A 109,481-nucleotide genomic window follows, 5' to 3' on the forward strand; every position below is an offset into this window, starting at 1 on the left:
CCTGCAACCCGACCCATTGCAGCCTGGCGCCTACCTGCCCGGCGAAGTGCTCGCCCAGGGTTTTCGCAGCATGAACATGCAGGCACGCATGCTGCGGGATGAAATCATGGGGCTGTCGGACATCGCCTGTGGCGACGGGCGCTGCCTGGCCAGCCAGACCGATTATGTCGGCGGCTCCAAACTGCTCGACCTGCAATACAGCCCGCCCGAGCCGGTGTTTCACAGCCGTGGCAATCTCAATGCGCTGTGCTACCACCCGACGCGGCGCAGTTGGTTGGCGGTCAAACCCGATACCAACCAGTTGGTCGAATTTCGCAGCGGCGAGGAGGAACAGGTGCTGGCGCAACTGCCGGCACTCGATCAAGGCCAGGAGGCGGTGCCCGTGACCCTGGTGTACGAGCCGGAAACGGACGGAGTTTTGATCAGCCTGTTCTCCGGCGAACTGCACGGCGAGCCCGCGCGTAAAGGCATCGACTTTGCTGACTTTGCCGGGCAGGTGATTCGCGCCCACCCGGCCAGCGGCCAGCTGGAGGTGGTGATACGCGGCCTGCAGCTGCCCACCGGGCTGGCGTGGTGCCCGCACGGCAACCTGCTGGTGCTGGAGCTGTGCAGCCACCTGCAACAACCGCTGCCGCCAGACTGGAGCGGCGCGCCCCTGCATGGCGGTTTTACCCGGTTCAGCGGGCGCTTGTTGCGCTGCAACCTGCACAATCACCAGGTGGAAGTGCTCGCGCGCGGCCTGGATACGCCGTCCAACCTGTGCCGCGTGCCGGGTGCCGTGTTAGTCAGCGAAGGCATGGGGTTAACGGGTCGACCGCTGCCCCGGCCCGACAACACCGTGGCGCCGTTGACGGGCAGGCTGCGGCGGGTGCAGCTGTGAACCTATACCGCATCCTCTAACCGCAAAACGGTGGCAGGCCCGGCACGAAAAGACGGATTGTGCTTGGCCGCTTCCAGCATATGCGCAGTCGCGTGGTGGGCCTGCAGTGCAGCGTTGGAGGCCCACTTTTCGATCAGCACGAAACTGTCGGGGTTGCCCACAACCGGGTGCAGGTCGTATTGCAAACAGCCCTGCTCGGCCCTGACGTGAGGGGCCAGCCGTTCGAACGCGGCGAGCTGCTGCGAGCCTTTGTCGGGCTGGGTAGTGATAATGACCACAAGCCGCACTTCATCTGACATGCACACACCACTGCGTAAGTTGGATAAGGAATGCGCACAGTACGTGAGCTGAACGCCTCGATGCAAAAATCTGCAAATGCCTTGTGCATTTCACGCGGTTTTCACAGTCGGGCGCCTAGTCTGGATTCAGCTCCTAAGCGAACACCTTTAAGCCCGCGCCCCCATCGTGGGCTTTTCTTTGTCTGCGATTTGGGTCGCAACGACGTCCTGCCTCAGCCGATAAAAATGCTTTAATGCGGCCGCGATCAATCACCTCGGCATCGGCTGTCGATGCTGGCCTATTGAAAGGGAATTCATGCAAAAGCGACTTCTGGGTGTTTTTATCGGAGTGCTTCTCGCAGGTTGCACCAGCGCCCGACGCTATCAAGTGCCGGATGGGCTTTGGTATGCAGAGAAAGAAGACCCTACCCGGTACGGGTATCAGGTTTACGTTTACTTCAAGAACGACAAACAGTTTATCTGGTGGCGGACCAAGGAAACTCAGGACGTGGTGATGCAGCGCTGGGCTTACTACACCCATGACCATCCTGGCGTTGACCACCCGACTGCGTTTACCCGTGAAAGCGACTCGATAAAGGGCGAGCGGATCATCGTCAATAAAAACGACCAGGGCGTTCTTCAAGCCACCACCACTCAAACCTTTACCGGGCGTTTTCAGGGCGACACGCTCGAGATGGCGCTCACGACTACTGCAGTTTGGGCCTCTGGTAACGATGCTGGGGGTAATGTAGTGCGCTGGTCGATGAAGCGCCTCAAGCCTCAGGCCGCCAAATGACCCGGCGACTGCCGGGCCTTTGCCAACAACAAAAGGAATTGAAATGCGATTAACGCCAGCCTTGTTAGCGCTTGCCCTTGCAGGTTGCAGCGCCAAGCCGCCCCAGCTTTCAGAGAGTGCGCAAGCCAGGTTGGACGCCCCCTTGCCCACCTCTGAAAAACAACGCGTTTGGGAGTGCGCGGGAACGAGCAATGTCGTTGAAGGGCACAAGTTCGTGCTCAAACTGCAAGGAAAACCCGCGGACTGGGGTGGCGAAATCTGGTCGACCCTGGAGCGAGCCAAACGCCTGGGCTGTACTCAAGCAGAGATGGACGCTCCGGACATGGGCCATTGGTCGAGCCCATTCGTGGTGCCGCACCCGCGCTGATTGCTCTTCGCAGGCGACAGGCATACGGCCATTTTTGCTACGTGGAGCGGCTTTCGTTACGATTTTGTTGTTTTTTTACGCCCTTCCCGTTCTTTCGCTCGTATTGGTGGTGAATAAACCAGACGACCAAAAGCAGGCCTGCCAAGCCGAAAATCAATAGCAACAGCTCTATCGCGGGACCTTCGTGTGAAAACATTTTTCGTTCCTCGTCCTGAAGTCGCACGACCCAGAAAAGGCCGCACCCGAAATTATTCGTAACAATTCAAACATTTTCAGGTTAGCGATCAAAACGCCAGGTGGCAACCCGCAATTGCATCGAAACTATTGATCCAGACGGGTTGCCTATGGAACACCAGCATTGCGAAGGCCTTCGCAGGCGAGGGAAATGCTTTAATGCACGCCCGCTCACAGCAAATGGAATTGGCCTGATGAACAAATACCTCCTGTATTCGCTACTGGCACTGGTCGCGGGATGTAGCACGGGGCCTTATCTGCATCCGGACTCTTCAATCGGTGAAAACGCCCTGCTTCAACGCACGTGCCCCGGCCCCAAGGCGGCGATGAGCGTTGCGCCGTCCTCTGAGGCGCTCAATTGGGTTCACGTGCTGGTGTATGTCGCGCCACCGGACAGCTACAGCGGGTACGGCAAACCGCGCTCCGTTGAGACCGAGCTTCGTGTGTTCGGCCGTCTCTATAGACCGCGCCAGCTCGATCAGGACATAGCGCTGTGGGTCAGTGCCACCTCACCACTGGTCACCGTGCAATTGGCGTCGGGAAATACCTATCAGGTCAGTGTCGAGTTGCTGAAAACCGGCTTTGACCCCAAGGCAATATCCAGTTCCGACCTCAAGGGTACGCCCTTGGGCAAAGGCGACATGGACGACTTCACTCTGACCTTTCCGGTTATTTTCGTGAACGGCGAAAAAGTCCCCATGGCGCCCATTCACTTCAAGAAACGTGAAGAGCGCTTTGCACCGGTATTCAATTGCTGAGTTGATCCCTCACAACGTTTAATTGTCGGGATGCTCACTGGCGACCGAATCGGCAGCGTCCACATCCGACATGTCCTCTTCCAGGGGCGCATCGTCCTCCGGCGGCAATTCAGCCGCTTCGTCATCACGCCGAGGATCATGGCCGGCTTCATTGTCCGTGCCGCGCGTGACGGCCTGCTGGGATAGATTGCCTGGGGCTTTCTCGTTGATGTCCATGCTGGCTCTCCACTCTGGCGCGCGGAAAACCCGCGCTTAAGTTTGAGAGGCGGCACCGCTTGCAAAGTGCAGAGCGTTAGACGAATGGTTTCCAGAGAAGGCGCTTCAAGTACGACCGACGAACAGTAAAAAATGTGCAGCGTTGGCCCATCAAATGCGAACAGCAGGTTTCCCTGCCCCGCGCGCGCTGAGCATTGGCGCCTGTTTAAAGAAAACTTTTTTGACATTGCCGACAGGCAGACAGCCAAATGGCATTTCTGACAGACACTCAACTCAGGAAATGGGCTTCAAGAAGCTGGGCAAGCAGGTAAAGATCAGCGACAAAGCCTCCCTCTACAACTGCGATCAACTTTCAATCGGCGACAACAGCCGCATTGATGATTTTTGCGTGATCTCGGGAAAAGTAACCCTTGGCCGGAACGTGCACATTGCTATTTTCAGCAACGTGGCCGGCGGCGAATCAGGTGTGACCATGGAGGACTTTTCCGGCCTGGCCTACGGCTGCCAAGTGTTCACTCAGTCAGATGACTACTCAGGTAAAACACTGACCAACCCAACCGTCCCCAGCGCCTACAAGACCGAAACTAAAAGCCCTTTCCATATCGGTCGGCACGTGATCATAGGCACCCACTCAATCGTGCTTCCGGGTGTCAACCTGGCCGAGGGATGTTCTGTAGGGGCTATGACCATGGTGCCCAAATCCACCGAGGCCTGGGGGATATACTTCGGCATTCCGGCCAAGCGCATAAAGAACAGAAGCCGTGACCTTCTTGATCTTGAAGCGCAGTACCTTGCTTCGGAAAAGGATTAACCCATAGCGAATTCACCTCACCCCGACATCATTGGCGTACACGCGTGGGCCCTGCCTGAAAGTTTCGTGGCGCCAATAGAATAAAAACCCCGGCAGCTAGCTCCATTCAATATAAACACCTGTGAGAACTGACAGTTACCTCCCTGCTGAAAGCGGCGTACGTTCAAAACGCAACCGCAGCCTCTAAATGAATAGGGCACATACAGCATAGGGAGATGAACATGGCTCACAATCCAATGGGTACGGACCCGGTCGATTCCGAAAACGACCCGATCTTTAACGCAACCACACAAAAACGCAACGTGGTCGATCCACGTACCGGTCTATTCGAGACTTATTTTCGATTGAGCTCGGTAATCGGGAACGACGGCAACGGGCCAGTGATTGACCTAAGTCTTCACAACACGCCGGTGGTCAATAATGGAATGTCACTAGGGGATGGTTGCTTCATTCCCATGACTCAATATGACGAAGCCCGTGGAAAATTGACACTGTACTCGGGTGAAGTTCTAAGCTTTACAAAAAACAATTCGCTTAAGAACCAACCCGGCATCAAGGAAAAGTTTGAGCACGGCGGACTGACGATAAGCTGGAAGGGTGGCAGAAAAGAATTCCTCGTACCGGTGCCAGGCACAAAAATATATATGCCGGATACATTGACCACCGACGGCTATAACAGCGTACACCTCACTTGGCAGACAACAAACCAAGGGACAAGTGAAAAGCCTGAATATCAGATTCAATTGACCGGCATCAAGGATGCTACCCGCCGGCTGCTCCACGTCGAATACACCGCCGCCGTCCCAGATGCAACTCCGGCCATTGAGCGCGTCAAGTTTATCTTCTGGCCTGATGATAAAGCAAAAACCCTGACTTATACCCTGGATATCACGGATTACGCCCTGCGGTCCGTGAGCCTGGGAGATGACATTCAGACGACCTTAGAGTATGACGAGCATCCCACATGCGGCTGGCTGTTGAAAAAGATCAAGACCTTCGATGGCCTCGAAGAGACGGTTGAATACAAAGACAATGGGCTGGACTTCCCAGACAAACCGAAGTTGTCGGCATTGCCCTGCGTCAACACGCACACCTTGACACCCAATGGGGGCGGGACGCCTGTTATCACAACGTATGCCTATGGATTTGATAGCGAAAGTGCGTACACCACCATCATGAGTGAAGGCGTACCGGCAATCCGCAGCACGGTTTATCAATACGATGACAAGCATGTCGTCAAATCAGAAACCGTGATACAGGGTACTGCCAAAATCGAAAAAAATTACGACCCAAAAGTAGTTAATAGTGCACTGACCCAGCTCAATATCACCACCACTTACAAAAAAGCAAATAAAAGCCGCGCGGAAAAAATTGCAAATGAACTATTGACTGGCGCCGCCCTGTGGAGCAATGAGCAAAATGATCTCTTTACTAAAATTGAGTACTTTAAGGGCGACGAAAGTTCTTTAAACTCATTAATGAGGGATATTTTTAACGCATCCAAAAAAGACCCGGGGGACGAACCGCAACCACAATGGCGTAACAAGGATGCTGGCAGTGATTTTGATTTTTCCTATGTTTCCGCCGAAGTACTTCGTATATCGCCGGACCTATTAAAGAAATTGCTCCCCGACCTCCCCCTCCTCCGCAACCGCAATTTCGACGTTCAGCAGTTCAAAGTTCACAGCTATACCACTGTGCCCGGACTGAGTGAGGGAAAGCTGGGCAGTACATTGCAAGTCAATCTTGCCAGCAATGACCTGAGCCGTAAGTTTGCCGATGCTGCATTAACGGGTAAAGAGTACGGTTACTACGAAGAGGACGACTTTCGCAAAGGACGCCAAAGGAGCATCCGCCAGTCCACCCTCAAAAACAGTACCCTGGAACCGACTATAAGCGAACCCTTGCGCACTTTCGAATACGCTCTGGGAGGCACGGGCAACACCGAACTGACCACCACAACCACCGATACGGATGACCAGGGCAACCAACGCACTGCCTCGGAAACCCTCAGCACCCTCAATGGCAGCCTTATTCGCCAAGTCGACACCGATGGCAACCGTACCGAGTACACCTATAATCCATATGGCCAACTGGCTACTCTCACGGTGTGCGCGCAAAGCCCGACCTATCGCCAAGTCACCACTTACACCTACCCGGCGCCGGGGCAGGTGCAAATTACCGAACCCAACGGGGAAACGCGTTTGAGCCAGTACGATGGCCGAGACCGTTTGGTGAGTGAATATCTGATTGAAGGTGACAAACAAAAACTGACCAAAACCGTCAGCTACGACCGTATCGGGCGTGAATTACGTACCACCTTTTATGATTATGTGATCAATAGCCTTCGCGTCAGCCATTGGCAGGAAAATCAATATGATGACTGGAACCAGGTCTGCGGCATCACGTACAGCGACGGTCGCCAGGACTTCGATTTCTACGATCCCGTCGCGTTGACGCGCACGCAGTGGACGGGAAAAGCCACCGACAAGCACGCTACAGTCACCTCCTTTAACACAGATAAGACGATCAAAAAAATCGAATGGAAAGGCGAGGATGGCAAGGTCTATCAAACCCAGACAGCCAGCTACAGCCAGTTCAAACTGGTCACGCGGCTGCACATCGACGGCGAGCTGGGCGAAACCACCATTGATTACACCTACGATGGCAGCGGCCGCCTGCTGAGCGAAAAACATAGCGAAAAAGCCAAAGGGTTACTCGCGCCAAGTCTTGTCTACACCTACTACTACACCTACCCCAAGCAATGGCTACTGCGTGAGGCCGAACAGGTGGAGATCGAGTTCGACGGCAAACGCCAGCGCCTCGGTAAACGCACCTTCGACAGTTGGGGCCGAGTCACATCCATGACACGCGGCACCTGCACCGAAACCTACACCTATGTCGGCGCCAGCAAGGTGCCAACATCCACCGAGACCGCTGAAGGCAGCGTCCTGCAGCATGAATACATCAAGGAACTGGGTAATCGCCTGGCCAAAACCCGAACCGCTAACGCCGGCGAGCAAAAGAACTTCACTTACGCCTACGGAGCGCAGGGTATCGCGACGGCCAGCGAAGGCGAGCGTTTGCTCGAGTACACCCATGACCGCTATCTACACGTGACCCAACAGCGCGTAGAAACGCAGCCCGGCCAAGCCAAAGAGGCGCTTTCGAGCTACTCGATGGGTGGGCGCGCGATCGAAAGGACAGACACGCTAGGTAATAGGACAGTGTTTGATTACAACGTGACGGGGCAGCGCTTATCCGCCGACAGTCGTCGTTTTAGGACCGATCATAATTACGATGAGCAAGGACGCATTCAGCAAGAAACGATCAGAGGTCCCATAAAGTCGTCCGATCCGACCATCAGCTTTGCTGCGAATTACACCTACGATTCACAACACCGGGAAACCAGCCGCCAATTTACACTCAGCGGCAAAGTTGACCTCACGTTGTCGAGCACCTACTACGCCGATGACAAATTGAAGTCGGTGCAGCTCAAACAAGGGAGTACTGTGCTGGGCTCGCGCAGCCTGACCTACACTCCGGGCGGGCGACTGAAGGCCTGCACCACCACCGGTGTATGGCGACCGAAGACGCCCAAGAACAAATACATCGACAAGCAGGACTTTACTTACGACGCATTGGGTAATGTCACCACGTGTATCACCACTTTCGGCACCGAGAAGAATACCGCGACCTACACCTATGACGGCTTGAATGGTTTTCGCCTGAAAACGCTGAAGAACGATCATGCGGACTACACCACCGCGCTCGCCACCTTGAGTTATGACCTGGCCGGGCAGATGACCCAGGACCATACCGGTAAAAAGTACACCTATGACTGGCTGGGGCGATTGACCCAGGCCGGGAGTACCCGGTACAGCTACGACCCCTCGGACCGTTTGATGACCCGCGAGCAAGACGGCGAACAAACCCAACTGATCTATGACGGGCTCAACGTATGTGGCGAGTATTCACTTGGAAGCGATGATGCTTATCGCAACCTTAACCCTGGGAGCTCGGGCTGCACGGTGCAGCAGATCAAACGCTCGGGGGTTATGAGAACGCTGTTTGAACTGCGCGACGCCAATGGCACCGTGTGCGTCAGCTACGACCTCAACGCCGAAACCTTTAAACACCACGCTTATACAGCCTGGGGCGAGCATTTTTCCGACGAGCCCGACTCAATGCTGGGCTTCAACGGCGAATACCGCGACGCCGCCACTGGCCAGTCCCCGCTGGGTATGGGGTACCGCTGGTATGACCCGCAGAGAAAGGGTTTCGAAAAAATGGACACTTTAAGCCCACACGGAGACGGTGGCCCGAACATGTATGGCTACTGTGCCAATGGCGATCCTGTCAATTATCAAGACCCCAGCGGGCACCAAGACGTGCAGGCCCAATGGACGGCCCGTTATGGAGGTACGCAGCCTCGGGCACTTGGGTTCGGATCCGGATCCGCAGGCGCATTGATCAGCGCCATCATTTGGGGAGGGGTTGGCATACTCTCAACCTTCCTGACGGGCGGTTTAACGCTCGTGGTGGCGGCCTCGTTGGCCGCGCTCTCGCTTGGCGCAGCGGTCGGATCAGTATTGACCAGCGATACCAATCCCGAGCTGTCCAAGGCGCTGGGCTGGATATCCCTGGGGTCTGGAGCACTCGGTGGCCTGGCCTCGTTGGCGGGAAAAACGGCGACGCTCTCCATATACCTGGCGCGAACCGCTTTTGCGGCTGCCAGAAACCTCGCGGGTAAAGCGGTTCCCACCGCTACAACCGCACTCAGACAACTGGGACAGCTCAAGGAGCTTGGGCGTTTAACCCTGAAGGCGCGATTCTTAAAGGATATTGGATTCAACGCAAACGCGCTGACATTCAAGGCAGCCATACAAAGCTTCAGCGTCGCCGAGATCAATACAATCCTCTTCGTCACGACGGGGGCCTTGGGGAATACAAACGCGCTCGAATCCCAATCCGAACTCGTCCAGACTGGCAACAGCCTTGTCGGCGACCTTACGTGGCTTCCTTGGGGAAACTTCGGGAAAAGTTGGAGATTCCGCCTCCGTTGAAAACCTTGATAAGGCGGCGTGACCGCCTCCACAAACTGCGCACAGACGGGTTATAAAACCCAAATCGCAGGCAAAAAAAATCCCGCAGCACCTCGGTGCGCGGGATTTCCTTTTATGTTTGGCGGAAAACCAGGGATTCGAACCCTGGGAACGCTATTAACGTCCGCCGGCTTTCAAGACCGCTATGCAACTGCCCGCAGGCCGTGGCCTTTGAATGTTCATTGTGATTGGCGTGAGGCGAGTATTTCACCAGAGATGGACGTCTTTTTCAGTGTTTCCCTCACTGGCAAAAGACTCACCCTCACGCGGAATCATTACTTGGCTTGGCGAAGCACGAGCTCCGAGAGACGGGTCTTAACCCGGAAGCAGAACTCGCGAATTTGAAATTGATAAGCGGGCATGACCATGTAGTTTAAATCGGGACCTAGTGAGTCTTTGATTTCCATGTACTTGGCCGTCTTGGCAGCAATGGCCTGGTATTCCGCCTCGTATTTGTTGTAAGACACTTTGTTGTAGACCTTTAAGACATCCAGCTCTTTACGGCATTGCTCAGCGCGATTTTGGTTCAGGTCTGTTTCTGATTCTGCCTTCGCGGATTCCGGAGCGGCAGGGACATGTGAATCAGCACGGGCGTTCGCAGGCGCAGCCTCGTAGCGGACTGTCCAGTTTTCTGGAGTGGTGTGTGCGACTTCAGGGGGGGCTTCCTGGACGACGGCAGGAGGTGGAGCCACGTCAGTTTTTTCTGGTGTTTTCGTAGCGCATCCCGAGAGGGCCAGTCCTACCACTACAACAATGCCACACATTTTATCCATCGGTTCCACCAAGAGTCCATTACGGTTGGCTGAGTCGTTAGGTTCTGGGTAAAGTAATAACTCACTCAATGATCGAGTGAAATTTTCTACCAGCCTCAAGGCGCTCAGCCTCTCTTCCTTGAGTACGCAGATGAACGATAATAGTAAAAAAACAAAAACATGACGAGTAAAAGCTCGCCAGAAAGGCTACAAATTTAATCGGTTAAATTAGTGTGGGGCCACGCTGCGCATGCGCCTGGTGGTGGCCCGTGTAAATCGCAGCGCCGATGGGGATGGCTGCCATTGTGGGCCAAGGGCAAGCGCCCCGAACCAATTGACGCCATTATAGGGACGGTCACCAAATGGATTTACCGAAGGATTGGTGAGGACGCCAAGCCCTTCGAATAGTCAAGGTTTCGCCCCCATGAGAAACCGTCTTACGCCATCAACCCCCAGAAACACAAAAGCCCCGCTAGTGCGAGGCTTTCGTCTGAATCTTGGCGGGAAACCAGGGATTCGAACCCTGGGAACGCTATTAACGTTCGCCGGTTTTCAAGACCGCTACGCAAACTCAAGTGGGCCGGTGCTTTGAAGGCCTTCGGCGTTCCATTACTGACGGAAATCATCCGAGCTACAGACCGCATTCTACAAGGGGCGCGGTTTTAGTTTTGGAACTGATTTTGCCCCTCTCTCCGGCCTCCTGCCGACTTAAATCAAATACCTCTTTACACCCACTGCTACGCTGTTCATTCAACCGAGGAACAGACATGCCGAATACCGACCTACTACCCTCCCTGCTCTCGAAGCTCTACGAAAATCAACTCGCCCTCGAAGCGTCCATCATGGAGCTCTCGAATTGGGTTGAGCAGCGCGGCTCCGCAGACGTCGCAGAGAACATCCGCGGCGCTTTGCACACCATCGACGAGAACGAGGAGTTCATTAAGCTGACATTGGCGGTGCTGATGGCGCCGGAATAATCGTTACTTACAGGTGACTGACCAGAGTTGGTCCAGCCGCGTTGTGTAGCTCTGGCTCATCATCTCGCGGCGCATTCCCCAGTCGGGGTTCGTTGGCACACTGGCCGACCGTAGCGTCCCCCTTCCCCACCTGTCATTGATCTGGTCTAACACCGTCATGACCCTTGTTGCCTCTGCCGGCTGCGACATCGCAAAAAGGTCGTCGGTATATTCCCCTGGCTGACAAAGATTCAGCAACATCACTTCAGCCTTGCTGTATTTGAAACCTGGCCGAAAAATGCGGTCGAGCGCATCGACGGCAGCCTTTGTCAGCAATCTCACGTCGTCTGTTGGATATGGCATATCCACCACCACGCCATTGGCATACTTCGCCTCCTCCGCGTTGAACATCCCGGTGCGAATGCAGACACGTACTTTCTTGCAGAGCGAGTTCTGCGAACGGAGCTTTTCCGAGGCTCGCATCATGTAGGTGGCCACCGCCTCCTTGATCGGCGGAAGTTCGGTGAGACGCTTTCCGAACATCCGGCTACAGCAGATTTCTTGCTTGGGTGGGTCAGGCTCATCCAGTTCCAGGCATGAGGTGCCGGCGAGCTCGCGGGCAGTCTTCTCGATCACCACGCTGAATTTTTTGCGGAGCGTCCAGGGGTCGGCTTTGGCCAAGTCCATAGCGGACTTGATGCCCAGTGCGTCGAGGTGGAGCTTCATCTTCCGACCTACGCCCCACACCTCAGAAACGTCGGTGTTGCGAAGTACCCAGTCACGCTTGACCGTATCAGTGATGTTTACCACCCCGCCGGTCTGCGCTTGCAGGCGCTTCGCAGTATGGTTCGCGAGCTTGGCGAGTGTCTTTGTACTGGCAATGCCAACGCCTACTGGGATGCCGGTGCATCGAAGTACTTGGGCCCGGATCTGCCGCCCCAGCGCGTCCAGCCCATCAATCCCCGTGAGATCGGCGAAGGCCTCGTCGATGCTGTAGATCTCGACGGCGGGCACCATCGATTCGATAAGGGTCATCACGCGCTCACTCATATCGCCATAGAGCGCGTAATTCGAGGAAAAGGGGATGATCCCGTGCTGCTTGAGTTTGTGCTTTATCTGAAAGTACGGCTCGCCCATCTTGACGAATGGCTTGGCGTCATAGCTCCGGGCAATCACACAGCCATCGTTGTTGCTCAGCACGACGATTGGAGTCTTGGCCAAGTCGGGCCGGAATACTCGCTCGCAACTGGCGTAAAAGCTGTTGCAGTCGATCAGTGCGAAGACTGGTGGATTAGACATGGCTGCGCACGGTGCTGGTGATCACGCCCCAGATCGATAGTTCATCGCCCTCCAGTACGTAGCGCGCCGGATATTTAGGATTTTCGGAAAGGAGAATCACCTCTTTGCCGCGCTTGCACAGGCGTTTGCACATCGGGTCATTATTCAGCAGCGCCACAACAATGTGCCCGTGGGCTGGCTCGATTGAACGGTCAACCACCGCAAGGTCGCCTTCGAAGATTCCGGCTCCCTGCATGCTTTCTCCCGTGATCATCACCAGGTAAACGTGCGGCGCTCTGATGTTGAGCACTTCATCCAAAGAAATATGCTGCTCGATATGGTCGGCCGCAGGGGACGGAAAGCCAGCAGGCACGTGAAACGAACAAAGAGGGAGTTTCGCGCCGCCGCTGGCTATCGGGCCCAGGATGTTGAAGCTCATGACAATGCCTTATGCAAATACTGTACGAATGTACAGTTAACTTTGTAAGCGGCTTGCGGTCAATTTCTCTGTAGGGGATTTCGACAGGCGGAGGTGTTCTGTGTGTGGACGATTTGTGCAGTACGAGGGAATGGCGATCTACATTGAGGAGTTGAACCCTCAGATCGAATTGTTCAGTGGCTACGACGCAGAACCGATCAACCGGTATAACGTAGCGCCTACGACTCGCGTGCAGTTGCTGCACAGCAAAGAGGACGGGTTGCACATTGACGCCGTGCACTGGGGATGGGCCCCGTTTTGGGCGAAAGGAAAACGACCAGATCCGATTAATGCTCGGGTCGAGACCGTCACTACTGGCAAATTTTTCAAACAACTGTGGCCAAAAGGCCGGGCAATCGTGCCGAGCGAAGGCTGGTATGAATGGGTGAAAGACCCGGACGACCCGAAAAAGAAGCAGCCCTACTTCATCCGATTGAAAAGCAGAAAGCCGATGTTCTTTGGCGCCTTGGCCCAGGTGCATCCGGGTCTTGAGCCGCACGAAGGTGACGGTTTCGTCATCATCACCGCTGCGAGCGATCAGGGCATGGTCGATATACATGACCGCAGACCGTTAGTGCTTACACCGCAGCATGCAAATGAATGGCTTGAACCAGATCTTCCACCATCCCGCGCCGAAGAAATTGCGAAAGAGCTGTGTCTGCCGACCGAAGAGTTCGAGTGGTTTCCTGTTGGAAAGGCCGTCGGGAACGTCAGGAACCAGAGCCCCGAACTCGTTGAGCCGTACCCATCAGCTGAAAAACCACATGACGAACACGACGGTGATGACCCAACCAAGGGTAAGCAGAAATGAAAGACCTGCAAGCCGCTTATCCATGGTGCCCTGACTGTTAACTCAATGATCGCAATACGAACGCCACGACTGATGGTAGTTCAACGACGTCATTGTGCAATCGCCCTGGCATACGCCTGGCACGCTCGCAACGCGATCACGGCGTTATCACCATCGTCGGTGATGGCGATAATTCTTTGAGCATGCGCTGGGTCAAGTTGGGCTCGACGGGCTGCATGAACCACGCCGACGGCGCCGCCGGTGGTAGGCACGTTGCAGACACTGGCTGTATCCGTGGCGTCGAGAAGGACTGACAACCGCAACTCAGTAGTAGCAAGGTGGTCACGCAGAAGAGCCTGGTTGCTCTGAGCATCGGATAATTCCTTGGTGTGTTGTTGGTCCAGGGTGGCGAGTTGCAGCTCGGTGGCCAGCCGCTTGTCCTGCTCGGAGGCCTGCTGACGCCAGGCCTCGCCGGTGATTGCGTCCAGGTCTTTTTGGTGCGCAATGCCCTGCTCAGCGAGCTGCTCGGCGAGCTTCTTTCCCAGGCGCCAGTCCTGAACCTGCCAGGTCACGCCGCAGGCACCGGCCATCAGCACCAGAACCAGCACAGCTAGAACGACCAGATTCTGCACCTGCGTCATGCCAGCGCCCGCCGCACGCCTTCGGCCAAGACTGCGCCAGGATAGGCATAGCCCGCATTCTCGTGATGGATGATCGCCTTCACGAAGCCAGCCATCACTGCCGGCTGGGTCAGGTCGACCTCGGCACCTGGCCGAGAGCCGGTGTTTGCTTCGACGGCGCGCACATAGGCGGCGGTATCGTTCTCTACCGACGGCGCCCAGCGGCTGATAATAGCCTTCACCGTCCTCAAGCCGTGTTTGCGTTGATACGTCAGCAGCACCTTACCCAGGGCACGGATACCGTTCTCAGCACTATCGAACCGGGCGAAGCGCGTTTCGATAGTTGGATCTGGCTTGAGCTGGCCTTGCCACTGGTTGGCCGGGTTGTAATCGATGTTGCCGGGGTTCCTGTTGCGCACCCCTCGGGTTTCGATCAGAGGCATAGCATTCTCCAGGCGAAAAAAAACCGGCTCGCGGGCCGGGCTCATTGAGATCTTGCAGAGCTTTCAAACGTCAGGTTTATCGGGCCACGACGGAGACTGCGCCAGCAGATCTACGGCCTTTAGAGCGCGGCAGTAGCCTTGCCACGCTTTGGCACTGGCGGTTTCTTCGTCCGTTGCATCACCCAACTGCAAGGACATAAGCAGGGGCGTCATGGCCTGAGAAGCCGACTTAAGCAGCGCCTCCTGGCGGTCCGTATTGGCGGCAAGGTTTTCCTGTGATGACGGCGGGGGAAACGGATATTTTTTAATCTCTCCCTTAGCGTCGCGCGTCCAGACCCCGTCATTTTCCTGCATGGTTTTCAGCCATAGCTCTTCGCTAACCGACGCAATATTTTTAGGCAGAGGGTCTGCCACATCAGCGTTCATCGGTAGTCGGGCGGACAGCGTCCCGTCATCGTTAAAAACAATATAAAACTTTGTCATTTTAGTGCCCCCACGCCAATACGTAAGATGGTCCGACTGCTGCAGTTACAATACCTACCGCAAGTCCCACGCTTGAATTATTTGGCAGAACAGAAACCTCCAGCGGTCCCTGGCTACCACCAATCATTGTTCCGGTAACCCCGAACACCTCATTAGGAAACCTAATCGGGAAATTCCAGGTATAACTAACTTGCGTACTTAGCGTAGGGGTCTTAGTCCATTGCAAAATTAACCCGCCGAGAAAGTCGGGAAATTTAATATACCCGGTCGCCCCTTTAACGATCTGGAATCCAAAAACGCTATATGCTTTGGATGCAAGGTACGTGACCGTACCGTTCACATGGCGCATATACGGGTCAGACGTGACATCGCCGCCGCCAGCAAACCCGGCGGTCGTGCATCGATCACCATCAACTTTTTCGGCGGGGTTAAAGTTTGCGCCTGTCCAAATGCTGGAGCCAAAAATAGTGGCGGTTTTGCTCGCCATATTCAAAATTAAGGGATATAGAGTTTTACCACCGTATGCGGCAAACATGCGGAAAGTATCGGTTACTACGTCCATATATACTGCTGTTGTAGGCGTAATAAACGCAACCTCTGGAGAATCTTCCGTTCCGTTAAACATCTCCAATTGTCCCGACATGTTACCGCCGGTTTTTTTAACTACTCCCTCGACAAGCTTGTCACTTTGAGTCTTAGTGTATACGTCTTTGATTTCGTAGCCGGCAACATCTTTGGGTTTGTTAGCTACGTTCTCCCACTTAACGGATGTAGCAGCTACGATTTTGGAAATAGCCTCAGCAAGCTGGTTAGTCTTTAACTCATCGGGCTTTATTCCTGCCGCTTCCAAAACACTAAGAATTTCATGTGTGACACTGTTCCCCCACACAGAAGGGATAAGCGAGCCAGGTTGCCCAGTCGTCGTGTTTTCATCGATAAACTGACCATTAATAAGCCCCACACCGGGAACACTTTTAGGAAAATCCACGTTCAATCCTTAATCATAATTAATGTGCACAATGGTGTGCGCCGGTGCTGCTCTTCGGATAAGGCATTCAATGGTGTCGCCTGGATTGCGTCCGAAACGCTCACCCCAAAAACTGGCACCAAAGCGCCGGCCCGCGCGGTGTCGGCCCCCCGTGTTCAACACCCACATAAACTGAGCGTTCCAGGTGCCGAAGCGCGCTACGCCAAAACGAGAGCGCCCCATGCGTGGCGCGCGATGTTCGGTAATGCTCGCGTTGGGGTAGCCCTGGCTCACGGCGATGTCGATAAGGTAGGAAAGTTTCTGACTACCCACCGCGACCAGTCGGCGGCGCACGGCCAGCTGGCGATCCTCGAAAGCCGGTTTTTCTCCCAGGCATGGGTCGGGCAGTTTCATTACCCGCTCCCAGTCGGGCACCAGCTCGCGCACCAAATCGGGGTCGCTCTCGGCCAGCAAGTCGGATAGCCGTAGATCCTCGCGGGCCAGCTCAACAGAGCCCGCCTGCAGCAACTGGTGAACCTCGGGCACCAACTCCGTATCCCAGGCCGGCCCCGGCGGTAGCAGCGCGACCATTTGTTGGTAGTAGTCTTCCGCTGTCCTTATCGCCATGCGATCCCCCCAAAGGTCAGCAGCTCATTGGCCGCCGGCACCACGTCGCCTGCAGGGCTTAACAGCGCGTGATCTATTTCCCCTGCCGCGCCGCTGATCGCCTCCCGAATATGTGTATTCAAAAGCGTGCCGCCAAGCTCAGCCTCTCGGCTATGCAGGTCCACAAGTTCGGCCTCGACCGCTTGCCGGATTGCACCGCTATCCGGCATCAGCTTGATTACGTACTGAACAGGCTTTTCTATCGGTGCCAAAACGGCCAGTTCGGCTGTCACCGGCCGTTCACCCTCGATATAAGCCAGGGCATCCGCTAACGCCTCAGGTCCAGGAATAGGGCTTAAATCGCCGTCTCTCGCAATGAACACGGCTACCGTACCTGGCCCCATCCACTTAGGGCGCACCCATGCACGGGTCACACCTGGCACCTCAAGCGCCCAGGTTTCGTAGTCGCTGGTGTTACCACCGTGAGGGATAACACGATAGGAGCGAACTACCCGGGCGCGCAGGGACTCCAGCCCTTCCTGCTCCGTCCCGCCAGAAATACCAGGGGCAAGAACGGTAAACGTGTCGGCGATCCCCAGCACGGGAGACACCGTGCGCAAAACAGTCCCCGCCGGGGTGTTGCCCAGCACGCCCGTTTCAACTGCCTCTAATGAGGCAACACCTGCAGTACCGGCGAGCGTTACGGATAACGAAACCCGGAAGCGCTGGCCATCGTCACGCTGCAGCAGCGTGCCGGCATCGAGCAGCGCATGCGCTGCGCCTTTAAAACTGGCAGTGCCTTTGGCTGCAACCGCTGGCAATCGGTCACGTTTAAGCCTTGACCGCGCCATTCTGCGCAACGTGTCCTCATCCGCTGTATCGGGCAGGATTTGTTGAGCGATGTACTTTTGATGGGCGTAACGCCCGTATGAACTTGCGGAATGCACCCGGGCTAATACCTCAGCATCGGAGCGCAGCAGCGCGCTAGCACCTGCCAAATCGCTACGGGCGCGGCTGATCAGCTCCGGCATAGTCGGAGTGTTAAACGGCATGGATCACCTGCCACAAGTTATCAAGAGAAAATTCCAGCGCCGTACCGTCTCGGAAGACCAACGATATGCGCATGCCTAGGCGGTCGACGCCGCGCGTGGTGGTGATGTCGACGGACACCACGCGCCCGTCATCGAGCATCCATTGCAGCGACTCCCGGGCGAACGTCGTGGCGTCCCTTACCGTGTCCGCGTTGAGGGTTCGGCGGCGCAGCTGCCACAACCGGGAACCAATTTGGTCATTGGTCAGCGTGGGAAAACTGTCACCCCACCAGCCATAGCGCTCGCCGTCATCAAGCGCGTCATCATTGCCGGCGCGGCGCCAGGTCAACAGGCTGACAACCGCCGCCCGCCGCCACACGCTTTCGGTTACGTCTTCGTTAATAATTGGCATGATCAGCCCGCCGCTGCAGGTGGGCCGGAAAGGCCGTCGCCCTTCATGACTTCGGTGTGGCCATGTTTAACCTGGCTAATGCCGGCAGCCACCTGATCACCTGCAGAAACAATCTTGCCGGTGGTGCGTATCTCCGGCGTGTCGAACTCGACCGCCGTATCTGCCTTGACCTTAAGGGTCATGGTTTCGATCTCAATCACCCGGCCGCGCTTAAAGTGCAGCTTGTCGCCTTCATCGGTGTAAAGCGCTACCTCTCCGCTCTCCAGCCCCTGCAGGCGAAAGCGCCGGTCAGCGACACAGACCACCACGCCGTGTGAGCGGTCACCGCCAAAGAAGCCCGCCAACACTTCGGCGCCGCCCTTGGCGTTTGAGGTGAAACCGTAGGGCTCAAAATGCTCCATGCCGTCCTTGACCTCATCCGCCATCAGCCGAACCTGCAGTTCCTGCATTTTGCGCATCGGCTCAACCAGGCTAAGAACGCCACGCACCAAGATGTTTTTAATGTTGCTCATTCGGGCTTCCAGTCGGCAGGAATCAAGTATTCGAAGTTGTCAGCGGCGCCGCCCTTCTTGAGCTTGCGCGATTTGTGGCGGTCCTTCGGTTCGGGTAGAAAGGCCTCGGCCGGGGCGACCGAAAGGCTGCAGGTGGTGCCGCTCTCGTCGAGGTCGTACTTCACCTCACTAATCAACATGTCCCGGTCCATGCCCAAGGCGGGGTCAACCACACGAACAATCAAATTCACCCGCCACAACGCGCCGTTTGATTGCCGCCATCCCTGAACCTTGTAATTCAACGTCAGCGCCTTACCAATGCGGTTGCCGCGCTCCCAGTTCGCCCTGGCCTGGACAAGCTCTGAACTCATCTGGCCGCTTTCCTGAATCAGCAGCACACGACGACGCGGCGCGCGGCTATCGGTAACCGTGGCGGAGACCTCTGAAACCGTCTTGCCGTTTTCCTCGTCCGTGCCCTTGCGCTGGCCGATTACGCGGTACTCTGAAAACACCCCGGAAAAATCCAGATCAGACGCGCCTGTCAGGATGTTCTGGCCCAGTTCCAAGCGATCCACTGCACGGCCGGCGCTGCCCGGCGAGACGATCACCAGGCGGCCCAGTTCGTCGTCAGTCGACAGCAGGCGCGAAAGCGTTAACAGCCGGTCAATGGATTCAAAAACCGTCTCGCCAGGCTCTATCGTGTGGTCCGCGATTTGGCTGGTTTCGGCCACCTGGCTGATAACGTCAATGTCATAGGACGAGGCCAACGCCTTAACGATTGTCTGCAGACTTTGCCCGCGCCATTGGCCGGGTTTGTTGATCGCTGCGCAGTCGACCAGATCCGCCGTCTTGGAGCGGCCGCCAATGCCCCGGGTGATTTGCTTGGCGTCGTAGCTAATCGGCGTCTTGAAGACGAAAGCCGTCAACACGTGGTCGGCACCAATACGAATGGCGCAGCGGTCGCCCTGGCGAATGGGGATAGGCGCGTCCCCGGAAAGCTCCCACGTCACGCCAACGTCGAACGAACGGCACTGGCGCTCAATGGATGCGGTGATGCTGACTTTCGTCCAGCCGCTGTAATCCATGCCGTTGACACTCAGTGTCACAGCGTTTTGCGGTTCCATTGGGGTTACTCCTGGGCGACTTGCAACGGCAGCGGCGGTAAGAACCCCGGATGCTGCACGGCGTTACGCGTAACGATTTCATCGGCGCGCGATGCATCGCCGAACTGCTGATAGGCCAGCACGAACGCCGGCAAGGTTTGCTTCGGGGTGACCTCGATCAACCGCACGCCCGCCCGGGCCACTTCGGCCAGGTGTGCCCTGACCAGCTTTCTGGCGTTATCCAGGCGATCAAAGTGCGCGTAGGGGGCCAGCAGTTGCGCGTCCCATATCTCTGCACTGATCAAATCGCGCAGCACCAGCACATCGTCAGTAACAGGAACCTCGACCCGCTCAATCGGCGCCGCTACCTGCTGTTCCAAGGTAGGAACGCCAGGCAGCGCCGGCGGCGCCTGCACCACCGGCATAGCCGCGACAATGCGCAACGCGTCAATGATCAACACGTCACGCACCAGGTCACGCGTAGCCGTCACGGCCGCGACGGTGGCCGCACCACCTGCAGGCGCAGGCAGTGCAGCAATGCTGCGAGCAGCGTCTACCTTGCTCCCAGCGGTCCGACGCGAAAGGCTGAATCGGTCGAAGTCGTTAGCCATACCAGAGAACTGCGACTGCATCATGGTCGCCAGATTGTTCGGGAAGTTCGCCACCATGTCGGCCAGCGTGACCACAGAGCTAACCAGGCCCGTTATCTGGCTGATTTCCTGCTGAATGAACATCTGCACACCGGCCAGGCCGTTCTGCAGCGCCTTGATGCTCAGGCGGGCTTTGTTGACCAGGGCCATCGCAGCCTTGTACCGCGCTATCGCCGAATCCAAGAGGCTTTCATTCTCGGCCTCCAACTGGCGCGCCGTGTTCGGCACGCCGGCCGGGTAGCCCTTTTCGCCTCCTTCTACAAACATCAGCTCAAAGCGAGCTACACCGCCCTCATTCCAGGCATGGCCCGCCGAACAGTCTGTAGCGGTGCCATACATCTGCCCATACCATGGATGAATCAGCGTCCCCGGCCCGGGCTGGTTCAACGCTTTCAGCAAGTTGTCGCGCTGAAAGAAACAGTCCTCCCCCACCACAAAAGCGGAAAACTTGATGATCCGGGTTTGCTCGCCCAGGTCTTCAACAAATGGCTTATTGCGCTGGGGAAATTCATGCACCTGTGTCCGGCGACCTACGGGGGTGCTTTCCGAATCAACGTGAAACGGCACCCCACGAAAGGACGCCGGTTGTAACTGCTCGCGCCAAGTGGCCATTACTTACCTCGACAGGCTACGGGTGCCCAATTGCTGATCGACCTTAAGGCCTGGCTGATTGGTAGAACTTTCCACGCGCGTACCTGGCGGCGCGCCTTCCATCTTGATAAGCAGCGAGCCTTCCAGATTGGTGCGCTGATTGGCTGCGGCTTGCTGATTGATCGACGGCGCACCAGGGGCACGCAACAGGGATTTAGCATCCAGGCCACCCATGGACGCATTGCGCGCCGACTGGGTAGTAATCGCCCTATCCACCGCGTCAGCCTGCACAAAGGCGCCTGTACCGCCCCCGGCACCTGCGTTTCTTTCGCGCTGTTCCTGCGCCCAGCCTTTGGCCTTTTCGGTCGCGGTCTTGATGATCCCGGGGCCGCCCTCACCCGCCCCCATGAATTTCAAGATGGGCTCGATGATCGGCTTGATGGTGTCCCACAACCCCTGAAACCACGCCGTGATTGGCGCCCAGTGCTTGATGATCAAACCCAGTGGGGAGAAGTCAAAAGCACCCTCCATGAAGTCAAAGAACGGCACAGACAGCGCCTTGACCAGCTCCCACGTCGCTTCAAAAAAATCCGTCAGCGGCCCCCAGTTTTCAATCACCTGGGCAAGCGGCGTGTAGGAAAAGGCCGTTTTCAGCCAACCCCACAGCACCATCGCCGGTCCTTGAATCTTTTCCCAGATAGCCTGGAAGTACGGGGCCACCGTCGACCAGTTGGCAATCAGCATGCCGGCGGCCATCGCCAGCCCGCGCACGACAATCCCGACGATGCTTTTCTTCGTCACGTTGTCGAACAGGGTCATAGCAAAAGTGGCGGCAACCACTGCCAGGCGCAGTACGGCAAAACCTGCAGCAGCCCCGACAATCGCCTTAATCAGCGCTGGGTTTGCAGAAACCACCGTCGATATTTGGGAGACGATTGGGCCGATGGCCTCAAGGAAGTCATTCAACGGCGGGAGCAATGCCGACCCGACAGAAATACCCAAGTCCGTAACGCGGTTTTGCATCAGCTGCAGGGCGTTCGCAGTTGTAGCCGCCCTGGATGCGTATTCCCTCTGCATCGAGCCGCCATACCGCTGCTGGTCGTTGACCAAGCCGAAGTTCTTTTGCAGCGTGTCCAAATTGGTCAACAGCGGCGCGATGGCCCCGACCGACTCCTTGCCGAACAGCTGCGTCAGCACGGCCGCCTGTTTGCTTTTCTCGACCTTGGCAATCGACTTAAGCACCTTGTTAATGGTGCCCTCGGAGTCAACCGACATGCCTTTGGCAATCGCCGCCGAGTCAAGGCGCAGCGCCTTGAAAGCCTGCTTTTGCGACTTGGTGGCCGCCGTGCCGGCAGTCAGCGTAAGCGCGAAGTTCTTCATGCCCGTCGCGGCCACGTCTTCGGCAATGCCCACACCTGCCAGAGAAGACGCCATCGCGGCAATCTGCCCCGCATTGAGGCCGGCGATTTCCCCCAGCGGGCCGATGGCCGTCACGATCTTGGATATTTGCCCAACCGTCGCGGCGCCGGTATTGCCCAACTCGTTAATCTTGTCGGCCAACACCACCACTTCGGTCTGGTTCAACTTAAACGCGGTCCGCCACTTCGCCATCATCGAGCCGGATTCTTCGGCCGTGGTGTCAAAGGCAATGCCCATCTTTACTGCGTCCTGCGCAAACGCATTCAGCTCGTCACGGGCAATGCCGGATTGACCACCCGCCGCCACGATAGCGGCGATACCCTCGGCCGACATCGGCAGCTCTTTGGACAGGTTGCGAACGTCCTGGCTCATCTCCTTGAACTGCTGCGGCGTATCGAAGTTAACCACCTTCTTAACGTCCGCCATGGCGCTTTCAAAGCCAATCGCGGCCTTGACCCCCATCACGAACGGCGCCGCAATGGCGCCGCCTTTCAGGGCTTCCATGAACGTGATTTTGCCGAGGCCAGTGCTGTTCAGCTGCTTGCGCAGCCCCATAGCGTTTTTACGAACGGTGCCCAGCATCGGCGACAGCTTGTCGACGCCGGTAATCAGCGCCTTGAGCTGGAACTTATCGGCCATCAATCCACCTGCTGTTCTCTCAAGATCCGGTGCGCTTGCTCGAAACTCTCAAGCAGCGCATCTATCGGCCGCCCCATCATGCTGTCGGGGTCGGCCTTCCAGAAATACGCCAGGTCATAGACCAGGCTGATTAAGCGGTCTGCGGAGTCGACGCCGGATTGATGAAAAAATTGATCAGCACCCAAGCCAGTTCATTCAGGTCGGCCAGGTCCAGCTGCTCGACAGAGCTTTGCGGGATCGCGGCGCAAACCGCGATGTACTTGCACACCACGTCAGGCTCCACCACTGGCATGCTGTTCTCGCTCAGGGTGTACGGCAGCGCCTTGATGGCCCGCACTTCCTTGGTAGTAGGACGGCGCACGTCCAGCTCGGTCAGCTGCTCGCCGTGTGCGGTGATAGGTACTTTCAGTTTGTGAATAGTCGTGTTGGTCATTACTGCCAATCTCCGTTAATGCCTTCAAATTTGAGGGTGAGTTTTCCGTCATCGCCGTTCACCGTGGCGTCATCCACCAGGTAAGCGCCGCTCAACACATACACGCTGCCGTCCTTGAATTCGGCGGTTACGGTCATGTTGGTGTTGGTAGTGATCTTGGCCAGGTCTAGACCCTTGGTTTTAACCGCGTCGACCTTCACGGACGGGGTCACGTCTTCTTCCTTGAAGTAACCCGGGCGGATGGTTTCGCGCTTGACCTTGGAAATAGGCACTTCAACGCCGCCCGTAATTACGAGCTGGCTACCGTCGACCTTGATGTAACAGGTTCCTGCGACTGCTTGGCCCATACGGCCTCCCATGAAAAAGCCCGCACTGGGCGGGCTGGGTGTTCAGTTGTCGGCTTACGCCGCTTCGGGGTATTGCGAGCGGAATTGGTACAGCAGCGCAAACACACGCAGCTGGTTCACCAGATCCGGCGGGAACAGGACGTTCAAGCGGTTCGGGTTGTTCGAGTCTCGCTCCACGATCAGGTTGGCCTTGAACATTTCTGCATTCTCGACCAGGCCCATGCGCTCCAGCTCACCATAGGCCGCGATCAGCTCGCCACGGATCACCATCGGGGTAACGATGGCTTGCCCTGGGCCGAAGGCGGTGCCGTCATTGGCGAGTTTGTGTCGCCCGTACTTGCTGGTAATGCGCGTGCGCAGAAAGCGAATCACGTACGCCGATTGGTGCAGTGGTTCACTGTCCAGATACGAATCATCGGCTTGCCCGTAAGCATTACGCTGATAGGTCGTAATAGCGCGCTGAATCCGCACAGAGCCGCCGGAATAGTTGAACGTGGCAATGCCGTTGCTCAACAGCGACTGGGCCTCATCAATCAAAAAGCGATCACTGGCCGCTGCCGGCTGGATCGCACCCAGTTCGCCGGTTTGAGTTGGGCGGGCCGGGTCTGCGTTGATAAACACAGCAGTACGCGCCATAAACTGCGCGACAATCTCCCACACCGGATTTGGCACGCTTTTCTCAAAGCCACCGATGCAGATATGCGGATCGTTTCGCGCACGCCCAACGGCCACCAGCTGGCCCAGCGTGCCGCGTTTTGCGCTGTACACATGCCCATAGAGTTGCTTGGACCATGACCAGCGGCCGGAACTCTCATCCATGGCAGCCTTCCACGCATCAAGCGTGGTGGGGTCGGTCCAGGGTTGGGCGATGAACTCGAAAGGCTCATCGCCCAGGGCGGCCAAAGCGACGGACATTTCAGGGGTTCCGGTGCCGCCGGCCATAACGGCCACTGTTGCAGTAATGCCAGGCGGCGTGAACTCTCCGTTTGCACGGCCCAGGCGGTTCAGCTGCAGCGTAATGTCATTGCCCAGCTCGCCCTTAAACTTGCAGGTCAACGTCACAACCGATTCAGCCGCTGCTGCAGTAACGGGCAGATCGATGTCATCGTTGATCGCCTGGGCGAGCGCCGCCGCCACAGCCGTAGCGCTGGCCAAAGCGGGGACAATTGAGCGAACCCGCTTACCCGCTACGTACAGATAGAGCAACCCGGCCTCTGTCGCCGTGCCCGTTACGGTAACGGCGGCTTTCGAAGCGGTGCCGGTTGTCACTTTCAGCGGCAAACACCAGACCTCGCCGGCAACGTCGATGCTGCGTAGACGCTTGTGCATCGCGGCCAGCATCGAGCCCTGTCCACCAATCAGGGCTGCCTGCGTCGACCGCGACACCAGCACCAGGCGGCCAACGTCTTCGTTATCTGCATCATCGTTCACCTGGGCGATGATCAGCCGGCGCAGACTTTCCTGGGCAGTGTTGGCCTGGGAGTTGTCGACCTCGGCATAAAACAGCGGCACCCGGATATCACTCGGGATAGTGTTAAACCCTACGCTCATACGTCAGCACCCCCCTTATCGGTCGGCGCGGCCTTGAGCGCCGCTGCGGGCTTCTTGGCGGGCTCGGCCTTGATCACGTCGCCGTCATCGATACGGCGTTGCCAGTAAGCGTTCAGGGGCACGGAATCGCCCTCTGCAGGCAGCAGGGCGCCGCCCTTGGCCGGGTCGGGAGTGTCCCGGCCGGCCGCTGGTTTCAGATAGATTTGCGTCACGGTTTCACATCCTCGCGGGCTTTGATTTCGATACGGCCATCAGGGCCGGTTGGGGAACGGTTTTTGTCGTGCATGGGGTCGATAAAATCGACATCGAGGTCTACCCCCTCAAACCCAGGCAACCCGTCTTGCTCGACCTCTTGCCAGGTCTCGGGCGGGCCAAGCGGCTGACCGGGCGCCACATCGTTGCGGCCAATCATGAATTCGGTGAAGAAGCGGAAGCGGTAGACCGCCTTGGCGCGGTCAATCAGCAACAGCTCGCCGTCGTCGTACTGCAGCGGATTGCCATCGCCGCCCGGCTTAAAGCCCACCAGCGCCCGCCAAAGCTCAGCGCGTAGATCGTCAATAAGGTCGGCAGCACCCTGCCCGCGCTCGTCTTCGCACCAGACCTCAACGTTTACGTCGATGGCGTCGCGGACCTTTTGACGAATCACCCCCGAAGTGTCGGAAGGCTCTGCAGAGTCTCCAATGCAGATCACATAGGCCGCCGGCATGTCGGTTTGCACGCTCTTGGCCACAGGATCCCAATCAAGGCCGCCATACACGCGGCGCTTGAAAGACGGGCAGGTATTGCGCAGGTGCTTGATGATCGGAATCAGCTTCACCGTTGAACTCCAGGCATAAAAAAGCCCCGGGGTACGGGGCTGGTGGACTTGGGCGTTCTAGCGCAGGCCGTCCGCAAACGCGGCGCCCAAGATTTTCTGAACGCCTGCAGACGAATCCTGCAAGGCGTCAGTCATGTAGTTGTCACGTGGGTCAATCCGCCAGCCTCCCGCACGCCTGGCCGCAACCAAATCAGCCCGCGCACCGCGTGCGCGACGGCTTCCGCTCGGTCGACCCTTGATCCGGGAACCTTGCTTTACGCCGTAGTGCAGGTAGGCAGGGTAAAAGGCCTGCATGTCGCTGGTCTTGGTCGGCGCAACCTTCACCATAAAGCCAGAGCGCGACACCTTGAACGTGACCGACTTCAAGAGCCTGCCGGTGCGTACACGCGGATAACCGGCATTACCCCGGGCCAAGGCCAGGTTCATCTGCGCTTTGCTGGTTACCAGGCGCCCGGCCTTGCGCATGCCGGCGCGGATTTTCGTCTTGTCGAAGGCTTCGCGGTCGAACTTATCGAAGCCCTCAATGTGCAAATAGCCGTCGACGCCAACCGAATTACTCATCGTAGATATCCCGTTTCGGCATCGACGGCGCGCTGGCCGGGTTGCCGGTGATTTCCTCGACCTCAAGCACCGTATCAATGCCGGATTCGTTTACATCGCCAACGCCCACCACCCGGAACAGGCGCTTACCCATGACCACCTCATGGCTGTCATCGATACCGGGCAGGCGCTTGAAGGTCAGGCGGTGGGTGATCTTCTTGTTGACCTGAATGCCGCTGTGCACCAGTAGCGTGCCCAACGGTTCCAGCAGCGCCCAGCGGCCGCCGACGCGCTTGTAACCCGACACCAGATCGGCGTCGTTCTCAGGCGTGTCATTGCGCACCCGAATCTCAATGCGTTTATCGCGCTCGCCAGCGGCTGGGTGCTTCATAGCGATATCCAGTTGTACGGCCCTACCAGGGCTTCAAATGCCAACGGCAAAGCCTTTGAACCCGTTGCAGCGGCTTCCGTGACGGCTTCGCGGTTGCGATACCAGTGCGCTACCAGCATTTTCATGGCCAGGGTTACGTCAGCCGTTACGGGTAACGCATTGTCGGGTGCCGTTGCCGGCAACAGGCCGCGAAGGTAGTCGTCATCGGCGGCAGCATGGGCCGGCGCATCGGCAGGCAGCTCGACCTGAAACAGCTTGCGGCCGATGCGGGTCTCGACCATTCGCCAGGCGGCGTAGCCGTAACCCTGCAGCAGCTCGTCTTCCTCGGTGTCGTCCAGCTCAAGCCGGCAATGCTGCTTAATTTGCTCAAGCGTCAACATGTGCACACAGGGGCCGCTTGCACGGCCCCGCTCCAGGCTTAGGCCTCGACTTCAGCGCCTTTGCCGGCCAATGCTTTGATGGCTGCAGTGTCCTGCAGGACGATGCCAAAGCGCAGGAAGGCCAGGAAGGCAACTTGACCGTACTCGGCGTAACGCTCGACCAAACGTTTCAGGGTCAAGCTGCGCACGGCACGCAAGATCAGCTCATTGAAGTCGCCGGCAAACATGAACTTCTTACCAGCGCCGATATCGGCAATGGCCTGATCGATCACGTATTGCTGTTTCAGGATGGTCGCCGGGCGGTCGCTGTCGATACCTGGCAGCCACAGAGGGCGTTTATTGCCGTCAACCATTTCTTCCATCGCCTGACAGGTCTTGTCGTTAAAGGCCAAGCGGAAATTAGGGGCCGCACGATAGGCCGGGTCGACCGAGTGAATCAGGCCGTTGACTTCCTGCCAGGTGAACTGGGATGCACTGGCCGTCACCTTGCCCACAGCTACAGCTGCCTCCAAACCTTTGGGCTGGGCCGGCGCGGTGTCCGTCTCGGCTGCCCCAGTGCCTTGCACGATCAGGCGGTTACGGGTGCGACCACAGCGCTTGCTGATGCGGCCGGCCAGGAAGGCTTCCATGTCGATACCGGAATCCTGCAGCAGCTGCTCAGAAACGCGGATGATTTTCGAACTAATGGTGTGGGAGCCCAGCGTGCCCATACCAAACTCAACATCCTTTTCGCCGGTCTGCTTGTTCTCGCCGATCAGCTCGCCTTCTTCTTCGCCGCCATTGCTCACCGCCCAGGCAATGGGCGCACCGTTATCGGTGTTGAGCAACTGACATACAGACGCGATACCGCCGTAGGTGCTCAGAGCCTCGATCACTTTCGCCTGCAGCGTGGTAGGCACCGTATAGCCGCCAGCTTCGGGGCCTTGTACGCCTTGGGCGCGCATGGCAAATACTGCCGAGCGCTGTTCTGCAGTTAGATGCTCAGCGCCGCCGCGCAAGAACGCATCGAAGGCGCTGCGCTGCTCAGCCTCGGCGCCGGTTGGCTCTTGCCGGTGCTGACTACCATGGCCGCCGTTACGGGCGCGCTCTTCGATAAAGGACTGATCGTTTTCGCGAAGCTCTTCTTCGCGTTCGATCTTCTCTTTCAAGGCTTTCAGGTCGACCTTGATAGCTTCCCACTTGGAGCGCGTTTCGCTGGTCCACACCTCGTCCCCGGTGCTTTCGTGCAGGCTGCGCATTTCGGCGGCTTTCTGGGCGTACTGTTCTTTCATTTGTTGCAGTGTCATAAATCCCCCAAGGGCTTAAAGGTCGTTCAAATCAAGCAGGCGCTCACGGGCTTCACGCTCAAATTGAGCGCGACCCTCAAGGCCTTCGTTTTTCGCCTGTTTCCAGGCGTCCAGGGAGCGCTGTGCAGCGCTTGAATCGGGATAGGCCGGGAATGACACCGGGCCCACGTCGCGCAGTTCAGCGATCTTGTAGATCGTCCGAACCACTACGCCGTCTTCTTCGTGCCAGGTGTCGCCGCCAGGGGCGACACGCATGGCGAAGCTGCTACCGCTCATGTCGCCGCGCTTCAACGGCTCGACAACAAGGTCACGAATGGTCTGCGTGTTCGGTGTATCGATCTCGTAGGCCAGGCCGCGCTGGTCGACAGAGAGCCGCAATGTGCCGCTGACCGTGCGCCCTAACAGATAGTTAGGGTCGTGGTTGAACAGCCCGCGTACGTCCTGGCCCAGCACGTCGTCGAATGCACCAGGGGCGATAAGCTCGACAAAGAAGCCGCCCAGCAGGTCGCTACGCTGATTGAACACAGCGCCGTAACCGGCAATGCGCGGTGACGCATTTTGGTCGCCGCCCTCTTCCACCGGGACAGCACGCAGCTCGCAGTGCTGCGCGGGCAGCATGCGTTTTTCAAAATCACTCATTGGATTATTCCTTTGGCGTTACGGGTAACGGCAAGCCGTCAGCGCCTAACAACTTGGTGTTGACGTTGAGCAACATCGAATCGAGGCCGGCCATAGGGTTGAGGTCTTCCAGCACGCGCACCTCATTGCGGGACATCCAGCCGTCTTGGATGGCAATGCGGTAGAACTCGGCGCGCTCTTTCGGGGTGCCGCGCAGCAGGCCGGCAAGGTTGAACTTGATGTAATAGCCGGCCAGGCGCTCAGCACGGGTAAACACCCGGCGGTTCAGTTCTTCTTCCCAGTTCTTGACCCAAGGCATAACCGAGTGCCGCACGAACTGGATGGCCTGTTCGCTGATATTGGAAAACGTGGCCTTCTCAAGATCGTTGATCATGTGAGAAGGCACGTTGAACATGCTGGCAATCTCGCTACGGGTCAGCTTGCGCGTGTCCAGAAACTGCGCGTCTTCGGGCGCAATAGTCAGCGCCTTGTAATCCAGATCCGCAGGCAGCAGCAATGTCTTGTTATCCGACTGCTTGAGCTTGCCCACGGCGCCGCGCCAAACGCTTTTCAGGCGCTCCCACCCATCACCCTTTAGATTTCCGTCCTTGAGCGTCAGCAGTCCCGTAGGGCGGCCACCACCTTCGAAGAACTCTTTGCCGTAACGCACGGCAGCCATGCCGAGGCCAACCGTTTCGGCGTTCTGCCGAATCGGACTGGTGCCCATGCGGCGACCCGATCCAATAGCGCGAAGGTGCACCATGTCCTCAGGCGCAACTGCCAGCGGCATGCCGTCATCGTCCTGCGTTGCATAGATCCAGCGGCCGCCGTTCTTCACCAGGTCAGTGACCTGGGGTTCGCACATTTCCAGCGCCTGCAGTTCGCCGCGGCGATTGCGCACAAGGCGCGTAAACCCATTCCCCCAGCCCAGCGTGTGGGCCTGCTTGGTCTCGCGCCATTTGTAAGAGGTTTGCCACTGATTGGGCTCATCGTGGAGCAGGTAGTGCGCCGGGTGATCCGTGGCCGGAACAATCCGCCCGTCGACCTTACGCAACACGCTTAACGGCAACTGCGCCATGGTGCTTGAAAGCACGTAGATACAGGCATACACCGCCGTCAGCCTTTGCGCCGTCTCAGGGCTTACCGTGATTCCATTGTTCGAACACAACAGCTCACCCAGTTCCTGGCTACTCATGTTGGTAGCTGGATTCTCCAAGCTGCGACTCTCGTACATCGCGCCCAGGATCATCGCTGAACCACCTTGATAGCGGCCACCAGCAGCAGACCACCACCAGCCATCAGCGCCCAGCCTGGGCCAAACTGGACGTGCAAGCCGGCAACAAGCAGGCAATAGCCTGCCGTCCCGACAAGTTCAGGTAGCCAAGTTTTCATAGGGGCTCACATTATTAAAAGGTCATCGTCAGTGATGCTGTCGAGAAGGCTTCCCGGCGCCTGATCAGCCAGCATTGCGCGGCTCATCGCCATAAGAATCGCAACCATGCCGTCGATCTTGCGCAGGTTGCCTTTGCCTTCGTCTTCTTTCATCGGGGTTAAGCAACCACGGTATTCCTTGGTTGATACGTTCCCCGCCATCCACGACAGCACCCCGTTTTCCGGGTGATTGAAGCGCCGCGAAACAAGGGCCGCCTCGACTTCCCGCATGGGCATGTTCATGGTCTGAATGCCGCCGCCTACCTCGACCACCTCAGCACCATCCGCCTGCAGCTGGTGCGCCAGTTGTGTCGCACGCCACTTGTCGTAGGCGATTTCCTGAATGTCGAACATCTCGGCCAAGTCCTTGATGTCATCGCGCACCACGTCAAAGTCGGTTTCCTCGCCGTCCGTGGTCAACAGCTCACCAGAGACCACCCAGCCTTCGTAGGCATCTTTAAACGTGGTAGCGCGCTCTATCGCACCTTCGGGCAGGTAGGCCCGGCAAAACACCGTCCACACATCGCGGCCGCGCTCGTCCTTGTCCTTGAACACCAGGGCGACGGCGGTAATGTCTGACTTACTGGCAAGGTCGACACCCACCCAGCATTTACGGCCCCGGAATTGCTCCAGGGTCAGTTCAGGGTTTCCGCACGCCGCCCAGTCCGACATATTCAGCCAGGCCGACCGGGAGCTAACCCATACGTTTAAATGCTTGGTCTTGAATTTGTTCAGCTGTGACGGGTAACGCTTGGCGTTGGCCTGCATGCGCAACAGGTACTCATCGTCGACCGACACGCCAAAATTCGGGTTTGCCTTGCGCAAGATCTTGGGGTCTTGCCAGTCGTCACCATCGTCGATGGTGTAGATGATCCCAAACAGCTCTTCGTTTTCTATGCCGCCTTCGCCCAGGGCGTGCAACAGCATATCTTTGACCTGGCCGCGCTGAACGTAGCAAGGCCCGGCTAGGTTGTAGCCCGCCGTGGTAATCACGAACATCATCGGATGCTCACGGGCGCCCATGCCGGTGATCATGGTGTCATAAAGCGCCGACGAAACATGTTCGTGGTATTCGTCGACAATGGCGCAGCTTGGCGAACTACCGTCGCCAGGATCGCCAACGAGCGGTTCAAAGCGGCTTCCATCATCAGGAAGCGATAGGTTCATCACCATTATCTGAGCGCCGCATTCTTCAACCAGCTGCGGCGTGTTCTTAAGCATCAGGCTGGCCGGCCGGAACACTTCTAACGCTTGGTATTCGGTGGTCGCACCGCAATACACCTCGGCACCAAACTCGCCGTCCATGGTGAACATGAACAAACCGAGGCCGGCCGCAATCACGCTCTTACCGTTCTTGCGGGGAATCTCGCAGTACACCTCACGAAAGCGGCGCAGGCCGGTGCGCTTGGACCGCCACCCGAAAATGCAACAGAAGATAAATTTCTGCCACGGCTCCAGGGTGATCAGCAGGCGCTTACCGGCCCATTTCCCTTTGGTGTGCGGTAGCAACTGGATGAATACACAAACGCGCTCGGCCTCGGCCTTGTCGAACTTCCAGCGGTAGCCCTTCTTCGTCGACTTCGCCAGGTCATTCAAGTGACGCCTGCAGGCGGCGCGCACCCACTTGCACGCCTCAATCTTGCCCGCCACCACGTCGCGGGCGTACTTGTTCGCCGCGTTGACGTTTGGTGAACTGGCCATAGAGGGTGGTTATCCGGCTTTGCCTCCCCGCAGTGCGGTAAAGGGGTTGTCTGGTTTCTGTTCGCCGCCAGGCTTAAGGCGTGCGCGGGCTGCAGGGTCCAGCCCTAGCGCACCACCGTAAGCGGCCATTTGGCGCAGGGTTTCGTTCGATACGGTACAGGCAGGGTTTTTGATTTCCTGCTTAGCGCCCATGACGATGATCCCGTTTTTGGTGATGTCGTTTTGGGCCTCCCGCCAGCGCTGGTAGGCCATGCAAAACGCTTCAAGGTTGTGCATGTCCGTGCCGGTCAAAATCCTGGCCTCGATCAGCCAGGGCGCAACCTGCCGCCAAATGTTCTTGGCGATTTCGCCGAACCATTCGGGCGGGTCAGGCATTTGCGTTAGGGCGTCGGGAGACGGTGCGTTCTTGTTCAGCTTCCGCTTGCCAGGGTTGCCCTGGATTATTTTCAAGGCGGTCGGTTTTGCAGGTCGGCCCACAGGCACCCCCCAAATTTTCCAAAAGTACGAATTTTTTAATTTCGCGGCCGCGCGTTAAAGGCTGGGTGATCGGTGGAGAAGGCGAAAAGCTGCAGAGATTTTGCCCACCCCCCCTCTGACGCGCTTTTTGGTTGCATTTTCGCTACCTGATGTCTGCGCGTTCGCCGACGCGACCAATGCGCGCGGCGACCGCTTCCCTTTGCGTTTTGGCCTTGTGGCAATCGACGTTTAGCGACTGCAAATTGCAAGAATCGTCACTTCCACCCATGGATTTAGGTGTTATGTGGTCAACTTCTGAGGCTGTAAGGGTGCAACCCTTGCAGTCATCGCACTGGCACAGATACCGGTCACGCTTGAGGACGACCGCACGCTTCTTGCGCCATTCCCAGTCATACCCGCGCTGCTCAGCGGTTTCCCGGCCGGGCTTGGCCCAGCCGCTGGCAAGGTGGGCATGCTTTTCGCAATAGCCGCTAGGTGCCTGAGTCTTGGCTGGGCACATTGGCGAACGACACGGGCGCTTCGTCTTTGGCGGCATTCGTTTCCGATCCTTACATCTAATGCAGAAAACTACATCGCGAGCTCAACAACGTAGTTCAATTATTACTGTATCCGACCAGGCAACTTGAAATCGGTGATCCGATCTGCAATCGCGCGGACCTTCTCCACTCCAAGAAATCCAACCCAGCCACCAACAAACGTCGCCATGCTCTGCGGAAGCTCAAAGAACTCCAGGCTACTGATTATCGTAAGGGTAAGACCACCACAAAGTACGCCCTCCACCAGCATTTGCCGCCGAGTGCCGCCGCCGTAGGTGATACGAAGTACAGCCATCCCACAGGACAGAATTGCCGGGTAAAGAATTGGCATATGCTGACTGAGCCACGCAAGCACAAGCGCCCAGCTGTCTGGTTTATCGGGCATAAGATAGTTCTCGCGTACTCCCCTGCGGGGAGCAACATAATAAAAAGCCCGCCTTATAGGCGGGCTTGAAGATTTTAAAACCGAAATCAAGGGTTCAAAATAGAGCAATCAGCTTTTATTAATGGTCGTAGAGTAATCGTAATTGCTAACTACGCTAGAAAACTCATTCGCAATCGCCTCTGCAACCTCTTTAACTACGGAGTCCCCACTCTGTGTAGGGGCTGACGTTAGAGTGTTAAACTTCTTGATCTTGCTCTTATCAGCCCCCGTCAGAAATGTCAGCTTATATCCGTTTCCTTCTCTCTGAATACCCCAATGCGTCAAGAGGTAAAACTTAGACAATCCTTCAACGGGTGGAAGCTCTAACCGAACTGAAAATTTTAAATCCCGAGAGTCCATTGGAAGCTTAGACACGTCTGCAACTTGAAACGAATCAGACTCATCTAGAAATCCGATCTTTACGATATCTGACATTCCCCTCACTCCGAATTGAATAAGAAGCCTAGCTGGGAGGTATCCAACGAAGCTCCGTAAATCTCTCCAGTAGCTTAGCTCTTCAGTCACGCGCTCGGAAAAGTCTCTCTTCAAAGATTCATATGTCGCCATATTTACAACTCCAAGTTATATGGTCTACATCTAACACCCCATCAAACATCTATCAAACTAGATTTCCAACTCCCGCAGAAATAAGAATGACGGGGATAACTGCACACACTCAACGCTAGGCATTAATGAAACTCCGCGGGCTACGCTAGGAGGTGATGCATGAGTATGGTGTCGCGCTTGGAAAGCTGAACACCGTGCCATGAAACCAGGTGTTTATCCGCGTGGAAAGACTTTTTTACGCGGCTTCGCGAAACACCTCGATTGCACAGTCGACCCAAGCTACTCCAGCCTTGATTAACTCACGAGCCTTGGCTTCACCCATTTTATTTTCCCGCGCGATACGCAGGGCTGGCCACTTCTCACCGAAGTACAGCCAGATAAAGCTCCCCATCTGAGTATCCCGAATGGCGAGCTTGGCAACCGCTCGATCTATCACCAGGGCCACATCATCCTTAATGCAATAATTCTTGGTGCCGCCTTCGGTGACATTGTTGTCCCGTATCAAGGCATAAAGGGGTGATACGTATCGAGGGACCCCCATTCCATCCATTCGCCACCATCCCCACTGCTCCAACAAGTATTCAGTGTCGCCTAGCGGTTTGTCAGTGTAAGTGCGCTTCTTCATTCGACACTCCCAAATTTCGGCTCACTCAACCCAGAAAGACCTGCGATTTTCAAAAAAACACATTCGATCGGGCTAATACTCTTGCGCGCCAATGGCGCTCTTACACTGCTCATTTGAAGCACCTCCCAAGGCATCCACAAACCTCGCCCTTAACAAATTGTGGTTCTGGCTCGCAGACCCCGCCGTTCAAGGCGTCTACGAGGTTTTGCGAATCTTCATATCTAACGCCTGTCTGCGCGTGAATCGACTTGAAGCCGCGCTCATCTAACCAGTTGTGCCACTTCACCAAGGCCAGGCGGCGCTGCTCTTTGGCCTGAGTGTTGATGTAGGTGGAGGCGATCTTGCCCAGGGAGTGGTTCAGCAACATCTCGCCGATGTGGCCGTCGACGCCGAGGTCAGTCCAGGCGGTACGGGCTACCTTGCGCAGGTCGTGACTGGTCCAGGCACCCTGCCCCAACCGAGTGAAGACGGCGCTCGCCTGGTTGTCGCTCAGCGGCTTCCCACGGCGTGACGGGAACAGGAAGCCACCTACATATCCTTGGGCGGTCTGGAGGTCACGGTAGCGGCGCAGCAGTGCGACGACTTGGTCGGTCAGCGGCACTCGCAGCTCGGTCTTGGTCTTGGTGTGTTCCGCCGGCAGGAACCACTCACGCTCAGGCAGTGCAACGTCAGCCCACCGCGCCTGGCGGGTTTCACCGATCCGAGTGCCGTGGCACAGCATCATTAAGGCCAGCATGGCGTCACCTGGCGCGCTGTCGAATCGCTCAGCCAGCAGCGTCACCAACTCGGGCACTTGCACATCGCGCAGCCGTGCGGGCTTGGGCTGAATACGCGCGGACGTGAAGTTGCTGAACTTCAGCTCGGCCATCGGGTTAACAGGGATCAGGTCCAGCTTGCGCGCCTGACGGAAGGCCATCGCAAGCAGACGAAACAGCTGCTGAACATACGACAGCGACAGCTCAGCCTGTACCGGCCACATGAGCAACCGGTCGAGGGCCTGGGCATTCACGTCGCTGATCAGCAAATCATCCAGTCGCGGCTTGAGCTGGCAGCTGATCGCGGACTTGATAGCAGCTCGCCGCTTGTGGGAAAGCGCGCGCGACTTGGCCATGCGATCACCGAACCAATCGAGCAACTCGCCAACGGTCAGCCAGCCCGACACGCTGGCCGCGCCATCAGCCGCCACACGCAGGCGCACCGCCGGCAACGCTGCGATCACCTGCTTGGTGTTCAGGTCAGGAAACGCGCCAATACGGTGCCACTGGCGCTTGTTGAGCAAGTACCAGGAACCGCGCGCACGGTTCTTGGCGAAACGAAAGTGCAGCGCCGGGTGGCCGGCATCACGCAGGTCACGCACATGCTCGAGCTTGGCGTTGCGCACAATCTCAGCATCCGACAGTTTTACTGTCAGGGTTTTGATTTGGGTATTCAAACGTTGCCCTCCTTTCGGGCAAGTAGGTCAACGACCTCAAAAGTCGATGGCCACATCCAATCGCCGTAGCGCTTGGCAATGGCCTCATCAGCGAACAAAGCCACGGCATGGTCAGGCAGGACATCCATGTCCAACTTGAAGCCGCAGCAATGCACCGCATAGCGGTAATTGGCCGGGACCGGAACGGCCAGGCGACCGGTGCCATCAGTTATTTTCCTTTCTGTAACGACCGGCCAGACTGCTGACCTTTTCGGGTTTGGTCGGCTCAACCCAGCCCGCTGCGAGCTGTTCGAATCGGCTGTACTGACCGTGGAAAGCGGTGCGCACGGTGCCGCCGGCAATATCACGGCCCTTGCCGATAATAATTTCGGCAATGCCTTTGGCTTCGGAGTGTTCGTGGTAAACCTCGTCGCGGTACACGAACAGGATGATGTCCGCGTCCTGCTCAATGGCGCCGGATTCACGCAGGTCAGAACACAGCGGACGCTTGTTCGGGCGCTCTTCGCATTTCCGGGAGAGCTGGCTGAGCAGGATCACCGGAACGCCTAGCTCTCGGGCCATAAGCTTCGCGGTGCGTGTCATGTGGCTGACTTCCTGCTCACGACTAGACGTGCGCGAGTCGGACTCAACCAATTGCAGGTAGTCGATGACAATGAGATCCAAGCCATACCGACGCTTATGGCGGCGAGCGGCCGAGCGCAGTCGATTCATTGACATCGACGCGCGATCCGACAGGAACAGGTTCGACTTCTTGAGCTTGCCGGCGGCACTCATCAGCTCGGCGCCGTGAGTGTTAGGGGCTTTACCATTTTTGATCAGCTGTAACGGCACCCGCCCTTCGGACGCCATGAAGCGATCCATCAGACCCGTGTTATCCATTTCCAGACTGAACGCCATCACGCTTTTGCCATCACGGATAGCCGCGTGAGACGCGATATTCATGGCGAGCGTGGTTTTGCCCATGGCCGGCCGGCCAGCGATGATGATCAGTTGGCCAGGCTTGAGGCCTTGCAGCTTCTCGTCCAAATCAGGAATGCCCGTGGACAGGCCGTCAATTTCATCACCACGATCAGCCCGGGCCTGCAGCACCTCGATGTAGTCGTTGAGAAAGTCCTCAGCCTTGACCACTTCGGATGTTGCCGATTGGCTGTCAATGGCGTGGGACTCAGCCTGTACCGCTGCAACCTTGTCAGCCGCCGACTGGTCACCGTAGGCAATGTCGTTGATCCGCACGCTTAGCTCGATGATCGACCTATCCAGGCTGCGCTCACGAACCGTTCCGGCGTAGGAGGCGGCGTTTGCAACGCTTGGCGTATTGCGGGCAATTTCTGCGGAATAGGCAAACGAACTCGCACCACCAGGCAGATCCCCCACATAAACCCCGACGGTCACGATATCGACGGGATGACCATCAGCGTGCAAGGCCAAAATCCCGCGATACAGCTCGGCGTTGTCCTCGTAGTAAAAGTCCTCGGGCACCAGATCGGCGGCCAGTACGTCGATCAGCTCAGGGCGCAGGAACATCGCCCCCAGCACACCGTGTTCGGCTTCCAGACTGTAGGGATCACGCATTGTAATTACCCTCAACGACCTTCACGAAGTTGCTCGGGGCAATCAGCCAATCGAAGTTGCAGCGGAAAGGATTCCCGCCAGAAGCCGAAACCTTACCCATCAGAAACTCGCTGGAGCGCACCAGGGCAAAGTACTCGGCCCAGAAACTGAGATCCTGATGAACATCGCTTTCGTTCCAACGTGCGTTGACCTTGGCAATTCGATCCTTGGTCAACAACATGACCCGAGGAAATTCCGGGATCGTTGCGTTGAACAAATCGACGATTGCCTGGGTTGGGCATTTCGGCTTCGAAATTTTCGTTGGTTGCTCAGCTCCAGCAAGAGGTGATGGTTCACTTGATGGTTCTATTACGGTTCTGGGTGCAGCTGCTGCGGGGGTTTTCGTCGTGAGCTGCGGGGGTGGCGGTGCATCTGCTGCGGGGTGCAAGTACTGCGGGGGTGCATATGCTGCCGGGGTCAAGGTATACATAGTCGAACGCCCCATCCGCTCACGGACAGACAAAATGTTCGCTTGCCCTAGCCACTTGATCGCACCCTGAACCGTCCTCTCGGCGAGGCAAGTACGCTCAGAGATTCGGGCAATAGAAGGCCAGCAAACACCCTCGTCGTTTGCATTGTCAGCCAGCGAAATAAGGACTGCTTTTTGCGGGCCACTCATGCCTTGCAACGGCCAGCACAGGCTCATGATGATGGTACTCATGCGGGAACATCCTGGGCAGGTGCCAGGGACGCCTTCAAGTAATCGAGGCATTCACGGCGGAATTGAGACTTGGATGCATGCGAGTACTGGCCGCCGATCATGAGGGCGGCATTCATCGCAGCGAATTGATTTTGATCGAGGTGTCGCGACACCATCTCTGGACGCTCGGAGGGTGTCGCGACATCTCCAGAGCGGTTGACTGCGGGGGTGTTATTGATCATTATTGACCTCGGAATAAAGCTGTACTGAACCGCCCTGCCAGGCGGTTTTTTTATGCCTACGATATGAGTACTGGATGAATTAACAGCCGATCCAAAGTCTCTATTCAGGCGCCCCGCTACTGCGGAAAATGACTACATAGAGCGGTTAAGCCGCCTCCGGATAAAGGTCCGGCCTGAGCTCATGGCGTGGTATGCCGGTTGCCTGCTCGACTGAGATCACGCGCTCAGCCGGCACGCGTCCTGATGCACACCAACGCTGTACGTTTTGCGGTGTGCAACCAAGAACGCGAGCAAGGGCCGATTGGCCGCCTGCTGCCTTAGCCGCACGCGCTGCTGCATTACGCTCCATAGAAGCCTCACTAGCCGAAATTACAACCCAAAGTTACAGAACCAAGCCAACAACTACAAGCGAGAATTGCAATGCTCACTACAAGTGCTGGTTGTATTCTGGCTTTCATGACTACTAACTCTTCACGCATAGCGGCAGCACGAGAAGCGCAAGGACTCAATCAATCTGAGTTGGCGCGCAAGCTTGGTGTCAGCCCGCAGTCGGTCCAGGCATGGGAAGCGGGGCGAACAGCTCCGCGAAACCAACGCATCAAGCATCTGAGTGAAGTGCTTGGCGTTTCTGTCGCCTATTTGATGGGTGAATCAGGGCCAGTCGAATCACGTAGCGCAACTGCCCGCACGCCTCTACAGTCAATCGAACTATGGGACGAAAACACTCCACTCGATGAGGATGAGGTGTATGTCCCTTTCCTTCATGAGGTTGAGCTAGCAGCTGGATCGGGAAGGTTCGCCATAGAGGAAAGCAACACCTCTCGGCTGCGGTTCTTCAAGAAAGACCTACGGCACAACGGCGTCCAATTCAACAATGCGAAGTGCGTAGTAGTCAGCGGCAACAGCATGATGCCAGTGCTGCGAGACGGCGCTACAGTGGGTATCAATATTGGAAAAAACACACTGAAAGACGTTGTTGATGGTGAAATGTATGCGATCAACCACAACGGCCAGTTAAGGATTAAGCAACTATTTCGGACCCCTTCGGGCATACGCCTGCGCAGCTTCAACCGCGATGAGCACCCCGATGAGGAATACACTTTTCAGGACATCCAAGAGCAGCAGCTTGCTGTTTTGGGGCATGTATTCTGGTGGGCCATGTACTCCCGCTGACCTCTCTCTGCCGCCTCGTAAAGCCCAAAGCCCGCCATTGAGCGGGCTTTTTTATGCACGCGAAAAATTCAAGATTCCACTGTCGCCAAGATAATAATTACAACCAAAGCTTGATAATTACAATTTTGGGTTGTAATTTTATTTCGTCGCCGGATAACAACCGGCCAGATGGAAGGCAGCGATGGACCGGCCTAAACGGTTCAGAGGGTTGGCAACTGACCCGGGCGTGCAGCTTAAAGCGCCAAGACGAGTTATCCAGCGGGAGAACAAGCCGAAAGGTCCGCGGCTGGACAAACAATTTGATGGGGCCGGCAGTGACGCCAGTAGCGAGATGCCGGCAGACGACACCAGAAGATTTCACGTCAGCGCCTGTATCGGGCGCTTTCGGAAAACAACAGGGAGTCAAAGCGATGGACGAAATCATCAGCGGCGCATGGAAGGGCCACCTCGGACGAGGCCTTGCGCCGAAGGAATTGCGCTACCTACTGGCCGCCGCCCAGGGCATGACGGCCAAAGAAATAGCGCGACAGTTCGACGTGGCCGCCAGCACCGTGACAAAGCGTCTTTCATGCGCGATGTTCAAGCTTGGCGTGACCCGTCAGACGGCGATGATTGCCGAGGCGATGCGCCGCCAGATCATCTCACCGATTTGCTTTGCACTGGCCGCGCTGATCGCCATGCACGCAATGATTGGTGACGAGTCGATGCGCCGTGATCGCCGAGCACCCGAACGCCGAACTGCTCAGGTGCGAATCGTGAGGCATTCAGAACGACCGGCGCTAATTGCTTAAATAAATGCAACTCAACGGGGTATCAATCATGCATTCATCAGTTCAACAGCGAGTCGAAGTAGCTGCGGCTTTACGGATTCGCACGCACATCGCCACCGCCGAGTTCTATGCTCTGATCGGCAGGGAACAACCCTTGACGCAAATTCGCTACCAAGTTGTAAACCGCGGCAAGGCTTATCACATTGTAGAGCGGGCTACCGGAAAAGTCAGAGGGTTTCGCTGGACCAACAAGGAGGCTATCAGCCTAGCTAAGTCACTGGAACTCAATCGTCCGGGCACAGCATCGGCCTATTAGCAACCAGTTTAGACAACGCAATAGGTAAGCATGGCTCGATTTACCAGCATATGAAGTCTGAGAGGTAATCCATGGCCGAGGAACAGCGCCGCAAGCGCAAAGGCAGCAGCAAAGAAAACAGCATCTGGCGTCGAAAAGTTTAGGTGGAGGGCATATTCACACCTGCTCACAAGCGGCTGCCAGCCGCCCTCCCGCGGATTAGGTATAGGCAACGTAGGATAGGGCGAAGTAGCAATCCCTCCTCCAACCAACGCAAATACCAAATGTGGAGGGCCAAAGGTGGCAACTCGAAAAGTGATAATCAGCTTGCCATGCGAAATCAAGACGCTGACAACTTCTGCTCAAACTCTTACATTCCAGCTATCATACTGAGCAGGCATACCAAAACAACCGCCTTCCAAAAATCCCAAAACTCCTGCCTATTATCTAAATTGCCTCAGAAAGTCATCAACAACAGTCAATGAACGCCTAGCATCAGACAGCAGCTCATAAAACTCAGGTTCAACACCATCATATCGCCAAAGCATCCTGTCTGATTCATCCATAATTGCGATAGTAACGATCCCTCTGTAACGAGAATCGCTTTCATGATTATATCCGCTTACAGATTCAAATATCGCAATTCTCTGATCCTGATATCTTGTTGTAAGAAAAATTAAAACCTGATTCGGGGAGCTCGGAATAGAGTGCATAGGCGCATTTTCAAGCGTCCATGTAACAGATCTATTTGCCGTTGCTCGAATAAGGAAAACAGCGAGGTTTCTTGCGGAATTATCAATCATACACCACCTGCCGAGCGATCTCTAATTAGTGTTTCCAAGTGCACTGAAAAGCTATGTAACTTATCATGCACATCCCAGGCCTGATTTGTTGAAAGCTTTTTGCAAACCCAGCCTCGCCTAATGAGGCCTTTTTTTTCAGCCATCAAGTTTATCAATTCATCGGCACTTTTGCGCTGGAGACTTTCCAATTTTGGTCGAATATTTTGAACATATGCAATGGACCTATGTATATATACGGAGATATCTCTTTGGTGCTCGCCCATTTCTATTTTACTCCCGTCGGTCCTCTCTATCTCCTCCATCTTCTTAAGAAGTAAGCGCATTTCGGAAATCAGTTGTTTTATCTCATTAAAAGTCTCAGGCACTCTAACTTTGCGCCTAAGCGCGCTGGTTATATACAAGGCGAGGAACATAGTCACAACGGTCAGAAAAAAACCAACGATTGTAAGAACGGTGCCTATCTTATTTAAATCATCCCACAATTCCTTAGCCTCCAACTGCACAGCTTCCTGTCTAAGCAAATCAGACCCATGGACTCCATAATATCTTAGCCCTACGAAAAAAACTACGCGCGCTCTCTCTGATTGCAACCAGGTACATAGCTCACTCCATGACCTTGTATTCCCTCTGTTTGCAGCGAAATCGGCGCTTGCCGCTCTCGACATGACCTTTCAAGACAAGCTTGCCATCACAGCGATAGCGAAATAATCCAGTCTCCGACGATCACGCGATGAACATCCCGGCCTATTCCCCGATTGCTGTACCGCCAACCTCGGCAAAGCAACCCGCCTCAACCATCCACTTTTAATTCAGCTCTATATGAGAAGAACGGATATCACACCCCCCTACGCTCCAAAGCTACTTGACAAGGACTTCAATGGCTAATACCAAAGACTTATTCGACTCAATCGAAAACACAAAACCATTAAGCAGCAAGGCTACTGCTCCTGTGTTTTTCTTGCCATTGCATGAATAAATCCAAACACTTCCGCACAGCGCTTATTATCAAGAATGAGTGCAACTTTCTGGTTTAAACTTTGCAGAGACCGAACCAAAGGATCGGCAATAACATCCTCCACATAAATCTCTATACATAACCCAAGAACTACTATCTGAACCTTGCCTTCTTTCCCAACCGGCAATGTCATTATTTGTTCGAGAACCCCACTCCAGTCTACGAACACCAAAACCCTAACGTTTGAAGGCGCACTAGATCGACCAAGTAAGTACTCGCCTATAGAATGTAAAACCTTACCAGAAAAGCCATTAACCCCTTCATAATCGCCCCATGAACCAGCACAGGAACGCCACAACAAACTCAGCGCGAAATAATATAAATCTTCTTCATCAAGAGTCACTGGTGGGTATACCGGATAAAACCTTGCAAAATCGTCCCCCTCATAACACGTTACCTGGCGAAGTTGCTCCTTAAGTAAAAATCCAGGCTTCCTGAACCAGTACTTTGAAATTATATCTTCACGAGTAGAAAACAACTGCTCGCAGCTCGAACATAACAAATACTTTTTATATTGGTAATCAGTTGGACTAGCGAGATTCCTTTTCGACCTAACAAAAACTGGTGACGCCTTTTGCCTTTTAGATTTACCAATAACCCTATAAGCACACTTAGGGAGCAAATGACTACACCTTAAGTCATCAGATTCCTTGCACAACGCACATAAAACCACCAAACCTCCCAACAACCCAAAAAAATAGAAATTAAAAATATTCATCTCGCCGGCCAGCTATATAGATTAGCACTAGGAGTGCTTAAAACTAAATATGCCATACACCTCTATACGCTAGCCGGTCAATAGCGGAAGCAACTCTGCATCCCGAGGCGGCAAAACATCATATGAAGCATCAAGACAGCGCGGCACGGTGCGCGCGCTAGGAGGTAACTATGCAAACAGAAATATTATCAGACGAGGAGTTAGCCGACCTTACCGGCTACAAGCGTCGAGCAGATCAACGAAAATGGCTCAAGGATCGAAGCTGGGCTTTCGTTGAGAGTCGTGGCGGCCGGCCCTTAGTCGGCAGGATGTTCGCCCGCATGAAACTGGGCATCGTTAGCGCGACCATATCTGAACAAAGCCCACCGCCAGCGCGCCTCGCTTGGACACCAGACTTCTCCAGGGTAAATTGATATGCGCCCCCGTAACATCGAAAACAGAGATTTGCCGCCTGGCATGGTACGGCGTAAGCGTGCCAGGAAAAATGGGAAGGTCTGGGTCGGCTACTACTACCGTGACTCTGCCGGCAAAGAAATTCCGTTGGGCACAGACTTGAGCAAAGCGCGCTTGAAGTGGGCCGAACTGGAAGCCAAGGAAAAACCGGCCGATCTGACAATGATGAAGGGGATCTTTGACCGCTACGCGCGCGACGTCATTCCGAAAAAGGGTCAACGGACCCAGAGGGACAACATGGCGGAATTGAAACAGCTCCGTCCTACGTTTGATGAAGCACCCATCGACTCAATTACGCCGTTTAACATCGCCGGTTACCGTGATGCCCGCTCAGCGAAGGTTCGTGCCAACCGCGAGATCGCGCTTCTGTCCCACGTTTTCAACATGGCCAGGGAGTGGGGGCTCACGGAGCGGGAGAACCCTTGCCAGGGAATCAGGAAGAATAAGGAGGCGCCGCGTGATTACTACGCCAACGCGGCTGTTTGGGATGCCGTCTACGCGGTTGCCGAACAAGAACTCAAGGAAGCCATGGACCTGGGCTATTTGACCGGACAGCGGCCTGCTGACGTACTGATCATGCGCAGCGACGATACCGAGGGTGACTACTTCCTGGTAACGCAGGGCAAGACCGGCCAGAAGCTTCGAATCTTGATGCGTACGGAAGCCGGGGAAAACAGCTTGGGGAGATTGGTCAGAGAGATCAGCGAAAGGAATGTCGGTCATTCGTCCAAGTACCTGTTGATCAACAGATACGGAAAGCGGATGACGAAGGGGATGCTGCGCTTGCGCTGGGACAAGGCGCGGGAAAAAGCAAAGCAGAACGCCATCGAACAAGGCGACCCGCTGCTCGCGGCCAAGATTGGAGGCTTTCAGTTCCGCGACATCCGGCCGAAAGCCGCGTCGGAAATCATCGATATCGGGGATGCCAGCCTGCTGCTGGGACACAGTAAACAGGAGATCACAAAGCGGGTTTACAGGAGGATTGGCGCCACCGCGAAACCGTCCAAATAGGCAAAGTTTCGGAACTCCTACCCGAAAGTTTCGGAACCCCTGCCATAAGCAGCACAAACCTTCCCAAACCCCAGAAACGCAAAAGCCCCGCTTTCGCGAGGCTTTCGTGTAAATCTTGGCGGGAAACCAGGGATTCGAACCCTGGGAACGCTATTAACGTTCGCCGGTTTTCAAGACCGGTGCATTCAACCACTCTGCCAATTTCCCTTTTGCATCACAGGATTATAATAGCCCATCCCGTGTCAGCGGGCGCCATAATACCCGAATGAAACACACTGTCAAACTCTTGCCATCGCTTGTTACAGGGCGTCTGTTATGATCCTTGCGACTGAATGTTTCAAAACTGAAGGAGTGTCGCCATGCGCGAACAGAATTACGCAGTGAATGGTCACGCGCAGGCTGAGCAGCTTGAAGTCAGCCGCGTGTTGCGCAATACGTACGGCTTGCTCGCCCTCACCCTCGCGTTCAGCGGCGTGATGGCGTATGTAGCGCAGCAAATGCGCGTTGGCTACCCGAATATCTTTGTCGTGCTGATCGGCTTCTACGGTCTGTTTTTCCTGACCAACAAGCTGCGCGACTCGGCCTGGGGCCTGGTGTCGGCGTTTGCCCTGACCGGTTTCATGGGGTTCATCCTCGGCCCGATCCTTAACCGTTACCTGGGCATGGCCGGCGGCGCGGAAGTAGTCAGCTCGGCCTTTGCCATGACGGCCCTGGTGTTTGGTGGCCTGTCGGCCTACGTGCTGATCAGCCGCAAGGACATGAGCTTCCTCGGCGGTTTCATCACCGCAGGCTTCTTCGTGCTGCTGGCAGCGGTTGTCGCCGGCATGTTCTTCCAGATCAGCGGCCTGCAGTTGGCGATCAGCGCCGGTTTCGTGCTGTTTTCCTCCGTGTGCATCCTGTTTCAGACCAGCGCGATCATCCACGGCGGTGAGCGTAACTACATCATGGCGACCATCAGCCTGTATGTATCGATCTACAACCTGTTCATCAGCCTGTTGCAGATCTTCGGCATCATGAGCCGTGATGACTGATTGCTAGCGCTATAAAAAATGCCCCGTATCGTGAGATACGGGGCATTTTTGTTTGCGCAGGTTCAGTACCTGTTGGGTTCCATTTCCAGTTCAACCTTGAAGCGCTCGGCAATGTCCTGCTGGATCCGCAACGCCAGGTTGGCAATGTCGTGCCCGGTGGCCGAGCCATAGTTGACCAGCACCAGCGCCTGCAGCTTGTGCACGCCTGCATCGCCCTCGCGAAAGCCCTTCCAGCCGGCCTTGTCGATCAGCCAGCCGGCGGCGAGTTTCATCTGCCCATCCGCCTGCGGGTAGGCCACCAGGTCCGGATACAGCGCCTGTAGCTCTGCGGCCAGAGCCTGGGACACCAGCGGGTTCTTGAAAAAGCTCCCGGCATTGCCCAGCTCAGCCGGGTCCGGCAGTTTTTCACGGCGGATGCTGCAGATCGCCCGGCTGACGTCGCTGGGCGTTGCGTCGGTGATCCCCTGCCCGGCCAGGCGCTGCTGCACCGGGCCGTAGTCGAGCTTCAGCTGGCTGGCGCGGCTCAGCGCAAAGCGCACGCGCAGAATCAACCAACGCCCGGTCTCGTGTTTAAACAGGCTGTCACGGTAGGCAAAGTTGCACTCTTGCAGGCTGAAATCCCGCAGCTCGCCGGTCTGGCGATCCAGGGCGGTCAGGCCGGCAAACACATCCTTGATCTCCACACCGTAGGCACCGATGTTCTGCATCGGCGCAGCGCCTACGGTGCCGGGGATCAGGCTGAGGTTTTCCAGGCCACAAAAACCGTGTTCCAAGGTCCACAGCACAAACGGATGCCAGGCCTCGCCTGCTTCGGCTTCGACCACCACGTGCAGGCCATCATCCTGTAACACGCGAATGCCTTGGGTTGCCATGCGCAGCACCAACGCCTGGATATCCTGGGTCAGCAGCAAGTTGCTGCCACCGCCGATCACCAGCAGCGGTAACGCGTGGGCAGCCGCGTAGGCCACGGCTTCGCGCACATCGGCATCGCTGTGGGCCTCGGCGAACAACTTGGCGCGCACATCGATGCCAAAGCTGTTGAATGGCTTGAGCGATACCTGCGCAAGCACCTGCAAGGTCATAACCGCCCCTTCAATTCGATCACCAATAAATCACAGGCACGCTCGATCAGGTCGAGGACCCGTTCAAAGCCTTGTTCGCCTTCGTAGTAAGGGTCTGGCACCTCGTCCACTTCAGCCGCAAAACGGCGCAGGAACAAGTCCAGCTCCGCCTTGCCCTGCGCCGGGCGCAGCGCCTTGAGGTTGCGCAGGTTGCTGTGGTCCATGGCCAGGATCAAGTCATAACGCGCAAAGTCGGCGCGCGAGACTTGCTGGGCCCGCTGCGCCGACAGATCATAACCGCGCACCAGAGCTGCACGCTGGCTACGCTGGTCCGGTGGGTTGCCTACATGCCAGTCGCCGGTGCCGGCCGACGCGACCTCGACCTGGCCCGCCAAGCCCGCTTCGCGCAACTTGTGGCGCAACACGCCCTCGGCGGTGGGCGAGCGGCAGATATTGCCCAGGCAGACAAACAGGACTTCCATCAAGCCCCCAGCAGGCGACGCACGCGCTCAAGGTCTTCCTGGGTGTCGACGCCGGCCGGCGGCGCTTCCAGTGCATCGCCCACATGGATACGCACGCCGTGCCACAGCGCACGCAGTTGCTCCAGGGATTCGGTGTTTTCCAACCAGCATGGGCCCCAACTGACGAAGTCATGCAGGAAACCGGCGCGGTAGGCGTAGATGCCGATGTGACGGCGGTATGGCACGCCCTCCGGCAATACGTCAGGGTGCTTGGCGAAGGCGTCGCGCGCCCAGGGCAGAATCGAGCGGCTGAACGTCAACGCGAGGCCATTGATGTCCGTGACAACTTTGACCACGCTCGGGTTGAACAACGTGTCGATGTCCTCGATGGGCTCGCTCAAGGTCGCCATGCTCGCTTCAGCGTGGGCCGCCAGGTTGGCGGCCACCTGGTCGATCACGCACGGCGGGATCAACGGCTCGTCGCCCTGCACGTTGACCACGATCGCATCCGGCGCCAGGCCAAGCTGCGTGGCGACTTCAGCCAGGCGATCGGTGCCGGAGTTGTGGTCTTCGCGGGTCAGTACCGCTTCAGCGCCAAAACCCTTGCAGGCTTCGATGATGCGCGGGTCATCGGTGGCGACCACTACCCGTTCGGCGCTGCTTTTGCAGGCCTGTTCCCACACCAGTTGAATCATCGGCTTGCTGCCGATCAATTGCAGCGGCTTGCCCGGCAGGCGGGTCGATGCGTAACGGGAGGGAATGATAACGGTAAAGGCGGTGGTCATTTATCCAGGCGCTCATCGGTGGTCAGGGTACGGGCTTCGCTCTCGAGCATCACCGGGATGCCATCACGGATCGGGTACGCCAGGCCGGCGCCCTTGCTGATCAGCTCGGTTTTGTCGGCGCTGAGCTTGAGCGGGCCTTTGCAGATCGGGCAAGCGAGGATGTCGAGCAGTTTGGTGTCCATGAGTATTTCCTGGAAAAAGCGGTTAAGGCAAAAGTCGGGCGGGCAGCAGGCGCATCAGTTGTGTGTCGAACCAGGCTACAAATGCCGGCGACGGCACCGCATCCACCGCAAGGTACCACCAGTCAGGCTGGGCAAAGGCGCGGCACTTCACCGCGTCCTTTTCGGTCATGACCAAGGGTAATGACGGCGTGAAATTCAGGACGTCTGCGCTGTAGGGCGCATGGTCGGCAAACGCATGGGGTATTGGCCGCCAGTGTAGCGTTTCAAGGGTATTGAAGAAACGTTGCGGGTTACCAATACCGGCGACTGCGTGCACCTGCTGGCCTGCCGGAAAATGATCGGGCGGTTGGCGCTCAGCGGTTTTCAAGTTGATCAGCGCCGTGGGCAACAGGCGGAAAGCAAAACCACCCTCGCGATCCGCGGCGGCACCGTTATAGAGCACCGCATCGACGCTTTGCAGGCGCTCCTCGGGCTCGCGCAAAGGCCCGGCCGGCAGGCAATGGCGGTTGCCCAAGCCACGGGCGGCGTCGATCAGCACCAGCTCAAGGTCGCGGGCCAGGCGGTAATGCTGCAGGCCATCGTCGGAGAGGATCAGGTCCATCGGCTCGCTGGCGAGCAGCGCCTTAACCGCGCGGCTACGATCAGGATCAATCATCAGCGGCACGCCGCTACGTTGCACGATCAGCAATGGCTCATCGCCAGCCACGTCAGGGCTATGGCTGGCATCGACCCGCCATGGCAACTGCGGCGGTTTTGCGCCGTAGCCACGGCTGACCACCCCAACGCGCAAGCCACTGCGCCGACAATGCTCGATCAGCCACAGGATCAGCGGCGTCTTGCCCGTGCCGCCGACAGTGATGTTGCCGACCACCACCACCGGCACCGGCGACTGGTAGATCTGGCCCTCGCCTGCAAGGAAGCGGGCACGCTTGCGTTGCACCACACCGCGATACAACGACTCGAGCGGGCGTAGCAGCGCCAGCGCCGGATGCCCCTCGTACCAGGCTTTGAGCAAACGATCGGAGATGGCCATCAGGGTTGCGTCGCCGCCTCAACGGTGGTCATGCGCAAATGGGTGAAGCCGAGCTTGCCGGCCGCGTCCATCGCGGTGATCACGGCTTGATGCTGGGTTTTGCCATCGGCACTGATCGACAGCGGCATTTGCGTATCACCGCCGGACTCTTTCTGCAGGGCATCCATCAGGCTGTTGAGATCGTTCTTCTCCAGCAACTGGTTATTCACCGAAAACACGCCATCGGCGCTGATGGCGATGTCCAGTTGCTTGACTTGCTGATCCTCGGCCGGCGAGCCGCTTACCGCTTCCGGCAAGTCGACGCGCAGTTGGGTTTGCCGGGTGAAGGTGGTGGTGACGACAAAAAACAGCAACAGGATGAACACCACGTCGATCAACGAGGCCAAATTGATATCGACATTTTCCCGTTGCTTGCGGCGAAACTTCACACTCGGCCCTCGACAAAATCGACATCACGATCGCCCTGCACCACTTCCACTAGCTTGATCGCTTCCTGTTCCATGCCGACCACCAGCTCGTCGATGCGGCGCTGCAGGAAACGGTGGAAAAACACCGAGGGAATACCGACCATCAGGCCCGCAGCCGTGGTGATCAAGGCCTTGGAGATACCGCCGGCCAGCACCGCCGCGTTCGTGGTCATGCCCGAGCCCATGAACGAGCTGAAAATATCGATCATGCCCAGCACCGTGCCCAGCAGGCCCAGCAATGGCGCCATGGCGGCGATGGTGCCAAGCGCATTGATGTAGCGCTCCATTTCATGGATGACCCGGGCGGCGGCTTCTTCAATGCACTCTTTCATGATCTCGCGGCCATGCTTGGAGTTGGCGAGGCCGGCGGCGAGGATTTCACCCAAGGGCGAATTGGCGCGCAGTTCCTTGAGCTTGTCTTTGTCCAGTTGCTTGTTCTTGATCCAGCCCCACACCTGCCCCAACAGATGCTCGGGGGTGATGCGGCTGGCGCGCAGGGTCCAGAGGCGTTCGGCGACGATGCCGAGTGCGGCGATGGAACTCAAGATGATCGGCAACATCATCCAGCCGCCGGATTTGACCAATTCCCACACAGTGAATGTCCCCTCGAAAAAGTGCGCCACTTTACCATATAGGTTCGCCGGCGGGGCTCGTCGGCCACAGACCCGCCCGTCGCCGGCCTTTGCCAATGGTAACGTCGGGTTACAGTAGCGCTTCGCGCCAGAAACGGCGTTGACTGCGCGCAACAACCGGGGCTTGAAAGGCGCCCAATTGCAGACGTACGGCGCCCTGCTCGGCGCTGTCGTAGACACGGCTGCCCAAAGCCCGATAACGCTGCATCACCTGTGGATGCGGATGTCCGAATGCGTTGCCACGGCCACGTGAAATCAGCACCGAGGTGGGCGCAAGCCGCTCTAGAAAGGGCCCGGATGAAGAGCTGCGACTGCCATGGTGCGGCGCTTGCAGCCAATCGGTCGGTACGGCCAAGGCTGAAGCGAGAAAGGCCTGTTCGGCAGCGCGATCAATGTCGCCGGTCAGCAACAGGCGTTCGCCATTGGCCTGGACCCGTAACACACAGGATTTCGGGTTGCTGTCAGTGGCGCCTGGCCACCTCCATAACTCGAACGACACGCCATCCCACTCCCATCGCTCACCACTGACACACGGCTGAACCGCAAGCAATGCTGGCAACCCTTCGACCTCGCCACCCACGACCCGCTTCACCGCTAGCGCGCGGGCGACGGCTGCCGCACCGCCCGCATGATCGGCGTGAGCGTGGCTGATCAGCATCATGTCCAACGCCTCTATCCCGAGCTTCCTCAAGGCTGGCACCACCACGCGTTCGCCCATGTCAAATGCCCCCGAGCGCGGCCCGGCGTCGTACAGCAAGGTGTGATGGCGGGTGCGCAGGATCAACGCTTGCCCCTGGCCGACGTCCAACTGGGTCACCTCCACCTGCCCATGCGGCACCAGTTGCCTGGGTGGAAAAACGGCCAGCAACAGCATTGGCCAACCCAGCAGCCGGAACGGCACGCCTTTGGGCAACAGCAATAACACCGCACCGGCCAGGCTCACCCACCCATAACCCAGCGGCACCTCGGCCGGTATCCAGGCCGGGCTTTGCCCTGCCAGCAGCGCCAAACCCTTGAACAGCCCATCCAGCGCGCCGCCGGCCAACCACAACAGGCCCGCCCCGACCAACGGCACCGCCAGCAACGCAGTGCCCAGCAAAGCCAGCGGCAACACCACGAAGCTGATCCACGGCACCGCCAATAAATTCGCCAGCGGCGCACTCAGGCTGATCGGCAACCCCAGCACCAGCAATACCGGAAACAAGCCAATCGCAATCAGCCATTGGGGACGCGTCCACAACTGCCACCAGTTCCAGGCGCCCAAGCGCCCGCTGAACGCGAGCACCAGCACCGCGACGGCGGCGAACGACAACCAGAAGCCCGGTTGCAAACTGGCCAATGGCTCCAGCAGCAATACAGCATTGAATGCCAGCAACAACGGCCACCACACGCCCAAATGTCGAAAGCGCAAACGCCAGAGCAGAACCAGCCCGACCATCACACATGCGCGCTGCACCGGCACGCCGAACCCCGCCAATAAGCCATAGCCCAGCGCGGCGGCAAACGCCAGGGCGCACGCCCATGGCAGCCACGGCAAGGCGCGGGGCCAGCAGCCGTAGCGCGCCAGCCCGGCCACCAAGCCGTAGATCAGCCCCGCCAGCAAACCGATGTGCTGGCCCGAGATCACCAGCAGGTGCACCGTGCCGGTGTCTTGCAACACCCGCCAGTCCTCAGTGCCCAGCCCCGAGCCGTCGCCCAGCACCAGCGCTGCCAAACCCGCCTCGCGGCCCTGGGCATCGACGCTGCTCAGGCGCTGCCGGAGGCTGTCGCGCCAGGCGTTGCGGGCCGGGGCCAGGCGTTGGCCATCTTTCACCGAGCCGGTTGCGCCAATGCGCTGGGCCAGTAGCCAGGCTTCATAGTCAAAGCCATGAAAATTGAGCAACCCTGAAGGCCGCTTCAGCGTGACCGCCAGGCGCCAACGCTCGCCACTGCTTACCTGCGGGCCACCATGCCAGGACACGCGGATGCGCTTCGGCAGTTGAGCCTTGCGCGAGCGGTTGTCGGTCAACTCGAAGCGTACACCGGTGCTTGTCTGTTGCGGCAGCCCGACTATGCGCCCCTCTACCCAACGCGTCTGGCCATCCAGTGCAGGCGTAAGGCGATCATCCAGGGCCGACTGTGCGCTCAGGCAGGCCCAACTGATCCCAAGCAGGAAAAACGCTAACGGGTGGGTGCGAAAAGGCAACAGCATCAGTGCGACAACCGCCATTGCCAGCAGCCAACCGGTAGAAGGCAGCGCTGGGAAAAATCGCAGCGACAGTAGGCCAAGTCCGAGGGCAAACATCCCAGTTCTCATGAATCATCCTTTTCAAGTGATCCATCAGTCTTAGTTGGCCCACCCGCACGGCCTATGATGTTTTGTCACAAAGTCTGAATTTTCTGTTTATAGAATGCGGGCATACTTGCCCCTCGAACTGACCTGGACCCCTTATGCCCCGGCGCCTATTCAAACGGTACATGCCCGATCCCACGAGTATCCGGGAACACAAGTCCTTACGATTTCTCGGCAAGTTGCTGCATGACCCCAACCTCTGGCACCTGAACCGGCATTCAGTAGCACGTGCCATGGCCGTTGGTTTGTTCGCGGCGTTCATCCCGATTCCGTTGCAGATGTTATTGGCGGCGGTCTTGGCGATTGCCGTGCGCGGCAACATGCCGATTGCCGTCAGCCTGGTGTGGCTGACCAACCCGATCACCATGCCGTTCGTATTCGTCGGCACCTACCTGACCGGCGCCTGGCTGATGAATGTGCCGCCGCGCAGCCTCCCCGACAACCTGACCTGGGAATGGATCAGCAGCCAGCTGAGCACCCTGTGGCAGCCGTTCCTGCTGGGCTCGGTGGTCTCGGGACTGGTGTTGGGGGCACTGGCCTATTGCCTGACCATGGGCTACTGGCGCTGGTGGGTCGCGCACCAGTGGAAGAAACGCAAACAGCGTCGCGCGTGACGGTCACAAGCGCCCTTCTCCTGATCGTCAATAAATCCCGCCACCCCGCACCACGCCTCCACAGGCACGCCTAGCCTGCTCCGCCAATCGCCCCAAGATTGCCGCATAACATTAATTTGCGAGATTCCAGGCCGCGCAAATGGCTACACTGCGCAGGTGGCGTGGGCCGGATGCCTGCGCGGATGATTGATATCAATGTGGTAGCAGGAGAGTGGCGTGCTTAGAAGAATGGGGATAAAAGGCCGCGTACTGTTGCTGACCTTATTACCGACCAGCCTGATGGCCCTGTTGTTGGGGGGCTATTTCACCTGGATGCAGCTCTCGGAGTTGCAAACCCAATTGCTGCAACGCGGCGAAATGATCGCCGAGCAACTGGCGCCATTGGTGGCCCCGGCCCTGAGCAGCAGTAACACCGATTTGCTCGAACGCATCGCCACCCAATCCCTGGAACAGCCCGATGTACGCGCAGTGTCATTCCTCGCGCCGGACCGCTCGCCCCTCGCCCACGCGGGCCCGACCATGCTTAACCAACCACCGGTCGGCAACAGTTCCCACCTGCTGCAGCGCACCGGCAATGACGCCACGCGATACCTGCTGCCGGTGTTTGGCCGCCACCGCAACCTCGCCGGCGAGCTGATCCCGGACGAAGCTGACCGCCTGCTGGGCTGGGTCGAAGTGGAGCTGTCCCACAATGGCATGCTGCTGCGCGGCTATCGCAGCCTGTTCGCCAGCCTGCTGTTAATTGCCATCGGCCTGATCTGTACCGCCGCGCTGGCCCTGCGGATCAGCCGCACGATCAATTCGCCGATCGGCCAGATCAAACAGGCCGTGGCCCAGCTCAAGGACGGCAACCTGGAAACACGCTTGCCGCCACTGGGCAGCCAGGAACTGGACCAGCTCGCGTCGGGCATCAACCGCATGGCCGAAACCCTGCAAAATGCCCAGGAAGAGTTGCAGCACAGCATCGACCAGGCCACGGAAGACGTGCGCCAGAACCTGGAAACCATCGAAATCCAGAACATCGAGCTGGACCTGGCACGCAAGGAGGCCCTGGAGGCCAGCCGTATCAAATCAGAATTCCTGGCCAATATGAGCCATGAAATCCGCACGCCGCTCAACGGCATTCTCGGCTTCACTCACTTGCTGCAAAAAAGCGAGCTGTCGCCGCGTCAGTTGGATTACCTGGGCACTATTGAAAAGTCCGCCGACAACCTGTTGGGCATCATCAACGAGATCCTCGATTTCTCGAAAATCGAAGCCGGCAAGCTGGTGCTCGACAGCGTGCCGTTCAACCTGCGCGACTTGCTGCAAGACACCCTGACCATCCTCGCCCCCGCGGCCCATGCCAAGCAGCTCGAACTGGTCAGCCTGGTGTACCGCGACACGCCGCTGGCGCTGGTCGGCGACCCGTTGCGTCTCAAGCAGATCCTTACCAACCTGATCAGCAACGCGATCAAGTTCACCCGCGAAGGCACCATCGTGGCTCGGGCGATGGTCGAGGACGAACAGGAAGACAGCGTGCAACTGCGCATCAGTGTGCAGGACACCGGCATTGGCCTGTCCAATCAGGACGTGCGCGCGTTGTTCCAGGCCTTCAGCCAGGCCGACAATTCGCTGTCACGCCAACCGGGTGGCACCGGCCTGGGCCTGGTGATTTCCAAGCGCTTGATTGAGCAGATGGGCGGCGAAATCGGCGTCGACAGCACGCCGGGCGAAGGCTCGGAGTTCTGGATCAGCCTGAGCCTGCCCAAGACCCGTGACGACGTTGACGACCTGCCTTCTGCGCCGCTGCTTGGCCGGCGTGTGGCGGTATTGGAAAACCACGAACTGGCGCGCCAGGCCCTGCAACACCAGCTGGAAGATTGCGGCCTGGAAGTCACCCCGTTCAACACCCTGGAAAGCCTGACCAACGGCATCACCAGCGCGCACCAGACTGAACAGGAGATTAGTTTGGCCGTGCTCGGCGTCACCGCCAATGACATTCCGCCCGAGCGCCTCAACCAGCATCTGTGGGACCTTGAGCACCTGGGTTGCAAGGTGCTGGTGCTGTGCCCGACCACTGAACAGATGCTGTTCAACCAATCGGTGCCCAACCCCAACAGCCAATTGCAGGCCAAGCCGGCCTGTACGCGCAAGCTGCGCCGCGCCCTCGCCGACCTGATCAGCCCACGCCCCTCGCGCAGCGAACCCGGCGAGCCACTGTCCAGCCGCGCACCACGAGTACTCTGCGTGGACGACAACCCGGCCAACCTGCTGCTGGTGCAAACCCTGCTCGAAGACATGGGCGCCAAGGTCCAGGCCGTGGAAAGCGGTTACGCCGCCATCGACGCCGTAAAGCAGGAAACCTTCGACCTGGTCTTGATGGACGTCCAAATGCCCGGCATGGACGGCCGCCAAAGCACCGAGGCGATCCGCCAATGGGAAAGCGAGCGCCACGGCACGCCGTTGCCGGTGGTCGCCCTCACCGCCCACGCCATGGCCAACGAAAAACGTGCCCTGCTGCAAAGTGGCATGGACGACTACCTCACCAAACCCATCAGCGAACGGCAACTGGCCCAAGTGGTGTTGAAATGGACCGGCCTGGCCCTGCGCAATCAAGGGCCGGAACGCGTGACCGACGGTGTTGGCAGTGGCGCGCAACTGTTGGTACTCGACCATGAGGAAGGCCTGCGCCTGGCCGCCAACAAGACCGACCTGGCCGCCGATATGCTCGCCATGCTGCTGGCGTCCCTGGAAGCCGACCGCCTGGCCATTACCGTCGCCCGCGAAGCCAAAGACAATAACGCCTTGATCGAACGCGTCCACCGCCTGCACGGCGCCACCCGCTACTGCGGCGTGCCGCAACTGCGCGCCGCCTGCCAACGCGCGGAAACCTTGCTCAAGCAAGACGACGCCAAGGCCATGGCCGCGCTGGACGAACTGGACATGGCGATCGCCCGGCTGGCCAGTGAGGCACGCGTCAGCGCGTGAGGCTACTTGCTTGGGGGACGGCCCGCTCCCACAGGGTTAATGTATTTAGAGAGTAAGAGCAGGGAGCTTTTTTTGATGCGCGTGATTCTATTCAGCAGCCAGACCTACGACCGCGACAGTTTTCTCGGCGAGCCGCTGCCGGCGGGCCTTGAGCTGCAATTCCAACCTGCCCGGCTCAACCTCGACACCGTGGCCCTGGCCGAACACCACGAGGTGGTCTGCGCCTTTATCAACGATGACCTCAGCGCGCCGGTGCTGGAACAGTTGGCCGCAGGCGGCACACGCCTGATTGCCCTGCGCTCGGCCGGTTATAACCATGTCGACCTGGCCGCCGCCAGGCGCCTGGGCCTGACCATCGTGCGCGTGCCGGCCTACTCGCCGCACGCAGTGGCCGAGCACGCCGTGGCGCTGATCCTCGCCCTTAACCGCCGCCTGCACCGCGCCTACAACCGCACCCGCGACGGAGATTTCAGCCTGCACGGGCTGACCGGTTTCGACTTGGTGGGCAAGACCGTCGGCGTGGTCGGCACAGGGCAGATCGGTGCCACCTTCACCAAAATAATGGCCGGGTTCGGCTGCCAGTTGCTGGCCTACGACCCCTTGCCCAACCCGCAGGTTCTGGCCCTCGGTGCCCGTTACGTGAGCCTGCCCGAGTTGGTCGCCCAAGCGCAGATCATCAGCCTGCATTGCCCGCTGACTGCCGACAGTAAACACCTGATCAACGCCCGCTCCCTGGCCCGGATGCAACGCGGCGCGATGCTGATCAACACCGGGCGCGGCGGCCTGGTTGACACGCCGGCGCTGATCGACGCCCTCAAGGATGGCCATCTCGGCTACCTGGGGCTGGACGTGTATGAAGAAGAAGCCCAGCTGTTTTTCGAGGACCGCTCCGACCTGCCGCTGCAAGACGATGTGCTCGCGCGCCTGCTGACCTTCCCCAACGTGATCATCACCGCGCACCAGGCGTTCCTCACCCGCGAAGCCCTGGCGGCCATCGCCGGCACCACCTTGAGCAACATCGCCGCGTGGGCCGAAGGCCAGCCACAAAACCTCGTTGAAGGATGATCAGCGGTCACATACCAGGCTCATGATGAGCAGGCACCCGTGATAGGATGCCGCGCCTATTTGGAGGATCCATGGCCGAACACGATTTCCGCTTCAGCTTGCTGAGCCCGCAACACACCCTGATCGAATGCCGCGCCCTGGTGCCGGGCCGTTATCAAATCACCGGCAATGGGGGTTCGATCAAGCATGGCGACGTGCTGATCGTCACCCTGCGCGGCAGTAAAACCCTGTCGATGCGCCTGACCGTCGAAGGTGATGCGCGCTACTCCATCCGCCCGGCGGGCCAGTGGGTCGCCATGGCCCATGGGCCGAAATTCGGCGAGCTGGAGATTCATACCTGGAAGGTCAACTGCGACAGCTGCGACAGCGTGCTGGAGTTTGAATTCGCGGTAGAAACCAAGCTGACCAAAGAGCCCCTGCAACCGGCTGCCAACGCGCGCATCCAGGAACTGGGCTGGGCGAGCATGGGCGACAAGCACCGCTGCCCGAAATGCCAGCAGGCGGCACAATGAAAGGCCTGCTTCTGCTCGCGGCCGCTGGCGTTGGCCTGACGGGCTGCGCCGGCGATGCAGTGAAGCTCAAGCAGGATCACAGCTACGTGGTGGAGTGGATTGGTGAGCGGCCGTTGATGGATTACGCGCACCTGACCGTCACCCTCGGCGCCGATGGCCGCGCCTACGGCAATGGCGGTTGCAACCACTGGTTTGCGCCGTACACCGTGGAGGGCGACAAGCTGAGCTTCGGCAAGATCGGCAGCACCCGCAAACTTTGCGCCGAAGCGTTGATGGAGCAGGAGCACCGCTTCTTCCAGGCCCTGCAAGGCGTCGAGCGCTGGGACATCTCCCCGCTCGAACAGACGCGTTTCTGGCCGGCTGAAGGCAAGCCGATTCGGCTGTGGCTTGAAGAAGGCTAACTCAGCGTCAACGCAAGCTGGCTTTCCTGTGGGAGCTGGCTTGCCTGCGATAGCATCTACTCGGTATCACAGACACTCCGGGGCGCCCGCACCGCAGGCAAGCTGCTCCCACACTGTTAACCGCGCAAGGCCTTAAGTTTCGCAAGCACCCCTTCCGCCGTCTGCTCACCCATCAACTGCTCACGCACCTTGCCCTTGTCATCAATGATGTAGGTCACCGGCAATGCCTCGCTGCGCGGAATATCGAAAATCTCCTCCGGGTTCTGCGCCAGTACGGTGAACTTGATCCCCAGTTTCTCGCTGGCGGCCTTGAGTTCTTCACCCTGCACATTGTCGAAATTGACCCCGAACACCCCCACGTTCTGCCCTTTCAACTGCTCGGCCAAGGCATTGAGTTGCGGGATTTCCGTGCGGCACGGGCCACACCATTCGGCCCAGTAGTTAACCACTACCCATTGCTTGTCCAAGCGCTCGGACGCGACCTTCTTGCCGTACTGGTCAACGCCGTAGTCGTTACCGCAGCCGCTGAGCAGCAGGGTTGTGATGATCGCCAATGCACCGATCAGTCGCCTTGTCATGGGGTAATCCTTCGCAAAAAAATGAACGTTGGCTGCGACCTATCGCCTCTTACGGTTTAAGGACGGGACGCTGCGCAGGTAGAATACCCGCCACCTTACGCAAGATGCGACCCGCACATGACCGATCTGACGCTTTATCACAACCCGCGCTGCTCGAAATCCCGCGGTGCGCTCGAACTGCTGGAAGCCCGTGGCCTGACGCCGACCCTCGTGCGCTACCTGGAAACACCGCTGAACGCCGCGCAAATAAAGGCCTTGCTGGGCAAGCTGGGCATCAGCGCACGCCAACTGCTGCGCACCGGCGAAGACGACTACAAAACCCTCAACCTGGCCGATGCCAGCCTCAGTGAAGCGCAACTGATTGTTGCCATCGCCGAGCATCCGAAGTTGATGGAGCGCCCGATCCTGGAAACCGCCGATAAAGCCATCATTGGCCGCCCACCCGAAAACGTGCTGGAGCTGCTGCCGTGACCGCGCCGTATGTGCTGGTGTTGTATTACAGCCGCAATGGCTCGGTCAGCGAAATGGCCCGGCAGATTGCCCGCGGCATCGAGCAAGGCGGGCTGGAAGCACGCTTGCGCACCGTGCCGGCGATCTCTACCGAGTGCGAAGCCGTGGCGCCAAGCATCCCCGACGAAGGCGCGCTGTATGCCAGCCTGGATGACCTGAAAAACTGCTCGGGCCTGGCCCTGGGCAGCCCGACGCGCTTCGGTAACATGGCTGCGCCGCTCAAGTATTTCCTTGATGGCACCAGCAATCTGTGGCTCACCGGCGCCCTGGTGGGCAAGCCGGCCGGGGTGTTCACCTCCACCGCCAGCCTGCACGGCGGCCAGGAAACCACGCTGATGTCGATGCTGCTGCCGTTGCTGCACCACGGCATGCTGATCACCGGCCTGCCCTACAGCGAACAAGCGCTGCTCGACACCCAGGGCGGCGGTACGCCGTATGGCGCCAGCCACCACGCCGGGCCGGACGGCAAGCGCATGCTCGATCAACATGAAATCACCTTGTGCCGCGCCCTGGGCCTGCGCCTGGCCACCATCGCCACGCTGCTGGAGAACGGCCGTGGCTAGAAAGCCTAAGGTCCTGCCGCCCCAGGCGTGGCTGGAACCACGCGTGAAGGCGGCACGCGCGCTGAGCCTGCTGGCGTTTCTTGGCCTGGTGGCGCTGCTGTGTGTGTATTACCTGTTCATCGCCGACCTGCACGGCGCACGTCCGTGGGTCATCCTGCTGATCGAGCTGGTGCCGCTGCTGGTGCTGGCGCCGGGCATGCTGCTGGGCAGCGCACGCGGGCATTCGTGGCTGTGCTTTGTGGTGAACCTGTACTTCATCAAGGGCGCGCTGGCGGCCTATGACCCGAACCGGCAGTGGTTCGGGGTGCTGGAGATGCTCGCGAGTCTGGCGGTGTTTTGCACGGCGCTGCTGTATGTGCGGTGGCGGCATCAGTTGAATCGGCGGTTGGCGGCAGATTTGCAGCCGGTCTGAAGACCGCTATCGCAGGCAAGCCAGCTCCCACATTTGATCGACGGCGCGGTCAAAATGTGGGAGCTGGCTTGCCTGCGATAGGATCAACTCGGTCTCAATGGTTGACCGTATAAGCCAGCATCATCGACAGTTGGCACATCGGCCGCCCACTTTCGGCGTGCCACTGGTTGAACGCCCCTTGCACCGCGGCCAAATCCCGCAGGCTGGTCGGCGCTTTGTCGACGATCTTCTGCGCATTCAGCGCCGCCACCACGTCATAGCTCGGCACAAAGGTGTCCTTGCCGACCATGCGCAAGAAGCGCGGCGCCGACAGCCCGCCCAATTGGTGGCCGTGCTTGCTCAGGTACTTCCATAAGCCAACGATGTCGGTCACCGGCCACTCGGCGATAAACGCGCCGAAACTGCCCTTTTCCTGCTCGATGTCCAGAATCATCTGCGCGTTGCGCGGCACGCTTTTGAGCTTGCCCAGGTGACGAATGATGCGTGTGTCCTGCATCAAGCGCTCCAGGTGTTCGGCGCCCATCAGCACGACCTTTTCAGGGTCAAACCCAAAAAATACCTGCTCGAACGCCGGCCACTTGGCATCCACCACGCTGTGCTTGAGCCCTGCGCGAAACACGCGCAGCGCCAGGGTCGAGAGGTAGCGATCGTCGCTGATCTTACGCAATTGCGCCGGGGTCTTGGGTACAGGCAGATGGGCTTCCAACTCGGCCGCTGAACCAAAGCGGTTCAGACAATATTCGTGCAGCCACTTGTAATCGCGCATGCCCTCTCCTGGGATTTGAATTGAAAACGGCGCTCGCAAGCGCCGTGTGTCAGAGCGTTGAATGGGCTCAGAGGTTCACAACATTGACGAAGCGCGAAGCGGCGCTCTCATCGATTTTCAGGCTGGTGAAGTCAAACAGGTTACGGTCGGCCAGCTGCGATGGCTGCACATTCTGCAGGCTGCGGAAGATGCTTTCGGTGCGGCCCGGGGTCTTGCGCTCCCAGTCCACGAGCATTTCCTTGACCACCTGGCGCTGCAGGTTTTCCTGGGAGCCACACAGGTTGCACGGGATGATCGGGAACTGCTTGAAGTCGGAGTAGGCCTGGATGTCTTTCTCGTTGCAATACGCCAGCGGGCGGATCACCACGTTGCGCCCGTCATCGGCGCGCAGCTTGGGCGGCATGGCCTTGAGCGAGCCGTTGAAGAACATATTGAGGAAGAAGGTTTCGACGATGTCATCGCGGTGATGACCCAGGGCCATCTTGGTCGCGCCGATCTCATCGGCAAAGGTGTAGAGCGTGCCACGGCGCAGGCGCGAACACAGCGAACAGGTGGTCTTGCCTTCCGGAATCAACTCCTTGACCACCGAATAGGTGTCTTTCTCGACGATGTGGTACTCGATGCCCAACTCTTTGAGGTAGGCCGGCAGCACGTGCTCGGGAAAGCCCGGTTGTTTCTGGTCCATGTTGACGGCGACGATCTCGAACTTGATCGGTGCGACCTTTTGCAGGTGCAGCAGCACGTCGAGCATGGTGTAGCTGTCTTTGCCGCCAGAGAGGCAGACCATGACCTTGTCGCCCTCCTCGATCATATTGAAATCGGCGACCGCTTCACCGGCCAGGCGACGCAGGCGTTTTTGCAGTTTGTTCTGGTTGACCGTAAGAGTGCCCATGGCGCTTGGATCCGCTAGAGGTGTGTGACGAAAAGCCGGGTATTTTACCTTCATGACCGACCGAGTTCCAATGTGGGAGCTGGCTGGCCTGCGATGGCTGTATCACCCGAACAATTAAATTGGCTGACCCACCGCTATCGCAGGCAAGCCAGCTCCCACAGTCGACAGAGTCGTTATTGACAGACCTCACCGCGATTAGGGCCAATGTTTACAGCGCAATTTGCTCTAAAGCCCCACAGTTTTTCCGGTCATCACTTCCTATACTGCGATTTGAGGTCGCACAACTATCCAGGACCTTTGAGGCCATTTGGCCCGTGGGCGCTCCGATGGGGGGCGATAGTAATAACGACAGGAGTGACTGGCATGATCCATCACGTCGTGGGGCTGTTTACCCATCCCGACCAGGAATGGCGGGAAATCCGTGGCGATAAAGAAGAAAGCATCGGCCACATGTACCTCACTCACACCCTGATTCTCGCGGCGATCCCCGCCGTCTCCGCCTTTATCGGCACCACCCGGGTCGGCTGGGTCATCGGCAGCCGCGCGCCGGTCATGCTCACCCAGGAAAGCGCCTTGTGGATGACCCTCATGTCGTATGCGGCCATGCTCGGCGGCGTGGCGGTGATGGGCGCGTTCATTCACTGGATGGCCCGCACCTACGACGCCAGCCCGAGCATGGCGCGCTGCGTGGCGTTTGCCACCTACACCGCGACGCCGCTGTTTATCGGTGGGCTGGCAGCGCTTTACCCGCATATGTGGCTGGGGATGGTCGTGGGCACGGCCGCCATCTGCTACACGGTGTACCTGCTTTATGTGGGGCTGCCGACGTTCATGAGCATCGACCCGGACGAAGGCTTCCTGTTTTCCAGCTCGGTGCTGGCGGTAGGCCTGGTGGTACTGGTGGCGATCATGGCATTTACCGTCATCGTCTGGGGCTTGGGCGTAGGCCCGATCTATACAAATTAACCGGATAAAACCGTAGGCAAAGCCACCGCAAGGTGGCTTTGTGCGTGATGCACGACCATTCGGCGCCTGACAGATTCGGAAATACCTGCTTTTGCGGCATACTGGACGTCTCTGGAGATATGGTCAGCATGCCCGAGCAACTCAATACCCGCGTCGAAGATTGTTTCCTGCAAGCCGAATCCTTTTTCAAACGAAGCTTCAAACGCCCCCAGGTCAGCCTCAAGCTGCGGGGCCAGAAGGCCGGTGTCGCGCATTTGCACGAGAACCTGCTGCGTTTCAACCCACAGTTGTACCGTGAAAACAGCCAGCACTTCCTCAAACAGACCGTGGCCCATGAGGTGGCGCACCTGATCGCCCATCAATTGTTTGGCGAACGCATCCAGCCCCACGGCGAGGAATGGCAGCTGATCATGCGCGGGGTTTACGAACTGCCGCCGGATCGCTGCCACACCTATGAAATCAAGCGCCGGCAGGTGACTCGCTACATCTACCGCTGCCCGTGTGCCGACAGTGATTTCCCGTTTTCGTCACAGCGCCATGCATTGGTGAGCCAGGGGCGGCGGTATTTGTGTCGGCGGTGTCGGCATACCCTAGTGTATACCGGGGAAACTCGGGTGGAGTGAGTGACTCATCGCAGGCAAGCCAGCTCCCACAGGGCCAAAAGGTGGGAGCTGGCTTGCCTGCGATAGCGCCCGGGCAGTCAACCAATCACTTTGGCCACCCGCAATTCTGCTATGCGCTGAGCACTGAAGCCTAACTCAGCCAACACCTCATCGCTGTGAGCCCCAACGGCCACACCCATATGCCGAGCCTGCGGCAACCCCTCTGAAAACTTCAACGGGCAAGCTATCTGCGCCTGAGTCGAGCCATCGCCGCGCGGCACCTGGCTGACCAGTTCCCGCGCCTTCAACTGCGGATGCTCCAGCGCTTCACTCAGGCTCAACACCGGTTCCACACAGGCATCCAGCCCGGCAAACAGCTCACACAACTCAGCAAAGCTGCGCTTCTCGAACTCGACCTGCAGCGCCATTTTCAGGGCTTTTTGCTGCTCGGGGTTGGGGGACAGGCCTTGCGCCGCCAATTCCGGGCGCCCCAGTGCGGCGCACAATTGCTGCATAAAGGCAGGCTCCAGGCTGCCGACCGACATCCAGCGCCCATCCCGGGAACGGTAGTAATCGTAGAAACTGCCGCCGTTGAGCACATGGGTTTCCCATGCTGGCTCCACCCCACATGCCAGGTAACCCGCACCGGCCATGGCGTTCAGGCTGAACGAACAATCGGTCATGCTCACGTCCAGGTATTGGCCGACTCCGCTGTGCTGCCGCGCAATCACCGCCGCCAGCAACCCCACTACCGCGTGCAGCGAGCCACCGCCGACATCCGCCAATTGCACGCCCAGCGGCAGTGGCCCGCTGCCCTGCCGCCCGGTGTGGCTGGCGATTCCCGCCAGCGCGAGGTAGTTGATATCGTGCCCGGCGCGGTCCTTGTAGGGCCCGGTTTGGCCGTAGCCGGTGATCGACACATAGATCAGCCTGGGGTTGATCGCCTTCAGCGCCGCATAGCCCAATCCCAAGCGTTCCATCACGCCGGGGCGAAACTGTTCAATGAGAATGTCGTAGTCCTTGACCAGCTCGCGCACGATCGACAACGCCTCGGCCTGCTTGAGGTCCAGCGCCAGGCTGCGCTTGTTGCGATTGAGGTAGGCGTGGCTCGCCGACGTGCCCCGGTCATGGGGCGGCAACACTCGCAACAAGTCCATGCGCGTCGGTGATTCGATGCGCAATACCTCGGCGCCCATGTCCGCCAGCATCAAGGACGCAAACGGGCCAGGCAGCAAGGTGGAAAAATCCAGCACTTTAAGCGACGCCAAGGGACCTGACATGGGCACTCCATTTGGGTTTCGAATGTCCACAGCGTAGGCAGGCTTGGTGCTACCGGCAATCGTCAGAACGATCAGCGACAGTGACCGTTTTGATCACGGCGGGCTTTTTCGCGGCGGCGGCTTTATCATTGGCCCACGTTTGCTTGCAGAGTGCTCCATGAAGTTTGCCATTGCTGTGTTTTCCGCCGCCCATGCGCCCTCCTCGCGCCGTGCCTTGCTGTTCGCCCAGGCGGCGCTGGCGGGTGGGCATGAGATTGTGCGGCTGTTTTTTTATCAGGACGGCGTCTACAGCGCGTCCAACAACATCGTTGCGCCCCAGGATGAGCAAGACATTGCCCGCCAATGGCGCGAGTTGGTCAGCACACACCAGCTCGACGGCGTGGTGTGCATCGCCGCCGCCTTGCGTCGTGGCGTACTCAACAGCGAAGAAGCCACGCGCTATCAACGCAGCGCGGTGAACCTCGATGCGCCGTGGGCACTGTCAGGCCTTGGGCAGTTGCACGACGCCGCCCAGTCTGCCGACCGCCTGATCTGTTTTGGAGGGCCGTGACATGTCCAAATCCTTATTAGTGATCAGCCGTCAGGCGCCGTGGTCCGGGCCGAGCGCGCGTGAAGCGCTGGATATCGTGCTGGCCGGTGGCGCCTTTGATCTGCCGATCGGCCTGCTGTTTATGGATGACGGCGTGTTCCAGCTGGCGCCGCACCAGGACGCCAAGGCTGTGCAGCAAAAAGACCTCAGCGCCAACCTGCAAGCACTGGGCCTGTTCGGCATCGACGATGTGTTCGCCTGCCACCACAGCCTGGCCGAACGCGGCATGGCGCCGCCCGCCAGCGCCCAGCCGCTGAGCAGCACAGAAATCTCCCAGCTGATTGACCGTTACGACCAGGTGATTACCCTCTGATGTCGACTTTACATGTGGTGTCTCACTCCCCGTTTACCGACGGCCGCCTGGCCAGCTGCCTGCGCGTGTGCGGCAGCGCCGACGCGATCCTGCTGTGCGGCGATGGCGCTTACGGCCTGCATAACCCGGCCCTGCAAACCCAGGGCGTGAAGGTGTTTGTGCTGGCCGAAGACATGCAGGCGCGCAACCTGCCGCTGCCGGACTGGGCCGACAGCGTGGACTACCCAGGCTTTGTGCAACTGTCGATTGACTACGACAAGGTCAACACCTGGCTATGAACACCCTGACCGTCGGTTCACGCACCCTTGAGCTGGATAAGGACGGCTACCTCGTCGACCTGAATGACTGGTCTGCCGAGGTCGCCGATGCCCTCGCCGCCGCCGTACCGCTGGAATTGACTGCGGCGCACTGGGAAATCCTCGAACTGCTGCGCGGCTTCTATGCAGAGTTCCAGCTGTCGCCCGCCACGCGCCCGCTGATCAAGTACACCGCCTTGAAGCTGGGCCCGGAAAAAGGCAACAGCCTGCACTTAAACACACTGTTCAACGGCACTCCCGCCAAACTCGCCGCCAAGCTGGCGGGCCTGCCCAGGCCGACGAATTGCTTATGACCGACTTTGCCCCGCTGACCCTTGAAACCCCTGCCGAGCACCCGTTTGCGCAGTTCGTGCGCATTCTGGGCAAAGGCAAGCGCGGCGCGCGCAACCTCACCCGTGAGGAAGCCCGCGAAGCCATGGGCATGCTGCTCGACGAAAAGGTCGAAGACACCCAGCTCGGCGCCTTCCTGATGCTGCTGCGCCACAAGGAAGAAAGCCCGGAAGAACTTGCCGGCTTCACCGAGGCCGTGCGCGAACGCCTGAACGCCCCGGCGCTGAATGTGGATGTGGACTGGCCGACCTATGCCGGCAAGAAACGCCACTTGCCTTGGTATCTGCTGGCGGCTAAGTGCCTGGCGCAAAACGGTGTGCGCATTCTGATGCACGGCGGCGGCGCCCACACCGCGGGCCGGTTGTACACCGAGCAACTGCTGGAAGGCCTGCAAATCCCGCTGTGCCGCAACTGGCAGCAGGTCGAGACGGCCTTTGAGCACAGCAACCTGGCGTTTATTCCACTGGGCGACTGGGCGCCGCAGTTACAGCGCATGATCGACCTGCGCAACACCCTGGGCCTGCGCTCGCCGATTCATTCCCTGGCGCGACTGCTCAACCCGCTGAACGCGCGTTGCGGGCTGCAAAGTATTTTCCACCCCGGTTACCAGGGCGTGCACCGCGATGCCAGTGGCCTGCTCGGTGACAACGTGATTGTGGTCAAGGGCGATGGCGGCGAAGTCGAGATCAACCCGGACACGATCAGCCACCTGTACGGCACCACCGGCGGCGAGAGCTGGGACGAAGAATGGCCTGCCCTCTCCGCCCAACGCCACGTCAAACCCGCCACCCTTGAGCCTGAACAGCTGAAGGCGCTATGGCGTGGCGATGTCGAGGACAGCTACCCACAACTGGCTCTGATCGCCACCATGGCCCTGGCCTTGCGCGGCCTCGGCCACCCACGGGAACACGCCTTCGAATTGGCCCAGCAGTATTGGGCCGCGCGGGACAGATCGATTTAACCGATCATTAGCGCCCGGTCTTTGCGCTTTTAGTTCGAACTCATCCCTTTAGACTGGGCTCCAACGCTTATTAGCCGAGGAGCCAGTCATGGGTTTGCTGATCGAAGGACACTGGAAAGACCAGTGGTACGAAAGTAGCGCAGACGGCGCGTTCCAGCGCGAACAGGCGCAACGGCGTAACTGGGTGACCGCCAACGGCGAGCCCGGCCCAAGTGGCGACGGCGGCTTCAAGGCCGAAGCCGGTCGCTACCACCTGTATGTATCCCTCGCCTGCCCCTGGGCCCATCGCACCCTGATTATGCGCAAGCTCAAGGGCCTGGAAAGCCTGATCGACGTATCTGTGGTCAGCTGGTTGATGCTGGAAAACGGCTGGACCTTCGACAAGGCCCACGGCTCTACCGGCGACAAGCTCGATGGTTTCGACTACATGCACCAGCGCTACACCGCCGACACTGCCGACTACACCGGCCGGGTCACTGTGCCGGTGCTGTGGGACAAACAGCTCAAGCGCATCGTGAGCAATGAGTCGGCCGAGATCATCCGCATGTTCAACAGCGCGTTTAACGGGCTGACCGGCAACACGCTGGACTTCTACCCCGAAGGGCTACGCCCGACCATCGACGCGCTGAACGAGCGCATCTATCCCGCCGTGAACAACGGCGTGTACCGCGCAGGCTTCGCCACCTCGCAACAGGCCTACGAAAGCGCGTTTGATGACGTTTTTGCCGAGCTGGATAACCTGGAGCAGCATTTGGGTGAGCATCGTTACCTGGCCGGTGAGTACCTGACCGAAGCCGATGTGCGGCTGTTCACCACGCTGATTCGTTTTGATGCGGTGTACTACAGCCACTTCAAATGCAATTTGCGGCGGATCGCCGATTACCCGAATTTGTCGAACTGGCTCAGGGAGATGTACCAGTGGCCGGGCGTGGCCGAGACGGTGGATTTTGCCCATATCAAGGGGCATTACTACGCGAGCCACCGCACGATTAATCCGACAGGGATTGTACCGAAGGGGCCGTTGCAGGGATTTGATGCGGGGCATGATCGTGAGCGGTTGAGCGGTAAAGCTGTGTGGAGCTGATGATCGTTCCCGCGCTCAGCGTGGGAATGCAGCCCTGGACGCTCTGCGTCCGCTCTTAAAAGCACGACGCGGAGCGTCATAGGAGGCATTCCTTTGCTGCGCGTGGGAACGAGCAGTGTCAGACCTGGGACTGCGCGCCTTCAAACCACTTCAGCTTCTCGCGCAACACCACCACTTCACCGACGATCACCAGTGTCGGCGCATGCACTTCATGCTCCGCCACCATGCGCGGCAAGTCCGCCAGGGTGCCGGTGAAGACCCGCTGGTTGGACGTGGTGCCTTGCTGGATCAGCGCCGCCGGCGTATCCGCCGCTCGGCCGTGCTTGATCAACTGTTCGCAGATGATCGGCAAACCGATCAAGCCCATGTAGAACACCAGGGTCTGCGACGGCCCAACCAAGTCACGCCAAGGCAGGTCCGAGGTGCCGTTCTTCAAATGCCCGGTGATAAAGCGTACCGATTGCGCATAGTCGCGATGGGTCAGCGGAATCCCGGCATACGCCGCGCAACCACTGGCCGCGGTAATCCCCGGCACCACCTGGAACGGGATGCCATGGGCCGCCAGCTCTTCGATCTCTTCGCCACCGCGGCCAAAGATGAACGGATCGCCACCTTTGAGGCGCAGCACACGCTTGCCTTGCTTGGCCAAATCCACCAATTGCTGGTTGATCTGGTCTTGCGGCACGGCATGGTCGGCGCGACGCTTGCCGACATACACACGCTCGGCATCACGACGGCACAGCTCAAGAATTGCCGGTGCGACCAAACGGTCATACAGCACCACATCGGCTTGCTGCATCAGGCGCAGGGCGCGGAAGGTCAGCAGGTCCGGATCACCTGGGCCTGCGCCCACCAGGTACACCTCGCCCGGCGCATGCGGCGGCTTGCCGTTGACTTTCTCGACCAGCAAACGCTCGGCTTCATCGCCCTGCCCGGCCAACTGGCGGTCGGCAATCGGGCCTTGGAACACCTCTTCCCAGAACGCACGACGCTGCTGCACGTCCGGGTACAAACCTTTGACCTGGGCACGGAAACGCGCCGCCAACCCGGCCAACTGGCCATACGTGGACGGTATCCAGGTTTCCAGCTTGGCGCGGATCAGGCGCGCCAGCACCGGCGCATCGCCGCCACTGGACACGGCAATCACCAACGGCGAACGGTCGACAATCGCCGGGAAGATCACGCTGCACAAGGCCGGCGCATCCACCACGTTGACCGGTACGCAGCGACGCTTGGCATCACTGGACACTTGCGCGTTCAGTGGCTCGTCGTCGGTCGCGGCGATAATCAGGGTGCAGCCATCAAGGTCGGCCTCCTGATAACCGCGCAAAATCAGTTCCCCGCCACTGCCCAGCACCAGTTCACGCAACTGGTCTTCGATCTGGGGAGCAACCACCCGCAGCAACGCACCGGCGTCGGCCAGCAGCCGGGATTTGCGCAAGGCAATCTCCCCGCCACCAACGACCAACACACGACTGCCGCGCAGGTTATGAAACAGCGGCAGAAATTCCATTTAGCCGATGACCTCAACGCCCGCCATGTACGGCTTGAGCACCTCAGGTACACGGATCGAACCGTCCGCCTGCTGGTAGTTTTCCAGCACGGCCACCAGGGTACGACCTACGGCCAGGCCCGAACCGTTGAGGGTGTGCACCAGCTCCGGCTTGCCGGTTTCCGGGTTACGGAAACGCGCCTGCATGCGACGCGCCTGGAAATCGCCGCAGTTGGAGCACGACGAAATCTCGCGGTACTTGTCCTGGCTCGGCACCCACACTTCGAGGTCGTAAGTCTTGACGGCGCTGAAACCCATGTCGCCAGTGCACAGCGCCAGTACGCGGTACGGCAGCTCCAGCAGTTGCAGCACGCGTTCGGCGTTGGCAGTCAGGCCTTCCAGGGCTTCCATCGAGGTCGACGGCTCGACCACTTGCACCATCTCGACCTTGTCGAACTGATGCTGGCGGATCATGCCACGGGTATCACGCCCCGAAGCGCCCGCTTCACTGCGGAAGCACGGGCTGTGGGCCACGAACTTGATCGGCAGTTGCTTGGCGTCGAGGATTTCGCCGGCGACGATGTTGGTCAGCGACACTTCGGCCGTCGGGATCAGGTACAGGTCGGCTTCGCCGTCGCGGCTGATCTTGAACAGGTCTTCTTCGAATTTCGGCAGCTGGCTGGTACCCATCAGCGCCGGCGCCTGCACCAGGTACGGGGTGTAGGCTTCTTCGTAGCCGTGCTCGCCGGTGTGCAGGTTGATCATGAACTGCGCCAGGGCACGGTGCATGCGTGCAATCGGGCCGCGCAGCAACGCAAAGCGTGCGCCGGACATTTTGGCGGCGGTTTCGAAATCCAGGCCACCGGTCAGTTCGCCCAAGGCAACGTGGTCCTTGATCTCGAAATCAAAGGCTTTCGGCGTGCCCCAGCGGCGCACTTCGACGTTGCCGTCTTCGTCTTCGCCCACCGGCACGGATTCGTGCGGAATGTTCGGGATGCCCAGCAGGATCGAATCCAGCTCGCTCTGAATGCCTTCCAGCTCGACCTTGCCGTCGGACAGCTCGGTGCCCATACGCTCAACGTCCGCCATCAGCGGCGCGATGTCTTCGCCGCGCTGCTTGGCCTGACCGATGGATTTGGAGCGCGCATTGCGTTCAGCCTGCAGTGCTTCGGTGCGGGTCTGGACGGTCTTGCGCTGTTCTTCCAGCGCTTCGATGCGCGCAACATCCAAGGCAAAGCCACGGGATGCCAGGCGGTCCGCTACGTCCTGAAGGTTGCTACGTAACAGTTTGGAATCGAGCATGTCGGTCTCTCGTTTATCAAAGTTTGGTCAAGGACAGGCCAGCCCAGGTGGCGAGCAGCCCGCCGAACACGCTGATGCCCAAGTACCCGAAGGCAACCAGGGCTTGCCCGCTTTCCAGCAGGCGTATTGTGTCCAGTGAAAAGGATGAAAAGGTCGTCAGACCGCCTACAAAGCCGACAATCAAGCCGGCGCGAATCTCAATCGGCACTTCCGGGCGCAACAGGAACCAGCCGTATAACAGCCCGATGATCAAGCAACCCACCAGGTTCACCGCCAAAGTCGCCGCATAAAAATGCTTCGGCCAATTGGCGCTCACCCACGTACCGGTGGCGAAACGCAATAATGTACCAGCGATGCCGGCTACGGACACGGCAAGAATCGTCTTGAGCACTACTTTCTCCGCTGTTTGGGGCTGAGGCGGTCGAGTTGGGCGAGGTGATTGAGTTTTTCGCCGATCTTCAGCTCCAGGCCACGGGGCACCGGCTGGTAGAACGGCTGCGGCTCAAGCTCATCGGGGAAATAGTCTTCGCCGGCGGCATAGGCGTCCGGTTCGTCGTGGGCATAGCGGTATTCGTCACCGTAGCCCAATTGTTTCATCAGCTTGGTCGGCGCGTTGCGCAGGTGCAGCGGCACTTCCAGCGAGCCGTGTTCGGCAGCGGCGCGCAGGGCCGACTTGAAGCCCATGTACACCGCGTTGCTTTTCGGCGCGCAGGCCAGGTAGGTAATGGCCTGCGCCACCGCCAACTCACCTTCCGGGCTGCCAAGGCGCTCCTGCACTTCCCAGGCCGCGAGGCACAGGCTCAGCGCACGCGGGTCGGCATTGCCGATGTCTTCGCTGGCCATGCGCACCACGCGGCGCGCGAGGTACAGCGGGTCGCAGCCGCCATCGATCATCCGCGCAAACCAGTACAGCGCGCCATCCGGGTTGGAGCCGCGTACGGATTTGTGCAGCGCCGAGATTTGGTCATAAAAGGCTTCGCCGCCTTTGTCGAAGCGGCGGCGAGTGTCGCCGAGCAGGCTTTGCAGGAGGTCGACGCCGATCTCACTGTTGTCTTCCGCCAGGTCGGACGCGTTCTCCAGCAAGTTGAGAAAGCGGCGACCGTCGCCATCAGCGGCGCTCAGCAAAATCTTGAAGCCTTCGTCACTGAGACTCAGCTGGCGCTTGCCCAAGCCCTTGTCTTCGCCCAAGGCGCGCTGCAACAGCTTGCGCATCGCGGCTTCGTCCAGGCTCTTGAGCACATAGACCCGCGCCCGCGAGAGCAAGGCATTGTTGAGTTCGAACGAAGGGTTTTCGGTGGTCGCACCGATAAAAATCAGCGTGCCGTCTTCGACATAGGGCAGGAACGCATCCTGCTGCGACTTGTTGAAGCGATGCACTTCGTCGACGAACAGGATGGTGCGCTTGCCGTATTGCCCAGCCTGCTGCTTGGCCACCTCAACCGCCTGGCGGATCTCCTTGACCCCGGCCAGCACCGCCGAGACCGTTTCGAAGTGCGCATCCGAGACCTTCGCCAGCAACCGCGCCAGGGTGGTTTTACCCACCCCCGGCGGCCCCCAGAAAATCATCGAATGCAGCGCACCCTGCTCCAGGGCTTCGCGCAAAGGCTTGCCGCGAGCGAGCAGGTGTTCTTGCCCGACGTACTCATCCAGGTTGGTCGAACGCAAGCGCGCGGCCAAGGGTTGAGCAATCGGGTCACTTCGAAACAAATCCATGGGCAGCGCTTGAAACCTCTGGGCAGTTTATTCCTGGATCACGTCGGCACCCTTGGGGATGACGAACTTGAACTTGGAGGCATCCACAGCGCCGTTAGCCTTGACCGCGGAGAACAGGATGTCGGTGCGCTGGCCGACGCTGTCGATCAGGCGCATGTTATTGATCACGCCGTTACCGAACGACAATTGCAGGCTGTCGAACAGCGTGTCCTTGGATTTCGGTTTGAGGGTGAACTCAATGACGTTGCTGGTTTGCTTGGAGGTGATATCAAAGCTGTCGCTGATTTTCGACACATCGCCCGACAGCAGCAGCGCCGGGGTCTGGTTCAAGCGTGGGTCGAGCTTCTTGATGGTCGCCTGTTCAAGGTCCGGGTCCCACAAGGTGACTTTCTGGCCGTCGGAGACGATGGTCTGCTCGTTCGGCGCATCGGTTTTCCAGTAAAACAGGCCTGGGCGCTGCACAGCCATTTCACCGGCGGTTTCCTGCAACTGGGTGCCGCCGCCATCCAGGGTCAACTGGGAGAAGCGCGCGGTCAGGGTCTTGGATTGGTCCAGCAGGTTGGTCAGGCTTTTGACGGAGGCCGGATCAGCGTGGGCCGAAAGGGCGGTCAGGGCCAGGGCCGGCAACAACAGCATGCGGATAAGACGCATGGGAGTCCTCATTGAGTCGTTAGGGCGTGCCGCGTGCTGCCACGCGGCACGGGATCAGTCGCGCATCTGCCCGGGGGCGATGACTTCGCGCGAGCCGTTGGTGTTCATGGCGGTCACGACGCCGGCGTTTTCCATGGCTTCGATCATGCGGGCGGCGCGGTTGTAGCCAATTTTCAGTTTGCGCTGCACCGCAGAGATCGAGGCGCGGCGGCTTTCGAGCACGAAGGCCACGGCCTCGTCGTACAGCGCGTCGGTTTCGGCGTCATCGTCGCCACCGCTGCTGCCACCGTCAAAGCCACTGCCGGCTTCTTCGACACCAGCGAGGATGTCGTCGTTGTATTCCGGCGCGCCGCGCAGTTTCCAGGCTTCCACCACGCGGTGTACTTCGTCATCGGAAACGAACGCGCCGTGAACCCGGATCGGCAGGCTGGTGCCCGGCGGCATGTAGAGCATGTCACCGTGGCCCAGCAGCTGTTCGGCGCCGCCCTGGTCGATGATGGTGCGCGAGTCGATCTTGCTCGAAACCTGGAACGCCATGCGCGTCGGAATGTTGGCCTTGATCAGACCGGTGATCACGTCCACCGACGGCCGCTGGGTCGCCAGGATCAAGTGAATACCGGCAGCACGGGCCTTCTGGGCGATACGCGCGATCAATTCTTCAACCTTCTTGCCGACGATCATCATCATGTCGGCAAATTCGTCGACCACCACCACGATGGTCGGCAGCTTGGTCAGCAGCGGTGCTTCGTCATGGATGCTTTCGCGCTTGTACAGCGGGTCGGTCAGCGGCGTGCCGGCGTCCTGGGCTTCCTTGACCTTGGCGTTGAAGCCCGACAGGTTACGCACGCCCATCTTCGCCATCAGCTTGTAGCGGCGCTCCATCTCGGCGACGCTCCAGCGCAAGGCGTTGGCGGCGTCTTTCATGTCGGTGACCACCGGGCACAGCAGGTGCGGAATGCCTTCGTAGATCGACAATTCCAACATCTTCGGGTCGATCATGATCAGCTTGGCGTCATCCGGGCCGGACTTGAACAGGATCGACAGGATCATCGCGTTCACGCCCACCGACTTACCGGAACCGGTGGTACCGGCCACCAGCAAGTGCGGCATTTTTGCCAGGTCGGTAATCACCGGCTTGCCGCCGATGTCGTGGCCGAGGGCCAAGGTAACCGGCGATTTGAAGTTGTCGTATTCCGGCGTCGACAGCACTTCGGAGAAGCGCACGATCTGACGGTCTTCGTTGGGAATCTCGATGCCCACCGTGGTCTTGCCGGGGATCACTTCCACAACCCGTACGCTGGTTACGGCCAGGGAACGCGCCAAGTCTTTCGCCAGGTTGGAGATGCGGCTGACCTTGACGCCGGCAGCCGGCTGGATTTCGTAGCGGGTAATCACCGGGCCAGGATGGATCGAATCCACGGAGACTTCGACGCCGAATTCCTTGAGCTTGATTTCCAGCAGGTGGCCGACAGCAGCCAGGGATTCCGGAGAGTAATTGAGTTGTTTCTTTTCAGCCGGGTCGAGAATCGAGATCGGCGGCAAGGTGCCTTCCACGGCGCTATCGACAAACAACGGCGCCTGTTTCTCTTTCTGCACACGATGGCTCGGCTCGGGCGCCTTGGGCGGCGCCGGGGCGATCACCGGCGGCACCTGCTTCTCGCGGTCCGACATGTGTTTGCTCAGGGCTTGCTCGCGCTCGATCAGGCGTTCCTTGACCTTGGCCTGCTCGCGCCGGTCCGGCGTGGTAGGGGCCACGACCTCATTGACGCGGGTATCCACCTCACGCAGCTGCGCCACCATGCGTTTGCGCTCAACGCGGGCCGACCACCAACGGTTGGCGGCGCCTTGGAACAGCTCCAGCAGGTCGAGGGTGATCTTGCCGGTCACGTCCATCACCTTGAACCATGACAGGTCGGTGAACACCGTGAGGCCGAACAGGAACAGCGCGATAAACATCAAGGTACTGCCCTGGATATTCAGGGTCTTGCGCGCCAGGTCGCCGAGGCTTTCGCCCAGCGCACCGCCCGCGCCCGCCGGCAGGCCGGTCGGTGCATGGAAATGGATATGCGCCAGTGCGGCGCCGGACAGCACCAGGAACACCAGGCCGATCAAACGCCAGGAGAACAGCCAGCCGCTCCACTGCCATGGCTCGTGACGCTGGCGGAAGATCTGCCAGGTCTTGATCGCCAGCAGCAGCGGGAAGATATACGCGAAGTAACCCAGCACCATAAACAGGATGTCGGCGCTGTAGGAACCGGCGGGGCCGCCGAAGTTCTGCACGTCTTCGATCTTGCTGTTGTGGCTCCAGCCGGGATCGTCCTTGCCATAGGTGAGCAAGGCCATCATCAGGAACAGGCACAGCGCGCCAATGGCGATCAGCGCGCCTTCCTTGAGTCGATAGTGCAGGTGCTGGCGCCAGGCGGGCACGACTGCTGCTTTAGGTGTTGCGGCGGATTTCTTCAAAACGGGTCTTTTCCTGCGCCTTTAGCGCGTCCATCTGTTGAATGACTGCAAATACTGCCCAATCCGAGCAGCTGAAAATTAACCAATATCCGTGAATCTACGTTTAACACCCGCTGATGTTTGGGTGAAATGGCGACAACGCCACAATGGCCGCATTGTACGGGTTTGCGCCGACGATGCCACGCCCTTGCCCATCACCGGAGAGCATAGACAATTGAAGTGTCACAGCATGTTCAATTTGAGCATGCATTGTCTTTGCTGACAAAGGCTTATGAGCTGTATTTAGCAATCCAGGCAAGCTTGGCAAATGGCCTGCATGGCCCAGCCCCGATTACGACCGCACCCACGGAGCAGAGTTGCAGCAACACGCGCTCACGCTTAAGCGTGCGGATATCGGATTCGGGCTGGCCCCACAGCGCTGCGTCGACAATAATCACCGCTCTTGCGGCAGGCCACAGACCTGCCACTGCCCTCCCCTTCCGTAAGCCTGGATGCCATGCTGACCTGGTTGCAACGCGATTCCCTGACATTTCCGCCGCTGGCCAAGGCCATGCGCGAACCCAATGGCTTGCTTGCCGCCGGTGGCGACTTGTCGGCCGAACGCTTGATCCAGGCCTATCGCCACGGCTGCTTTCCTTGGTTTTCCGAAGGTCAGCCGATCCTCTGGTGGTCGCCGGACCCACGCACGGTGATATTTCCCGACGAGCTGCACGTCTCGCGCAGCCTCGGCAAATTGTTGCGCCAGCAGCGCTACACAGTGACCTTCGACCAGGACTTCGCCGCCGTCATCCAAGCGTGCGCCGCACCACGCAGCTATGCCGATGGCACCTGGATCACTGAGGGCATCCAAAGCGCCTACCTGGCGCTGCACCAGCGTGGCTACGCGCATTCCGTGGAGGTGTGGGACCAGGGCGAGCTGGTCGGCGGCCTGTATGGCCTGGCGATGGGCCAACTGTTCTTTGGCGAGTCGATGTTCAGCCGCGCCGATAACGCCTCGAAATTCGGCTTCGCCACGCTGACCCGGCAACTGCAGGCCTGGGGTTTTGTGCTGATCGACTGCCAGATGCCCAATGATCACTTGCACAGCCTCGGCGCCCGCGCCATACCGCGCAGTGAATTCGCGGACTTTTTGCGCAACCATTTGGATCAACCCAGCTCTGGACCGTGGGTTTCCTAGGCGACTTCCTCGCACCTGGCTTACACTTATTTCAAAGCTTATCCCGAGGGTTGATCATGACCGAGCTGGCGCGCTTGAAGTTTTATGCCACTCAAGCCCACTCTTGCAGCTATCTGCCCGACGAGCAGGCCACCACGCTGTTCCTCGACCCCAGCCAGCCGATGGACGTGCACGTGTACGCTGACCTGTCGGAGATGGGCTTTCGGCGCAGCGGCGATCACCTGTACCGGCCCCACTGCCAGAACTGCAATGCCTGCGTGCCGGCGCGCATCCCGGCCGCGCAGTTTTTGCCGGACCGCAACCAGAAGCGCATTCTAAAGCGCAATGCCGACCTGACCATCACCGCCACCAAACCGCACTTCAGCGAAGAATATTTCGACCTCTACCAGCGCTACATCGAGCAACGGCATGCCGACGGCGACATGTTCCCGCCCAGCCGCGATCAATTTTCGACGTTCCTGGTGCGCGACCTGCCGTTTTCACGCTTTTATGAGTTCCGCCTGGACGGTCGCCTGTTGGCGGTGGCCGTCACCGACTTGCTGCCCAACGGCCTGTCGGCGGTGTACACCTTCTATGAACCGACCGAAGAACGTCGCAGCCTGGGACGCTTTGCGATCCTGTGGCAAATCGGCGAAGCCCTGCGCCAGGAACTCGAAGCGGTGTACCTCGGGTACTGGATCAAAAACTGCAAAAAGATGAACTACAAGACCCAATATCGGCCCATTGAGCTGCTGATTAATCAAAGATGGGTAACGCTTAACTAGAACCCCTTGGCTTAAACACCCTTTTTCGGGCACAATGCACGCCGCTTTTGCCTGGCGCAGTTGCACCGGGCCATTCACTGGATACCGAGGGCTTTACTGCATGTCGAAAGAAGACAGCTTCGAAATGGAAGGCACTGTCGTCGACACCCTGCCCAACACCATGTTTCGTGTGGAGTTGGAAAATGGGCACGTCGTAACCGCGCATATCTCCGGCAAGATGCGCAAGAACTACATTCGTATTCTTACCGGTGACAAAGTGCGCGTCGAGCTGACGCCCTATGACTTGAGCAAAGGGCGCATCACCTACCGCGCTCGCTAATCAAGTCAATACAAAGCGCCCGGTTATGCCGGGCGTTTTTGTGTGTGCGTGATTTAGCAGCCACACCTTAACCCTGTGGGAGCTGGCCTCAATTGTTCTGGGGGACACATTCCAGGTTCACAGACAGCAAAAAGGCGCCTTTCGGCGCCTTTTGCTTTTCCTGCAACTATCGATCAGGCCATTTCAGCCGTGGTTTCGAACTCGAAGGTCAGCTCGCCGTCCTTCAGGTCGATATGTACCACGCCACCATGGTCGGAGAGTTCGCCGAACAGGATCTCTTCGGCCAATGGCCGCTTGATCTTGTCCTGGATCAGACGCGCCATTGGGCGAGCGCCCATTGCCGCGTCGTAGCCACCTTCGGCCAGCCAGTTGCGCGCCGCATCCGTCACGTCCAGCTGCACACGCTTGTCTTCCAACTGCGCCTGAAGCTCGGTAAGGAACTTGTCCACCACGCTTTTGATGACCTCATGGCTGAGGCGACCAAACTGGATAATGGTGTCCAGACGGTTGCGGAATTCCGGCGTGAAGCTCTTCTTGATCACTTCCATCGCATCCGAAGAGTGATCCTGGTGCGCAAAGCCAATCGAAGCCCGCGCAGCGGTTTCAGCGCCGGCGTTGGTGGTCATGATCACGATCACATTGCGGAAGTCCGCCTTGCGCCCGTTGTTGTCGGTCAGGGTACCGTGGTCCATGACCTGCAACAGCAGGTTGAAGACTTCCGGGTGGGCCTTCTCGATTTCATCGAGCAGCAATACGCAATGCGGCTGTTTGGTGATTGCCTCGGTCAACAGACCGCCCTGGTCAAACCCGACATAGCCCGGAGGCGCACCGATCAGGCGCGACACGGTGTGGCGCTCCATGTATTCGGACATGTCGAAGCGCACCAGCTCAATGCCCATGGCCTTGGCCAACTGCCGCGCCGCTTCGGTCTTGCCGACACCGGTCGGGCCTGCGAACAGGAACGAACCGACAGGCTTGTCCGGCGACTTGAGGCCCGCACGCGACAACTTGATCGCGGTGGACAACGCGTCGATGGCCGCATCCTGGCCGAACACGGTGAGCTTGAGGTCACGCTCCAGGTTACGCAGCAGCTCCTTGTCGGAACTGTTGACGTGTTTTGGCGGAATCCGCGCGATCTTCGCCACGATGTCCTCGACTTGCTGCACGTCGATGCGCTTCACGCGCTTCTCGACCGGCTGCAGGCGCTGGTAGGCACCCGCCTCGTCGATCACGTCGATGGCCTTGTCCGGCATGTGCCGGTCATTAATGTAGCGCGACGCCAGCTCAGCCGCGGCACGCAGCGCCTCATCGGTGTACTCGATGCCGTGGTGCGCTTCGAAACGCCCCTTGAGGCCGCGCAGGATGCCGATGGTGTCTTCAACCGAAGGCTCGGACACGTCGACTTTCTGGAAGCGGCGCGCCAGGGCGCGGTCCTTCTCGAAAATGCCACGGAATTCCTGGAACGTGGTCGAACCGATGCAGCGGATATCACCCGACGACAGCAACGGTTTGAGCAGGTTCGAGGCGTCCATCACCCCACCGGATGCCGCACCGGCACCAATAATGGTGTGGATCTCATCGATAAACAGGATCGCCTGCGGGCGTTTTTTCAGCTCACCGAGCAACGCTTTGAAGCGCTTCTCGAAATCGCCACGGTACTTGGTCCCGGCGAGCAACGCGCCGAGGTCAAGGGAGTAGACGACGCTGTTGGCCAGCAGGTCAGGCACCTGGTTATCGACAATGCGCTTGGCCAGGCCTTCGGCGATTGCGGTTTTACCCACGCCCGCCTCACCCACCAGCAACGGATTGTTCTTGCGACGACGCGCGAGGATCTGCGCTACACGCTCAACCTCAAGCTCACGCCCCACCAGCGGATCGATCCGCCCCTGGCGCGCGAGTTCATTGAGGTTGCTGGCATAGGCATCCAATGGATTGCCCGAAGAAGAAGACTCACCGCCCTCGTCGTCCTGCATATCCTGCTCACCCTCGGAATGATCGCCGTGCCCAGGCACCTTGGAGATACCGTGGGCGATGTAGTTGACGACATCAATACGGGCAACGCTCTGCTGTTTCAGCAGGAACACCGCCTGGCTTTCCTGTTCGCTGAAGATCGCCACAAGCACATTGGCGCCTGTGACTTCACGCTTACCGGAGCTCTGTACGTGGAAAACAGCACGCTGCAGTACCCGCTGGAAGCCCAGGGTTGGCTGGGTCTCGCGGTCCTCGTCATGTACGGGGATCAGCGGTGTGGTGGAGTCGATAAACTCCTGCAGGTCATGCTTGAGTTTGTCGAGGTTGGCGCCGCACGCACGTAAAACGGTGGCGGCAGCTTCGTTATCCAAAAGTGCCAGCAGCAGGTGTTCGACGGTCATGAACTCATGACGCTTCGAACGAGCCTCCTTGAAGGCAAGATTGAGGGTGACTTCGAGCTCGCGGTTTAACATAGCTTCACCTCATACCCAAGTGGTCGGCGTTAACCGTCCTTCTCGATTTCACAGAGTAGCGGATGCTGGCTTTCCCTGGCGTACTGGTTGACCTGCATGGCCTTTGTCTCGGCGATGTCGCGGGTAAACACTCCACATACTGCCCGTCCTTCTGTGTGAACGGCCAGCATTACCTTGGTCGCCAACTCGCGGTTCAGGTTAAAAAACACCTCGAGTACTTCGACCACGAAATCCATCGGTGTGTAGTCATCATTGAACAAAACCACCTTGTACATCGGCGGCGCCTGTAGGGCAGGCTTCGCTTCCTGAACAGCAATGCCTGCAGAACCGTCGTCATCGTGTTCCTGATCCGGGCGATCCTGATTGAATGTTAGTCGAATCTGGCTGTTTGCATGCATGGAAAGAAAGGTTCGTCAGTGGTTCAAATACAGTGGTGGGGGCGACCTGTCAGAATTTCAACACTGACCGTATGGTCGCCTTGACTATCGGCGAAACGGTGTTACAACCAATAGAGCCCACAGTGGGTAAAAAAGGTCCGCGCAGTCAACCTTATTTATTCGGGTTAGGACGGATAAACTGGATGATACTCCAGTGATGGAGTCTGGTGCAGAGGGATATGAGCATGGCTAGTGGTAAGGTCAAGTGGTTCAACAATGCCAAGGGGTACGGCTTCATTATCGAAGACGGCAAGGATGAAGACCTTTTTGCGCATTTCTCAGCGATTACCATGGATGGGTATAAGACGCTGAAAGCGGGCCAGGCGGTGGAGTTTGAAATCATCCAGGGGCCCAAGGGCCTGCATGCTGTTGCCATCAGTGCAGCCGGCGCGGCCAAAACTGGGAGCCCCCACGAAAATGGGCTCAAGACTGATCAACCCACTCATTCAAAAAACACACAAACGGCCTGATCAGCGCTTATGCAACGCAAAGAAAACCGGCGGTTCTGACTCATCAGGACCGCCGGTTTTTTTATAGCCTCAGCTTCACATATGCGAAATCAACGCATCGCCAAACCCAGACGACGACACCAACTTGGCGCCCTCCATCAAGCGCTCAAAGTCATAGGTCACGGTCTTGGCCGAAATAGCACCATTCGTGCCTTTGATAATCAAGTCAGCCGCTTCCGTCCAGCCCATGTGCCGCAGCATCATTTCTGCCGACAGAATCAATGAACCCGGGTTGACCTGATCCTTGCCTGCATATTTGGGCGCAGTACCGTGGGTGGCTTCAAACATCGCCACGGTGTCCGACAGGTTGGCGCCCGGCGCAATACCGATGCCGCCCACCTCCGCCGCCAGGGCGTCCGACAGGTAGTCACCGTTGAGGTTGAGGGTGGCGATCACGTCATACTCAGCCGGGCGCAGCAGGATTTGCTGGAGCATCGCGTCGGCGATAGCGTCCTTGACCACCACATTCTTGCCGGTCTTCGGGTTTTTGAACTGCATCCACGGGCCGCCGTCGAGCAGGGTCGCGCCAAACTCTTTCTCGGCGATGCCGTAGGCCCATTCTTTGAAGGCACCTTCTGTGAACTTCATGATGTTGCCTTTGTGCACAATGGTCAGCGAGTCGCGGTCATTATCCACGACATATTGCAGAGCCTTGCGCGCCAGGCGCTCAGTGCCTTCCTTGGAGACCGGCTTGATGCCAATCCCGCAATCCTGATCGAAGCGGATCTTGGTCACGCCCATTTCTTCCTTCAGGAACTTGATGACCTTGATCGCCTCCGGCGAACCGGCCTTCCACTCGATACCGGCGTAAATATCCTCGGAGTTCTCACGGAAGATGGTCATGTCGACGTCGCCAGGTTTCTTGACCGGGCTGGGCACACCTTCAAACCAGCGCACCGGGCGCAGGCACACATACAGGTCGAGCTGTTGGCGCAGTGCCACGTTCAAGGAACGAATGCCGCCACCCACCGGCGTGGTCAGCGGGCCTTTGATGGAAACCACGTAATCCTTGACCGCATCCAGGGTTTCCTGGGGCAGCCAGGTGTCCTGGTCGTAGACTTGAGTGGCTTTCTCGCCGGCATACACCTCCATCCAGGAGATTTTGCGCTTGCCGCCGTAAGCCTTTTCAACAGCTGCGTCGACCACCTTGATCATCACCGGGCTAATGTCGACGCCAATACCGTCACCTTCTATATAAGGGATGATCGGTTGATCAGGAACATTGAGAGAATGGTCTGCATTGACGGTGATTTTGTCGCCGACTGCCGGAACCTGAATCTTCTTGTATCCCATGCTGAACTCCATCTATGGATTGAACATCTGGCTGCGTTCGAGCCTACTCCAGATAAATGGCGACTGAAACCTCGCGCCATGCTCATTTGCATCGAAAACAGCATAATTTGTCGCCTACAAGCCTGAAAGCAAAGGCAAAATCGCCAATCTTGAGCATATCGTGCCAGCGTGGCGACAGATTGACGCCTGCGACCTTTAGACCAATGGACGACACACCTTTTGTATGAAGGCTCGGCGTAAGCATAGCGACCTATGTATAATGCCGCCGCTGACCCAAGAGTCACGACGGCGGACCGCTCTAGAACAACGCCCTCCGCCAGAAAGCAGGACTAATACAATAGTCCACCCGCTTGACGCTCGACTGATGCAAACCAACATCACCGCGAAGAAACCTCGACATTTCGCTCATGGATGACTTTGAACGAACGCGCTCCACCCGGCGCATCTCGAGTTTCTGCGCACGCTTTCAGCAAAGAAGAGAGTTAATCCGAATATGCCCACCCGCTCGAAGATCATCTACACCTTCACCGACGAAGCCCCGGCCCTCGCCACCTATTCACTGCTGCCTATCGTAGAGGCCTTCACCGCTTCCGCTGATATTGCCGTGGAAACCCGCGACATTTCCCTCGCCGCGCGCATCCTCGCAAGCTTCCCCGAGCAACTGGGCGCCAAGGCTATCCCGGACCACCTCGCCGAACTGGGCGACCTGGCCGTTACGCCTGAAGCCAACATCATCAAGCTGCCTAACATCAGCGCCTCGACCCCGCAACTGCAAGCGGCGATCAAGGAACTGCAGGCCCAGGGCTACGCCCTGCCGGACTACCCGGAAACCGTAACCACCGACGCGGAAAAAGAAACCCGTGCACGTTACGACAAGGTCAAGGGCAGCGCCGTGAACCCGGTACTGCGCGAAGGCAACTCCGACCGCCGCGCACCGCTGTCGGTCAAGAACTATGCGCGCAAGCACCCGCACAAAATGGGCGCCTGGGCTGCCGACTCCAAGTCGCACATCGCGCACATGAACAACGGCGACTTCTACGGCAGCGAAAAAGCCGTGCAGATCGAAGCCGCTGACGCTGTCAAAATCGAGCTGATCGCTCAAGACGGCACCGCGACCGTCCTGAAAGAGAAGACTTCGGTACAGGCCGGCGAAATCATCGACACCGCCGTGCTGAGCAAAAAAGCCCTGCGCGCGTTCATCGCCGCTGAAATCGAAGACGCCAAGAAACAAGGCGTGCTGCTGTCGGTTCACTTGAAAGCCACCATGATGAAGGTCTCCGACCCGATCATGTTCGGCCAGATCGTTGCCGAGTTCTATAAAGACGCCCTGACCAAGCACGCCACCGTGCTGGAGCAGATCGGCTTTAACCTGAACAACGGCATCGGCGACCTGTACGCTCGCATCAAGGCCCTGCCCGCCGACCAGCAAGCGCAGATCGAAGCTGACATTCAGGCGGTCTACGCCGCTCGCCCATCGCTGGCGATGGTCAACTCCGACAAAGGCATCACCAACCTGCACGTGCCGAGCGACGTGATCGTCGACGCCTCGATGCCGGCCATGATCCGTGACTCCGGCAAAATGTGGGGCACCGACGGCCAACTGCACGACACCAAGGCGGTGATCCCGGATCGCTGCTACGCCACCATCTACCAAGCCGTCATCGAAGACTGCAAGGCCAATGGCGCTTTCGACCCAACCACCATGGGCAGCGTGCCAAACGTTGGCCTGATGGCGAAGAAAGCCGAAGAGTACGGCTCCCACGACAAGACCTTCCAGATCAAGGCTGACGGCGTTGTCCGCGTCACCGACAGCAAGGGCAACCTGCTGATGGAACAGGCGGTTGAAGCCGGCGACATCTTCCGCATGTGCCAGACCAAAGACGCGCCGATCCAGGACTGGGTCAAACTGGCCGTCAACCGTGCCCGCGCCAGCAACACCCCGGCGATTTTCTGGCTGGACCCAAAGCGCGCTCACGACGGCGTCGTGGTCGAGAAAGTTCAGGCTTACCTGAAAGACCACAACACCGAAGGCCTGGACATTCGCATCATGTCGCCGGTCGACGCGATGAAGTTCACTCTGGAGCGCACCCGCAAGGGCCTGGACACCATCTCGGTGACCGGTAACGTGCTGCGCGACTACCTGACCGACCTGTTCCCGATCATGGAACTGGGCACCAGCGCCAAGATGCTGTCGATCGTGCCGCTGATGAACGGCGGTGGCCTGTTCGAAACCGGCGCCGGCGGTTCGGCTCCGAAACACGTGCAGCAACTGGTTGAAGAGAACTTCCTGCGCTGGGATTCCCTGGGCGAGTTCCTGGCCCTGGCCGCTTCCCTTGAGCATTTGGGTGTCACTTACAACAACCCGAAAGCCCTGGTGCTGTCCAAGACCCTGGACCAGGCCACCGGCCAGTTCCTCGACAACAACAAGTCGCCATCGCGCAAAGTCGGCAACATCGACAACCGCGGCAGCCACTTCTACCTGGCGCTGTACTGGGCTCAAGCCCTGGCCGCCCAGACCGAATACACTGCACTGCAAGCGCAGTTCGGCGAACTGGCCAAAACCCTGGCCGACAACGAGACAACCATCGTTGCCGAGCTGAACGCCGTACAGGGCAAGCCAGTGGACATCGGCGGCTACTACGCGCCGAACCCAGAGCTGACCAGCAAAGCCATGCGCCCAAGCAACACCCTCAACGCGGCCATTGCCAAGTTGAAGTAAGGTTGTAAGGATGCAAAGAAGCCCCGGCCCCGTGCCGGGGTTTCTGTTTGTGCCCCCTATTTCATTGAACAAACCCGATCAAATGTGGGAGCTGGCTTGCCTGCGATAGCGGTGGGTCTGCTGCATCTATGTCAACTGACAGACTGCTATCGCAGGCAAGCCAGCTCCCACACTGATCGAGCTTCTTCAGTCACTGCACATTGAGGCACCTATGACCTGGCAACCCCACATCACCGTCGCCACCATCGTCGAAGACAACGGCCGTTTCCTGATGGTCGAAGAACTCAAGGGCGGACGCGCCGTGCTCAACCAGCCTGCCGGCCACCTGGACCCGGACGAAACCCTGACCGAAGCCGCCGTGCGCGAAACCCTCGAGGAAACCGGCTGGGACGTCGAGGCCACCGGCATTGTCGGCATCTACCTGTACACCGCGCCCAGCAATGGCGTGACCTATCAGCGCGTGTGCTTCACCGCCAACGCCCTGAAACACCACCCGGACTATCAGCTCGACGACGGCATCGTCCGCGCCCGCTGGCTGACCCGTGACGAGCTGATGGCCTTGCGCGACGACTGGCGCAGCGAGCTGATCATCCGCTGTATCGACGATTATTTGGCCGGCCAGCGCCACAGTCTCGAACTGATCCGCCCTTCTCTTTAGCCTTGCGGGCGCGAGCCTGCTAGAATCGCGTCCTTTTTCAAGACACCCGTTGAAACCCTATGCGTGATCCAGCCCCTTCTGACACACAAAAGAAGCGCGTCATCGTCGGCATGTCCGGCGGCGTGGATTCTTCCGTTTCCGCCGTTCTGCTCATGGAGCAGGGTTATGAGGTGGAAGGCCTGTTCATGAAGAACTGGGAAGAAGACGATGGAACGGAATATTGCACCGCCATGGACGACCTGGCGGACGCCCAGGCCGTGTGTGACAAGATCGGCATCAAGCTGCACACCGCCAACTTCGCCGCCGAGTACTGGGACAACGTGTTCGAGCACTTCCTGGCCGAATACAAGGCCGGCCGCACGCCGAACCCGGACATCCTGTGTAACCGCGAGATCAAGTTCAAGGCGTTCCTCGACTACGCCATGATCCTCGGCGCCGACTTGATCGCCACCGGCCACTACGTGCGCCGTCGCGACGTCGATGGCCGCACCGAGCTGCTCAAAGGCCTGGACCCGAACAAGGACCAGAGTTACTTCCTGCACGCCGTCGGCGGCGAACAGATCGCCAAGACCCTGTTCCCGGTGGGCGAGCTGGAAAAACCCGAAGTGCGCAAGATTGCCGAAAAACACGGCCTGGCCACCGCCAAGAAAAAGGATTCCACCGGGATATGCTTTATCGGCGAGCGCCGCTTCAGTGACTTCCTCAAGCAATACCTGCCGGCACAACCGGGCGAGATCAAAACCACCGAAGGTGATGTCATCGGCCGCCACCACGGCCTGATGTACCACACCATCGGCCAGCGCCAGGGCCTGGGCATCGGCGGCTTGAAAGACGCAGGTGAAGAGCCGTGGTACGTGCTGGTCAAGGACCTTGAACACAACGTGCTGATCGTCGGCCAGGGCAATGAACACCCGCTGCTGTTCTCCGGCGCACTGCTGGCCTCGGAGATCTATTGGGTCAACCCGATCGACCTGAGCAGCCCGCGCCGCCTGACCGCCAAAGTGCGTTACCGCCAAGGCGACCAGCCCTGCACCCTGGAAAAAACCTCCAGCGGCTATCGCGCCACCTTCGATGACCCGCAACGCGCGGTCACGCCTGGCCAGTCCGTGGTGTTCTATGACGGTGAAATTTGTCTGGGCGGCGGCGTGATTGAAGTCGCCGAACCCTGGAGCAAATCGGCATGAGCCCGACCCAGGAGCAATTGACCGCACTCGGCGGGGTTTTCCTCGCCGCGGTACTGGTCGACAAGATCGCCAAGACCGGCCAGGTCACCGAGGCCGGCCTGACGTGCATGCTCGGCAGCCTGCTAATCCGCGACCCCAAGGACACCCTGGAAGTGTATGGCGGTGACGATCTGGCGCTGCGTGAAGGCTACCGCGCGCTGATCGGCGCCCTGGAGCGCGACCCCAGCACCTTGCAGCGTGAGCCGTTGCGCTACGCCCTGTCGATGCTCGGCCTTGAGCGCCAGCTGGCCAAGCGTGACGACCTGCTGGAAACCATCGGCAAGCGCCTGCCGCAAATCCAGTCCCAGGTGGAACACTTTGGCCCGGCCCACGAAAACGTGATCGCGGCCTGTGGTGCGCTGTACCAGGACACCCTGAGCACCTTGCGCCAGCGCATCCAGGTGCACGGCGACATGCGCAACCTGCAGCAACCGAACAACGCCTCGAAAATCCGCGCCCTGCTCCTGGCCGGTATTCGTTCGGCGCGGTTGTGGCGCCAGTTGGGCGGCCATCGTTGGCAGTTGGTGATCAGCCGACGCAAATTGCTTAAAGAGCTTTACCCGTTGATGCGCAACGAATAAGTCGCAGCAACCCACTTTTTTATCGCCTCACGCGTAATACGCCGGTCAGTTGGCAACGGATCGGCGGATTTTTTCATGTATGATACGCGCCCCATTTCGTTGCCCGACTGTCCGAGAACACCCCATGCAGCTCTCTTCGCTCACTGCGGTTTCCCCTGTTGACGGCCGCTACGCCGGCAAAACCCAGGCCCTGCGCCCTATTTTCAGCGAATACGGCTTGATCCGTGCTCGTGTTCTGGTTGAAGTGCGCTGGCTCCAGCGCCTGGCCGCTCATCCCGCCATCAGCGAAGTGCCGGCGTTTTCCGCCGAAGCCAACGCTGTATTGAACACCCTGGCGGAAAACTTCTCCCTGGAGCACGCCGAGCGTGTGAAAGAGATCGAGCGCACCACCAACCACGACGTTAAAGCCATCGAATACCTGCTCAAAGAGCAAGCGGCCAAGCTGCCGGAACTGGCCAAGGTCAGCGAATTCATCCACTTTGCCTGCACCAGCGAGGACATCAACAACCTGTCCCACGCCCTGATGCTGCGCGAAGGCCGTGATGACGTGATGCTGCCGCTGATGCGCCAGACCGCCAACGCCATCCGCGAACTGGCGATCCGTTTTGCCGACGTGCCGATGCTGTCGCGCACCCACGGCCAGCCGGCCTCGCCGACCACTTTGGGCAAAGAACTGGCCAACGTGGTGTACCGCCTGGAGCGTCAAATCGCTCAAGTCGCCGCCGTACCGCTGCTGGGCAAGATCAACGGCGCCGTGGGCAACTACAACGCCCACCTTTCCGCCTACCCGGAAATCGACTGGGAAGAAAATGCCCGCGCCTTCATCGAAGACGAGCTGGGCCTGGGCTTCAACCCGTACACCACGCAGATCGAGCCGCACGACTACATTGCCGAGCTGTTCGACGCGATTGCGCGCTTCAACACCATCCTGATCGACTTCGATCGCGATATCTGGGGCTACATCTCCCTGGGCTACTTCAAGCAGCGCACCATTGCCGGTGAAATCGGTTCGTCGACCATGCCGCACAAGGTCAACCCGATCGACTTCGAAAACTCCGAAGGCAACCTCGGCATCGCCAACGCCCTGTTCCAGCACCTGGCCAGCAAGTTGCCGATCTCCCGCTGGCAGCGCGACCTGACCGACTCCACCGTACTGCGCAACCTCGGCGTGGGCTTCGCCCACAGCGTGATCGCCTACGAAGCCAGCCTCAAAGGCATCAGCAAGCTGGAGCTCAACGAGCAGAAAATCGCCGCTGACCTGGACGCGTGCTGGGAAGTGTTGGCCGAGCCGATCCAGACCGTGATGCGCCGCTACAACATCGAAAACCCGTACGAGAAACTCAAAGAGTTGACGCGCGGCAAGGGCATCAGCCCTGAGGCGCTGCAAACTTTCATCGACGGCCTGGACATGCCAGCCGCGGCCAAGGCCGAGCTGAAACTGCTCACCCCGGCCAACTACATCGGCAACGCGGTGGCCCAAGCCAAGCGCATCTGATCAGCGCAAGCCTTCTTGAGACGCCCGGCCGCGCCGGGCGTTTTTATTCCAGTCTGAAAAGTGCTTTCTTTCAATAGGTTACACATGAATCCTGATATCCCTCTTCAACTTCTGGGCGGCATCACGGCACGGGAATTCCTGCGCGACTACTGGCAGAAGAAACCGCTGCTGATCCGCCAGGCCATCCCTGACTTCGAAAGCCCCATCGACGCCGACGAACTGGCAGGCCTGGCCCTGGAAGAAGAAGTCGAATCGCGCCTGGTGATCGAGCACGGCGAGCGCCCGTGGGAACTGCGCCGCGGCCCGTTCGCCGAAGACGCCTTCAGCACCTTGCCTGAGCGTGAGTGGACCCTGCTGGTGCAGGCCGTCGACCAGTTCGTGCCGGAAGTGGCCGAGCTGCTGGAGCACTTCCGCTTCCTGCCAAGCTGGCGCATTGACGACGTGATGATCAGCTTTGCCGCACCCGGCGGCAGCGTTGGCCCGCACTTCGATAACTACGACGTGTTCCTGCTGCAAGCCCAAGGCAAGCGCAACTGGAAAATCGGCCAGATGTGCAATTCCGAAAGCCCGCTGCTGCAGCACGCCGACCTGCGCATCCTCGCCGACTTCGATCAATCTGAAGAATGGGTGCTGGAACCGGGCGACATGCTTTACCTGCCGCCGCGCCTGGCGCACTTCGGCATTGCCGAAGATGACTGCATGACCTACTCGGTGGGCTTCCGTGCGCCAAGTGCTGCTGAAGTGCTGACCCACTTCACCGACTTCCTCAGCCAATACCTGACGGACGAAGAGCGCTATACCGACGCTGACGCCCAACCGGTCAGCGACCCGCATCAGATTCAGGGCGACGCCCTCGACCGCCTGAAAAGCCTGCTGGCCGAGCACATGAGCGATGAGCGCATGCTGCTCACCTGGTTCGGCCAGTTCATGACCGAACCGCGCTACCCTGAACTGGTGGCCGGCGAAGAATTGGGCGAAGAAGACTTCATCAACATCCTGGAAGGCGGCGCGATCCTGGTGCGCAACCCAAGCGCGCGCATGGCCTGGTCGGAAGTTGACGACGACGTGCTGCTGTTCGCCAGCGGCCAGAGCCGCTATCTGCCCGGCAAACTGCGCGAGCTGCTGAAGCTGGTGTGCTCGGCCGACGCCCTGCACAGTGACAACCTTGGCGCATGGCTCGCGGACGAGGATGGTCGCGACCTGCTGTGCGAACTGGTCAAGCAAGGAAGCCTGGGATTTGCCGATGAATAAGATTCGCGTACGTGTCGCGGACTGGCGAAAGGATATCGACGAGATTCGGCGCATTCGTGAAGCGGTATTTATCGCTGAACAATCGGTTCCACCTGAGCTTGAGTGGGATGCGGACGACGCCGACGCGGTGCATTTCCTCGCGTTCGAAGGCGATTTTCCGATTGGCACCGCACGCCTGCTGGCCAGTGGCGAGATCGGCCGCGTATCGGTGCTCAAGGACTGGCGTGGCCTGAAAGTCGGCGACAAGCTGATGGACGCCGTGATTGGGTTGGCCGAGCAACGTGGCCAGACCAAACAGTTCCTGAGCGCGCAGGTGTATGCGGCGCCGTTCTACGAGCGGTTGGGTTTCAAGATAGTCAGTGATGAGTTTCTTGAAGTCGGGATTCCGCATGTGGATATGGTGCGCGGGGCCTGATCCCTGTGGCGAGCGGGCTTGCCCCGCGCTGGGCTGCGCAGCAGCCCTAAAAACCAGACGCCGCGTTCTTTCTGAAAGAACGCGGCGTTTTTTATTGGGGTCCGCTGCGCAGCCCAACGCGGGGCAAGCCCGCTCGCCACTAAACTTGCGACCCACCAGGCCGACAAACTGGCACTATCACGCTAAATGACTCGCAGAGATAACGGACATGTCCCTACGCACCCTGCTCACCGCCCTCCTCCTGACTGCCAGCGTCTCAGCCGTGGCCGACACCGCCGTCGTCAACCTGAGCAATCGCACCAGCGCCGACCTGCTGCCCGTGGCGCAGAACTTCATCGGCAAGGACGGTTCCGTCAGCGCCTACGGCAACCAGCTCATTGTGAAAGCCGACCCTGGCAAGATCGAAGACCTGCGCGCCCTGCTCGCGCAGCTGGACACCCCCGCCAAGCGCCTGCTGATCACCGTCGACACCAATGAAAACAACCAGCAGAACACCGGCGACAGCCAGACCCGCATCATCAGCTACGGCACCGCCAGCCGTGACGGCGGCATCCAGCAGATCCAGGCCAGTGAAGGCGTACCCGCGCTGATCCAGGTGGGCCAGAGCGTGCCGCTGACCACCACCCAGCCTGACGCCTACGGCCGCCCGCAAAACCAGACCCAGTATCGCAACGTCACCCAAGGCTTTTACGTCACCGCCAGCGTCACCGGCGAGACCGTACACCTGGCCATCAGTACCAACCGTGACCGCATGAGCCAGGAACGTCCCGATGTAGTGAACGTACAAAGTACCGACACAACCGTCAGTGGCCGCCTGGGTGAATGGATACCGCTGGCCGGCATCAACCGCGAGACTCAGGCCGACAAATCCTCTACAACCCGCAGCTACTCTACTCAGGGCCGCGATGACCTGACTTTGCGGGTCAAGGTCGACACGCTGAACTGAAGCACCAAAAACTGACTGATGAGTCGTCTTAGACTAAATATGTAGTGCTTTGAAAAAAGCACTACAAAACATTTGACGATCCAAAAAAGCCTGTGCATGATGGCCTCGCTCCCGCTAATCAGGGGCCCTGGCAAGGGCCTTCGGATCGCCGCTCTAAGCTACCCACCTGAGCCGATTCGTGTCTGTACCGCCCACAAGGTGTGTTTGACTTTGGTTGCGACTGGAACGAAGTTGTCCCGAGGGACGGAAGCTAACCAGGTAACCCGGCTACACACTGTTGGATCGTACAGAGGCCCACGATGCCCGAAGACCGTTCGCAGTTTGCCCTTACCTACTCAACTCCCCCTTGAGCCATTCGTTCATCCCGTCGCCTTCCCCGCCAAACCCGACTTGACCGCCTAAGCTTCTGGTCAGCGAGCAGCCATCACCACGCACTGAATACGTGGCTGGCAAATGGAATTCTCCACCTAGACCTATGCGACGAGGTTTTTCCCCATGGCACTGACACGCGAACAGCAAATTGCAGCCCTTGAAAAAGATTGGGCTGAAAACCCACGCTGGAAAGGCGTAACCCGCGCTTATTCCGCTGCTGACGTCGTCCGCCTGCGTGGCTCGGTTCAACCTGAGCACACCTTTGCAAAACTCGGCGCTGAAAAACTGTGGAAGCTGGTCACCCAGGGTGCCAAGCCGTCCTTCCGCCCCGAGAAAGATTTCGTCAACTGCATGGGCGCCCTTACTGGCGGCCAGGCAGTCCAACAGGTGAAAGCCGGTATCCAGGCGATCTACCTGTCCGGCTGGCAAGTGGCAGCGGACAACAACTCCGCTGAATCCATGTACCCCGACCAATCGCTGTACCCGGTGGACTCCGTGCCAACCGTGGTCAAGCGCATCAACAACTCGTTCCGCCGTGCCGACCAGATCCAGTGGAAAGCCGGTAAAGGCCCGGGCGACGAAGGCTACATCGACTACTTCGCACCAATCGTGGCAGACGCTGAAGCCGGTTTCGGCGGCGTACTGAACGCCTACGAACTGATGAAGAGCATGATTGAAGCTGGCGCTGCCGGCGTGCACTTCGAAGACCAGCTGGCTTCGGTGAAAAAATGCGGCCATATGGGCGGCAAGGTACTGGTGCCAACCCAGGAAGCCGTACAAAAGCTGACCGCTGCACGCCTGGCGGCTGACGTGGCCGGTACACCGACCATCATCCTGGCCCGCACCGACGCCAACGCGGCCGACTTGCTGACCTCCGATTGCGATCCGTACGACCAGCCGTTCGTAACCGGCGAACGCACCCAGGAAGGTTTCTACAAAGTGCGCGCCGGCCTCGACCAGGCCATCGCTCGCGGCCTGGCCTACGCGCCGTACGCCGACCTGATCTGGTGCGAAACCGCCAAGCCGGACCTGGACGAAGCACGTCGCTTTGCTGAAGCGATCAAGAAGGAATACCCGGACCAACTGCTGTCCTACAACTGCTCGCCTTCTTTCAACTGGAAGAAGAACCTGGACGACGCGACCATCGCCAAGTTCCAGCGCGAACTGTCGGCCATGGGCTACAAACACCAGTTCATCACCCTGGCCGGCATTCACAACATGTGGCACAGCATGTTCAACCTGGCGCACGACTACGCCCGCAACGACATGACCGCCTACGTGAAACTGCAAGAGCAGGAGTTCGCTGACGCCGCCAAGGGTTACACCTTTGTGGCCCACCAGCAGGAAGTGGGCACCGGCTACTTCGACGACATGACCACCGTGATCCAGGGCGGCACCTCGTCGGTGACGGCGCTGACCGGTTCGACTGAAGAAGAACAGTTCCACTGAGTGACTGAGTACACGGCCATTGCGGCCCCACGGAAGACCTAACCGCACTGCCGCACGATCTAACGCCCCGACTGGTTCGGGGCGTTTTTTTTTGGCTTGGAACTCATACGAACTGTGAGCTGAGTTGAGTCAAATGTGGGAGCTGGCTTGCCTGCGATAGCGGCGGGCCAGCCAACTCATGTATGGCCTGACACGCCGCCTTCGCGGGCAAGTCGAATCGTCGCACCGCCGCTCCCACAGTTGACCTGGTTCCAACTTGAGAATGCGGTCGAAGGTGGGAGCTGGCTTGCCTGCGAATGCGGTGGGTCAGCCAACTCATGTATGGCCTGACACGCCGCCTTGAACACTCAAACTGCACTCGATCAACGGGCGCCGACGTCGCCAGCGTCAAGCAAGCCCAGCCTTAACTGCCAGGGCTTTGCTTGATGCGCTCCCACGCGGCGGCAACCGCCTCGGCGCTGTCGGCCTTTATCCGTGCGAGATTGCGCGGGTACTCCACACCGGGGTTTTCAGTGAAGCGCGTGGCGGTGAATTGGCCATTGCTGGCGCGCAGGATGTAGCCGCTGTCCAGGCACTGCGCCGAGGCGAGGAACACCACGCCCGGCGTCACCCAGTCCGGCTTGAGTTCATCCGGTTCCTCGGTCACGCCCCACATGCGCGTCTTGGCCACCGGTGAGATCGCGTTGACGCGTATCCCGGCCTCGGCGCCTTCATGGCTCAGCGCGTTCATGATGCCCAGTTGCGCCATCTTGCCGGCGCTGTAGGCCACCAACCCGGTTTGCTCGTATTGCGCGTACATGGCGCGGTCGGAGGTGGTCAGGATGATACGCGGCGCGCTGGATTGCAGCAGGTGCGGCCATGCGTGCTTGCACAACCACAGCGGGGCGTAGAGGTTGATGTCCATGGCGCGCTGCAGGAACGCGGCGTCGAGGTCGGCAATGTTCTGGTAACCGACCCAGCCGGCGTTGTGGATCAGGATGTCGAGCCGGCCGAATGCCTTGATCGCATAGGCGATTAATTTCCGGCAGCCCTCATCCGTGGACAAGTCGCCGCCATGCGCCACCACCGTCAGCCCTTCGGCGCGCAACGCCTCGGCAGCCGCCTGGACCACCGACGCGTCGGTGCCCGCGCCGACCTTGTCGGCGCCGATATCGCTGATCACAACCCGCGCACCCGCAACGGCCAACGCCTTCGCATAACTGAGCCCCAACCCGCGTGCGCCGCCGGTGATAATTGCGGTTTTACCGGTAAAGTCCATGTGCTTGCTCTCCTGTTCAGCCCACCACCCTAACAACCCGTGCAGGCCTTGTTCAATGCTGTAACACTTTGCAAGCAATCCCCATTCACGGCTGTCGAATTATTTCCTGCCCCCAGAAGCCATCTGGTAAAACCCGAGCTTCGCTTTTGTCCTGGAACCTTCATGTCCTCTCGTTTTATGGCTCGCCTGGGCCTGCGCTGGTTTCCCCTGCTGTGCATGGCACTGTTAATCGTCGGCTTGCCGGTGGGTTGCGCCGTGCTGCAACACAAGGAGCGCGAGCTGGTGTTCCGCATCGAGCCGGGCACTGCCGGGTGGTTTACCGGCCTGCCCAAGGCGGTGCAGGAATTCGATATCAAACCCGCCAGCTTCAAGTCGGGGCAGAACCTTCACGGCTGGTGGTACCCGGCAGACAACAAGGATGCGCCGGCGATCCTGTACCTGCACGGCGTGCGCTGGAACCTCACCGGGCAGTTTTTCCGCATTGAGCAATTGCACGCCTTGGGCTTCTCGGTGCTGGCCATCGACTATCGCGGTTTCGGCCAAAGCCACGGCGATTTGCCGTCGGAAACCAGCGTGTATGAAGACGCCCGCATCGCCTGGGAGCGCTTCCAGGTGTTGCAACCCGACCCTGCCAAACGCCTGATCTATGGGCACTCCCTGGGTGGCGCGGTGGCCATCGACCTCGCGGCAGCGTTGAGCAAGCAGACACCCGTGCCGGTACGCGGGCTGGTGATCGAATCCACCTTCACCTCCCTGGGCGATGCGGCCGCTGCGGTGGCCAATACTTCGTTACCGGTGCGTTGGCTGCTGTCGCAGAAATTCGATTCCATCGACAAGATTGCCGACGTGCATATGCCGCTGCTGGTGGTCCATGGGCTGGCCGACCAATACGTGCCGCCGCGCTTCAGCCAGCAATTGTTTGACGCCGCCCAGGAACCCAAGCGGCTGTTGCTGGTGCCTGGCGCCACCCATAACAACAGCATGAACCTGGCCGGGCGCAGTTATGCCCAGGCGCTGGATAACTTGATGCGCGCCAAGGCGCCTGCACAGGTTGTTACGCACTCCACCGGCCGTGATGGCGACTCGTAAAACTGCTTTTCGGCACTGGGTTCGCGCTTGGCTGTCAAGCGCAAACCCTGCCCATACTGGCCCGCGCTGAAAGTTGATCAAATATTAACCGAGGGTTAAATCGCCTTCCCTGCCGGGCCTTCGCAAAGTTATCCACAGAGATACCCACGGTTTTCGTGGACAACTCTTTTTACTTTTTTACGTTTTTTTTGCTCAGTAAACCCCTGTGGGAAAGCTACCCGGCAGCAAAATGTCGCGGTTCACATCGCGTATATCGTTATAGCCACACAGCGCCATCGTCACGTCCAACTCACGGGCGATGATGTCAAGGGCCTTGGTCACACCGGCTTCGCCCTTGGCACCCAAACCGTACAAATGCGGGCGGCCGATCATCGTGCCTTTGGCACCCAGCGCCATCGCCTTGAGCACGTCCTGGCCAGAACGAATGCCGCCGTCGAGCCACACTTCGATCTGCTCGCCCACCGCCTCAACAATCGCCGGCAATTGGCTGATGCTCGACGGCGCGCCATCCAGCTGACGGCCACCGTGGTTGCTCACCACCAACGCATCCGCGCCGGAATTGGCCGCCAGACGCGCATCCTCCACATCAAGGATGCCCTTGATAATCAGCTTGCCGCCCCAGCATTTCTTGATCCATTCCACATCGTCCCAGCTCAGGCGCGGGTCGAATTGCTGGGCGGTCCACGACGACAGCGAACTCATGTCCGCCACGCCTTTGACATGGCCGACGATGTTGCCGAAACCACGGCGCTGGGTGCCGAGCATGCCCATGACCCAGCGCGGCTTGGTGGCCATGTTGAGGATATTCGGTAGGGTCAGTTTGGGCGGCGCCGACAAGCCATTGATCAAGTCCTTGTGGCGTTGGCCGAGAATCTGCAAATCGAGGGTCAGCACCAGCGCATCGACGCCGGCAGCCTTGGCGCGCTCGATCAACTGCTCGATAAACGCGCGGTCGCGCATCACGTACAGCTGGAACCAGAACGGCTGGCCGACGTGTTCGGCGATGTCTTCCAGAGAACAGATGCTCATGGTCGACAAGGTGTAGCGCAGGCCGAACCTGGCAGCGGCACGGGCGGTGAGGATCTCGCCATCGGCGTGTTGCATGCCCGCAAGCCCCGTCGGTGCCAGGGCAACCGGCATGGCCATGTCCTGGCCGATCATGCTGGCGCGAATCGAGCGTTCGTCGATATTGCGCGCCACGCGTTGGCGGAATTGGATGCGGGCAAAGTCACTTTCATTTGCCCGGTAGGTGCTTTCAGTCCAGGAGCCTGAATCGGCGTAGTCGTAGAACATCCTTGGAACACGTTTTTGCGCCAGCTTGCGTAAGTCTTCGATGGTTGTAATCAACGACATCTAGGTCACCTCTCCCTGAACTGAGCCCAGAGAGTAACCGTCCATCGGCCGCGCAACCAGTCATTGCGTTTATATCGCCAGAAGCCTAATCTCGCAAAAACCCGCATAAAGACGCACAAACATGCAAAACACTCATCAACCCATCGACCTGCCCTCCCTACGCAAACAGAAAATCCTGTTGCTGCTGGAGCGCGACGGTAAAGTCACCGCCTCTGAATTGGTCGATCACTTTGCCGTGTCCCAGGACACCATCCGCCGCGACCTCGGCGAACTGGCCGCCGCCGGCCTGTTGCAACGCGTGCACGGCGGCGCCCTGCCCCGGCCCAAAGACACCGGCAAAGACTTCTTCACCCGCGTTGGTGAGACCAACGAGGTCAAGCGCCACCTTGCACGACTGGCGGCTGACCGCGTGGAAGACGGCCAGATCGTGCTGTTCGATTCCGGCTCCACCACGCTGCAGATTGCCCAGTCATTGCCACACTCGATCCGCCTGACCGTGGTCACGCCGTCGCCGATGATTGCCATCGCCCTGGCCGACCATCCCGATGTAAAGGTGATTCTGGCTGGCGGCCAACTTAACCCCGCCACCTTGTCCACCAGCGGCCAGGAAGCTGTGCGCCTGATCCAGAGCATCAAGGCCGACCTGCTGTTTACCGGCGTGTGCGCCTTGCACCCGCAAGTCGGCATCAGCTCGCTGCATTTCGATGAAGTGGCCGTCAAGCAAGCCCTGCTCGACAGCGCCTCCCACGTGGTAGCCGTGACCATGGCGGACAAACTCGGCGCGGTGGAACCCTTCGTGGTGGGCCCGTGCAGTCGCATCCATACGCTGATCACCGAGTGGCATGTGCCGAGTGTCGAGGCGTATGAGCAATTAGGCTTGGAAGTGCTGCGGGTCGAGGTTGAGTAGTGGACTGCGTACTGTTTACTGTGGCAAGCCCGCTCACCACAGAAGGTTGGTCAAAACAGCACCTTGGCCGCATCGCGCATGAAAATCTCGATGGTCTTGGGCCCTACTCCATCGAATTCACCCAGGCGTTTTTCAAACGCCTTGCGGTCGGCGCTGGCGCTGCGGATATGGCTGATCTTACCGCCGTATTCAGCGTTCAACTTGGCACTGAGATCCAGCAGACGCTGGGCCGTGCTTTCGTCGTAACGCACGTAATGCGCACGCCCGAGCATGGTCACCAGTTCGCGCGAGGTGCAGTGCTGCAACTTGCGCGCGGTATCGCGGCCTTGCTCTTCCACAATCACCTTGTAGGCCTGCGCAGCGATGGGCGCCTGAATACGCTTGCCCATCAGGAAGCTGGCGATAAACCACTTGAACAGGCTGCCGTCGTCTTCGGGTGTGAGTTCGATGCCCAATTCAGACGCGGTAATCGACCTGGCCATACTCAGTGGCCCAGCTTGCGCTCGGCCTTGGCCGCCTGCTCATTGATCGCATCGGTCTGGCGTTCGGTGTCTTTGATCGAGGTGGGCGTGAGGACCTTGTCGACGGTTTCGGTCTTCGGGTTCGGGCGTTCCAGGGTCTGGCCCTTGTCGGCTTTTTCAGTGCCTTTCTGGGCGTCTTCCGAGCTGATCGGGGTGGGGGTTTTGTCGGCAGTCACGGCGTTTCTCCAAGCAGTTGAAGGCCCGCGAAAAATGGCGAGCACGTATGCAGCAGAGCCCACTGAAATTCGATAGTTCAAGGAAATTGCCGTGCAGCACCACCGGAGAAAAAAGCGCGAATTAATTTAAACCTTTTGGCGCAGGCCCCGCTCAACAGTCGGGTACGGCATCACGCCACAATCCCCCCTGACCCAAGGAGACACTCGACCATGAGTTCGCAACTCAACGGCAAGAAAATCCTCATCATTACCTCCAACACCGGCATCGAGCGCGATGAGCTGCTCAAGCCGCTGGAAGCGCTGCGTGGTTATGGCGCTACGGTGACGCACGCATCCAGCAAAGGCGGCACCACCCAGACGTTCGTCGGCGACACGGAGAAGGACAAAACCGTGGAATCCGACGCCAAGCTGGCGGACGTGGTGGGCAGCGATTTTGACGCGCTGGTGATTCCCGGCGGCACCGTCAACGCCGATACGTTGCGCCAGGATGCGGCCGCATTGGCCCTGATCAATGACTTCGTCAAGGCCGGTAAAACCATCGCCGCTATCTGCCACGGGCCATGGGCGCTGATCGACGCCGGCGTGATCAAGGGCAAGACCCTGACCTCCTACAAAAGCGTGCGCATCGACCTGGAAAACGCCGGCGCTGCCGGTTGGGTGGATGCCGAGGTCAAGGAATGCCAGGCCAATGGCTGGACATTGATCACCTCGCGTACGCCGGATGACTTGCCGGCGTTCAGCACGGCGATTGCCAAGGTGGTTGCGGGCTAAACCCGCCGCCACAACCAAAACAGGCGCCCAATGGGCGCCTGTTTATCGTCTTGCCTGAACTCAGCTTTTACGTTGATCGGCCATCTCACGTTTTGGCCCGAACAGCGCCCAGACAATCAGCCCGAACAGCGGCACAAAAATCAGAATGATCAGCCACAGCCCCTTGGTCTCCCAGCCACCGGTGCTGCGCAATACAACGTTGATCGCCCACAATTCCAGGATCAGCAGAATGACGGCCAAAATGATCCAGATAGTTTCCAATTGCATAGTTCACCTCCTGAGGTCTATGCATTAGGTCAAGCAGATGGCCCGAGGGTTCCATCCGATTTACACCCGGGCGCTCACGCCCAACGGTTGCAGCTAATCCTGAGCGACCTTCTAGACTCAAGACTGAATCACCTCGCCTGGATTGAATTAAGGAGGTTCAGGATGACCGAGCACGTTATCCACTTTCATTGCCAGATCGACCAGGGCACCACCGAACGCTTTCGCGATTGCTGCCTGGATGCCATCGGCGAAGGCGCCAGCTCCCTGCTGCTGAACCTGTCGACCACCGGTGGCAGCACCAATTTCGGCTTTACCCTCTACACCTTTCTCAAGGCGCTGCCGGTGCCGTTGTGCGCGATCAACGCGGGCAATATCGAATCCATGGGCATCATCATGTTCCTGGCCGCCGACCGCCGTATCACCACGCCACACTCACGGTTTTTGATCCACCCGATGAACTGGTATTTCAGCCAGAGCTCGGTGGACCACCAGCGCCTGCGCGAATACCTGTCGAGCCTGGATAACGACCTGGCGCGTTACGTGAAGATCTACGAGTTGGAGACCACTCAGGCCGAAACCCAGCTGGATATTTTCAAGTGCCTGTCGGCCGAAGAAAAAGTCATCGCCGCCCACGAGTCGCTGGCGTATGGAATCGCCCATGAGGTGCAGCAGGTGGTGTTTGCCGAAGACATCAAGCATTGGAAGGTCAGCGGTGGATAGGTCGCCATTCGTCGCATGCGCACGAAGTTTTTCAAACTTTGATTTCGCTTCGGCATTCCCAATTAAGCGACACCGTTGATTCATTCATTGAAGAGGGATTTTGAAATGGCTACCAGCGGAAAAACCACCACAGGTGCAGGCGGTAAAGCCAAGCCAGACGCAGCCAGGAAAAGCGGCGGCCAGGGCTCCGGCGGCAATTTTGCCAATGACCGTGAAAAGGCTTCCGAAGCCGGCAAAAAAGGCGGAGCCCATAGCTCCGGCGGGGCCGGCAAGAAGTCTTGATGGATGCGTTACCGTGGCCCGGGTTTTCCGGGCTGCGGTTCAAGCAAGGGGATTGAGTCATGAAGACCAGAACTTCCCACAGGATAATGCTTATCGTCGGCTTTTCAGCCCTGCTGGCCAGCCCTGCTTTCGCCGCCTTCGGCGATGCCATCGCGCCGGCAGCCAATTCGCTGAGCGGCAACAGCGCCGCCGGCTCCGCCCTGCCACCGGGCACTTACCCGAGCAGCCCTTCCGACAGCGATAAAAAAGCTGAGACGCCGCCGAAAGAAAAGGCCGCTACCGGCGGCTCGTCGCACAAGCAGCCGGACAGCAACAAGAAGCCTAAAAAGAAGGCAGCGCCCAAGGACAGCTAAGGTCGGAGCGCGGGTCGAACTGCTCCCGCGCCTGGCGAAAGTCAACGTCAGGGCACCGACTGCCAGCCGCTGAAACCACCCTGACGGGTCAGCGGGCTCCAGGCGAAATCGCCTGTACTCGCTGGCAACTGCTGCTGTTCGGCGCCAGCCACGGCGGCGCCTTTCCAGTCAAAAATCCGCGAACCTCGCCAGGCCAGCACCAGCCCGTGCGCCTGGCTGTCATCAGTGTTTATCCAGCACGCTGCCGCGGCTGCCATGAAGGCCTCTATCGGCTCCTCATCGATTTGTGATCGATACGGCGAGCTGAGCAGCCATCGGCAGACGTTCAGGTGATAGGTCCAGTCCTGCGGTGGCTGGTTGCGATAGGCCCAGGTCATGAAGCTGCGAAACAGGTTCAAGCCCTCCGGCGGGTCGAGCTTGAGCAGCGCCGGGCAGATGTCGAACAAGGTGTGCCAATACGGCAACAAACGCGCATCCAGGTGCACGAAGCAGCGGGAATTGCTCGGGTATTCAGGCAGCGGCGGTTCCGCGCGCACGCGGCGGGTCGCCTTGCTGACCAGACGGCTGGCGCCAGCAGGCACTACATGATTCATGAAACGCACTCACAGTCGTGACGATAGAACGCCTCCTGTTCACAGGAGGCCCAAGGCACACGTCAGAATGCGGGGGAAGCGCGGGGGTTGGCCGAGGGCCAGGAGTAACGCGGCGGGGCTTTGTTGCGGCGCTCATGGGCCGGGCGTGGGGTTTGCCCGAGGCCTAAGAGCCAGGCCAGGCCGATGAGGAACACGATGGCCACGGTCACGGCGGCACACACCGGGCAGGCAAAGTAGTTCGAGATGTTGCCGGAAGAGGGGTTTCCCAACCCTTTGTCGGAAAGTGGCGCCTGGCTACCGTCCACCGAACAGAACGCGCCACCGATGCCATTGAGCTGCTGGCCCACCATTTGCCCATGGCCCAAACCGCAGGCGAACAGGTTCATCAGCACGCAAAAGTACAGGGCCCAGGCGATCAGCGAACGGTCGGGGTGGCTCAATTTCATGGCGGCGACTCTACCACCGAAGCCCCAAAGGGATGAAGCACCGCGCGCGCCTGTGGCAGAACGTCGCAGATTACGTGGGCTGGCCTGGGTTGGTAGACTGTGCACCCGCATCATTACTCCTTTTCAAAGCCTGAAATGTTGATCCAGCGCACGGCAGGCGTTTCACAGGATGCACAGTTGATGAGTACGTTATTCACCCGCCGCAAAGTGCTGACCGGTATGGGCCTGTTGGGCCTGGGCAGCCTGCTGGGCGGCTGTGACTACAGCCCCAAGCTGAACTTCAAGTACGGCAAGGACCTCAGTGACAAGATCATGGGCCGCACCTTCAAGCTCAAGAACACCGACGGCGAAACCGTCACCTTGAGCTCGTTCCGTGGCCTGATGCCGGTGGTGTTCTTCGGTTTCACCCAATGCCCGGCCGTGTGCCCCACCACCCTGGCGCGCGCCGCCCAGGCCAAGAAGCTGATGGGCCGCGACGGCGAGATCATGCAAGTGGTGTTCATCACCCTCGACCCCGAACGCGACACACCGGAACTGCTCGACCGCTACGTCAAGGCCTTCGACCCCAGCTTCGAGGCGCTGTACGGCACCCCGGAAGAGATCGCCGTGGCGGCCAAGGAGTTCGGGATCTTTTATGAAAAGATCCCTGCCGGTGACACCTACACCCTGTCGCACACCTCGACCAGTTTCGTCTTCGACACCCGTGGCAACCTGCGCCTGGGCCTGTCGGCTTCCCTTACCGCTAAAGAGTGCGCAGAAGATCTGCTCACCGTCATGGAGGTCTGCTAATGACTGCCGTTCAACACCTCAAGCGCACCCTCATCGGCTTGTCCCTGCTGGGCCTTGCGGCGCACGCCAGCGCCCAGGTGCTGGTCACTGACGCGTGGGTTCGCGCCTCGGTGCCGGGCCAGCCGTCCAGCGGCGCCTTCATGACTGTCACTGCCGACACTGACAGCAAACTGCTCAGCGTGGCGTCGCCGGTGGCCAAGGACGTGCAGATCCATGAAATGAGCATGAAGGACGACGTCATGCGCATGGGCCCGGTGGACTCGGTGGCGCTGCCGGCCGGTAAAGCGGTGAAGCTCGACCCGAACGGTTACCACGTGATGCTGATGGGCCTGACCGGGCAGATCAAGGAAGGCGACCAGGTGCCGCTGACTCTGACGGTGGAAAACGCCAAGGGCGAGAAACAATCGATTGAAGTCAAAGCGCCGGCCCGTGGGCTGGATGGTATGGACCATAGCAATATGCACTGAAGCACTCCCTGTAAGCGGGCTTGTTGTGGCGAGCGGGCTCGCCACAGCCTCCATATCCAAAACCTCTCCTATCAACACTTACTCCATATTTTCAATCTGCAAACAGACCCGATAGCCTGATTTTGACGCGCGCGCTTCACAGCGTGCGGCGGCTCATAATTCCAAAAATAATCGGGTATCCCTGTGAACACATCTCCCCGCGCCCTCAAAAGCCTGCTTCACCTGGCCGTGGCCTTCGCCCTGTTCAACAGCTTCGGCGCCTATGCGGCCAACACCGGCGAGCTTCCCTGCACCACCACCGAACAATGCGCGGCCCAGGCGGCCAAGGTCGGCGCCACGCCGGATAGCTCACAAACCGAGCACAAGGCCAAGGGCGACCCGACCCAAACCCAGTTCGCCTGGCTGAACCGCATCAACAAAGCCTCGATCGTGATGCTCACCGAAGAGGGCATCGTCGCGCCGGCCATGGGCCAGAAGATCGCCGGTGGCGTGCGTTACGCCATCGCCCAGGCCGACCAGCCCGGCGGCACGCGCCCCAGCGATGTGCTGCAACTGGAAAAAATCATGACCGACAAGATCGGCCCTGAAGCCTCATTGATCCACTCCGGCCGCAGCCGCCAGGACATGCTCGCCACTTACCGCCTGGCGGCCCTGCGCAGCCAAGTGCTGGCCTACAGCGAGGCGCTGAATGCCACGCGCCTGCGCTTGCTGAACATCGCCGACAAGAACGTCGACACGCTGGTGCCCGCCTACACCAACGGCGTACAGGCCATGCCAATCAGCTACGCGCATTACCTGTTGGCATTTGAAGCCGCGTTCGACCGCGATGGCCAGCGTATCCGCGAGCTCTACACGCGCCTGAACCAAAGCCCGATGGGCACCGCCGTGCTGGCGAACTCGGCTTACCCGCTGAACCGTGAGCGCCTGGCCGAACTGCTGGGCTTTGATGGCGTGCGCGAAAACTCGCTGGATTCAAGCCAGGTCTCGACCTATGACATTCCCATTGAGGCGGCCAACCTGGCGTCGTCGTCAGCCATTCGCGTCGGCGCGATGATTGGCGACATCCACACCCAGTACCACCAGATTCGCCCGTGGTTGTTGCTCGATGAAGAAGCCACCTACACCAGCAGCGCCATGCCGCAAAAACGTAACCCTGGCCTGCTGATGCGTGCGCGTGAGAGCGCCTCCGACGTGGTCGGCCTGGCCCAGGCCGTGACCCTGCGTGCGCACAACGTCACCACCGGCATGACCGACTACAAGTTTGCCTTCGACTCGCTGGGCGTGTTCCGCTCGACCAAAGAGATGTTCGAGGCCATGGACGCGGTGCTCGACGCCCTGCAGATCAACCCGCAGCGCGCGCTGGAAGAACTCGAATCGGAATGGACCACGTCGATGGAGCTGGCCGACACCCTGGAGCGCCAATACAAGGTGCCATTCCGCATCGGCCACAGCTTTGCCTCGCTGATCGTCACCGAAGCCCGCAGCAACGGCACCACGCCGAAAACCTTCGCCTATGCCGACGCGCAGAAGCTGTATCGCCAGGCGGCGGACAAGTACAAGTGGACGCCGAACACCTTGCCGCTGGATGAAGCGGGCTTTCGCGCGGCCCTGTCGCCGACCACCATGGTACAAACCCGCAAAGGCACCGGCGGCCCGCAGCCGCAGGAGGTCAAGCGCATGCTGGTGGAGGCGCGCAAGACCTTGGAGGGGGATCAGCAGTGGCTGAAAGAGCGGCGTGAGAAGCTCAAGGGCGCCGAGGAAAACCTCGATAAAGCGTTTGACAAACTCAAAGGCTGAAATACGTTCAAAAATGTGGGAGCTGGCTTGCCTGCGATAGCGGTGGGTCAGTCAACACATGCAGGGCTGACGAAAGGCTATCGCAGGCAAGCCAGCTCCCACACTGAACCGGCATTCACTTCAGATCGCCAGCTCCCGCTGCAGCACCTCACGATCAATCAACCGCTGCCACCCGCAAATCGCCAGGCACGCCACGCAATTGCCCAGCACATTGGTCAGCGACCGGCATTTCATCAAACGCTCCACGCCCAGCAGCAACCCCACGCCTTCCAGCGGCACCAGTTGCAGGATGTTCAAGGTCGCGATCAGGGTGAACAACGCCGAGCCCGCCACGCTGGTGGAGCTCAACGAGGTGACCAGGCAAATCAGCAACACCGCAAGCAATTGAGGCAGCGCCAGTTCCACGCCTGCCATATGCGCTAAAAACATAATCGCCGTGGTCAGGTACAGGTTGGTGCCCGCCAGGTTGAAGGTGTAGCCGGTGGTCAGCACCAGTCGCACTAGTTGACGGTCACAGCCCAAGGCTTCAAGTTTATTCACGCAGCCGGGAAGTGCCGCCACGGAAGAACCGGTAAAGGTCACCAACAACAACTCTTCTTTTAAATAAACAATCAGACGCGACAACTTGACCCCTACTAATCGAGTGATCATTGCCATCACCACTAAGACAAATAACCCACACACCAGATAGATCACCAGCACAAACTTCAACAGCGGCAATACCGAACTAACACCGTACTTTCCCACTACAAAGGCCATCGCCCCAAAGGCCGCCAAGGGCGCAAATTTCAAGATAATCCGCAGCAGGTAGAACAGCCCTTGAACGCCCGCTTCCAACCCACCCAGGCAGCGATTGCCGAAAGCGCTGCCGCGCCCCAGCAGCAGCCCGCAGATGAGCGCCGCGAGCATTACTTGCAGCACCAGGCTTTGGGTAAATACGTGATAAAGCGTCGACGACGCCGACAACAGCGACAGTTCGTGCAGCAGGCTTTGCGCGGGTAATGGGGCAACAGGCAACGCACTGTGTTCCAGGTTGAACACCCACCCGGTGGCCATGCCGACCATCAGCGCAGCGCAGGACATCAGTTGGAAATACACAATGATCCGCCGCACCACATGCCGGTGGTTGGGCTCGCGCTTGATACCGGCGACACCGGTGGCGACCAATACAAACAGCAGGAACGGCATTAATAAACCGACTAACTTTATAAAGCCGTCGCTGAGCAGTTTCATTTTAATCGCCAGGTCTGGATACACCAAACCCAAGAACATGCCCAGTGCGATGGCAATTAAAATAGGCAGTGTTCCATGCTTGGCCAATCGGGCTGACATTAACGCTCCTGCCTATTTTTATTTATTGTTATTGTCGTTGCCCGCGGCTTTCGGCATATTGACCGCCTGGCCGCTGCAGGCCGCAAATAATAAAGTCTTGCCACGGGATATACCACCATGGAACTTCGCCATTTACGTTATTTCATCATGGTGGCCGAAGAGCGACACTTCACCCGGGCCGCGGCGCGCCTGAACATGCAGCAACCGCCCCTTAGCCAACAGATTCGCGCCCTTGAACAGGAACTGGGTTTCGACCTGTTCAAACGTCACCCCAAAGGCGTCGACCTGACGGCCGGTGGCATGGTGTTTCTCGACGAAGCCCGCGTGATCCTCGCCCGCGTTGAACACGGCGCCCTCAAGGCCGCCCGCACCGCCCAGGGCATCGAAGGCACGCTGATGATCGGCTTCACCAGCTCCGCGGCGGCTCACCCGCTGATCCCGCGCATTATCCGCGCCTACCGCGAACGCTACCCCGGCGTGGAACTGTCGATCAACGAAGGCAGCGCCCGCGAAGTAACCGAGGACAGCATCGAAAAACGCCTCGACATCGGCATCCTCCGCGCGCCCGTCAGCACGCATCAAAGCCTGACCTTCCACCGCCTGCTCAACGAAGAAATGCTGCTGGCCCTGCCCACCGGCCATCCCTTGCTCAAAGACCCCGCCAGCGCTATCCCACTCACTGCGCTCAAGGACGAACGCTTCATCCTGGTCCGCCGCCCCGGCGCGCCGGGCATGTACGCCAACCTGATCAAGGCCTGCCAGAACGCCGGTTTCGAGCCCAGGATCGCCTTTGAAGTGGAACGCATGCTCACCAACGTCAGCCTGGTGGCGGCCGGCGAAGGCATCTCGGTGGTGCCGGCGTCGATGCGCGATGTACACCGCGAAAGCGTGGTGTACTGCCGGATCAAGGACGCCAGGCCAAAACTGCTGGCGCCGATTACTTTGGTGCGGCGCACGTTCAACCCGTCGTCGCCGCTGCAAAATTTTATTGCCTTGGCGCGGGAATTGGGTGGGGTGTATCGCCGAAGGTGAGGCTCAGCCCACGACAAACAGCTTCGCCTATCAAGGACGCGTACTCATGCAGATCGACCCCGCTTTCATCCTTCACGAGACCGAGCACTGGCGGCTCAACCATCACCTGGCGTCGAAGCTGCCGGGTTACCTGATGCTGGGCGCCAAGACGCCGATCGACTCACTGGCCGATATGCCGGCGGCCGCGCTGGCGGAACTGGGCGGCTTGCTGGCCAACACCCAGCGGGTGATCGAGGCGCAGCTGCGGCCGAAATGGCTGTACATCAGCCGCTATGGGCACATGCCGGGCTACCCGCTGCACTTTCATTTCATCCCGGTGTATGACTGGGTGGAGCGGGCTTTTTGGCAGGATGAGCGTTATCGCCTGCTGCAAAACTTTGGATCGCCGGACCTGGCGCAGACGCTGACAGATGGGGCGGAGTTGACGCTGTTTGTGTGGCGCGAATTTGGTGAGAGTTTGACACCGCCGGCGATTCAGGGGGATTCGGTTGAGCGGGTTATTGAG

General features: G+C 58.9%; 125 protein-coding genes, 1 tRNA gene and 1 pseudogene (1 of these 127 only partly in view). 54 read left to right on the plus strand and 73 right to left on the minus strand.

Going from position 1 to position 109,481, the window contains the following annotated elements; all coding sequences use genetic code 11:
* Positions 1 to 880: the 3' portion of a hypothetical protein gene (locus L8I05_RS25695; RefSeq protein WP_242173354.1), read on the plus strand. Its footprint begins 170 nt before the window's first position; only the last 880 of its 1,050 coding nucleotides appear in the window; its start codon lies off the left edge, out of view; it ends in the stop codon at positions 878 to 880.
* Positions 881 to 882: 2 nt separating this feature from the next.
* Here L8I05_RS25695 and L8I05_RS25700 read toward each other — a convergent pair whose 3' ends face one another.
* Positions 883 to 1,179, minus strand: coding sequence for a putative quinol monooxygenase (locus L8I05_RS25700; protein WP_242173357.1), 297 nt, complete (start codon positions 1,177 to 1,179; stop codon positions 883 to 885).
* Between the two features lie 295 nt (positions 1,180 to 1,474).
* Between L8I05_RS25700 and L8I05_RS25705 the strand changes: the two genes are divergently transcribed.
* From L8I05_RS25705 to L8I05_RS25715, 3 genes are all read left to right on the plus strand, one after another.
* Positions 1,475 to 1,954, plus strand: coding sequence for a hypothetical protein (locus L8I05_RS25705; RefSeq protein WP_242173360.1), 480 nt, complete (start codon positions 1,475 to 1,477; stop codon positions 1,952 to 1,954).
* Positions 1,955 to 2,168: 214 nt separating this feature from the next.
* Positions 2,169 to 2,321, plus strand: coding sequence for a hypothetical protein (locus tag L8I05_RS25710; RefSeq protein ID WP_242173377.1), 153 nt, complete (start codon positions 2,169 to 2,171; stop codon positions 2,319 to 2,321).
* Positions 2,322 to 2,749: 428 nt separating this feature from the next.
* Complete coding sequence (locus L8I05_RS25715) at positions 2,750 to 3,313, plus strand: hypothetical protein (RefSeq protein ID WP_242173380.1); 564 nt, start codon at positions 2,750 to 2,752, stop codon at positions 3,311 to 3,313.
* 18 nt (positions 3,314 to 3,331) lie between these two features.
* On the opposite strand, the gene L8I05_RS25720 is transcribed toward L8I05_RS25715, so the two are convergent.
* A complete protein-coding gene (locus tag L8I05_RS25720; protein WP_242173383.1) occupies positions 3,332 to 3,529 on the minus strand; it encodes a hypothetical protein in 198 nt (65 codons plus the stop codon).
* Positions 3,530 to 3,671: 142 nt separating this feature from the next.
* Here L8I05_RS25720 and L8I05_RS25725 point away from each other — a divergent pair, with 142 nt between their 5' ends.
* Both L8I05_RS25725 and L8I05_RS25730 read left to right on the plus strand, forming a co-directional pair.
* Positions 3,672 to 4,340 (plus strand): acyltransferase, encoded by a 669-nt coding sequence (locus tag L8I05_RS25725; RefSeq protein ID WP_242173388.1) that lies wholly within the window; start codon positions 3,672 to 3,674, stop codon positions 4,338 to 4,340.
* 221 nt (positions 4,341 to 4,561) lie between these two features.
* Positions 4,562 to 9,406 carry an RHS repeat-associated core domain-containing protein gene (locus L8I05_RS25730; protein ID WP_242173406.1) on the plus strand — a complete coding sequence of 1,615 codons (4,845 nt, stop codon included), beginning with the start codon at positions 4,562 to 4,564 and terminating at the stop codon, positions 9,404 to 9,406.
* 314 nt (positions 9,407 to 9,720) lie between these two features.
* Here L8I05_RS25730 and L8I05_RS25735 read toward each other — a convergent pair whose 3' ends face one another.
* On the minus strand, positions 9,721 to 10,227 hold the full coding sequence (locus tag L8I05_RS25735) for a hypothetical protein (RefSeq protein ID WP_242173409.1): 507 nt from the start codon (positions 10,225 to 10,227) through the stop codon (positions 9,721 to 9,723).
* A gap of 737 nt (positions 10,228 to 10,964) precedes the next feature.
* Here L8I05_RS25735 and L8I05_RS25740 point away from each other — a divergent pair.
* Entirely contained in the window at positions 10,965 to 11,174 is a 210-nt protein-coding gene (locus L8I05_RS25740; RefSeq protein ID WP_017528106.1) for a hypothetical protein, read from the plus strand.
* 3 nt (positions 11,175 to 11,177) lie between these two features.
* Here L8I05_RS25740 and umuC read toward each other — a convergent pair whose 3' ends face one another.
* Positions 11,178 to 12,452: a translesion error-prone DNA polymerase V subunit UmuC gene (gene umuC, locus L8I05_RS25745; protein ID WP_242173456.1), complete on the minus strand. Its 1,275-nt coding sequence runs from the start codon at positions 12,450 to 12,452 to the stop codon at positions 11,178 to 11,180.
* On the minus strand, positions 12,445 to 12,870 hold the full coding sequence (locus tag L8I05_RS25750; RefSeq protein WP_242173459.1) for a S24 family peptidase: 426 nt from the start codon (positions 12,868 to 12,870) through the stop codon (positions 12,445 to 12,447). The genes umuC and L8I05_RS25750 overlap by 8 nt, the downstream gene beginning before the upstream one ends.
* 100 nt (positions 12,871 to 12,970) lie before the next feature.
* On the opposite strand from L8I05_RS25750, the gene L8I05_RS25755 reads away from it, so the two are divergent.
* Positions 12,971 to 13,720 (plus strand): SOS response-associated peptidase family protein, encoded by a 750-nt coding sequence (locus L8I05_RS25755; RefSeq protein WP_242173463.1) that lies wholly within the window; start codon positions 12,971 to 12,973, stop codon positions 13,718 to 13,720.
* Between the two features lie 89 nt (positions 13,721 to 13,809).
* Here the strand turns inward: L8I05_RS25755 and L8I05_RS25760 are convergent, their stop codons facing one another.
* The 35 genes from L8I05_RS25760 to L8I05_RS25930 all read right to left on the minus strand — a co-directional run bounded on the left by L8I05_RS25760 (position 13,810) and on the right by L8I05_RS25930 (position 39,552).
* Positions 13,810 to 14,340 (minus strand): lysis system i-spanin subunit Rz, encoded by a 531-nt coding sequence (locus L8I05_RS25760; RefSeq protein WP_242173467.1) that lies wholly within the window; start codon positions 14,338 to 14,340, stop codon positions 13,810 to 13,812.
* Positions 14,337 to 14,762: a structural protein gene (locus tag L8I05_RS25765; RefSeq protein WP_242173469.1), complete on the minus strand. Its 426-nt coding sequence runs from the start codon at positions 14,760 to 14,762 to the stop codon at positions 14,337 to 14,339. Before L8I05_RS25765 ends, L8I05_RS25760 begins: the two co-directional genes overlap by 4 nt.
* A 63-nt stretch (positions 14,763 to 14,825) precedes the next feature.
* A complete protein-coding gene (locus L8I05_RS25770) occupies positions 14,826 to 15,245 on the minus strand; it encodes a tail fiber assembly protein (protein ID WP_242173473.1) in 420 nt (139 codons plus the stop codon).
* Between the two features lies 1 nt (position 15,246).
* Complete coding sequence (locus tag L8I05_RS25775; protein ID WP_242173490.1) at positions 15,247 to 16,233, minus strand: hypothetical protein; 987 nt, start codon at positions 16,231 to 16,233, stop codon at positions 15,247 to 15,249.
* A gap of 9 nt (positions 16,234 to 16,242) precedes the next feature.
* On the minus strand, positions 16,243 to 16,839 hold the full coding sequence (locus L8I05_RS25780; protein ID WP_242173493.1) for a putative phage tail protein: 597 nt from the start codon (positions 16,837 to 16,839) through the stop codon (positions 16,243 to 16,245).
* Positions 16,830 to 17,870, minus strand: coding sequence for a baseplate J/gp47 family protein (locus tag L8I05_RS25785; RefSeq protein WP_242173496.1), 1,041 nt, complete (start codon positions 17,868 to 17,870; stop codon positions 16,830 to 16,832). Before L8I05_RS25785 ends, L8I05_RS25780 begins: the two co-directional genes overlap by 10 nt.
* Entirely contained in the window at positions 17,860 to 18,261 is a 402-nt protein-coding gene (locus tag L8I05_RS25790; protein ID WP_242173499.1) for a phage GP46 family protein, read from the minus strand. The genes L8I05_RS25785 and L8I05_RS25790 overlap by 11 nt, the downstream gene beginning before the upstream one ends.
* 2 nt (positions 18,262 to 18,263) lie before the next feature.
* Positions 18,264 to 18,773, minus strand: a complete 510-nt coding sequence (locus L8I05_RS25795) for a phage baseplate assembly protein V (RefSeq protein ID WP_242173532.1) — start codon at positions 18,771 to 18,773, stop codon at positions 18,264 to 18,266.
* Positions 18,770 to 19,876, minus strand: a complete 1,107-nt coding sequence (locus tag L8I05_RS25800; protein ID WP_242173551.1) for a phage baseplate assembly protein — start codon at positions 19,874 to 19,876, stop codon at positions 18,770 to 18,772. The genes L8I05_RS25795 and L8I05_RS25800 overlap by 4 nt, the downstream gene beginning before the upstream one ends.
* 5 nt (positions 19,877 to 19,881) lie before the next feature.
* Positions 19,882 to 21,117 carry a DNA circularization N-terminal domain-containing protein gene (locus tag L8I05_RS25805; protein ID WP_242173554.1) on the minus strand — a complete coding sequence of 412 codons (1,236 nt, stop codon included), beginning with the start codon at positions 21,115 to 21,117 and terminating at the stop codon, positions 19,882 to 19,884.
* A gap of 3 nt (positions 21,118 to 21,120) precedes the next feature.
* Positions 21,121 to 23,154: a phage tail tape measure protein gene (locus L8I05_RS25810; RefSeq protein ID WP_242173558.1), complete on the minus strand. Its 2,034-nt coding sequence runs from the start codon at positions 23,152 to 23,154 to the stop codon at positions 21,121 to 21,123.
* A 130-nt stretch (positions 23,155 to 23,284) separates the two neighbouring features.
* Positions 23,285 to 23,587, minus strand: coding sequence for a phage tail assembly protein (locus L8I05_RS25815; RefSeq protein ID WP_242173560.1), 303 nt, complete (start codon positions 23,585 to 23,587; stop codon positions 23,285 to 23,287).
* Complete coding sequence (locus tag L8I05_RS25820; protein ID WP_242173579.1) at positions 23,587 to 23,934, minus strand: phage tail tube protein; 348 nt, start codon at positions 23,932 to 23,934, stop codon at positions 23,587 to 23,589. The genes L8I05_RS25815 and L8I05_RS25820 overlap by 1 nt, the downstream gene beginning before the upstream one ends.
* A 54-nt stretch (positions 23,935 to 23,988) precedes the next feature.
* Positions 23,989 to 25,485, minus strand: a complete 1,497-nt coding sequence (locus L8I05_RS25825; RefSeq protein WP_242173677.1) for a phage tail sheath subtilisin-like domain-containing protein — start codon at positions 25,483 to 25,485, stop codon at positions 23,989 to 23,991.
* Positions 25,482 to 25,697, minus strand: coding sequence for a DUF2635 domain-containing protein (locus L8I05_RS25830; RefSeq protein ID WP_242173680.1), 216 nt, complete (start codon positions 25,695 to 25,697; stop codon positions 25,482 to 25,484). Before L8I05_RS25830 ends, L8I05_RS25825 begins: the two co-directional genes overlap by 4 nt.
* The gene (locus L8I05_RS25835) at positions 25,694 to 26,302 is read right to left on the minus strand and encodes a hypothetical protein (protein ID WP_242173683.1); all 609 of its coding nucleotides are present in this window, start codon (positions 26,300 to 26,302) and stop codon (positions 25,694 to 25,696) included. The genes L8I05_RS25830 and L8I05_RS25835 overlap by 4 nt, the downstream gene beginning before the upstream one ends.
* Positions 26,303 to 26,359: 57 nt before the next feature.
* A complete protein-coding gene (locus L8I05_RS25840; RefSeq protein WP_242173700.1) occupies positions 26,360 to 26,863 on the minus strand; it encodes a hypothetical protein in 504 nt (167 codons plus the stop codon).
* Entirely contained in the window at positions 26,856 to 27,233 is a 378-nt protein-coding gene (locus L8I05_RS25845; protein WP_242173719.1) for a head-tail adaptor protein, read from the minus strand. The genes L8I05_RS25840 and L8I05_RS25845 overlap by 8 nt, the downstream gene beginning before the upstream one ends.
* Positions 27,230 to 27,613: a head-tail connector protein gene (locus tag L8I05_RS25850; protein WP_242174374.1), complete on the minus strand. Its 384-nt coding sequence runs from the start codon at positions 27,611 to 27,613 to the stop codon at positions 27,230 to 27,232. The genes L8I05_RS25845 and L8I05_RS25850 overlap by 4 nt, the downstream gene beginning before the upstream one ends.
* 38 nt (positions 27,614 to 27,651) lie before the next feature.
* Entirely contained in the window at positions 27,652 to 28,899 is a 1,248-nt protein-coding gene (locus L8I05_RS25855; RefSeq protein ID WP_242173735.1) for a phage major capsid protein, read from the minus strand.
* 15 nt (positions 28,900 to 28,914) lie between these two features.
* Positions 28,915 to 29,538, minus strand: coding sequence for an HK97 family phage prohead protease (locus L8I05_RS25860; protein WP_242173738.1), 624 nt, complete (start codon positions 29,536 to 29,538; stop codon positions 28,915 to 28,917).
* A gap of 4 nt (positions 29,539 to 29,542) precedes the next feature.
* The gene (locus tag L8I05_RS25865; RefSeq protein WP_242173774.1) at positions 29,543 to 30,712 is read right to left on the minus strand and encodes a phage portal protein; all 1,170 of its coding nucleotides are present in this window, start codon (positions 30,710 to 30,712) and stop codon (positions 29,543 to 29,545) included.
* A 50-nt stretch (positions 30,713 to 30,762) separates the two neighbouring features.
* The gene (locus L8I05_RS25870; protein WP_242173791.1) at positions 30,763 to 30,909 is read right to left on the minus strand and encodes a hypothetical protein; all 147 of its coding nucleotides are present in this window, start codon (positions 30,907 to 30,909) and stop codon (positions 30,763 to 30,765) included.
* 6 nt (positions 30,910 to 30,915) lie between these two features.
* A complete protein-coding gene (locus L8I05_RS25875; RefSeq protein ID WP_242173811.1) occupies positions 30,916 to 32,649 on the minus strand; it encodes a terminase TerL endonuclease subunit in 1,734 nt (577 codons plus the stop codon).
* A gap of 9 nt (positions 32,650 to 32,658) precedes the next feature.
* Entirely contained in the window at positions 32,659 to 33,126 is a 468-nt protein-coding gene (locus tag L8I05_RS25880) for a phage terminase small subunit P27 family (RefSeq protein ID WP_242173850.1), read from the minus strand.
* Between the two features lie 142 nt (positions 33,127 to 33,268).
* Positions 33,269 to 33,661, minus strand: a complete 393-nt coding sequence (locus L8I05_RS29530) for an HNH endonuclease (RefSeq protein ID WP_347341620.1) — start codon at positions 33,659 to 33,661, stop codon at positions 33,269 to 33,271.
* Between the two features lie 65 nt (positions 33,662 to 33,726).
* On the minus strand, positions 33,727 to 34,047 hold the full coding sequence (locus tag L8I05_RS25890) for a phage holin, lambda family (RefSeq protein ID WP_242173855.1): 321 nt from the start codon (positions 34,045 to 34,047) through the stop codon (positions 33,727 to 33,729).
* Positions 34,048 to 34,155: 108 nt separating this feature from the next.
* Entirely contained in the window at positions 34,156 to 34,653 is a 498-nt protein-coding gene (locus L8I05_RS25895) for a hypothetical protein (RefSeq protein ID WP_242173873.1), read from the minus strand.
* 235 nt (positions 34,654 to 34,888) lie between these two features.
* Positions 34,889 to 35,278, minus strand: coding sequence for an antiterminator Q family protein (locus L8I05_RS25900; protein WP_242173877.1), 390 nt, complete (start codon positions 35,276 to 35,278; stop codon positions 34,889 to 34,891).
* A 109-nt stretch (positions 35,279 to 35,387) separates the two neighbouring features.
* Entirely contained in the window at positions 35,388 to 36,710 is a 1,323-nt protein-coding gene (locus tag L8I05_RS25905) for a site-specific integrase (RefSeq protein ID WP_242173894.1), read from the minus strand.
* The gene (locus L8I05_RS25910; protein WP_242174378.1) at positions 36,707 to 36,922 is read right to left on the minus strand and encodes a hypothetical protein; all 216 of its coding nucleotides are present in this window, start codon (positions 36,920 to 36,922) and stop codon (positions 36,707 to 36,709) included. Before L8I05_RS25910 ends, L8I05_RS25905 begins: the two co-directional genes overlap by 4 nt.
* Entirely contained in the window at positions 36,915 to 38,282 is a 1,368-nt protein-coding gene (dnaB, locus tag L8I05_RS25915) for a replicative DNA helicase (protein WP_242173908.1), read from the minus strand. Before dnaB ends, L8I05_RS25910 begins: the two co-directional genes overlap by 8 nt.
* A complete protein-coding gene (locus tag L8I05_RS25920) occupies positions 38,275 to 38,982 on the minus strand; it encodes a helix-turn-helix domain-containing protein (protein ID WP_242173911.1) in 708 nt (235 codons plus the stop codon). The genes dnaB and L8I05_RS25920 overlap by 8 nt, the downstream gene beginning before the upstream one ends.
* On the minus strand, positions 38,979 to 39,203 hold the full coding sequence (locus L8I05_RS25925) for a hypothetical protein (protein WP_242173914.1): 225 nt from the start codon (positions 39,201 to 39,203) through the stop codon (positions 38,979 to 38,981). The genes L8I05_RS25920 and L8I05_RS25925 overlap by 4 nt, the downstream gene beginning before the upstream one ends.
* 145 nt (positions 39,204 to 39,348) lie before the next feature.
* On the minus strand, positions 39,349 to 39,552 hold the full coding sequence (locus tag L8I05_RS25930) for a YdaS family helix-turn-helix protein (protein WP_242173919.1): 204 nt from the start codon (positions 39,550 to 39,552) through the stop codon (positions 39,349 to 39,351).
* A gap of 107 nt (positions 39,553 to 39,659) precedes the next feature.
* Between L8I05_RS25930 and L8I05_RS25935 the strand changes: the two genes are divergently transcribed.
* The 3 genes from L8I05_RS25935 to L8I05_RS25945 all read left to right on the plus strand — a co-directional run bounded on the left by L8I05_RS25935 (position 39,660) and on the right by L8I05_RS25945 (position 41,462).
* The gene (locus tag L8I05_RS25935; protein ID WP_242174387.1) at positions 39,660 to 40,376 is read left to right on the plus strand and encodes a S24 family peptidase; all 717 of its coding nucleotides are present in this window, start codon (positions 39,660 to 39,662) and stop codon (positions 40,374 to 40,376) included.
* A 410-nt stretch (positions 40,377 to 40,786) separates the two neighbouring features.
* On the plus strand, positions 40,787 to 41,167 hold the full coding sequence (locus tag L8I05_RS25940) for a helix-turn-helix transcriptional regulator (protein WP_242173922.1): 381 nt from the start codon (positions 40,787 to 40,789) through the stop codon (positions 41,165 to 41,167).
* Between the two features lie 28 nt (positions 41,168 to 41,195).
* Positions 41,196 to 41,462, plus strand: a complete 267-nt coding sequence (locus L8I05_RS25945; RefSeq protein ID WP_242173925.1) for a hypothetical protein — start codon at positions 41,196 to 41,198, stop codon at positions 41,460 to 41,462.
* A 422-nt stretch (positions 41,463 to 41,884) separates the two neighbouring features.
* On the opposite strand, the gene L8I05_RS25950 is transcribed toward L8I05_RS25945, so the two are convergent.
* The 3 genes from L8I05_RS25950 to L8I05_RS25960 form a co-directional block, all read right to left on the minus strand.
* Entirely contained in the window at positions 41,885 to 42,244 is a 360-nt protein-coding gene (locus L8I05_RS25950; protein ID WP_242173928.1) for a hypothetical protein, read from the minus strand.
* On the minus strand, positions 42,241 to 42,741 hold the full coding sequence (locus L8I05_RS25955) for a hypothetical protein (protein ID WP_242173931.1): 501 nt from the start codon (positions 42,739 to 42,741) through the stop codon (positions 42,241 to 42,243). The genes L8I05_RS25950 and L8I05_RS25955 overlap by 4 nt, the downstream gene beginning before the upstream one ends.
* A gap of 441 nt (positions 42,742 to 43,182) precedes the next feature.
* On the minus strand, positions 43,183 to 43,977 hold the full coding sequence (locus L8I05_RS25960) for a hypothetical protein (RefSeq protein ID WP_242173942.1): 795 nt from the start codon (positions 43,975 to 43,977) through the stop codon (positions 43,183 to 43,185).
* 170 nt (positions 43,978 to 44,147) lie between these two features.
* On the opposite strand from L8I05_RS25960, the gene L8I05_RS25965 reads away from it, so the two are divergent.
* Positions 44,148 to 44,390: a DUF4224 domain-containing protein gene (locus tag L8I05_RS25965; RefSeq protein ID WP_242173947.1), complete on the plus strand. Its 243-nt coding sequence runs from the start codon at positions 44,148 to 44,150 to the stop codon at positions 44,388 to 44,390.
* A gap of 1 nt (position 44,391) precedes the next feature.
* Entirely contained in the window at positions 44,392 to 45,441 is a 1,050-nt protein-coding gene (locus L8I05_RS25970) for a tyrosine-type recombinase/integrase (protein ID WP_242173996.1), read from the plus strand.
* 116 nt (positions 45,442 to 45,557) lie between these two features.
* On the opposite strand, the gene L8I05_RS25975 is transcribed toward L8I05_RS25970, so the two are convergent.
* Positions 45,558 to 45,648 (minus strand) — tRNA-Ser (locus L8I05_RS25975).
* 152 nt (positions 45,649 to 45,800) lie between these two features.
* Between L8I05_RS25975 and L8I05_RS25980 the strand changes: the two genes are divergently transcribed.
* Positions 45,801 to 46,472: a Bax inhibitor-1/YccA family protein gene (locus L8I05_RS25980; RefSeq protein WP_159955664.1), complete on the plus strand. Its 672-nt coding sequence runs from the start codon at positions 45,801 to 45,803 to the stop codon at positions 46,470 to 46,472.
* A gap of 62 nt (positions 46,473 to 46,534) precedes the next feature.
* On the opposite strand, the gene murB is transcribed toward L8I05_RS25980, so the two are convergent.
* From murB to L8I05_RS26020, 8 genes are all read right to left on the minus strand, one after another.
* Positions 46,535 to 47,554, minus strand: coding sequence for a UDP-N-acetylmuramate dehydrogenase (murB, locus tag L8I05_RS25985; protein ID WP_242174015.1), 1,020 nt, complete (start codon positions 47,552 to 47,554; stop codon positions 46,535 to 46,537).
* Entirely contained in the window at positions 47,551 to 48,015 is a 465-nt protein-coding gene (locus tag L8I05_RS25990) for a low molecular weight protein-tyrosine-phosphatase (protein WP_242174017.1), read from the minus strand. The genes murB and L8I05_RS25990 overlap by 4 nt, the downstream gene beginning before the upstream one ends.
* Positions 48,015 to 48,779: a 3-deoxy-manno-octulosonate cytidylyltransferase gene (gene kdsB, locus L8I05_RS25995; protein ID WP_242174034.1), complete on the minus strand. Its 765-nt coding sequence runs from the start codon at positions 48,777 to 48,779 to the stop codon at positions 48,015 to 48,017. Before kdsB ends, L8I05_RS25990 begins: the two co-directional genes overlap by 1 nt.
* Positions 48,776 to 48,961: a Trm112 family protein gene (locus tag L8I05_RS26000; protein ID WP_003174668.1), complete on the minus strand. Its 186-nt coding sequence runs from the start codon at positions 48,959 to 48,961 to the stop codon at positions 48,776 to 48,778. Before L8I05_RS26000 ends, kdsB begins: the two co-directional genes overlap by 4 nt.
* 22 nt (positions 48,962 to 48,983) lie before the next feature.
* Positions 48,984 to 49,994 (minus strand): tetraacyldisaccharide 4'-kinase, encoded by a 1,011-nt coding sequence (lpxK, locus tag L8I05_RS26005; RefSeq protein ID WP_242174052.1) that lies wholly within the window; start codon positions 49,992 to 49,994, stop codon positions 48,984 to 48,986.
* Entirely contained in the window at positions 49,994 to 50,422 is a 429-nt protein-coding gene (locus L8I05_RS26010; RefSeq protein WP_159955654.1) for a biopolymer transporter ExbD, read from the minus strand. The genes lpxK and L8I05_RS26010 overlap by 1 nt, the downstream gene beginning before the upstream one ends.
* Positions 50,419 to 51,054 carry a MotA/TolQ/ExbB proton channel family protein gene (locus tag L8I05_RS26015; RefSeq protein ID WP_106579832.1) on the minus strand — a complete coding sequence of 212 codons (636 nt, stop codon included), beginning with the start codon at positions 51,052 to 51,054 and terminating at the stop codon, positions 50,419 to 50,421. Before L8I05_RS26015 ends, L8I05_RS26010 begins: the two co-directional genes overlap by 4 nt.
* Before the next feature lie 109 nt (positions 51,055 to 51,163).
* On the minus strand, positions 51,164 to 53,389 hold the full coding sequence (locus tag L8I05_RS26020) for a DNA internalization-related competence protein ComEC/Rec2 (protein WP_242174056.1): 2,226 nt from the start codon (positions 53,387 to 53,389) through the stop codon (positions 51,164 to 51,166).
* A 134-nt stretch (positions 53,390 to 53,523) separates the two neighbouring features.
* Between L8I05_RS26020 and L8I05_RS26025 the strand changes: the two genes are divergently transcribed.
* The 5 genes from L8I05_RS26025 to L8I05_RS26045 all read left to right on the plus strand — a co-directional run bounded on the left by L8I05_RS26025 (position 53,524) and on the right by L8I05_RS26045 (position 58,987).
* Entirely contained in the window at positions 53,524 to 54,039 is a 516-nt protein-coding gene (locus tag L8I05_RS26025; RefSeq protein WP_159955650.1) for a DUF2062 domain-containing protein, read from the plus strand.
* A 216-nt stretch (positions 54,040 to 54,255) separates the two neighbouring features.
* On the plus strand, positions 54,256 to 57,009 hold the full coding sequence (locus tag L8I05_RS26030; RefSeq protein ID WP_242174060.1) for a response regulator: 2,754 nt from the start codon (positions 54,256 to 54,258) through the stop codon (positions 57,007 to 57,009).
* Positions 57,010 to 57,084: 75 nt separating this feature from the next.
* Positions 57,085 to 58,074, plus strand: coding sequence for a 2-hydroxyacid dehydrogenase (locus tag L8I05_RS26035; protein WP_242174065.1), 990 nt, complete (start codon positions 57,085 to 57,087; stop codon positions 58,072 to 58,074).
* A 71-nt stretch (positions 58,075 to 58,145) separates the two neighbouring features.
* The gene (locus L8I05_RS26040) at positions 58,146 to 58,586 is read left to right on the plus strand and encodes a hypothetical protein (RefSeq protein WP_242174069.1); all 441 of its coding nucleotides are present in this window, start codon (positions 58,146 to 58,148) and stop codon (positions 58,584 to 58,586) included.
* Complete coding sequence (locus L8I05_RS26045; RefSeq protein WP_242174072.1) at positions 58,583 to 58,987, plus strand: META domain-containing protein; 405 nt, start codon at positions 58,583 to 58,585, stop codon at positions 58,985 to 58,987. Before L8I05_RS26040 ends, L8I05_RS26045 begins: the two co-directional genes overlap by 4 nt.
* Positions 58,988 to 59,103: 116 nt before the next feature.
* Here L8I05_RS26045 and L8I05_RS26050 read toward each other — a convergent pair whose 3' ends face one another.
* Positions 59,104 to 59,565 carry a TlpA disulfide reductase family protein gene (locus tag L8I05_RS26050; RefSeq protein ID WP_177015882.1) on the minus strand — a complete coding sequence of 154 codons (462 nt, stop codon included), beginning with the start codon at positions 59,563 to 59,565 and terminating at the stop codon, positions 59,104 to 59,106.
* A 117-nt stretch (positions 59,566 to 59,682) separates the two neighbouring features.
* On the opposite strand from L8I05_RS26050, the gene arsC reads away from it, so the two are divergent.
* The 3 genes from arsC to L8I05_RS26065 are packed head-to-tail and all read left to right on the plus strand — an operon-like array spanning position 59,683 to position 61,050.
* Complete coding sequence (arsC, locus tag L8I05_RS26055) at positions 59,683 to 60,036, plus strand: arsenate reductase (glutaredoxin) (RefSeq protein WP_242174075.1); 354 nt, start codon at positions 59,683 to 59,685, stop codon at positions 60,034 to 60,036.
* Positions 60,033 to 60,638 (plus strand): NAD(P)H:quinone oxidoreductase, encoded by a 606-nt coding sequence (gene wrbA / locus L8I05_RS26060; protein ID WP_242174090.1) that lies wholly within the window; start codon positions 60,033 to 60,035, stop codon positions 60,636 to 60,638. The genes arsC and wrbA overlap by 4 nt, the downstream gene beginning before the upstream one ends.
* Positions 60,631 to 61,050: a DUF2069 domain-containing protein gene (locus L8I05_RS26065; RefSeq protein WP_242174092.1), complete on the plus strand. Its 420-nt coding sequence runs from the start codon at positions 60,631 to 60,633 to the stop codon at positions 61,048 to 61,050. Before wrbA ends, L8I05_RS26065 begins: the two co-directional genes overlap by 8 nt.
* 94 nt (positions 61,051 to 61,144) lie before the next feature.
* Here L8I05_RS26065 and L8I05_RS26070 read toward each other — a convergent pair whose 3' ends face one another.
* Together L8I05_RS26070 and ttcA are read right to left on the minus strand one after the other, a co-directional pair.
* On the minus strand, positions 61,145 to 61,816 hold the full coding sequence (locus L8I05_RS26070) for a DNA-3-methyladenine glycosylase I (RefSeq protein ID WP_242174096.1): 672 nt from the start codon (positions 61,814 to 61,816) through the stop codon (positions 61,145 to 61,147).
* Positions 61,817 to 61,883: 67 nt separating this feature from the next.
* On the minus strand, positions 61,884 to 62,708 hold the full coding sequence (ttcA, locus tag L8I05_RS26075; RefSeq protein ID WP_159955630.1) for a tRNA 2-thiocytidine(32) synthetase TtcA: 825 nt from the start codon (positions 62,706 to 62,708) through the stop codon (positions 61,884 to 61,886).
* Between the two features lie 363 nt (positions 62,709 to 63,071).
* On the opposite strand from ttcA, the gene L8I05_RS26080 reads away from it, so the two are divergent.
* Entirely contained in the window at positions 63,072 to 63,674 is a 603-nt protein-coding gene (locus L8I05_RS26080) for a Yip1 family protein (RefSeq protein ID WP_106579846.1), read from the plus strand.
* A 128-nt stretch (positions 63,675 to 63,802) separates the two neighbouring features.
* A complete protein-coding gene (locus L8I05_RS26085; protein WP_159955628.1) occupies positions 63,803 to 64,297 on the plus strand; it encodes a SprT family zinc-dependent metalloprotease in 495 nt (164 codons plus the stop codon).
* A gap of 77 nt (positions 64,298 to 64,374) precedes the next feature.
* On the opposite strand, the gene L8I05_RS26090 is transcribed toward L8I05_RS26085, so the two are convergent.
* Positions 64,375 to 65,556, minus strand: a complete 1,182-nt coding sequence (locus tag L8I05_RS26090) for a CaiB/BaiF CoA-transferase family protein (protein WP_242174114.1) — start codon at positions 65,554 to 65,556, stop codon at positions 64,375 to 64,377.
* Between the two features lie 157 nt (positions 65,557 to 65,713).
* On the opposite strand from L8I05_RS26090, the gene tusD reads away from it, so the two are divergent.
* The 6 genes from tusD (at position 65,714) to L8I05_RS26120 (ending at position 69,150) form a co-directional block, all read left to right on the plus strand.
* Positions 65,714 to 66,106 carry a sulfurtransferase complex subunit TusD gene (gene tusD, locus L8I05_RS26095; protein WP_197629017.1) on the plus strand — a complete coding sequence of 131 codons (393 nt, stop codon included), beginning with the start codon at positions 65,714 to 65,716 and terminating at the stop codon, positions 66,104 to 66,106.
* 1 nt (position 66,107) lies between these two features.
* Entirely contained in the window at positions 66,108 to 66,458 is a 351-nt protein-coding gene (gene tusC, locus L8I05_RS26100; protein ID WP_242174117.1) for a sulfurtransferase complex subunit TusC, read from the plus strand.
* Positions 66,458 to 66,736 carry a sulfurtransferase complex subunit TusB gene (gene tusB, locus L8I05_RS26105; RefSeq protein ID WP_159955620.1) on the plus strand — a complete coding sequence of 93 codons (279 nt, stop codon included), beginning with the start codon at positions 66,458 to 66,460 and terminating at the stop codon, positions 66,734 to 66,736. Before tusC ends, tusB begins: the two co-directional genes overlap by 1 nt.
* Positions 66,733 to 67,068: a TusE/DsrC/DsvC family sulfur relay protein gene (locus tag L8I05_RS26110; protein WP_159955618.1), complete on the plus strand. Its 336-nt coding sequence runs from the start codon at positions 66,733 to 66,735 to the stop codon at positions 67,066 to 67,068. Before tusB ends, L8I05_RS26110 begins: the two co-directional genes overlap by 4 nt.
* Entirely contained in the window at positions 67,065 to 68,066 is a 1,002-nt protein-coding gene (locus L8I05_RS26115; RefSeq protein WP_242174120.1) for a glycosyl transferase family protein, read from the plus strand. The genes L8I05_RS26110 and L8I05_RS26115 overlap by 4 nt, the downstream gene beginning before the upstream one ends.
* 88 nt (positions 68,067 to 68,154) lie before the next feature.
* Positions 68,155 to 69,150 carry a glutathione S-transferase family protein gene (locus L8I05_RS26120; RefSeq protein ID WP_242174123.1) on the plus strand — a complete coding sequence of 332 codons (996 nt, stop codon included), beginning with the start codon at positions 68,155 to 68,157 and terminating at the stop codon, positions 69,148 to 69,150.
* 118 nt (positions 69,151 to 69,268) lie between these two features.
* On the opposite strand, the gene cysG is transcribed toward L8I05_RS26120, so the two are convergent.
* From cysG to L8I05_RS26150, 6 genes are read right to left on the minus strand one after another with little or no spacing between them, the layout of a single operon-like run.
* Entirely contained in the window at positions 69,269 to 70,663 is a 1,395-nt protein-coding gene (gene cysG / locus L8I05_RS26125) for a siroheme synthase CysG (protein ID WP_242174140.1), read from the minus strand.
* Positions 70,664 to 71,944 (minus strand): serine--tRNA ligase, encoded by a 1,281-nt coding sequence (serS, locus tag L8I05_RS26130; RefSeq protein ID WP_159955610.1) that lies wholly within the window; start codon positions 71,942 to 71,944, stop codon positions 70,664 to 70,666.
* A 16-nt stretch (positions 71,945 to 71,960) separates the two neighbouring features.
* Complete coding sequence (gene crcB, locus L8I05_RS26135) at positions 71,961 to 72,335, minus strand: fluoride efflux transporter CrcB (protein ID WP_159955608.1); 375 nt, start codon at positions 72,333 to 72,335, stop codon at positions 71,961 to 71,963.
* Positions 72,335 to 73,657 (minus strand): replication-associated recombination protein A, encoded by a 1,323-nt coding sequence (locus L8I05_RS26140; protein WP_159955606.1) that lies wholly within the window; start codon positions 73,655 to 73,657, stop codon positions 72,335 to 72,337. The genes crcB and L8I05_RS26140 overlap by 1 nt, the downstream gene beginning before the upstream one ends.
* 27 nt (positions 73,658 to 73,684) lie before the next feature.
* Complete coding sequence (gene lolA / locus L8I05_RS26145; protein WP_242174143.1) at positions 73,685 to 74,308, minus strand: outer membrane lipoprotein chaperone LolA; 624 nt, start codon at positions 74,306 to 74,308, stop codon at positions 73,685 to 73,687.
* A 54-nt stretch (positions 74,309 to 74,362) separates the two neighbouring features.
* Positions 74,363 to 76,771, minus strand: coding sequence for a DNA translocase FtsK (locus tag L8I05_RS26150; protein WP_159955602.1), 2,409 nt, complete (start codon positions 76,769 to 76,771; stop codon positions 74,363 to 74,365).
* A gap of 496 nt (positions 76,772 to 77,267) precedes the next feature.
* Between L8I05_RS26150 and aat the strand changes: the two genes are divergently transcribed.
* The 3 genes from aat (at position 77,268) to infA (ending at position 79,031) form a co-directional block, all read left to right on the plus strand.
* The gene (gene aat / locus L8I05_RS26155) at positions 77,268 to 77,948 is read left to right on the plus strand and encodes a leucyl/phenylalanyl-tRNA--protein transferase (RefSeq protein WP_177015893.1); all 681 of its coding nucleotides are present in this window, start codon (positions 77,268 to 77,270) and stop codon (positions 77,946 to 77,948) included.
* Between the two features lie 56 nt (positions 77,949 to 78,004).
* Entirely contained in the window at positions 78,005 to 78,712 is a 708-nt protein-coding gene (locus L8I05_RS26160; RefSeq protein WP_242174147.1) for an arginyltransferase, read from the plus strand.
* Between the two features lie 100 nt (positions 78,713 to 78,812).
* On the plus strand, positions 78,813 to 79,031 hold the full coding sequence (infA, locus tag L8I05_RS26165; protein WP_002553999.1) for a translation initiation factor IF-1: 219 nt from the start codon (positions 78,813 to 78,815) through the stop codon (positions 79,029 to 79,031).
* A 173-nt stretch (positions 79,032 to 79,204) separates the two neighbouring features.
* Here infA and clpA read toward each other — a convergent pair whose 3' ends face one another.
* Positions 79,205 to 81,475, minus strand: a complete 2,271-nt coding sequence (clpA, locus tag L8I05_RS26170; RefSeq protein ID WP_242174195.1) for an ATP-dependent Clp protease ATP-binding subunit ClpA — start codon at positions 81,473 to 81,475, stop codon at positions 79,205 to 79,207.
* Positions 81,476 to 81,504: 29 nt separating this feature from the next.
* On the minus strand, positions 81,505 to 81,873 hold the full coding sequence (gene clpS / locus L8I05_RS26175) for an ATP-dependent Clp protease adapter ClpS (protein WP_005789091.1): 369 nt from the start codon (positions 81,871 to 81,873) through the stop codon (positions 81,505 to 81,507).
* A gap of 224 nt (positions 81,874 to 82,097) precedes the next feature.
* Between clpS and cspD the strand changes: the two genes are divergently transcribed.
* The gene (cspD, locus tag L8I05_RS26180; protein WP_242174200.1) at positions 82,098 to 82,382 is read left to right on the plus strand and encodes a cold shock domain-containing protein CspD; all 285 of its coding nucleotides are present in this window, start codon (positions 82,098 to 82,100) and stop codon (positions 82,380 to 82,382) included.
* 75 nt (positions 82,383 to 82,457) lie between these two features.
* On the opposite strand, the gene icd is transcribed toward cspD, so the two are convergent.
* Positions 82,458 to 83,714, minus strand: coding sequence for an NADP-dependent isocitrate dehydrogenase (gene icd, locus L8I05_RS26185; protein WP_065931181.1), 1,257 nt, complete (start codon positions 83,712 to 83,714; stop codon positions 82,458 to 82,460).
* A gap of 493 nt (positions 83,715 to 84,207) precedes the next feature.
* On the opposite strand from icd, the gene L8I05_RS26190 reads away from it, so the two are divergent.
* From L8I05_RS26190 to aceA, 9 genes are all read left to right on the plus strand, one after another.
* A complete protein-coding gene (locus L8I05_RS26190) occupies positions 84,208 to 86,433 on the plus strand; it encodes an NADP-dependent isocitrate dehydrogenase (RefSeq protein ID WP_242174220.1) in 2,226 nt (741 codons plus the stop codon).
* 211 nt (positions 86,434 to 86,644) lie between these two features.
* A complete protein-coding gene (locus L8I05_RS26195) occupies positions 86,645 to 87,091 on the plus strand; it encodes an NUDIX hydrolase (protein WP_242174223.1) in 447 nt (148 codons plus the stop codon).
* A 59-nt stretch (positions 87,092 to 87,150) separates the two neighbouring features.
* Positions 87,151 to 88,275, plus strand: a complete 1,125-nt coding sequence (gene mnmA, locus L8I05_RS26200) for a tRNA 2-thiouridine(34) synthase MnmA (RefSeq protein ID WP_242174258.1) — start codon at positions 87,151 to 87,153, stop codon at positions 88,273 to 88,275.
* Entirely contained in the window at positions 88,272 to 88,895 is a 624-nt protein-coding gene (gene hflD, locus L8I05_RS26205; RefSeq protein ID WP_017137510.1) for a high frequency lysogenization protein HflD, read from the plus strand. The genes mnmA and hflD overlap by 4 nt, the downstream gene beginning before the upstream one ends.
* 124 nt (positions 88,896 to 89,019) lie before the next feature.
* Entirely contained in the window at positions 89,020 to 90,390 is a 1,371-nt protein-coding gene (gene purB / locus L8I05_RS26210; RefSeq protein WP_159955583.1) for an adenylosuccinate lyase, read from the plus strand.
* Positions 90,391 to 90,474: 84 nt separating this feature from the next.
* Positions 90,475 to 91,641, plus strand: coding sequence for a cupin domain-containing protein (locus L8I05_RS26215; RefSeq protein ID WP_242174277.1), 1,167 nt, complete (start codon positions 90,475 to 90,477; stop codon positions 91,639 to 91,641).
* A complete protein-coding gene (locus L8I05_RS26220) occupies positions 91,634 to 92,056 on the plus strand; it encodes a GNAT family N-acetyltransferase (protein ID WP_242174296.1) in 423 nt (140 codons plus the stop codon). The genes L8I05_RS26215 and L8I05_RS26220 overlap by 8 nt, the downstream gene beginning before the upstream one ends.
* A 208-nt stretch (positions 92,057 to 92,264) precedes the next feature.
* On the plus strand, positions 92,265 to 93,002 hold the full coding sequence (locus L8I05_RS26225; RefSeq protein WP_197629050.1) for a secretin N-terminal domain-containing protein: 738 nt from the start codon (positions 92,265 to 92,267) through the stop codon (positions 93,000 to 93,002).
* A gap of 495 nt (positions 93,003 to 93,497) precedes the next feature.
* Entirely contained in the window at positions 93,498 to 94,823 is a 1,326-nt protein-coding gene (gene aceA / locus L8I05_RS26230; RefSeq protein WP_003219577.1) for an isocitrate lyase, read from the plus strand.
* 403 nt (positions 94,824 to 95,226) lie between these two features.
* Here the strand turns inward: aceA and L8I05_RS26235 are convergent, their stop codons facing one another.
* Complete coding sequence (locus L8I05_RS26235; protein ID WP_177015900.1) at positions 95,227 to 96,081, minus strand: SDR family NAD(P)-dependent oxidoreductase; 855 nt, start codon at positions 96,079 to 96,081, stop codon at positions 95,227 to 95,229.
* 162 nt (positions 96,082 to 96,243) lie between these two features.
* On the opposite strand from L8I05_RS26235, the gene L8I05_RS26240 reads away from it, so the two are divergent.
* Complete coding sequence (locus L8I05_RS26240) at positions 96,244 to 97,170, plus strand: alpha/beta hydrolase (RefSeq protein WP_159955576.1); 927 nt, start codon at positions 96,244 to 96,246, stop codon at positions 97,168 to 97,170.
* Positions 97,171 to 97,362: 192 nt separating this feature from the next.
* Here the strand turns inward: L8I05_RS26240 and L8I05_RS26245 are convergent, their stop codons facing one another.
* Complete coding sequence (locus tag L8I05_RS26245; protein ID WP_242174300.1) at positions 97,363 to 98,523, minus strand: alpha-hydroxy acid oxidase; 1,161 nt, start codon at positions 98,521 to 98,523, stop codon at positions 97,363 to 97,365.
* Positions 98,524 to 98,644: 121 nt separating this feature from the next.
* On the opposite strand from L8I05_RS26245, the gene L8I05_RS26250 reads away from it, so the two are divergent.
* Positions 98,645 to 99,430: a DeoR/GlpR family DNA-binding transcription regulator gene (locus tag L8I05_RS26250; RefSeq protein ID WP_242174303.1), complete on the plus strand. Its 786-nt coding sequence runs from the start codon at positions 98,645 to 98,647 to the stop codon at positions 99,428 to 99,430.
* Positions 99,431 to 99,480: 50 nt separating this feature from the next.
* Here the strand turns inward: L8I05_RS26250 and L8I05_RS26255 are convergent, their stop codons facing one another.
* Both L8I05_RS26255 and L8I05_RS26260 read right to left on the minus strand, forming a co-directional pair.
* Entirely contained in the window at positions 99,481 to 99,912 is a 432-nt protein-coding gene (locus tag L8I05_RS26255) for a DNA methylase (RefSeq protein WP_242174306.1), read from the minus strand.
* 2 nt (positions 99,913 to 99,914) lie between these two features.
* Positions 99,915 to 100,127: a hypothetical protein gene (locus L8I05_RS26260; protein ID WP_159955569.1), complete on the minus strand. Its 213-nt coding sequence runs from the start codon at positions 100,125 to 100,127 to the stop codon at positions 99,915 to 99,917.
* A 210-nt stretch (positions 100,128 to 100,337) separates the two neighbouring features.
* Here L8I05_RS26260 and L8I05_RS26265 point away from each other — a divergent pair, with 210 nt between their 5' ends.
* Positions 100,338 to 100,898 carry a type 1 glutamine amidotransferase domain-containing protein gene (locus tag L8I05_RS26265; protein ID WP_242174309.1) on the plus strand — a complete coding sequence of 187 codons (561 nt, stop codon included), beginning with the start codon at positions 100,338 to 100,340 and terminating at the stop codon, positions 100,896 to 100,898.
* A gap of 60 nt (positions 100,899 to 100,958) precedes the next feature.
* Here L8I05_RS26265 and L8I05_RS26270 read toward each other — a convergent pair whose 3' ends face one another.
* Positions 100,959 to 101,165, minus strand: coding sequence for a PLD nuclease N-terminal domain-containing protein (locus tag L8I05_RS26270; RefSeq protein ID WP_159955563.1), 207 nt, complete (start codon positions 101,163 to 101,165; stop codon positions 100,959 to 100,961).
* A gap of 162 nt (positions 101,166 to 101,327) precedes the next feature.
* Here L8I05_RS26270 and L8I05_RS26275 point away from each other — a divergent pair, with 162 nt between their 5' ends.
* The 3 genes and pseudogenes from L8I05_RS26275 (at position 101,328) to L8I05_RS26285 (ending at position 102,520) form a co-directional block, all read left to right on the plus strand.
* Complete coding sequence (locus L8I05_RS26275; protein WP_159955561.1) at positions 101,328 to 101,885, plus strand: ATP-dependent Clp protease proteolytic subunit; 558 nt, start codon at positions 101,328 to 101,330, stop codon at positions 101,883 to 101,885.
* A gap of 168 nt (positions 101,886 to 102,053) precedes the next feature.
* A pseudogene (locus L8I05_RS26280) lies at positions 102,054 to 102,167 on the plus strand (KGG domain-containing protein); the annotation flags it as partial.
* A 59-nt stretch (positions 102,168 to 102,226) separates the two neighbouring features.
* Entirely contained in the window at positions 102,227 to 102,520 is a 294-nt protein-coding gene (locus L8I05_RS26285; RefSeq protein WP_242174312.1) for a hypothetical protein, read from the plus strand.
* Positions 102,521 to 102,567: 47 nt separating this feature from the next.
* On the opposite strand, the gene L8I05_RS26290 is transcribed toward L8I05_RS26285, so the two are convergent.
* Both L8I05_RS26290 and L8I05_RS26295 read right to left on the minus strand, forming a co-directional pair.
* A complete protein-coding gene (locus L8I05_RS26290) occupies positions 102,568 to 103,113 on the minus strand; it encodes a putative natural product biosynthesis protein (protein WP_242174315.1) in 546 nt (181 codons plus the stop codon).
* Positions 103,114 to 103,175: 62 nt separating this feature from the next.
* Entirely contained in the window at positions 103,176 to 103,559 is a 384-nt protein-coding gene (locus L8I05_RS26295) for a DUF2946 domain-containing protein (RefSeq protein ID WP_242174319.1), read from the minus strand.
* Positions 103,560 to 103,739: 180 nt separating this feature from the next.
* Between L8I05_RS26295 and L8I05_RS26300 the strand changes: the two genes are divergently transcribed.
* The 3 genes from L8I05_RS26300 to L8I05_RS26310 all read left to right on the plus strand — a co-directional run bounded on the left by L8I05_RS26300 (position 103,740) and on the right by L8I05_RS26310 (position 106,612).
* The gene (locus tag L8I05_RS26300) at positions 103,740 to 104,348 is read left to right on the plus strand and encodes an SCO family protein (protein WP_053255622.1); all 609 of its coding nucleotides are present in this window, start codon (positions 103,740 to 103,742) and stop codon (positions 104,346 to 104,348) included.
* Positions 104,348 to 104,815, plus strand: a complete 468-nt coding sequence (locus tag L8I05_RS26305) for a copper chaperone PCu(A)C (RefSeq protein WP_242174334.1) — start codon at positions 104,348 to 104,350, stop codon at positions 104,813 to 104,815. The genes L8I05_RS26300 and L8I05_RS26305 overlap by 1 nt, the downstream gene beginning before the upstream one ends.
* A gap of 183 nt (positions 104,816 to 104,998) precedes the next feature.
* A complete protein-coding gene (locus L8I05_RS26310; RefSeq protein ID WP_242174352.1) occupies positions 104,999 to 106,612 on the plus strand; it encodes an argininosuccinate lyase in 1,614 nt (537 codons plus the stop codon).
* A gap of 120 nt (positions 106,613 to 106,732) precedes the next feature.
* Here the strand turns inward: L8I05_RS26310 and L8I05_RS26315 are convergent, their stop codons facing one another.
* Positions 106,733 to 107,944: a cation:dicarboxylase symporter family transporter gene (locus tag L8I05_RS26315; RefSeq protein WP_242174355.1), complete on the minus strand. Its 1,212-nt coding sequence runs from the start codon at positions 107,942 to 107,944 to the stop codon at positions 106,733 to 106,735.
* 117 nt (positions 107,945 to 108,061) lie between these two features.
* Here L8I05_RS26315 and L8I05_RS26320 point away from each other — a divergent pair, with 117 nt between their 5' ends.
* Together L8I05_RS26320 and L8I05_RS26325 are read left to right on the plus strand one after the other, a co-directional pair.
* Entirely contained in the window at positions 108,062 to 108,976 is a 915-nt protein-coding gene (locus tag L8I05_RS26320) for a LysR substrate-binding domain-containing protein (RefSeq protein WP_242174358.1), read from the plus strand.
* A 46-nt stretch (positions 108,977 to 109,022) separates the two neighbouring features.
* A partial coding sequence (locus tag L8I05_RS26325; protein ID WP_242174361.1) for an HIT family protein occupies positions 109,023 to 109,481 on the plus strand: 459 nt, incomplete at its 3' end.

Source organism: Pseudomonas sp. MONT-RG-20F-20-E-7-02, from assembly GCF_022662395.1.
Classification (GTDB): Bacteria; Pseudomonadota; Gammaproteobacteria; order Pseudomonadales; family Pseudomonadaceae; genus Aquipseudomonas.

Bases quoted from the DNA above. Each gene is read 5' to 3' on its own strand.
- cysG (WP_242174140.1), bottom strand. From the start codon at position 70,663: ATGGAATTTCTGCCGCTGTTTCATAACCTGCGCGGCAGTCGTGTGTTG.
- L8I05_RS25810 (WP_242173558.1), bottom strand. From the start codon at position 23,154: ATGGCCGATAAGTTCCAGCTCAAGGCGCTGATTACCGGCGTCGACAAG.
- L8I05_RS26115 (WP_242174120.1), top strand. From the start codon at position 67,065: ATGACCGACTTTGCCCCGCTGACCCTTGAAACCCCTGCCGAGCACCCG.
- L8I05_RS25860 (WP_242173738.1), bottom strand. From the start codon at position 29,538: ATGAGTGATTTTGAAAAACGCATGCTGCCCGCGCAGCACTGCGAGCTG.
- L8I05_RS26070 (WP_242174096.1), bottom strand. From the start codon at position 61,816: ATGCGCGATTACAAGTGGCTGCACGAATATTGTCTGAACCGCTTTGGT.
- L8I05_RS25720 (WP_242173383.1), bottom strand. From the start codon at position 3,529: ATGGACATCAACGAGAAAGCCCCAGGCAATCTATCCCAGCAGGCCGTC.
- L8I05_RS25705 (WP_242173360.1), top strand. From the start codon at position 1,475: ATGCAAAAGCGACTTCTGGGTGTTTTTATCGGAGTGCTTCTCGCAGGT.
- L8I05_RS25715 (WP_242173380.1), top strand. From the start codon at position 2,750: ATGAACAAATACCTCCTGTATTCGCTACTGGCACTGGTCGCGGGATGT.
- L8I05_RS25940 (WP_242173922.1), top strand. From the start codon at position 40,787: ATGGACGAAATCATCAGCGGCGCATGGAAGGGCCACCTCGGACGAGGC.
- L8I05_RS25930 (WP_242173919.1), bottom strand. From the start codon at position 39,552: ATGGAGCGTAATGCAGCAGCGCGTGCGGCTAAGGCAGCAGGCGGCCAA.
- L8I05_RS26120 (WP_242174123.1), top strand. From the start codon at position 68,155: ATGGGTTTGCTGATCGAAGGACACTGGAAAGACCAGTGGTACGAAAGT.
- L8I05_RS25795 (WP_242173532.1), bottom strand. From the start codon at position 18,773: ATGAGCAACATTAAAAACATCTTGGTGCGTGGCGTTCTTAGCCTGGTT.
- L8I05_RS26250 (WP_242174303.1), top strand. From the start codon at position 98,645: ATGCAAAACACTCATCAACCCATCGACCTGCCCTCCCTACGCAAACAG.
- L8I05_RS25990 (WP_242174017.1), bottom strand. From the start codon at position 48,015: ATGGAAGTCCTGTTTGTCTGCCTGGGCAATATCTGCCGCTCGCCCACC.
- L8I05_RS25980 (WP_159955664.1), top strand. From the start codon at position 45,801: ATGCGCGAACAGAATTACGCAGTGAATGGTCACGCGCAGGCTGAGCAG.
- dnaB (WP_242173908.1), bottom strand. From the start codon at position 38,282: ATGCGTGATCCCTACAGTCTGGAAGCCGAACACGGTGTGCTGGGGGCG.
- L8I05_RS26300 (WP_053255622.1), top strand. From the start codon at position 103,740: ATGAGTACGTTATTCACCCGCCGCAAAGTGCTGACCGGTATGGGCCTG.
- L8I05_RS25765 (WP_242173469.1), bottom strand. From the start codon at position 14,762: ATGCCTCTGATCGAAACCCGAGGGGTGCGCAACAGGAACCCCGGCAAC.
- L8I05_RS26275 (WP_159955561.1), top strand. From the start codon at position 101,328: ATGACCGAGCACGTTATCCACTTTCATTGCCAGATCGACCAGGGCACC.
- lpxK (WP_242174052.1), bottom strand. From the start codon at position 49,994: ATGGCCATCTCCGATCGTTTGCTCAAAGCCTGGTACGAGGGGCATCCG.
- L8I05_RS26315 (WP_242174355.1), bottom strand. From the start codon at position 107,944: ATGTCAGCCCGATTGGCCAAGCATGGAACACTGCCTATTTTAATTGCC.
- L8I05_RS25865 (WP_242173774.1), bottom strand. From the start codon at position 30,712: ATGAGTAGCCAGGAACTGGGTGAGCTGTTGTGTTCGAACAATGGAATC.
- purB (WP_159955583.1), top strand. From the start codon at position 89,020: ATGCAGCTCTCTTCGCTCACTGCGGTTTCCCCTGTTGACGGCCGCTAC.
- L8I05_RS26020 (WP_242174056.1), bottom strand. From the start codon at position 53,389: ATGAGAACTGGGATGTTTGCCCTCGGACTTGGCCTACTGTCGCTGCGA.
- L8I05_RS25730 (WP_242173406.1), top strand. From the start codon at position 4,562: ATGGCTCACAATCCAATGGGTACGGACCCGGTCGATTCCGAAAACGAC.
- L8I05_RS26090 (WP_242174114.1), bottom strand. From the start codon at position 65,556: ATGTCAGGTCCCTTGGCGTCGCTTAAAGTGCTGGATTTTTCCACCTTG.
- L8I05_RS26265 (WP_242174309.1), top strand. From the start codon at position 100,338: ATGAGTTCGCAACTCAACGGCAAGAAAATCCTCATCATTACCTCCAAC.
- L8I05_RS26190 (WP_242174220.1), top strand. From the start codon at position 84,208: ATGCCCACCCGCTCGAAGATCATCTACACCTTCACCGACGAAGCCCCG.
- L8I05_RS25760 (WP_242173467.1), bottom strand. From the start codon at position 14,340: ATGACGCAGGTGCAGAATCTGGTCGTTCTAGCTGTGCTGGTTCTGGTG.
- umuC (WP_242173456.1), bottom strand. From the start codon at position 12,452: ATGTCTAATCCACCAGTCTTCGCACTGATCGACTGCAACAGCTTTTAC.
- L8I05_RS25965 (WP_242173947.1), top strand. From the start codon at position 44,148: ATGCAAACAGAAATATTATCAGACGAGGAGTTAGCCGACCTTACCGGC.
- L8I05_RS25900 (WP_242173877.1), bottom strand. From the start codon at position 35,278: ATGAAGAAGCGCACTTACACTGACAAACCGCTAGGCGACACTGAATAC.
- L8I05_RS26080 (WP_106579846.1), top strand. From the start codon at position 63,072: ATGATCCATCACGTCGTGGGGCTGTTTACCCATCCCGACCAGGAATGG.
- L8I05_RS26225 (WP_197629050.1), top strand. From the start codon at position 92,265: ATGTCCCTACGCACCCTGCTCACCGCCCTCCTCCTGACTGCCAGCGTC.
- aceA (WP_003219577.1), top strand. From the start codon at position 93,498: ATGGCACTGACACGCGAACAGCAAATTGCAGCCCTTGAAAAAGATTGG.
- L8I05_RS25920 (WP_242173911.1), bottom strand. From the start codon at position 38,982: ATGAGTACCATCATCATGAGCCTGTGCTGGCCGTTGCAAGGCATGAGT.
- L8I05_RS25870 (WP_242173791.1), bottom strand. From the start codon at position 30,909: ATGAAAACTTGGCTACCTGAACTTGTCGGGACGGCAGGCTATTGCCTG.
- lolA (WP_242174143.1), bottom strand. From the start codon at position 74,308: ATGCGTCTTATCCGCATGCTGTTGTTGCCGGCCCTGGCCCTGACCGCC.
- L8I05_RS26305 (WP_242174334.1), top strand. From the start codon at position 104,348: ATGACTGCCGTTCAACACCTCAAGCGCACCCTCATCGGCTTGTCCCTG.
- infA (WP_002553999.1), top strand. From the start codon at position 78,813: ATGTCGAAAGAAGACAGCTTCGAAATGGAAGGCACTGTCGTCGACACC.
- murB (WP_242174015.1), bottom strand. From the start codon at position 47,554: ATGACCTTGCAGGTGCTTGCGCAGGTATCGCTCAAGCCATTCAACAGC.
- L8I05_RS26040 (WP_242174069.1), top strand. From the start codon at position 58,146: ATGGCCGAACACGATTTCCGCTTCAGCTTGCTGAGCCCGCAACACACC.
- icd (WP_065931181.1), bottom strand. From the start codon at position 83,714: ATGGGATACAAGAAGATTCAGGTTCCGGCAGTCGGCGACAAAATCACC.
- L8I05_RS26320 (WP_242174358.1), top strand. From the start codon at position 108,062: ATGGAACTTCGCCATTTACGTTATTTCATCATGGTGGCCGAAGAGCGA.
- L8I05_RS25700 (WP_242173357.1), bottom strand. From the start codon at position 1,179: ATGTCAGATGAAGTGCGGCTTGTGGTCATTATCACTACCCAGCCCGAC.
- L8I05_RS26295 (WP_242174319.1), bottom strand. From the start codon at position 103,559: ATGAAATTGAGCCACCCCGACCGTTCGCTGATCGCCTGGGCCCTGTAC.
- L8I05_RS25890 (WP_242173855.1), bottom strand. From the start codon at position 34,047: ATGCCCGATAAACCAGACAGCTGGGCGCTTGTGCTTGCGTGGCTCAGT.
- tusC (WP_242174117.1), top strand. From the start codon at position 66,108: ATGTCCAAATCCTTATTAGTGATCAGCCGTCAGGCGCCGTGGTCCGGG.
- L8I05_RS25925 (WP_242173914.1), bottom strand. From the start codon at position 39,203: ATGATCAATAACACCCCCGCAGTCAACCGCTCTGGAGATGTCGCGACA.
- tusB (WP_159955620.1), top strand. From the start codon at position 66,458: ATGTCGACTTTACATGTGGTGTCTCACTCCCCGTTTACCGACGGCCGC.
- L8I05_RS26220 (WP_242174296.1), top strand. From the start codon at position 91,634: ATGAATAAGATTCGCGTACGTGTCGCGGACTGGCGAAAGGATATCGAC.
- clpS (WP_005789091.1), bottom strand. From the start codon at position 81,873: ATGCATGCAAACAGCCAGATTCGACTAACATTCAATCAGGATCGCCCG.
- L8I05_RS26195 (WP_242174223.1), top strand. From the start codon at position 86,645: ATGACCTGGCAACCCCACATCACCGTCGCCACCATCGTCGAAGACAAC.
- L8I05_RS26045 (WP_242174072.1), top strand. From the start codon at position 58,583: ATGAAAGGCCTGCTTCTGCTCGCGGCCGCTGGCGTTGGCCTGACGGGC.
- L8I05_RS25935 (WP_242174387.1), top strand. From the start codon at position 39,660: ATGACTACTAACTCTTCACGCATAGCGGCAGCACGAGAAGCGCAAGGA.
- L8I05_RS26215 (WP_242174277.1), top strand. From the start codon at position 90,475: ATGAATCCTGATATCCCTCTTCAACTTCTGGGCGGCATCACGGCACGG.
- mnmA (WP_242174258.1), top strand. From the start codon at position 87,151: ATGCGTGATCCAGCCCCTTCTGACACACAAAAGAAGCGCGTCATCGTC.
- L8I05_RS25740 (WP_017528106.1), top strand. From the start codon at position 10,965: ATGCCGAATACCGACCTACTACCCTCCCTGCTCTCGAAGCTCTACGAA.
- L8I05_RS25970 (WP_242173996.1), top strand. From the start codon at position 44,392: ATGCGCCCCCGTAACATCGAAAACAGAGATTTGCCGCCTGGCATGGTA.
- L8I05_RS25850 (WP_242174374.1), bottom strand. From the start codon at position 27,613: ATGTTGACGCTTGAGCAAATTAAGCAGCATTGCCGGCTTGAGCTGGAC.
- L8I05_RS26240 (WP_159955576.1), top strand. From the start codon at position 96,244: ATGTCCTCTCGTTTTATGGCTCGCCTGGGCCTGCGCTGGTTTCCCCTG.
- L8I05_RS25840 (WP_242173700.1), bottom strand. From the start codon at position 26,863: ATGAGTAATTCGGTTGGCGTCGACGGCTATTTGCACATTGAGGGCTTC.
- L8I05_RS26140 (WP_159955606.1), bottom strand. From the start codon at position 73,657: ATGGATTTGTTTCGAAGTGACCCGATTGCTCAACCCTTGGCCGCGCGC.
- L8I05_RS25815 (WP_242173560.1), bottom strand. From the start codon at position 23,587: ATGACCAACACGACTATTCACAAACTGAAAGTACCTATCACCGCACAC.
- L8I05_RS25790 (WP_242173499.1), bottom strand. From the start codon at position 18,261: ATGCCAATTATTAACGAAGACGTAACCGAAAGCGTGTGGCGGCGGGCG.
- L8I05_RS25820 (WP_242173579.1), bottom strand. From the start codon at position 23,934: ATGGGCCAAGCAGTCGCAGGAACCTGTTACATCAAGGTCGACGGTAGC.
- arsC (WP_242174075.1), top strand. From the start codon at position 59,683: ATGACCGATCTGACGCTTTATCACAACCCGCGCTGCTCGAAATCCCGC.
- L8I05_RS26035 (WP_242174065.1), top strand. From the start codon at position 57,085: ATGCGCGTGATTCTATTCAGCAGCCAGACCTACGACCGCGACAGTTTT.
- clpA (WP_242174195.1), bottom strand. From the start codon at position 81,475: ATGTTAAACCGCGAGCTCGAAGTCACCCTCAATCTTGCCTTCAAGGAG.
- L8I05_RS26245 (WP_242174300.1), bottom strand. From the start codon at position 98,523: ATGTCGTTGATTACAACCATCGAAGACTTACGCAAGCTGGCGCAAAAA.
- L8I05_RS25770 (WP_242173473.1), bottom strand. From the start codon at position 15,245: ATGACAAAGTTTTATATTGTTTTTAACGATGACGGGACGCTGTCCGCC.
- tusD (WP_197629017.1), top strand. From the start codon at position 65,714: ATGAAGTTTGCCATTGCTGTGTTTTCCGCCGCCCATGCGCCCTCCTCG.
- L8I05_RS25855 (WP_242173735.1), bottom strand. From the start codon at position 28,899: ATGACACTGCAACAAATGAAAGAACAGTACGCCCAGAAAGCCGCCGAA.
- cspD (WP_242174200.1), top strand. From the start codon at position 82,098: ATGGCTAGTGGTAAGGTCAAGTGGTTCAACAATGCCAAGGGGTACGGC.
- L8I05_RS25945 (WP_242173925.1), top strand. From the start codon at position 41,196: ATGCATTCATCAGTTCAACAGCGAGTCGAAGTAGCTGCGGCTTTACGG.
- L8I05_RS25825 (WP_242173677.1), bottom strand. From the start codon at position 25,485: ATGAGCGTAGGGTTTAACACTATCCCGAGTGATATCCGGGTGCCGCTG.
- L8I05_RS26290 (WP_242174315.1), bottom strand. From the start codon at position 103,113: ATGAATCATGTAGTGCCTGCTGGCGCCAGCCGTCTGGTCAGCAAGGCG.
- L8I05_RS25800 (WP_242173551.1), bottom strand. From the start codon at position 19,876: ATGGAACCGCAAAACGCTGTGACACTGAGTGTCAACGGCATGGATTAC.
- L8I05_RS26235 (WP_177015900.1), bottom strand. From the start codon at position 96,081: ATGGACTTTACCGGTAAAACCGCAATTATCACCGGCGGCGCACGCGGG.
- L8I05_RS25895 (WP_242173873.1), bottom strand. From the start codon at position 34,653: ATGGCGACATATGAATCTTTGAAGAGAGACTTTTCCGAGCGCGTGACT.
- L8I05_RS26270 (WP_159955563.1), bottom strand. From the start codon at position 101,165: ATGCAATTGGAAACTATCTGGATCATTTTGGCCGTCATTCTGCTGATC.
- aat (WP_177015893.1), top strand. From the start codon at position 77,268: ATGCTGACCTGGTTGCAACGCGATTCCCTGACATTTCCGCCGCTGGCC.
- L8I05_RS26050 (WP_177015882.1), bottom strand. From the start codon at position 59,565: ATGACAAGGCGACTGATCGGTGCATTGGCGATCATCACAACCCTGCTG.
- L8I05_RS26160 (WP_242174147.1), top strand. From the start codon at position 78,005: ATGACCGAGCTGGCGCGCTTGAAGTTTTATGCCACTCAAGCCCACTCT.
- L8I05_RS25805 (WP_242173554.1), bottom strand. From the start codon at position 21,117: ATGGCCACTTGGCGCGAGCAGTTACAACCGGCGTCCTTTCGTGGGGTG.
- L8I05_RS26025 (WP_159955650.1), top strand. From the start codon at position 53,524: ATGCCCCGGCGCCTATTCAAACGGTACATGCCCGATCCCACGAGTATC.
- L8I05_RS26255 (WP_242174306.1), bottom strand. From the start codon at position 99,912: ATGGCCAGGTCGATTACCGCGTCTGAATTGGGCATCGAACTCACACCC.
- L8I05_RS26285 (WP_242174312.1), top strand. From the start codon at position 102,227: ATGAAGACCAGAACTTCCCACAGGATAATGCTTATCGTCGGCTTTTCA.
- L8I05_RS25875 (WP_242173811.1), bottom strand. From the start codon at position 32,649: ATGGCCAGTTCACCAAACGTCAACGCGGCGAACAAGTACGCCCGCGAC.
- serS (WP_159955610.1), bottom strand. From the start codon at position 71,944: ATGCTCGATTCCAAACTGTTACGTAGCAACCTTCAGGACGTAGCGGAC.
- L8I05_RS25785 (WP_242173496.1), bottom strand. From the start codon at position 17,870: ATGCCGTTTAACACTCCGACTATGCCGGAGCTGATCAGCCGCGCCCGT.
- L8I05_RS25750 (WP_242173459.1), bottom strand. From the start codon at position 12,870: ATGAGCTTCAACATCCTGGGCCCGATAGCCAGCGGCGGCGCGAAACTC.
- L8I05_RS29530 (WP_347341620.1), bottom strand. From the start codon at position 33,661: ATGCCGCCAAAGACGAAGCGCCCGTGTCGTTCGCCAATGTGCCCAGCC.
- L8I05_RS25960 (WP_242173942.1), bottom strand. From the start codon at position 43,977: ATGAATATTTTTAATTTCTATTTTTTTGGGTTGTTGGGAGGTTTGGTG.
- L8I05_RS26110 (WP_159955618.1), top strand. From the start codon at position 66,733: ATGAACACCCTGACCGTCGGTTCACGCACCCTTGAGCTGGATAAGGAC.
- ttcA (WP_159955630.1), bottom strand. From the start codon at position 62,708: ATGGGCACTCTTACGGTCAACCAGAACAAACTGCAAAAACGCCTGCGT.
- L8I05_RS26085 (WP_159955628.1), top strand. From the start codon at position 63,803: ATGCCCGAGCAACTCAATACCCGCGTCGAAGATTGTTTCCTGCAAGCC.
- hflD (WP_017137510.1), top strand. From the start codon at position 88,272: ATGAGCCCGACCCAGGAGCAATTGACCGCACTCGGCGGGGTTTTCCTC.
- L8I05_RS25780 (WP_242173493.1), bottom strand. From the start codon at position 16,839: ATGGCGATAAGGACAGCGGAAGACTACTACCAACAAATGGTCGCGCTG.
- kdsB (WP_242174034.1), bottom strand. From the start codon at position 48,779: ATGACCACCGCCTTTACCGTTATCATTCCCTCCCGTTACGCATCGACC.
- L8I05_RS25845 (WP_242173719.1), bottom strand. From the start codon at position 27,233: ATGAAGCACCCAGCCGCTGGCGAGCGCGATAAACGCATTGAGATTCGG.
- L8I05_RS26000 (WP_003174668.1), bottom strand. From the start codon at position 48,961: ATGGACACCAAACTGCTCGACATCCTCGCTTGCCCGATCTGCAAAGGC.
- L8I05_RS25950 (WP_242173928.1), bottom strand. From the start codon at position 42,244: ATGATTGATAATTCCGCAAGAAACCTCGCTGTTTTCCTTATTCGAGCA.